Consider the following 115,343-nt stretch of genomic DNA (forward strand, 5'->3'; position numbering starts at 1 on the left):
TTGTGTCGAATTAAATGATTACCCCCAATTAGAAAAACTTGCTTTAGAATACTCTAATATTAGTATTTCGGTAGGTATTCATCCTAATACAGAAATGGATGTTCCAATTACGTCAAAAATACTGTGTGAATTGGCAGAGAATCCAGCATGTATTGCAATAGGTGAAACAGGATTGGATTATTATCGAACCCATACCGATGAGGCACGAGAAGTGCAACGTAGTCGATTTAAAGAGCATATAAAAGCGGCGCTAAAGTCTGCAAAACCATTGATTATTCATACACGTCAGGCAGCAGAGGATACAATACGCTTAATGGCAGAAGAGCACGCACAACAAATTGGTGGTGTAATGCATTGCTTTGCTGAAAGTTTAGAGATTGCACATCAGGCCATGGATTTGAATTTTTATATTTCATTTTCGGGAATTGTTACTTTTAAAAATGCAACGGCACTTCAAGATGTAGCCCGGAAAATACCTCTGGATCGAATACTCATTGAAACGGACTCACCTTATTTAGCGCCGGTACCTTATCGTGGCAAACAAAATCATCCCGCACTAGTAAAACATGTGGCAGAAGCCATAGCTGAACTTCGTGGCATATCCTATGAAGAAATAGCTGAAATTACTACGAATAACTTTTATACTTGTTTTAAATTGTAGGTATATCGATATGTAGCCTGGCTACATCGCGGCCAGTTATCTGTCTTTAATGTTTTCAATTGGGGATCAAAATAATGACTTTGTACATAGGCTTAATGTCTGGGACAAGCATGGATGGTATTGATGCTGCGCTGGTTGATGTGTCAAAAAATACACTGCTTTATGGGATCACTAATAAGTACAGTGATGAAGTGAAAGCACGTATGGATAGGTTGCTTAAGGGGGACGGTGTTAGTTTGGCTTCTATGTGTCAACTTAATACATTAATTGGAAGAGAATTTGCTTATGCAGTAAATGAATTATTGGAGAAAGCAAAATTATCAGCCAGTGATATTTCTGCTATCGGCAGTCATGGTCAAACAGTGTGTCATAATACAAGTTGCGATATTCCATATACGCTACAGCTAGGATGTGCTCATACTATTTCAACATTAACAGGGATTACGGTTGTTGCAGACTTTAGGACGCGTGATCTAGTTCTGGGCGGACAAGGGGCTCCTTTTGCGCCAATTTATCATCGGAAGTTATTTAATGACGGAAATCACCATATAGCTGTAGTGAATGTTGGTGGTATTAGTAATGTTACGTTTATTAATGCAAATGAACCAATTAGAGGTTGGGATATAGGACCTGGAAATTGCTTAATGGATGCCTGGATCATGAAACAGCAGGGCGATGATTATGATGCTGGTGGGGCATGGGCGCAGCAAGGTAAGATTATTGTTCCTCTTCTGGATGCATTACTGTCCGATTCGTTTATTACATCCGCAGTGCCCAAAAGCATTGGAAAAGAATATTTCTCTTTATTATGGCTAGAAGACTATCTAAAAGAAGAATATAAAGCGGTAGATGTACAAAAAACACTGCTTGCATTTACTGCCCAAACTATTGCGAATACCATCTTAAACGAACGACAACAGGTTGAAACAATATACTTGTGCGGTGGAGGAACCCATAACCTCGCGCTTTTGCATATGCTTAGGGAATTACTGACCAAAATCAGTGTAAAAAGCATCGCTGAAGTGGGTATTAGTCCTGATTATTTAGAAGCGATGATGTTTGCCTGGCTGGCTGCACAAACGATAAACCAAGTTCCAGTAGATTTAAGTACGATTACTGGATCTCAACAACCCGCAATTTTGGGTGCTATTTATCCAGTGACAAAGATCTAATCCCCTTTCCGAGAGGTTAGGCAGAGAATTCCTTTGTCAAATTAATCTAACACACTGTTCTGTATTAAGATCATATTGACAAAATAAATATGTATAAGCTTAAATGTGGAATTTCAAACGGAGTGAACTTAAGTTGAGCGCAAATTATATTAAAAAAACACCTCAAGAAGTAGGTACGAGCCTCGTGACTGCTTATTTTATATTTTTCCTGGCAGCATCATTTTATTTATATGAATTTATTCTACAAGTGGCCCCTAGTGTTATGGCTGAGCCCATGATGAAAACGTTCGGGGTTACAGGTGAAGGGTTTGGGTTTATCTCCGCTTTTTATTTTTATGCCTATGCACCAACTCAATTGCCCGCAGGAGTATTGTACGATCGCTATGGTCCCCGTAAATTAATGACTTTTGCAATTATCTTATGTGCTCTAGGCTCTGCATTTTTTGCATCAACGGATAGTGTGTTTACTGCGTGTATTGGTAGATTCCTTATTGGAATTGGCTCCGCATTTTCTTTTATTGGAGTATTAGTTCTTTTATCACGATGGTTTCCTCCTCATTATTTCGCTATTTTAGCAGGTGTTGCTCAATTGATGAGCTCAGTAGGTGCTATGTTTGGGGAAATGCCTTTGGCTTTCCTCATCCAAGGTGTTGGCTGGAGGAATGCAAGCTTTATTTTAGCAGTTATCGGCTTTATTTTGGCTGCATTTTTCTGGATGTATATTCGAGATTATCCGCATCAGCAAAATCAAACAGCACCAGAACATTACCTACGTGATGAATGGAAACGACTTGTTGCTGTATGCAAACATGGTTATACCTGGATAATTGGCGGTTATGCTTTTGCGATATGGACACCAATTGCAGTTTTTGCGGCACTTTGGGGTGTGCCTTATTTACAGGAAAAATTCCAGATCAGCGTGGTCGCTGCTTCAGGACTATGCAGTATGATTTGGATTGGAATCGGGGTGGGTAGTCCTTTATTGGGATGGCTTAGTGATAAAATTAAGAGCCGTCGTGTCGCTCTGATTATCAGTGCGGTTTTAGGCTTATGTTCAACCTTAGTTCTATTGTACTGGCCAGGATTAACTTATGGATGGGCACCCTTTACATTGTTTGTATTAGGTTTAGGAGCCGGTGGACAAACAGTTAGCTTTGCAGTGGTTAAAGAAAATAACCCACCCGAGCTCGTTGGTACCGCCTCTGGTTTTAATAATCTTTCTGTATTAATAGGTGGGGCAATATTTCAGCCGTTAGTTGGTTATATATTGCAACATACCAATTCATGGCATTTGGTGAATGGGGTGCACGTATACAGTATTCAAAGCTATCAGATTGCCTTGATGGTAATGCCAATATGCTTTTTAGCCAGTTTGCTGATTGCAAGTTTCCTGTTGAAAGAATCTCATCCGGCACGTCAAAAGGATTAATTCTGTTTTAAAGTTCACCTTTTCAATTGAAGAGGTGAACCTCTCAATCATTCTTCAAATCCAAGCAAAATGACGTAAGCGTTCCGTCATCCTAAGGCATTTACGTCGAGAGATCTTGCTTTATGCATCATATTTTATCATTAATGCTCATGGCACATGCTAGTGATTCCTCCTACACTCAGGATGACGTATCTACTTTGTCTTCCTCTGCGATTGTATTTTTTTGAGGTAAAAAAGTTAAAGCTATACATATCAAGAATATTAATTGGATTACGTTACAATAAAGTCCAAAGTGTAGATTACTGTGATTTTTATAGAATAAATTAGCGATCTCTGTTCCTATTGCACCCACAACCATCACGCACAGGCTAACCAACGCAGATGCAGTGCCTTTACTCACAGGGGTTACAAAAAGGCAATATCTATTTAAAGGAGCATTAATCACACTGAGTGCAAAAAAGTAAATGATCATTCCCGGGAGCAAATAATAGTAGGCATTACCATAGAGATAGGGCAGCAAGGAGGTGAGAATTGCTCCCATAACCATAATAATGCAGCCTAGGTAGATGATTTGTTTAATTTTGTACTTATATGTTAATTTGTGTAAAAACCAGTTACCCAAAATGGTTGCCCCAAACACAGGGAGCTGCCAAAGACCATATTGAATCACTGTGAGTTTTGCCTCAACAATCAAAATAATAGGAGCTAAGGCAATCCAAGCAATACATGGGATGCCAACGGTGCCTGCGGCTAATGTCCCAAAACAAAATGCTTTATTAGTAAACAAATCTTTATAGTTTCGCAATACTTTATTTGCTGAAAATTTTGTTTTTGGTGTTACTTCTCCATTTCTCTTTGTTTGACCAATAGGTTCTGGCATGTATCTCCATAAGCCCCATAAGGTAATGAGGGCACCTAGTGCAATGGTCACGAAGATATAACGCCACGAGGTATAATGAATTACTATAGCGCCAGCTAGAGGACCTAATAAAGGAGCAAGAATTGCAACGTTTGCCATAATGGATATCAAACGAATGGCATCCATTTCTTCAAAAATTTCCTGAATTGTGGCATAGCCGATTACGCCAATAAAACATAATCCCATGCCTTGAAAAAAACGTGCGATCAAAAACTGATTCATTGAATTAGAGCTAGCAATAAATAGAGTAAAAATAAAAAATAGAAATGCGCCTAGAAGCATCATTGGTCTGCGCCCATAACTGTCAGATATGGGGCCTAAGAAAATTTGTAAACTTGCGCCTCCAAGAATGTAAACACTCAAAGATGTAGCCACTACTGATTCAGGTGCATTAAATGATCGAACTACATGGATCATCCCAGGCATGATCATGTCATTGGCTATATAAGTTAGAAACTCATACATGACAAAAAAACAGGTAAATATCAACGCCTGTTTTTTGGTTATAGGGATCAGGGGTTCGGTCATAGCAAGCCCTTATTGATTAATTTTTCCTTCAAATGTACTGTCTTGTAATGCAGAGACTAAATTTTATATACTCTGTTGATGTTCAATTTTTGCGAAACAATCTTATGAAATGGTATTTTTTTGGTGAAAAAAGCGGCAATCCTAGAGTTAATGAACATTTAATGCTCTACATTCTTAGTCTACTCGATCCTAAGTCGCAGTTCAATGCATCATTGGTTAGTCATAAATGGAAAGAGATGACTGAATTAACTCAGAAATATACGAACTTATTACCAACAATTCATCGTATTCCATTGCTTGCAAAAGTCGGATTGGATGTGCTGAGATTAAAATTAATGTCAGGTGGAATGACAAATACTGTTTACAGAGTGCAAATTGAGCCTGATAGGTCTAAATCCCTTGTAAAAGTTCCTGGGGTTAATCAAGATCTTATAGAACGTAGTAAACCCAAGCGCTGGGTATTACGAATTCCTGGGGAAGTTTCATCATTTTCGGTATCACGTTTGGATGAAGCAGAAAATGCCCATAAAGCATCGGTTTTGGGACTTAATGTTCCCATCGAATACTTTGCTCCTGATGGATTGCAATTGACTCAATTTATAGAGGGCGTGCAGAGTTTAGATAAAGAAATGTTACAACGAGTCGACATATTAAAAATTCTCGCACAAATGGCAAAAACACTGCATACATCAGAGCGCTTTGACAATGACACGGCTGTTTTCGAACGCAATGAACAGTTATTGGATCGGCTAAAAGGTAAAAGTTTTGTTTTTCCTGAGAAAACAGGCTTTATAGCAGAGCAGATGCTTGCGTTGAAGAAATTATTTGCCTCTTATCAGGTGGAGGTGAGTCCATGTCATAATGATTCTACACCGTTAAACTATATGATGGCGGTTGTAGGGAAAAAGAAACAGGAGGTGTTCTATCAAATTGATTGGGAGTACTCAAGTAATAATGATTTTATGTGGGACCTTGTTTATTTTGCGATAGAGGGAAAACTGAGTAAAGAGCAAGAGTTGGCTTATTTAACAGCATACTTCGGCAAAGAGCCTACAAATTCGATACTAGCATGGTTTACTGCTTATAAACCGGTTGTTGAGTGGTGGATAACACTTTGGTCATGGACTCAATTGGCAAATGAAGCAAAATCGGTGAGTAAGGAAGAGTACATAAAATTAGGTGCAGAGCGTTATGCAAAAACTTTAGAGCACTTAGAAAGCGAAGAATATCGGGATGCACTTGCTCTTATTGATGCAGATAAGTTGGCGGCATCGTTTGACGGTCATAGACCTTTTACGAGCTAGTTGTAGTCAGGGTGCAGCGTAGGTCGGGTCTTGGCTCGACAATCCTAACAAAACAACGAATTGTTTTGGAGAGTAATCTTGATTGTTTCGGCTAAGGCCCGACTTATGCTGCAAGGGCTACAAATTGCCTTATGCCATATGTCTCAAGAACTCTTGCAGGTGTTTTTTCTCGTGCTCCGTACTTAAATAAGTTTTTAGCAACTCCAATAAACGCAGATATTCATCATGTTGAAGTACACCACGCATAAGCTCAAATCGCAAATAAACACAATAGGTATTGAGCACATCTGTTTCACAATAATCGCGAATACTTTTTATTTGCCCTAATAAATACTGTTCCCATACTTTAGAACCACTCATACCCATTTTCCCAGGAAAGCCTAGCATACTGGATATTTCATCCAATGGAGCAAATGCTTTGTTTTGATATCCAGCAATCACATCCATGAGATCAAGATGTCGATAATGAAACCTGCTTAGGTAATTGTTCCAACGAAAATTTTGTTGATTTTCTCCTGTTTCCCAATAAGTAGGTGCTGTGATGCCATGCAGTAAAGAGCGATAGTGCAAAACAGGTAAATCAAACCCGCTGCCATTCCAGCTCACCAGGGTAGGGGTATGTTTATCAATTCCAGCAAAAAAACGTGTTATTAATTCCTTTTCATCAGAGGATTCATCACCTAAGGACCAAACCTTTATTTGTGAGCCATGGCTCATAACTAGGGAAATTGCACAGATTTTTTGTAAATAATGGGGCAAAAAATCATTGCCAACTTTAGCTCGACGCAATGCAAACATTGCTTCTGCAGTGTCTTTATCAGACAAACCGTGTAAATCATATAAAGTACGGCCTGCTTCAATATCAGGGATTGTTTCTATATCGAATACAAGAATGGTCATTGGTTTAGCTTAGTTATCATAAATGAGCTCATATCTTAGCACGGGGGTAAGCGAGGAAATAGTAGGGATTGTTTAGCGCTTGCTAGATTGAGTCAAAATTGTTTGCTGTTCTGTGCTATGAAGTGCGCATACGATGGCAAGATAGTAGAGGTGTAAGCAGCCCCTGATTTTTTAGGATAACAGCATATCTTGAGTTCATCATGACTATAATTCAAGCGTAGATTGTAATTATCAAATTTGGTAAAATGTATATTTTTTAATATTTGGTTGCTCATGGACGCTTTAGTACACTTTTTTAAGAAGTTACGAATACTCTTTTTTTTATTATTTGCTTTATTTCTTACTGCTTGTGTTAGCCATCCTCCTGCGGATGTAAATAATCTTTGTAATATATTTAGACAATACCCCAAATGGTATAAAGATGCCAAGGATGTTGAGCGCCGATGGAGAGTTCCTGTTCCAGTGCAAATGGCAATTATCCATCAAGAATCAAAATTTAATGCGCATGCACGGCCACCACGGCAGAAACTTTTTTGTATTATTCCATGGAAAAGACCTTCATCAGCTTATGGATATACCCAAGCATTGCATGGCACATGGAACCACTATAAACAAAGTTGTGGTGGATGGTTTGCCTCACGCAATGATTTTACTGATGGTGTAGATTTTATTGGTTGGTACGCAAATGAAGCGAATAAAAGAGCAAGAATCCCAAGAACAGATGCTTATTCACTTTATTTGGCTTATCATGAAGGTATAGGTGGTTATCAACGCAAAACTTATTTGAAAAAGGCATGGTTAATACCAGTTGCACGTAAAGTGAAAGCGCGTTCACAATTTTATGCAATGCAACTTAATTCATGTCGAAAAACGCTTGAATCAGGATCATGGTTTTAAAGTGTTTTAAAAAAGTATTTTGGTGCAGTATAAATTGGGCTGCATTTGAATTTATGGGGTTTAAAAGTAATAATATACTCAGTAATTAAAACTGATATAGATCACTAAGGAGTTTTTAATGCGATTAATGCTTTTGGGTGGGCCGGGTGCAGGAAAAGGAACCCAGGCTTTGCGTTTGATTGAACGTTATCAAATTCCGCAAATCTCCACAGGTGATATGCTGCGTGCAGCTATTGCACAAGGAACTCCCTTAGGACTGAGTGCCAAAAAAATTATGGAAACGGGTGGTCTGGTCTCCGATGATATTATTATTGGGTTAGTCAAAGAGCGTTTAAAAAAGAGTGATTGTGCTAATGGTTTTCTATTTGATGGTTTTCCCAGAACAATTGTACAGGCAGATGCTCTAAAGCAAGCAGAAATTTATTTAGATCATGTTATTGAAATTGATGTAGATGATGAAGAAATCATTAAGCGAATTAGTGGACGACGTATTCATCAACCTTCTGGTCGTGTTTATCATATCCAAAATCAACCGCCAAAACGTGATGGGGTAGATGATGTTACAGGTGAAGCTTTAATTCAACGCGAAGATGATAAAGAAGCAACTGTAAGAAAACGTTTGGAAGTTTATCGTAATCAAACAGCGCCTTTAGTTCATTACTATAAATCCTGGGCAGAGAGTGGTGCTCATGGTGCTCCTGAGTTTCATAGCATTAGTGGTGCTGGTGGTGTGGATGATGTATTTAAAAAAATTGTTAACTCTATCGAAGCTAAGGAAAAGATATGACCAGTCTCAATACAACCGGTTCAGAGTTCCAATCTTTAATTGATGATAATCAAATTGTCTTCATTGATTTTTGGGCAGACTGGTGTGCTCCATGTAAACAATTTTCTAAAGTTTATGAGCAAGTGGCTGAGCAGTTTCCAAATATAAAATTTGCAAAAGTAAATATCGAAGCAGAACAACAATTGTCTGATTTTTTTGAAATCCGCTCAATTCCGCATTTGATGGTATTCAAAGAAGGAATTGTTATTTATTCGAATGCTGGCAGTATGCCAGCTTCGACTCTCAAAGAATTGGTTGAACAAGCAGTGGCAGCAGATGTTAGTGCAATAAAAGCGGAGCTTGAGCAGAAGGATAAGAAGTGACCTTTGACAAATAGTTGCTCAACTCTTTCTTACCTGTTTCATCAATGACTAGATCAAGTTTTGTTCTTCGTTTGAGTATGTCATCACAATTTTGTGCCCATTCTTCTAAAATTAGGTAGTCTACTTCCGCCTGATAAAGATTGGTACAGTATTTTTTTCCTAGAGACTCTTTATTCGTGCAGGAGGAAAGGAATAGTTCTATGCGACTTCCATATGTTTGCAAATAACGATTAAGTAAGTCAGTGTCCAACCATTTATATTTTTCTTTAGCATAGTGAGCGTACTGCTCAAAATTCATTTGCTCATAAAATGCTCCTGGTAAGGGAGTTGTTGCCGTGTTTGAGGGGCCCATATGTGGAAATATTTTCTGGAGTTGATTTATCACTTCTTCTGCTAATTGTCGATAGGTGGTTATTTTTCCTCCATAAATCGTGACACTTGGTGCTGGTTTAAGATGAGTCTGATATGAATAGTCACGACTTAACGCTTTAGCATCTTTTTTTTCATTAGCGAGCAAAGCTCTGACACCACTCCAAGTATAGATAATATCCTTTTCGGATATTTTAGTTTTAAAATAAGCATTAACTAAATCAATCAAATAATGAATTTCTTCATCACTTATGACCGCATTACCTGGGTTACCAGTGAGTGGAATATCAGTTGTACCTATCATACTAAATCCATGATAGGGGATAACAAAAATGACACGTTTGTCCTGATGTTGTAACAAATATGCGTGATTACTCTCATAGATTTTAGGGACAATAATATGACTTCCCTTAATTAAACTGATTTTTTGACGATCTGGTGTGTGAGTGAGTTGCTCCACCGATTTAACCCATGGACCAGCTGCATTGATTACTGATTTGGCAGAGAGCGTATAGCTTGCGCCAACTTTAGGTTGTATCGTTAATTGCCATAAATTATTGACAACGTCAATGTGGGTTACAGTGGAGTGCGTTCTTATGCTGGCACCATGATTTTTTGCTTGGAGTGCATTTGCAATAGTTAGGCGAGCATCATCAGTTACTGCATCATAGAATAGGAAACCTCTATCTAATTTATTTATTAAAGGATCAAAATACTTCTCTTTATTTTTTCTAGAAATTGTTTTGCTCTTGGGGAGACGATTTTTGCTGCTTATATGATCATAAATAAAGAGGCCTAAACGTAAAAACCAAGCAGACCGCATATGCTTTTCATAAGGTAGAACCAACGCTTGAGGATGAACTAAATGTGGCGCTAGGTCTAGAAGCCGCTGTCTTTCGGTGATTGCTTTTTTAACCATTCCAAATTCATAGTTTTCTAAATATCTTAACCCACCATGAATTAGTTTTGTGCTGCTTGAGGAAGTTTTAGAGGCTAAATCATCTTGTTCCACAAGCACTACAGATAATCCTCTTAATGCTGCATCCGCAGCACAACCACAGCCATTGATGCCGCCACCGATAATTGCAACATCAAAAACCGAATTCATATTTTGGTCTCCACAAAAAAAGTATACACTAACAATATACACATAATAGTTGGGACAAGGAACTCTGCAACGATGAATTATTTACTTGCAATAGATCAAGGAACGAGCAGCACACGCGTTATGGTATACACCGTTCATGGTGAGTTAGTAACTTCCAGTCAATACCCATTAACTCAATATTATCCTCAAACAGGTTGGGTCGAGCACGATCCTGAAGAAATATGGGAAAAGACATTAGCGGCTATGCGTGATGTATTGTCACGAGTTCCTGTAGAACAAATAGTGACTTGCGGTCTAACAAATCAAAGGGAAACTACAGTAATCTGGAATAAAAAAACTGGAGCTTGTCTTGCACCAGCCATTGTATGGCAAGATCGCAGAACAGCCGAATATTGCAAGACATTGGTGGTTAATGAATCGATGATTCAAGAAAAAACGGGTTTAGTCCCTGATCCTTATTTTTCAGCAACTAAATTAAAGTGGCTTTTAGAAAATAACTCCGAAGCAAAAGAATTAGCAGATAAAGGGGATTTAGCCTTTGGTACGATTGATAGTTTCTTAATCTGGCGTTTAACTAAAGAACGTTTACATTTAACCGATGTGACTAATGCATCAAGGACCATGCTTTTTAATATTAAGGAGGAGCAATGGGATTTGGATTTATTGGATTATTTTAGAATTCCTGAGTCTGTTTTACCCAAGGTTTGTGCGAGCGATAGCCATTTCGGCCTGATTGACAAACAATGGCTGGGTATTGAGCTCCCGATCACCGGAGTTGCGGGCGATCAGCAGGCGGCCCTAATTGGTCAGGGTTGCTTCAATATTGGAATGGTAAAAGCAACTTTTGGAACAGGTGCGTTTTTACTATTGAATACAGGAAACAAAGCTGTTTTATCACAACATAAACTATTAACAACCATAGCATATAAGATAAAAGGACAAACAGTTTATGGATTGGAGGGCAGTATTTATCATGCTGGCACAACCGTCAAGTGGCTAAGAGATTCAATGAAGCTTATTGCTCATACTGATGAAACGGAAGTTTTAGCAGGCTCGTTAAATGGAAATGAAGGAGTTTATTTTGTTTCATCCTTTACAGGCTTAGGCGCCCCGCATTGGTTATCAGTCCCTGGTGCATCCATGGTTGGTTTAAGCTTATCCAGCAACAAAGCCCATTTTGCCAGAGCGGCATTGGAAGGGGTTTGTTATCAAACGCGTGAAGTATGTCTTTGTATGCGAGAAGACAGTCAATTGGATTTGTCACTTCTGCGTGTTGATGGAGGAATGGCTGTTAATCGATGGTTCTTACAATTTTTGGCAGATCAATGTCAATTACAAATACAAAAACCTAAAGATATCGAGACTACTGCTAAAGGGGCAGCAATATTAGCTGCGTTAGGATGTGGTGTTTATAATTCCTTAGATGAATTGCATGCAATCTGGGATGTGGAGCAAACATTTAATCCCCAAAGATCATTAGAGCAAGTAGAAATGGATTATCGTGGTTGGAAGCAGGCGTTGCAGAAAGTAAAGGGGTAGTTCAACAGTTTATATATTAAAAGGCTAGTGTATATTTGTAGTCCGGGTGAAACGCAGCGGCCCCGGGAAACGGTTTGACTATATTCCCGGGGCCGCTGCGTTTCACCCGGGCTAACCTAGCGCCCAGGATCCGTTTTCAGTTTTTAAGGTACATCTCTGGTTTTTTCACCAGTGTATAGCTGGCGTGGTCTACCAATTCTTGATTTGGTAGCAACCATTTCCATCCAATGACTCATCCATCCAACAGTACGAGCTAGAGCAAAAATTACCGTAAACATATTGGTTGGAATTCCTAGAGCACTTAAAGTCAGACCTGAATAGAAATCGACGTTGGGATAAAGTTTTTTCTCAACAAAGTAATCGTCTTCAAGAGCAATGCGTTCAAGCTCCATAGCAAGCTTAAATAATGGCTCATCTTTTGCACCTACTGTTTCTAAAACATCATGGCAGGTTTTGCGCATTACTTTTGCTCGTGGATCATAGCTCTTATAAACACGATGACCAAATCCCATAAGTCGGAAAGGATCATCTTTATCTTTTGCTCGTTTAATGTATTGTTGAATACGATCAACACTACCAATTTCTTTGAGCATGTTAAGGCAAGCCTCATTCGCACCACCATGTGCGGGTCCCCATAGTGCACCGATTCCTGCTGAAATGCATGCAAAAGGATTCGCACCTGTTGAGCCAGCAAGGCGAACAGTAGATGTTGATGCATTTTGCTCATGATCCGCATGTAGAATAAAGATAGTATCCATGGCACGGACTAACACAGGATTAGGTGTAGACTCTTCTGAGGGAACACTAAACATCATGTGCAAGAAGTTTTCAGCATATGACATTTTATTTTGCGGGTAAATATAAGGTAACCCTATAGAGTATTTATAACTCATCGCCGCAAAAGTAGGCATTTTAGCAACCATGCGAATTGCAGAAATAAAACGATCTTCGGCATTATTTAAATCCATGGTGTCATGATAGAAGGCTGATAGAGCGCCAACCATTCCTACCATAATTGCCATTGGATGCGCATCACGACGGAAACCATTTAAGAATTGATACATTTGTTGATGTACCATCGTGTGGTTGTTAATTAGGTTAACGAATTTTTTCTTTTCTTCAGCATTAGGTAATTCGCCGTTGAGTAAAAGATAGCTTACATCAAGAAAATCTTTTTTCTCAGCCAATTGCTCAATAGGGTAACCTCGATAGAGCAATATACCTTTGTCTCCATCTATATAGGTAATTTTAGATTCACAGGAGGCAGTAGATAAAAAACCTTGATCAAAGGTAAAGACACCGCTTGCGCCCAGTTGTGTGATATCAATCACATCATTCCCTAGGGTAGGTGTATATACTGGTAATTCAAGCGGCTCTTGTCCTTCAAGGCTAAGTTTAGCTGTTTTTTTTGTCATTGCTTCTCCTGATAAAGGATTCATATTGATTGTGCGTGGCACTATATACAAAATGAGCACTTACAGTCAATTTTATTATGGTTTAGAATTTTAAAGAATGACAGCAAAAAAATAATAATTTTGTTCTGTCTGTGGGTATGACTTAGGTTTGGCTCATATTTAATTGTTTATCTCTGGAAATTACGGCATTTCAGTGTCTTCCTAGGGCCACATTTTAGGATAGATGATTTAATTAAATCCGTCTCTGTGGTATTCTTTATTATTAAAATTTATCGTCAAGGATACGTCCAAACTATGGTTTATCTAGCTAAAGAAGTCTTGCCTGTTAATATTGAAGATGAATTAAAACAATCCTATCTTGATTATGCGATGAGTGTCATTGTGGGCAGGGCTTTGCCTGATGTGCGTGATGGCCTGAAACCAGTGCATCGACGTGTGCTTTATGCAATGAGTGAATTAGGTAATGACTGGAATAAACCCTATAAAAAATCGGCGCGTGTTGTCGGGGATGTAATCGGTAAATACCATCCTCATGGTGACACGGCAGTTTACGATACTATAGTTCGGATGGCGCAGCCTTTCTCGATGCGTTATCTTTTGGTCGATGGGCAAGGTAACTTTGGTTCCGTAGATGGTGATGCACCTGCGGCAATGCGATATACCGAAGTACGCATGTCTAAGGTGGCTCATGCTTTATTAGCTGATCTGGAAAAAGAAACCGTAGATTTTAGCCCTAACTACGATGAAACCGAATTCGCTCCTGTAGTTTTGCCCTCACGCGTACCTAACCTGCTTGTTAACGGTTCTTCTGGTATTGCTGTGGGTATGGCAACTAATATTCCTCCACATAACCTTACCGAGGTTATTAATGCGTGCATTGCTTTAGTTGATGATCCAGAACTGAGTCTTGATGACATTATGGAGATTATTCCAGGTCCTGATTTTCCAACAGCAGCCATTATTAATGGAAGGGCAGGAATTATTCAAGGTTATCGCACAGGGAAGGGGCGCGTTATTATTCGTGCGCGAACAGAAATTGAAACCGACGAAGACACTGGGCGTCAGGCCATTATTATTAATGAACTTCCTTATCAAGTAAATAAAGCCCGTTTGGTAGAGCGTATCGCTGAATTGGTCCGTGATAAAAAGATTGAAGGGATTTCGGGACTTAGAGATGAGTCAGACAAACAAGGTATGCGCGTTGTTATCGAGTTAAAACGCAATGAAGTGGCTGATGTCATATTAAATAATTTATATGCACACACGCAAATGCAAAATGTGTTTGGAATCAATATGGTTGCTTTAGTTGATGGACAACCACGCACATTGAACTTGAAACAAATTCTTGAATACTTTATTAAACATCGACGTGAAGTAGTCACTCGAAGAACCCTGTTTGAACTGAAAAAAGCACGTAACCGCGCTCATTTATTGGAAGGTTTGGGTATTGCATTAGCTAATATTGATGAAATGATTGCTTTAATTAAACAATCACCAACACCACAAGATGCAAAAGAAGCCTTACTCGCTAAATTATGGGCACCAGGCATGGTTAAGACGATGCTGGACAGAGCAGGCTCTGATGCATCACGTCCTGATGATTTAACTGCTGAGTTTGGTATGGGGGCAAGTGGATATAAATTATCAGAAGCTCAAGCCCAGGCTATTTTAGAATTAAGACTTCATCGTTTAACGGCACTGGAACAAGATAAAATTTTAGGTGAATTCGAAGAGCTATTGCAGCTAATTCGCGGGTTATTGGAAATCTTGGCTTCACCAGAGCGACTTATGCAAGTGATTCGTGATGAACTTCTTGAGATTAAAACTCAGTTTGGTGACGAGCGTCGCACTGAAATTACCGCATCACAAGAAGATTTAACTATTGAAGATTTGATTACTGAAGAGAATGTAGTAGTAACCCTGTCACACCAAGGTTATGTGAAATACCAGCCACTTACTGCATATCAGGCTCAGCGCCGCGGTGGAAAAGGTAAGTCCGCAACAAATGTTAAAGATGAAGATTTTGTTTCACGGCTCGTGATTGCAAGTACTCATGACACGTTACTTTGTTTCTCTAACCATGGAAAACTCTACTGGTTAAAAGCATATCAGCTTCCATTAGCCAGTCGTATTTCCCGAGGTCGTCCAATTATTAATATTTTACCACTTGCTGAAGGCGAAGAAATTAACGCGATGTTGCCAGTTAGAGAATATCAGGAAGGTTATTATGTGTTCATGGCTACTAAAAAGGGAACAGTTAAAAAAGTGCCTTTAAATGCGTTTAGTAGACCCAGATCAAATGGAATTATTGCTGTGGATCTCGATGAAGATGATAGCTTAGTCGGCGTTGATATCACCGATGGTAGTAAAGATATTATGCTATTTACTGATGCCGGCAAGGTAGTCCGTTTTGATGAAAGCAAAGTTCGGCCAATGGGACGTACCGCTCGTGGTGTACGAGGTATTCGTATAGAAGAAAGTCAGGCGGTAATTTCTTTAGTTGTCGCCCATTCAGATGCAACTATACTAACTGCAACAGAAAATGGATACGGTAAACGTACTTCAATAGAAGAGTATCGTGTTTCTGGGCGTGGTGGTCAAGGAGTGATTTCTATTCAGGTAACTGAACGTAATGGTAAAGTAGTTCGCTCAGTACAAGTGACTGATGCTGATGAAGCTATGCTTATAACAGATAAAGGTACATTGGTACGCTTTAGGATAAATGAGCTGTCGGTGATTGGTCGAAATACACAAGGGGTTCGATTAATTAATGTCAGCGCAGGCGAGAAAGTTGTTGGTATGCAAAAAATTGAAGATTTGGGTGAGGATTCCAATGAATCCGATGGCATAACTGAAATTGAAGAAAATGACGATGACAACTCGAGTTTATAATTTTGGTGCGGGTCCTGCAATGCTTCCTGAGGCCATACTTAAGGACGCTCAGGAAGAATTTCTTGATTGGCAAAACCTAGGGGTTTCTGTACTCGAAGTAGGACATCGTAGTCCTGAGTTTTCGACTCTTTTAAATCATGCAGAGCAATCTTTAAGAGAGTTACTCTTTATACCCGAAAATTACCAAGTTCTATTTTTGGGAGGGGCCGCGCGAACTCAGTTTGCTATGATTCCAATGAATTTTTTATATCCAGATGAACAGGCCGGCTATTTAGTTTCTGGAATATGGTCGCATATGGCTCTTGCTGAAGCACAGTATTTAAAAAAGGCATATTGTGTCGCCAGTGGCGAGGAAAGTGGCTATAAAACATTCCCTGCGCCGAAAACTTGGGATATAAAAGAAAACACAACTTATGTTTATTACACTCCGAATGAAACCGTTAATGGAGTTCGGTTCCCTTATGTTCCTAAAACCAAGGGAATTACACTTATTGCGGATATGACTTCTGCTCTGCTTACTGAACCTATAGATGTCAAAAACTTCGGTTTAATTTTTGCAGGAGCCCAGAAAAATATAGCAAATGCTGGGTTAACTATAGTCATTGTTAGAGATGATCTACTAGAGAGAATGCCAGTCCCTAATGTACCGACTATGTTAAATTATAAGATACAAGCAGAACATCATTCACTTTATGCAACCGCGCCAGTTTTTAACTGCTATTTGGCTGATAAAATGTTTGATTGGGTAAAAAAACAAGGTGGTGTTGAAGAGATATATAAGCTTAACTGTCAAAAAGCAGCTAAGTTGTATCAATACTTGGACAGCACAGATTTTTATACTACGAATATAGATCCTGAAGTACGCTCTATTGTTAATATTTGTTTCTCACTTAAAAATGATAAATTAGAGAATGAATTTCTTCGGTTAGCAGAACTACGGGGTCTATATGCTTTAAAAGGACATCGCGCTGTGGGGGGAATGCGCGCCAGTCTTTATAATGCAATGCCAATGGCTGGAGTTGATGCGCTCGTAGAGTTCATGTCTGAATTTGCAAAGGAAAATAGTCGGTGAGAATACACAATTTCATAAGCAAACCCGTCCAGTCAATAAAAGGTGAAATCACAGTACCCGGTGATAAATCAATTTCACATCGTTCTATTATTTTTGGTTCTATAGCTAAAGGAACAACCATTATTAATGGATTTCTTGATGGCGATGACTGTATGGCGACCTTGAAAGCATTTCAAGCTATGGGTGTCACAATAGAAGGGCCTGATGAGCAGCAAGTTGTAATCTATGGTGTTGGAAAGCATGGATTACAGAAGCCGAAAGAGATTATTGATTGTGGAAATTCTGGAACCAGCATGCGCTTATTGGCAGGGTTATTGGCTGCACAATCATTTGATAGTCAATTGACCGGTGATGAGAGCTTATTAAAAAGACCTATGTTACGGATTAGTAAACCATTAACACAAATGGGTGCTGATATCTCTACCGTGGATGGTAAACCGCCTATTTCAATTAGAGGTGGAAAAGAACTGCATGGAATTCATTATGTAATGCCTGAAGCAAGCGCCCAGGTAAAGTCATGCATTTTGTTGGCAGGACTTTATGCTCAAGGAGAGACGCGAATTACTGAAACAGGTGTGAGTCGTGATCATACAGAACTGATGCTCAAATATTTCTCTTATCCGGTGCATCACAAAGACAATACTCTAGTTATTAATGCTGCAAATGAATGTTTGGGGACTGAAATTTTTGTTCCTGGAGATATTTCCTCATCGGCATTTTTCATTGTTGCAGCTACGATTATTCCTGGGTCTGATGTACTCATTCGTAATGTTGGTATTAATCCAACACGTACAGGAATCATTCATATATTGCTGGAAATGGGTGGCAACATAACTCTTTTAAATCAGCGACAACTAGGAGAGGAATGGGTTGCTGATTTACGTGTTAAATATGCGCCGTTGAAGGGAATTAATATAGGTGCGAATATGGTTCCACTTGCAATCGATGAGTTTCCTGCTATTTTTATAGCCGCTGCATGTGCTCAAGGACAAACTACATTACATGGAGCAAGTGAATTACGTTTTAAAGAAAGTGATCGCATTGCTACAATGGTTGATGGTCTAAAAAAATTAGGTATTCGCGCGGAAGCATTAGATGATGGCGCACTGATTGAGGGTGGAGTGATACGTGGAGGTACTGTTGAAAGTAGTGGTGATCATCGTATTGCCATGTCTTTTGCAATTGCTGGAGCTATAGCTAGTGATCCGGTTACGATCAAAAATTGTGCCAATGTAGCCACCTCATTTCCTTTGTTTGTAGATACAGCAAGGGAACTTCAACTTCAAATAGAGGAATTTGTTGATAATGTACGATGACGCTGTACCTGTAATAACCCTAGACGGACCAAGTGGAACTGGTAAAGGAACTATATGTCAATTACTTGCAAAACATCTTAAATGGAATATGCTTGATAGCGGTGCGATTTATCGCGTGCTCGCTTATGCAGCAAGAAAAAATAAGATAGATTTTCATGAAATAGGACAATTAACTGCCCTAGCACGTTCCTTAAATTTACGTTTTGTATCGTCTGATGATTATGGGACACGGACCATTTTGGACGATGAAGACATCAGCTTAGCAATTCGCAGTGAACAATGTGGACAAGATGCATCTCAAATTGCCGCAATTCAAGAAGTAAGACAGGCTTTACTTGAGCGTCAACGTAATTTTGCCCAGGCTCCTGGTCTGGTTACGGATGGTCGAGATATGGGTACGGTGGTTTTTCCAGAGGCTGTTTTGAAGGTTTTTTTATATGCAAGTGAAGAAGAAAGAGCAAATAGACGATATTTACAGTTGAAAGAAAAAGAAATTAATGTTAGCCTCGCGCACGTTGTAGAAGAATTGGCTAAACGTGACGTAAGGGATACTGGTCGTACGCATGCGCCTTTAAGACCTGCAGATGATGCAGTGCAAATTGATACAACCAGCTTATCCATTGTACAAGTGTTCAATATTGTATTAGAATTAGTTAATGAACGTTTGTACAATAAATAAGTGTTTGTTAGGGGAAAGATGAGTGGAACTCATTCTTTCATTTTTTTACTAAAGAGTTTATTAACATGTCTGAAAGTTTCAAAGAATTGTTTGAGCAAAGTATTGCCGGCGCTCAATTTTATCCAGGTGCCATTATTAATGCCAAGGTTATCGGTATCGATAGTGATTTTGTCATTTTAAATGCTGGTCTAAAGTCTGAAGGTATTGTTCCTAAAGAAGAATTTTATGACAAAGATGGCGCATTGGAAGTTAGCCTGGGAGATACTGTTGAAGTAGCGCTGGATTCTGTTGAAGACGGCTACGGCGAGACGCTCCTTTCAAGAGAAAAAGCAAAACGTCAGGAAGCTTGGCGAAAATTATCTAAATCACATGAAAACAATGAAACAGTTACCGGTCTTATTTCTGGAAAAGTTAAAGGCGGATTTACTGTTGAAATTGGTACTATTCGCGCCTTCTTACCTGGTTCATTAGTAGACGTCAGACCTGTAAGAGATCCTTCATATCTTGAAGGAAAAGAGCTTGAATTCAAAGTAATTAAAATGGATTTAAAGCGCAACAATATCGTTGTATCACGTCGTGCAGTTGTTGAAGAAGAAAGTAGTGCAGACAGACAAGCATTGCTTGAATCACTGCATGAAGGCCAAGAACTCCATGGTATTGTTAAAAACCTTACCGATTATGGTGCATTTATTGATTTGGGCGGCATAGATGGCTTGCTACACATCACTGATATTTCATGGAAGCGTGTAAAACATCCAAGTGAAGTATTATCAGTTGGTCAAGACGTAAAAGTAAAAGTATTAAGCTTTGATAGCGAAAGAAACCGTGTTTCTTTAGGCATGAAACAATTAGGTAACGATCCTTGGGTTGATCTGGTAGAGCGTTATCCTATAGGCAAGAAATTACAAGGTAAAGTAACTAATATTACTGATTATGGTTGCTTTGTTGAAATAGAAGAAGGCGTTGAAGGTTTGGTTCACATGTCAGAGATGGATTGGACTAACAAAAACGTACATCCAAGTAAAGTAGTTTCTTTGGGTGATGTTGTTGATGTTATGGTTCTTGAAATTGATGAAGAACGACGTCGTATTTCTTTAGGTATGAAGCAATGTGTTGGTAATCCATGGCAACAATTTGCTGCATCTCATAATAAAGGCCAAAAAGTTAGTGGTAAGATTCGTTCAATCACTGATTTCGGAATATTCATTGGCCTTGATGGGGATATTGATGGCTTGGTTCATCTCTCTGATATTTCCTGGACTGTTGCTGGCGAAGAGGCAGTAAAACAGTTTAAGAAAGGACAAGAGTTAGAAGCAGTTATTCTTGCTATTGACCCTGAGCGTGAGCGAATTTCTTTAGGTATCAAGCAACTTGAAGGTGATAACTTTACAAGTTTTGTTGATGAGTACACTAAAGGTGCTATCGTTAAAGGTACTGTTGTATCCGTTGATGCTAAAACAGTTACTGTAGCATTGGCAGATGACATTACTGGTACTATTCGTGCAAGCGAACTTTCTGATGAGCGTGTTGATGATGCTACTACTCTGGTCAAAGAAGGCGACGAGATTGAAGCAAAAATCATAAATGTTGACCGTAAAAATCGTTCAATTACTCTTTCAGTAAAAGCGAAAGATGCTCAAGATGAAGCGGATGCTATCAAGAAATACTCTAGAACCGAAGGTGCGTCTACAACAACCTTAGGTGATTTGTTGAAAGAAAAAATGGCAAGTAAAGAAAGTGATTAATCACTTTCTTGTCTAACATAGTAAAAAGCGTAGATTTTTCTACGCTTTTTTGTTTGTATCTATTTAAAATAGCTTGGGTGAGGCGAAGTGAGCCCAAGTTTATGATATGATATCCTTCTGGAAACTCCAGATTTTTTACTTCGCATTATCCAGGCAACAAAAAGGAAAAATTCATGCGCTTATTAATGCTGGTTATTTATATACTTCTCATTATTATTGGCGTTAGTTTTGCTGCACTAAATGCTACTTCGGTAGATGTAAATTTTTATTTTAAAACGATATCTATGCCTATCTCAGTTTTAATGACGATTATGCTGGGCATCGGTATTTTAGTAGGCTTTATACTTTTTGTTGGGCGATATTTGCGCCTAAAAGCGGAATGCCATAAGATTAAAAATCAATTAAAATTAACTGAAAAAGAAATAAAAAACTTGCGATCAATCCCATTACAAGACCAGCATTAATTTTTTTGTTATTATACGGTCTAATATGCACAGAGGAGGGTAATAATGATTGATTTATGGCCATTACTATTGCCTGCTGCTGCTTGGTCAGGTTGGTGGATGGCAAATCGAAGTAAACCCAAAGAAGATCCAACCGTTTATAATCGTTTATCCCGTGAATACGTTGTCGGACTTAATTATCTCTTAAATGAGCAATCAGATAAGGCCGTTGATATTTTTATTAAATTATTAGAAGTTGACAGCGACACGGTAGAAACCCATCTTGCTTTGGGAAGTTTATTCAGACGCCGTGGCGAGGTTGATCGAGCTATCCGAATTCATCAAAATTTAATTGCAAGACCCCAGCTAAGCATTATACAAAGAAAAGAGTCTTTAATGGCACTTGGCCAAGATTATATGAGTGCTGGCTTATTTGATCGGGCAGAACGAATTTTTTTAGAAGTTGTAGAGCTAGGTGGGTCTAAAGAAACGTGTAGTTTGCATGGCCTATTAGCAATTTATCAGCAGGAAAAAGCATGGGAAAAGGCTTTAGATGTAGTTAAAAAATTGGAAATTTCAACTGGAACAAGTTTTCATAATCAAGCAGCCCATTATTATTGTGAAATGGCCAGTCAGGCATTAAAAACTAACGCAATTGATAGAGCCGCATACTGTATTAAACAGGCTATAGCTGTCGATAATGAATCTGTGCGTGCCAGTTTGATGAATGCAAGCCTTGAAATGAAAGAAGGGCGTTATAAACAAGCAATTCGCTCATTAAAACGTATTCCGCAGCAAGATGCAGATTTTTTAACGGAAATTATCGAGCCTTTAGTAATATGTCACAAAGAACTAAATACAATGGATGAGTGTGTTAAGTATCTTGAACAGACTTTAGAAAATAATCCCAGAGCCTCAGTAATTTTTGTTATTGCAGAGTATTTAAGACAGCAAAAAAATATGGATGCGGCTATAGATTTTGTAGCCGATAATTTAGGCAAGCATCCATCAATAAGGGGTTTAAATCAGTTAATTTATTGGCATCTAGAGTCTGCTCACGGGAAAGTTCGTGACAAATTACAAATGCTTCATGATATAACGAGTAAATTTTTAGATAATAAGCCAGTTTATCGATGTAATCATTGTGGTTTTGGTGGCAAGCATCTGCATTGGCATTGTCCCAGTTGTAAAAACTGGGGAAGAATGAAACCTGTCCATGGTTTGGAAGGATATTAACTAATTTTAAGAGATTATGATGCAATTTATCGATTTAAAAAAACAATATTCAATAATAGAAAACGAAATTCTGACAAGCATTAAAAACGTTTTAAATCATGGCCAGTACATTATGGGGCCTGAAATTACCCAGCTTGAAAAGCAATTGGCTGATTTTATAGGGGTAAAGCATGTCATTGTCAATTCGAGTGGAACAGATGCCTTATTAATGGCATTAATGGCTTTGGAAATTCAGCCCGGAGATGAAGTTATTACAACTCCTTTTAGTTTTTTTGCTACCACAGAAGTAATTGGACTTTGCCAGGCTAAACCTGTTTTTGTGGATATTGATCCGCTTACCTATAATATGGATCCGAGTAAACTCGAGGCCGCAATTACCAGTAAAACTAAGGCAATAATGCCTGTTGGATTGTACGGCCAATGTTCTGAGCATGATGAAATTAATGCCATTGCTGCTCATTATGGGATTCCAGTAATTGAAGATGCAGCACAAAGCTTCGGTGCAACTTATAAAGGTAACTATTCGTGTAATTTATCAACAATTGGATGTACTAGCTTTTTCCCATCCAAACCTTTAGGTGGATATGGGGATTCAGGAGCGTGCTTTACCAATGATGATGCTTTAGCGCAAAAACTCATTGAAATAAGAATTCATGGTCAAAATGCGCGTTATTGCCATAATCGCATAGGTATTAATGGACGTATGGATACCATTCAGGCTGCTGTTTTAATTGAAAAGCTGAAACTGTTCCCAGATGAAATCATTATGCGTCAAAGGGTTGCTAAGGCTTATGACCATATGCTTTCGCCATTAGTCAAAACACCTTTTATTCATAGTCATAACACCAGTGTTTATGCTCAATACACCATTGAAGTAAACAATCGAGATGCTTTTCAAAAGGCAATGAGCGAAGCAGGAATTCCAACTGCAGTCCATTATCCAGTACCGTTGCACCAACAAGCGGCCATGGCATATTTAGGTTACACAGTTGGTGATTTTCCTCATGCTGAATATGCAAGTAGTCGGGTTATTAGTTTACCTATGCATCCTTATTTGCAAGAAGCAGAACAAATGAAAATTGTTGCAGCGGTTAAAAACGCTCTAACAGTGCACGAAGAAGAGGCTATAGCATAAATGACACCTAAATTAATTGTTGCGCTTGATTTTGATAGCGAGCATGATGCTTTAAGTCTAATTGATAAGCTTGATCCAAGAAGTTGTGCTTTAAAAGTAGGTAGCGAGCTTTTTACTTTATTTGGCACTCATTTAGTAAGGCAATTGGTGCAGAAACAATTTAAGGTTTTTTTGGATCTGAAATTTCATGACATTCCTAATACCGTTGCAAAAGCTTGTATGGCAGGGGCTGAATTAGGTGTATGGATGATGAATGTTCATGCTTCTGGCGGGATGGCTATGATGCAGGCAGCACGAAAAGCAATTGATGCTTATGGTGCTGCTCGACCAATCTTAATTGCGGTAACTGTTTTAACTAGTTTTAATCAGAACGAATTAACTTCTATTGGGATCAATACACCGATTGTTGACCACGTAAATAAACTGGCAATTTTAACTAAAGAATCAGGTTTAGATGGGGTGGTTTGTTCCGCTCAAGAAGTTAACGTAATAAAAAGAGAGTGTGGTAATCAATTTATTACTGTTACTCCCGGAATTAGGCTTACAAGTGATTCAAAGGATGATCAATCAAGAGTGTTAACCCCCAAACAAGCCATTGCAGAAGGTAGTGATTATTTAGTCATAGGACGTCCCATCACCCAAGCATCAAATCCAGAAGCAGTTGTTGCAGAAATTCTAAAAAGTATTCAATAGTCATCAACTCGTTTTCCTTAACCTCCGGGTCGCATAAGCTGATATCAGGAGGTCTCTTTCACCTTCAATCACGTCAGAAAAGTGTAATTTTTGATTAATTAGTGCTATTTAATTTCTGATAAATTTGTGTTAATTATATTTGTGATGGTTAAAAATAATAAAACAGAGGATTAGCCAACTCAATTAAATACATCGGTACTAAAAAATAAAAACTCGAGTTAAGTAAAAACGAAATTTCAGCAGAGCAGGGAGCCCAATTCGAGAATAGCTAAGGTAAAACTGCTGAAGAGTTAATGGATTATCATAACTTAAGGATAAGTGATGACGCCACAACACGTAATAAGTCAGCTGCTTGACTCTGACTCAGCTCAATATACTCAAAATCTGGATTTATTAAAAAAAATTATTATTACGTCCTACTTAGGTCGTCTGCAGATCAACGGTTTGTCACCAGATAATAAAATTGCTTTGGGTAACTATCTATTTGATAACGAACAGATGATGTTTGATTTCACACGTCTTAGTGATGAGAAAAGAGCATTATTTATGCAATGGTTTTTGGAACCTCATCAACAAGATAAGTCTAAGGTTTTTTTAAGAGGTGTGGCGGTAAATGAATATCGAGGTTTCACCGCTGAGGTTCCTTTAAGTTGGTGGGGTAGAATAGTAAGCTGGTTTCAAGGAAAGTATTTAGAATATTGGAAAACAAGCGACTTAGATTTATCTCTGAAAAAAATATCCAATTATCAACTGACGGGAATTGAGATGTGCCAGGGAAATCATGGGATATTAATTGGTTTCAACCAATTCCTTGTCCCAGGTACTGGAACAAAGTATAAGAGCCCAAATGATGCACAGCAAGAGCCTTTAGGAAATACAAAGAGAGTTTTTATCACAGATAAATTAGTCGATCAGCTTATTTCGCTCAATATAGGAAACATCAAATTTGAATCGGTGTGCAAAAGTCCTCATCCCCAATCTATAGAAGTGTCTGATCTACAAGAACGTCTCGATAAAATGCATGATTATCGAAAAATGCAGCGATTTATGTCGATGAAGCCCTGGTATATGCGAATTTGGAGCTGGTTATTTCCTTGGCTGAGTGATGAAAAAGTTAAAAGCAAATCTATTAAAGAGAAGCAAGTAGTTCCTTTATATGAAACAAAAAAGGTAGAAATATTTCGCTTCTTAAAATCACATGAGATTTTAGTTAGAGAAAGAAAACCTAATGTTAAAAATCTCGTTCTTTGTGGTGGTGGTGCAAAAATTTTTGCACATATTGGTGTTTGGAAGGCGCTGAATGAAGCAAAAATATCTCCTGAAAAATTTGCTGGTAGTTCAGCTGGCGCCATTATGGCTTTAATGTGCTATTTAGGTTATTCAGCATCTGAAATTGAGGAGTTATTTAAACATTTTAAACATGAACATTTAGTACATTTTGACATTAATATTAATGGAATTTCTGAGGCTCATTCGTTAAAGACTGCTCTTGATTATGCAATTGCAAATAAATTAAATCAAATTGTTGCTAAGTATCAAATCCCATATCCAAAAGGGCCAATTACGTTTGCAACCTTAGAAGAAATTAGACAGAAATACCCTGATTGTGGCATAGGAAAAGAGTTAGTGGTTACGACTACGAATAAACGTCAAGGAACAACCCGATATTTCTCATTCTTACGCTCACCAGATTTTGAAGTGAGTGAAGCAGTTAAAACATCTGCAAGTTTTCCTATAGTTTATAGATCAACGGTGATTGATGGAGATGAGCATAATGATGGTGGGGTATTGAATAATTTTCCCACGGAAGCTTTTGTTGATGATCACACTACACTATTGGAATCAGAATATGGCAATAATTTAAAAGTATTAGCGGTCAAGTTTGATGATGGGCCTGAACGAAAGGCAATTGATCGTGTAATGGATAGAGTATATCGGGAAAATATCGTTTTAAACTGGATATATCGTTTGCTAACAGGTGTTAGTGATCCTGCCAGTGGTTGGGAAAAAGACCGTTTGAAATTGAGAAAATATGCATGTCAATCTATTGTGATTAATGTTGATAATGTATCTAGCTCATCGTTTACTGTCGGTGAGGAAACCAGAAAAAAAATGATTGACTCAGGTTATGAAGAGACAAAAAACTACTTAAATTTGCGGTATCACAAAAATGAATCAGATGAATATGAAAATGAGGAGTTTATGTATGAGACATTTAGTTCGCTAGGTGAGTTACTCTCTTATTGTTGTTATAGAGGGGATAAGAAATGGTTTGATAAAGTGTATCAACTTATTGAGGAATCTACTGCTCCTAATCGTATTGAGCTAATAAAGCAGGCCCAAGAATTAAAGGCCCTTTATTTCAACTCAGGCTCTTCTTCATTAAGAGGTTCCTCACATGACGAGCATCCATTAACATTCTTTGGAAATGAAATACCGAATGTCTTATCTTCTAGTAGAACTGATAATCATCAAATTTTGCTAGCAGTATATCCAGTGTTTTTAAAATTATCATCATCATTCCTAAAAGACGGCACAGACAAAAAAATCTTTGATTATGCTCGCCATTCTTTTTTGTTGAAAAATCCTTTTGCATGTTTAGACCATTTTGCAAAAATTCGCAATGAGACGCATATCATCCTACACATTGTTATTAATTTATTAAAAGAGCTTAGAAAAAACCCCAACGAAAAGGTATATGCAGCATTGAGTCAAGTGCTTAAGTTATTGAATGAGGATAAAAACCTTGATAAAGAAGAGTATTTTGCGCGTTGGGATTTGTCCTTGCCTCAATGTTTACGTATGTTACGTTTATTGAATAAGGATGCGCAAATTAATACTCACTTACTTCGAGCCATGAGCAGGAAAAGTGAGCCTATGCAAACAGTAGTTTCAGGTGTTTATCATGAAGAAGATGGTCATAGTGACTCCGAGCCTGATGGGGCATTTTCTTTTAGTATGTAATTTTTTTGAAATACATGCTATTTTGTTTGCACCAACTCGCACCATGAATAGACAAGGAATCTGTTTGTTCCATGAAAATAAAAGGTTTTACACTTCTTGAATTGCTTATTGCGATGACCCTATTTTTAGGGTTATCAATAATAGGAATTGCTTCATACACTTATTTTATCAATAAAAATGAGCAACAAACAATCATTGATGAACTGCGAACGGCAATTCAATATGCCAAGATCCAGGCTATGATTCTTGGCAACCCTGTATACCTTGCTCCTTTAAATAGCTCATCAGATTGGTCAAACGGTGTGGTTTTGAGATTCTTAAATAAGCAAACAAATCAACTGAAACTAATTTATCAATGGCAATGGAGTCATCCTCGTTGGCGTTTGAGTTGGGAGGGGGCTGGTTCAACAAAAAAGATTATATTTGCAACGTCTCTAGGCCAAGGAATGAGCAATGGACATTTTATCCTAGTGAATAAAGTGACTCATGAGCAAGTCACTATGATTTTAAATCGACTAGGAAGAATAAGAGTCAAAGGTCACCCTATCAAGGAATAGGCATAGTTGAGCATAGACAGAACGTCTCCCTGTGGCCTATTATGAATAAGATTCAGCAATAACTTGTCGCTGGTGCGTTAATTTTGTAAGATCTTACTGAAATATATTTTGTTATAAGTAGCTAAGATCCATGCCTATTAATCCCCAATCTATTTTTACAGTAAATGCTCAAAGTTCTGAACATCTTTCAGAATGGCTTAATCACCAAGCGTCATTAACTGACAAATTGTACCAAATAAAAGGTGATGCTCAAATTGAGCTTATTTCCCAATGTTGGGTGAATACTGATTGGTGGGATAAAAATCTTCTACAGATTCAAGATGAAATGGCTTTTCAACGTGAAATCATTATGAAAAGTGGTGGTGTCGCTTATTGGTATGCTCGCAGTATTATTCCCAAAAAATGTTATGATCTTGATCCTGCTTTCTTTGGCCGTCTAAAAGATGAATCAATAAAAAATTTAATTTTTAATGAAGAGAAAGTACATCGTCTTAAATGGTTCAGCTATCCTGCTGATCAGCAATGTTTAGAATACTATTGGGTCAAACGACATGTAAACTCAGTTAATGGAGTACTCTGGGTTCGCCTCGCAGAATTCTCATTTCAACAAAAGGAATCATTTTACTTAGTTGAAATTATGTTACCCGAACTGGAAAGGATTACTCCATGAAATGGGATGCATATTGGCGATTAATGCGCTTTGATAAACCTGTTGGAATTTTGTTGCTTTGGTATCCAACAGCATGGGCATTGTGGCTCGCAAATAAAGGGATGCCTTCACTGAGACTATTCATCCTTTTTTTATGTGGTACTGTCCTGATGCGTGCTGCAGGATGTGTTATCAATGATATTGCAGATCGAAATATCGACAAACATGTTGCTCGCACTAAGTTCAGACCGTTAACTGCTGGTGAAGTCAGCTTAGCGGAAGCCTTTATTTTATTAATAATATTACTTTTAACCGCATTATTTATATTAATTCAGTTACCTCGTAATTGTTTTTATCTGGGATTAATCGCGTTATTTGTGTCCTTTTTATATCCATTTTGCAAACGCTTTCTAGAGGCGCCACAAATGATTCTTGGCTTGGCATTTTCTATGGGTATTCCCATGGCTTATGTCGCCTCAGATTTGGCTTTAAATGCGGAATGTTTCTTATTATTTCTAATGAATTTTTCTTGGATTCTTGTTTATGACACCATGTATGCTATGGCGGATAAAGAGGATGATTTAAGAATTGGTGTCAAATCTACTGCAATATATTTTGCAAGCCATGACCGATTGATTATTGCTTTATTGCAAAGCTTATTTCACAGTTTGTGGTTGTGTTGGGCATTGATGGAGCAGACAAACTTGTGGTTTTATATCTTTTGGTTTGTAGCAGGTATAGTCTTGATTCATCAACAAAAGCTGATTAATAAAAGAGACCCACAAGATTGTTTTAAAGCATTTATTGTGAGCGCCTATTACGGTGCATGGATGTGGTTAGCAGTCGCTCTTGCTCGATAATTACTCCATGAAGAAATTATTGATGAGGGCTATCTCTATCTTCCTTATCAAATTTTTTTTCATCAAGATCTCTCATGCCCTGAACAATGCTTTTCATTTTTTTCTGTAGCATCTCCTGTTGTTCTTCTTGAGGTTGTACAGTGGGGTCTGTTGTGGGAGCTTGTTCTGATTTTTTCGGTTGTTGAACTTCTTCGCGGAGTTTTATGGGTCTTACTTTGGGATCATATTCTATTAAAGTATAGGGTTTGATGCTATCTTCTTCGTGCTCGCATTCCTCTTTATTTTTCGCCATTAAATCGAACTTGGCGCTTTCACCTATAAGAATAATAGGTTTTCCTTCTGGTGACTTATAAACGGCTGCAACACCGTAATTATATGCGGGACCTACATTCTCTGCGGCTTGCACTAAAATTTTTGGTCCTTTCTCCTTAAAATGTTCTTGTAAATTTTTCGCAAAAGTTAATGCTTTTCCAGTATTTAACGCCACTCCTTTTTCGAAAATGAGTATTTCTCCAATCTCAGATGCGGGTATCGCGTCAAATAGAGGCTTTCCACCTAAGACAGTCCCTGTATTCTCTTTGATATTGATAAACGGGGTATTACCATGATAAAGCCCGATATCCCCATTTTTAAACATAAAGATGGCTGGAAAACATGAGGCTAATGAATGAGTTAATATAATTCTATTATCTTTTGCTTTTAATATTTCTAGAGAGCCAATACCTACATTTATGGCTTTAGCCTGTGCTTCTTCAGCGATTACTAAGGCAGATGCATGATAAAGGCCAGAGGGTAATTCTTTTGTCGACTTGACACGGGGTTGAAGTGGTCAACCAAAATGTTACACCCCAGTTAAGCAACTTTCGTTAAAAAATCACTCTGTTTTTCAAATTGATTTGGGCTTAAATATCCTAAATAAGAGTGCAATCTATGGCTGTTATAGAACATAGTGATGTAATTCAAAATGTCCTGTTGGGCTTCCCATCGAGTTTGATAATTTCGCCATTGAACTCGTTCTTTTTTTAAACTTCCAAAGAAACTTTCAATGACACTATTATCCCAGCAATCTCCTTTTTTACTCATACTGCCAATATAGCCTTTACTCGTTAATAAGTTACGGTATTGGTAACTTGCGTATTGAGTTCCCCTGTCTGAATGAACAATGAGACCTGATGATGGTTTTCGCTGCCAAATAGCCATATTCAGAGCATCACAGACTAATGTTGCTTTCATTCTAGAACCCATACTCCAACCCACTATTTTTCTTGAAAATAAATCCATAACAACTGCTAAATAAAGCCAGCCTTCCTGAGTCCAGACATAAGTAATGTCGGATACATAAGCTTTATTTGCTTCTTTAACATCAAATTGTCTATTTAAAACGTTTTCATAAACTGGTTGTTTATGATTGCTATTTGTTGTCACTTTGTATTTCTTTCGATAACGAACAAAAACTTGCGCTTCTTTCATTAAACTTTGCGTTCGTCTTCGACCTACTGGATAACCTAATGCATTTAAAGCATTCTTCATCCTGCGGCTTCCATAACAATACTGGCTGGCTTCAGCTATTTTCTTTACCCATTTAATAATCTCCTGATGCTCAGGATCATCTGGTTTATTTGTTTGGCGTTGCTGATAACTGTAATATCCATGCCGTGTAATGCCCAGTAGTTGGCACATCACGCCAACTGGCCAGCTCTTCTTATTTTGGGCAACAAACGAATATTTTATTTCGTTTCTTGAGCAAAGAAGATCGCCGCCTTTTTTAATATTTCCTTTTCCATTTTAAGGCGCTTATTTTCTTCTTGCAGACGGCGTATTTCTAATTGTTCTGCAGTTAAGTTCATTATCTCTTAACTGGGGTGTACAGATCTATTAAACCACTTCGGGGTTGACCTTCAGCATCACTATCTATAGTTAAAATTGGCATGGGGTATCTCCTAATAAACTGACCTATATCGATAATAATAGAGTAGATAATTGGAAGTTGTTTTTAATAACCCACTCAGTGCGGACTAATGTATTCAGTTGGACGTCAGCATAGATGAAATCTATTTTTGCATGCAATAAACTACACGTGTTAGATCAAATAGAAGCGCCAATAATTGGTCAGTAAGAACTATTTTATCCTATAATGAATAGATACAACTAATATTGATATTAAGATCTAGTAAGGATTTAGTTATGGCTTACCCTGTATATATTTTGGTAGATACTGCGAATATAAAAACAGAGGTTAGAGGGGAATGTTTTACATCTGAGGACGAGTTCTTGAAGAAAACAAAATTTTCTGATCAAGAAACCAGAAAAATCGTTTATCGAATACTTTGTGACGATGAAAATGAACGCGATACAATTAAACGGAGCCTAGAAAATCATGAGCAAATAGATTTAAAAAAGTATGTTTCGTCTGTTTGTATTCTTACCCCAGGCAACACTAATTTAGAGTTTGTAAGATTATCCGTAGGCAAAAATATATTATGGGAGAAAGATTTTGCGGAGGCAATGCAAGGAAACCCTAAAAAAGCCGCCTTTGTGTTACAACAATACAATCATCTAATTGCTTGGGATCAACTTTGTGGCGTTATTCTTGCCAACTATACTGATCCTGTATTGCAAAATTCCATTTCATATTGGTTGGAAAAAAGACAATTACCCCTTCATCGTTTGGCTTTAAGGGATGAAGGGCTCGCAAAAGTTATATTTTCTACTCCCTTAGCGAAACATCTCTCAGTTGAGCAGTTAGTAGATGTTGTGAATAAACACTCTCTTATATATCAAGAGGTCACTGAGTCCGGGCAACTAGATGCTCATGCTGTTCTCAACAAAAGCTTTAACTCGCAATTAAGAGAAAAAATTCAAAAGAATCCTATTCTGAATAAAATATATACTGGGGTTAAAGCTACAATCAGCCCTATTGCAATTACTCATGTACAAATGATGCATGATGCGATTAAGGAAGAGCTTTATTCTATCATGGAAGAGAGAGAAAAAAATACAAATACTCTCAGTCCTAAATTACGAGAACAAGTTGCTTACTCTCAATTCAAAGTCGCTCAGCTTATTTTGAATAATCCAGATAAAGTTATTGTACTTGAAGGATTCGATCATAAAATGACTCCGGAAAATGTTAGTAATGACACCTTTAAGAAAGTTATTGAGCATTTTCCAACAGGAATTCCTAAAGATTTTAATGAGCTCTCTACAGAGCAAAAAGAGCTTTTAAGAGTTCATATGGCACCCATTGTTCTACTATGTCTTGGTCAGATTCCTGCAGTTTACCCTGCATCTACACCAAAACTAGCCCAAGAAGTACATGCGGCAATTAAGGAGAAAGAAAAAAGTGAAAATCCTATAGATGAGCTCTTAATAATTGAAGAAAAATTTCGTTCTGAAAGAGAGATGCAAGCAATTGATGGTTGCTTGGACGCGGCTAATGAGTCAGGGCGCACTGAAGTATTCCTGGTGTTTGGAGGAAACCACAAGTTTTATGAATATAAGGCCGAGGATAATTTATATTTGATGATGCAACCTCAAGATATGACCCCATCTGATCTAGAGCATAAAAAGAGTAAGCTATTCATAGACTCAGGAACAGTTGAGACTTTTGTTAATGTGGATCAAGATCAGGGGGATACGGCAAAAACAAAATCAATAAATGATTTTGTGTCCAAATTTAAAAAACAAGCTGATCCGATGCAAGATGATATAAATCCTGAAGAGCATTGCAATCAATTTAAATCTAATTAGCATTTAAATAATCATTAAATAAGTGACTCATCTAACAAATCAAGGGACAGCATTGGTGCCTATGTCCCAAGAAAACAAGTCGAGGGACATGGGAATAAGGTTAAGTTCCTGAAATCACTTTTTTAGAAATGAGGAGGAACAAGAAACAGTTCAGATTTTAAAACGTCTCGCTGCCATTATCTGCAACAACACGGGTGTGTTTTCCATAAATGACAAGAATTTTTTGTTTTGCTTTTAGTTTAAGATCCTCAGCCTGAACTACAGAAATAATTCCGCCTGAGTTTAATCTAATGACGTATTCAACACCACGTGTTTGGCTGTAGCCATTATCAACAAAACTATTATTTGCGCTTTTTGTTGTATTATTCGTATTGCGATGCAAGTTTACAGGGCGTTTAGAAAGAACGGTACCTGGAATTACTTTTTTAATCTTGCCAACTTCACTTGTATCATACTCACCGGGAGGTAAGGCTTTATTACAGCTTATTAAAATAAAGCCAAAAAGTAATACTAAAACAGATTTAAATAGGTTGTTTCGATTCATAAGACATAAACTCCAGTTAGGAACATGGCCGAACTAATTATCCTCAAGATAGGTCACGGAGAAATTATCCTGTAATCATTAGGGAATTATTCGTGTCATGTCATCAATTTATATTGGCCGCACGCAGTATAACCGAGAATTAAATGATTTTTAACAGTTCATCTAATAAACTGCTTGCTCCTATGCGAAACCAGCTTTGGTTAATTTGCCTTTTAATGATTAATTCTGCGAGTATCGCATAATGGTATGCATCCTGGGGCTTTTTAACCCCGCCTGATACCTTAACGCCACATTCTGCTTGTGTATCTCTAATGGCACTTAAAATAGCAAATACTGCGGATAAAGATGCTCCAACAGGTATTTTACCTGTAGATGTTTTAATAAAGTTGCAACCTAACTCAATTAACTCATTACTTACATTGTAAACGGTTTGCATATCAGGAAACGCGCCCGTTTCCAAGATAATTTTTAATGCAAGATTGTGTTGTTTACATAATTTTGAGACAGCATGACATTGGTTTAATGCCTTTTGATGTTGTCCTTGTAGATAGATCTGATAGGGGAGGACAAAATCAATTTCAGCCACACCCAACAGCATTGCTTTTTCTATAGATGCAAGTGAAGAATCTAATGAATCATTTCCCTGAGGAAAGTTGATAACTGTAGCTAAGGGAATGGTATTTTGTGAGGAAAATTGTTCTAAGTGCTGCAAGTAAACACATATTGCGGCAACTCGATTCAGATTTGCATTCTGTTTTAGCTGAGATAATGATTCAACGGTTGCTTGCTCATCCAATAAGGTGAGATCTATTGTCTGAATGAGTTGCTCAGCTGTTATGGCTCTATGAGCATAACCCCCAAGCAACAGATGCATGACTTCGTTAAAGTGGTTCGCTAATGTCACTTTAAGCTCGCAATGTATTGTTTTAGGATGCGATTCAACTTTTCCGCTGCTCCTTCTGCCATTGCAACGACTGAGTCATGGCTATGGGCTGTTTTTGAAAGACCAGTAGCGTAATTAGTAATCATGGCAATTACTGCTACATGCATGGAGCAGTGATTGGCTACTAAAACTTCCGGAACTGTAGACATTCCAACTGCATCTGCTCCCCAAAGTTTAAATGCTCTAATTTCTGCGGCTGTTTCATAGTGAGGGCCTAAAACAGAGATATAAACCCCTTCAGTCAGTTTTATTGAGTTTTGTTCTGCAATTGATAATAAATCAAAACGCATTTGTTGATCATATGCGTTATCCAAAGGATAAAATCTTGGGCCAAATTCATCATCATTAGGACCGATTAGAGGATTACTTGGTTGTAAATTAATATGATCTGATATGAGCATTAATTCTCCAGGGCCAACATCTTCTCTTAATGAGCCTGAGGCATTGGTTGCAATAAAATAATTGCATCCTAAAAGTTTCAATGTACGAATATAGGTTTTAACTGTTTCATAGTTTTCTATACCTTCATACGTATGAGCGCGACCTTGCAAACATACTACGCCTACGTTGTTCCAATATCCGAGAATTAAATTGCCACCATGTCCTTGTACGGTAGTTTTAGGGAAGCCAGGTAACTCTTCATAATTAATACGTACTGAATCGTGCAACTCATCGGCAAATTTACCTAATCCTGAACCCAAAACTATGCCAATAGTTGGCTTAAATGAAGGATGTAGTTTCTGGATATATTTTGCTGCTAAATGAGCATAGCTCTGCTTTGTTGCAGTATCTGTCATACAAATGTTCCTATTATGTTAACTTAGGAAAAGCAGTTATCAACTGCTTTTCCTCGGTTTAAGGGTTAAAATCAAACTTAAAAGCCAGGGGCAGGAGCTCATCAATTTTTAAGCTACGCAATATTGAATCTTTATCACATAGATGAATTATTGTATCAGGTGTTGAAAACTCATAAATTCTTTGTCGGCATGCACCACATGGGGAGCACAATGAATTTGCTCCTGAGAGTACAACCATACTTTTAATACACTGCTCACCTGCAGAAACCATAGCGGAGATTGCAGAGGTTTCAGCACAAACTGCCAAACCATAAGAGCTATTTTCCACATTGACGCCCGTATATAAATTATCTTTATCCGTACAAATACAACTGGCTACACTAAATTTAGAGTAGGGTGAGTAAGAGTGGGAAAGTGCTTGATAGGCGTTTGAAATCATTTTCTTAATTTTAGGGTCCATAATCAACTCAATAAAAACAATAGATATTATGTATTCAATTATAAAGAACTATTGGTAGTAAGACTACGTCCAACATCATGTTTCTCATCATCAATTAATTCAGAAGGTTTGGGAGATGGTTTAACTGGCTTATCATTTGTTCTATTAAATAAACCGTTCCAACAACCTGGCTCTGGTGTATCAGAAAGTTCTAAAGCAGGAGATGGACCCAATGTATCACTCATTTGAGCATAACTTTCAGGTGTTGGAGTTGGTTTATGGTCGCCAAATGCAGAGTTCAGCCAGAACTCAAATGCTAATGCACCAAGCCCTACGCAAACGATTAGTGAAAAAATAGTAATTGGTATTGCCAAAGGCGGGAAGAAAAACATAAGCGTGGCAGCGATTGCGGTTACTAAAGTAATTGCACATGTCGTTGCAGCGTAAGACAAATAGGTTTTTTGTTTGGAATAAGAAAAATTGTCATCCTGGGCCGGTGGATTTTTTAATTTATGATATTCTCCAATTGTCCATATGATGTTTCCCAAAAGAAAGAGCCAGGCTGCAGGAGGAAATAATGCAGGTATAAAAACCGCAGCAACGCTGATTACTGTTGCAATTAGTCCTACTAATGAAGAAAGAAGGAACTGCTCTTTAATCTGAGCAAAACCATACCATTTACGATAATGTTCCTCATGATCTGGATGGAGAAGGCATGCCGTAAGCCAAGAAAGATAAGCGAGTAAATAAACCCCAAGAGAAACAAATCTGAAGATGGCAGATACAAGTGGGAACGGTATATACTGAAGCTTGGAAAGCAAAAAGCCAGAGAAGAAAAAAATACCACTTGCTTTATCTAACTTCTGAGCTACGGTCATTATAAAAATAGTCCTGAGGAGCCTATAACCCTGCGAATTGTACCTTAATTAGACAGAAAAAAACAGTTCTGTTTCATGAAATTTAAAGGAATTACTCACTGATAACGTTTTATGTAGTTATAGTTGTGTTTAATTCAGGTTTTTCTATTATAACTAGACTCGTTGAGTTAAGAATAATTCGTACAAGTAACCCTCCGTCAGGGTTATTTAAAGCCATAATTTTACCATGATGCAATTGAACTGCACGAGAGGCAATCGCCAAACCTAAGCCATATCCACCGGTTTTTTTGGTTCTTGATGTATCTACTCTATAGAACGGATTAAAAATTCGCTCGAGCTGATCCTCAGAAACACCAGGCCCTTCATCACTAATATCGATACATACATGTTCTTTTGTTTCATCATATTTTAATGAAACGGTAACGTGCTTGGCCGCAGGCGAGTAATGTAGCGCGTTACGAACTACGTTTTCGACCGCTCTGTGAATTAAACGTTCATCGATCAATAAGTGACAAGGTTCAATTATACCTGCTTGAACTCTAGGTGTATCTTCACCAACTTCATAATTAGCATCTTTAATGATACTGACTAAAAGTGCAGAAAGATCAGTTTCATTTAAATTAAGCTCGGTTGTGGATTTTTCTAAACGAGCAAAGTCCAAAACCTCAGTGATTAAAGCGTTTAATCGTGAGCATTCAAGCTCCATGCGATTAAATTCTGTATCAGCTAAATGTTGCGTTTTATTGCGTCCCAACTCAATGGCAATTTGCAGTCGAGCAAGAGGAGAGCGTAATTCATGAGAAATATCTTGTAGCAGTCTCTCTTTTGAGCTCACTAAAGTTTCTAGTTGCTCTGCCATACGATCAAACTCTTTACTTAATTGAGCAATTTCATCATTATGATGTCCTCTTAAGGGCCCGACACGAGTATTTAATTTTCCAGTCGCAATTGATTTGGCTGCCATACCTAAAGATCGCAAAGGTTGTGTTAAATAACGTGATAATAAGTAACAAATAAGTCCGCTTATAAAGGTGGCTAAGATAAGACGAATAGCAAGTCCTGCCCAGGGAACGCCAACAAAATGATAGATTGGTTTTTCACTAACCGCAGCAAGACGATAAAATTTTCCTGAGGTTGATAAAATTTCGTGACTTACAATAAGTTTCCCTGATTTTAAAATACCTTCACTTAGTTGTTCCTGAAGTAGGTTTTCGGCGACTTCTTTTACATTAGCAGGTGCTGCTTGTGTTCCAATAATTTCACCGGTACTGGATAATAAATAAAGTGACATATGGCGAGATATGCCGATTTTATTCAGCCATTTTAATAAAGCAGCTTGTCTCCCTGACTCATAAGTTGCAACTGCTGCATTCGCATAGCTGTCCATAAATAGTTGCTCTTGTGCAGGTAACGATGATTTTTGCACAATATGACTAATGACCCATGCAGTAGTGAAAATAATAAGAATGGTGGCTAACCAAAATGAAATAAAAATTTTCCAATACAAACTACGCATTAAACATATATCCAAAGCCACGAACCGTCTTAACTATCGGTTCGCCTTGAGGATTATCTCCTAACTTATTTCTTAGATTGCTGATATGCACGTCAATGCTGCGATCATAGGCAGTATATTTTCTACCGAGAGCATATTCAGTGAGTTCTTCTTTTGAAAATGCTTGTCCTGGTGATTTAATAAGCATTTCTAAAATATTAAACTCTGCATTTGTGAGCTCAAGATAATTTCCTGCCATAGTTACATGGCGTTTAGAACAGTCAACAACGATATTGTGTTGTTCAATAATCGGTCTTGATGTGGGGATTTTTTGAGTGCGTCTTAAAATAGCACGTAAACGAGCCACTAGTTCTCGAGGATTACATGGTTTAGGCAAATAATCATCTGCACCGATTTCAAGACCAACGATACGATCAATATCATCCCCTCGAGCGGTTAACATAAGAACAGGGGTCTCCAAATGTTCTCGAATTGCTTTCAATACTTCAAAACCATTTAATTTAGGGAGCATGACATCGAGAATAATTGCGTCAAAAGTCTGATTTAATGCTTTTTTTACGCCACTTTCACCATCATGAACACATACAGCATTAAACCCCTCCGGTACCAGATATTGGGCTAATAAGTCAGTTAGTTCTATGTCATCATCAATTATGAGAATATTACCATTCATAGTTCATTATGCCTTACGTTTATCAATACATTCCATTAACTTAATTCTTCTGGCATCGGCATTAATAATCCTAAATTCAAAAGAATCAATCGTAATGGTTTCCCCTCGTGAAGGTAAATGACCAAAACTATTCATTACAATCCCACCAATTGTATCATAAAATTCATCACTAAAATCCGCGCTTAGTTGTTCATTAAATTCATCAATGGGCATATGAGCTTTCACAATATAGTGTCCATCTTCATGTACTTTAAGGTAGGCATCTTCGTCGATATCAAACTCATCTTCAATATCGCCAATTATTTGTTCAATAATGTCTTCAATGGTGACAAATCCGGAAACTTCGCCATATTCATCTACAACAATAGCCATATGATTTTTGTTGCTGCGAAACTCACTAAGAAGGCTATCCAAACGTCTGCTTTCAGGCACAAAAGCAGTTAATCGACAAATATCTAATAGATCAAAGGTTTCCAAATTAGAGGATTGATAGCGCAGTAAATCTTTTGCATGCAATATTCCAATGATTTCATTAGAATCTGTATCAAGCACTGGAAACCTTGAGTGGCCAGTCTGGGTTACTGTTTTTAGAATATCGCAGAATTCATCATATTGTTTAATACAAACCATCTGATTCTTAGGCAACATGATATCCCGTACGCGCATCTTGGAGAATGAAATAGCGCCTTCTATCATTGCTAAAGTTTCAGCACTAATAAGAGCGCGAATTTGAGCGTCCCTTAATAAACTAACAAGTTCCTCTTGATTTTGTGGTTCTCCCTGTAAAAATTGTTTCAGGCGAGCGAACCACTTACTATTATCTTCCTCTTTATTCAAGTTCAATATCCTCTGCGGTATAAGGATTAGGAAACCCCAGCTCCGCTAACAATTTAATTTCAATAGCTTGCATTATGGTTGCTTCATCATCCTTAATATGATCATAGCCCAATAAATGCAATATTCCATGAATCAAAATCAACGCCCAATGGGCCTCTAAAGGCTTACTCAATTGATTACTTTCTTCTAATAATACATGCGGACAAATCACTACATCACCTAAAAGCGGACATTCAAGCTGTAGTTCAGGAGGCAATGAACTAGGAAATGCCAGCACATTTGTAGTTTTATTTTGTTTTCTGTAAGTATGATTTAAATAAGTCATTTCTTCAGGTGTAACCAGACGAATTGTTAACTCAGCTTCTTTTTGATAATCCCTCAACGCCAGGTGTGCTAGACGTGTTAATTCGTCTTCACTAACGGGTAGGGATTCATCAGTTGCATTTTGAACATCAATATAATAATTCATTATTTTTTTCCTGTTGAAGCATTATCATAGCAGTCAACAATTTTAGATACTAATGGATGTCGTACTACTTCGCGACTTGTGAACGTGTGAATACTAATTTCCGGTATTTTTTTGAATAATCCTACTGCATGGGCAAGCCCTGAATCAATACCTTTTGGTAAATCTACTTGGGTCATATCTCCAGTTACCACAGCTTTTGAACCAAAACCTATGCGTGTTAAAAACATTTTCATTTGCATAATGGTCGTATTTTGGGCTTCATCAAGAATGATGAATGATTCGTTTAACGTTCGGCCACGCATGAACGCCAAAGGCAACACTTCAATAATATCGGTTTGAATTAATTTTTGTGTTTCTTTGAAACCGATCATTTCATACAGTGCATCATAAATAGGTCTTAAATAAGGTAATACCTTTTCCACCAAATCTCCTGGCAGAAAACCTAATTTTTCACCAGCTTCAACTGCTGGCCTAACAAAAATCAATCGTTGTACTTCACCTTTTTCAAAACATTGTATGGCCTTTGAAACAGCCAAATAAGTTTTTCCAGTTCCAGCAGGGCCTACAGCAAACGTGATGTCAAAGCGATCAATTGAATCGAGAAAATCAGCTTGTTTGTTATTTCGCGCAGCAATCGATTTTCGGCATAATTTAACGTGATGAACATTATGAATCATTATTCTTTGGTTTTCCTTAATGAAGAACTATATATTATCAGTATAGTATTTATTATACTGCAAATTAGAAACACGCAAGAATAGTGCAGAAAGCTCATCTTCTGCAAGATTTATGGTACAATCATTCTTTTTGATATAACGCGCATCCATGATCGATCTTCATTGTCATAGCAATTTTTCTGATGGAATGTTAAGTCCAAAAGAATTAATACACAAAGCACAAAGTCAAAAGATTACGTGTCTGTCACTTACCGATCATGATACTGTTACCGGTTATCCAGAGTTACTTGATGCAGCTGCTGCAACATCCATTAAAATAATTAACGGCATAGAACTTAGTGCTCGCTGGAAAAAACATGAGTTACACATTCTAGGCTATCAAATTAATCACACGGCAAGTCTTCTTGAACTTATCGAGCGGCAAAATCTAAGTCGAATCGAGCGCGCACAGCAAATTGGTACTGCTTTAGATTTATTGGGTATTTCAGATGCATATTTAAAAGCGTGTGATTTGGCAGGTCATAAGCGAGTGGGTAGACCACATTTTGCCCAAGTTCTCGTTAATGAAGGTATGGTTAAGGATCTTGCGGCTGCGTTTAAACGTTTTTTAGGTCGAGGTAAGAGCGCCTATGTGCCGACTCCTTGGGTTAGTATTCAAGAAGCAGTGCAGGGCATTATTGCTGCTGGTGGTCAGGCAGTTATAGCGCATCCACTTAAATACGGATTGACGCGTTCTAAATTGCATGAGTTAATTAATGAATTTAAAGAGGCTGGTGGAGCAGGAATAGAAGTCGTCTCGGGAGAAATGACAGTAACCGAAATAAATGAAATGGCTGCAACATGTCTGCGCTTTCATTTATTAGCTTCTTCAGGTTCCGACTATCATGGGAATATTGCTTCACGAGTTAATCTTGGAAGTCAGAAACAACTACCAATAAACTGTACGCCTATTTGGCATGAATGGAACATCTAACAGGGGACTTTAATGAGTCAGTTTTTTGCATTACATCCTGACAATCCGCAAGCTCGTTTGTTGAGAAAGGCGGTGAATATAATCGAAGAAGGGGGATTAATTGTTTATCCTACAGATTCAGGCTACGCATTAGGTTGTAGTTTAGGGAACAAGGCTGCGCTTGAGCGTATTAGAAGATTACGCCAATTGGATAAAAATCATAACATGACTCTCGTGTGTCGAGATCTATCCCAACTTGGCACTTATGCCCGAGTATCAAATCCAATATTCCGATTATTGAAAGCATTCACACCAGGTTCTTATACTTTTATTCTTAATGCAACGCATGAAGTTCCTCGCCTAATGTTGCATCCAAAAAGGAAAACTTTGGGATTACGTGTTCCTAATAATATGATTACTCTTGCACTGTTGGAGTGTCTTGAGGCGCCGTTAATGAGTACTACATTAATTCTTCCCGGTGCTAAGGCTCCATTAAGTGAACCTGAAGCGATTCGTGATCTACTAGGAAATCAAATTGATTTGGTTATTGATGGTGGTAATTGCGGTCATGAACCTACAACGGTAATTGATTTAACAGGTGATTATCCAGTCATAATAAGGGAGGGGAAAGGTGATCCGGAGCCCTTTAGATAATTAATAAAGAATATATACGTTTCTATAATATTTAAAAAGAGGATATTGATGTCAGCACTATTTAGTTCCAATAAACGAGTTGTTTCTGGAATGCGAGTCAGCGGAAGATTACATCTTGGTCACTACCATGGTGTAATAAAAAATTGGGTCAAACTACAACATCAATATGATTGCTTCTTTTTTGCAGCCGATTGGCATGGCTTAACAACACAATATGATGAACCAGGTTTTATTGAAAAACATCTATGGGATATGATTATTGATTGGCTGGCTTGTGGTGTGAACCCTGGGTTATCACGAATATTTATTCAATCATGGGTTCCAGAGCACGCGGAGCTTCATTTACTTTTATCAATGATTACTCCTTTGGGGTGGCTTGAGCGGGTACCGAGCTTTAAAGATCAGCAAGAAAAGATAAAAGAAAAAGATTTATCAACATATGGTTTCTTAGGCTATCCCTTATTACAAAGCGCTGATGTTCTAATTTATCATGCTGATTATGTTCCAGTTGGAGAAGATCAGGTATCTCACATTGAGTTGACCCGAGAAATTGCGCGCAGATTTAATCACATCTATGGCAAGGAACCTAATTTTGAAGAGCTTGCAGCTGAAGCAATTAAAAAAATGGGGAAAAAGAATAGCAAGTATTATAGTGAATTACGCCGGCAATTTCAGGAGCATGGGAATCATGAGGCAATTAAAACGGCACAGGCTCTTTTAGAAGATCAATCTAACTTATCTATTGGAGATAAAGAGCGCTTGTTAGGCTATTTAGAGGGCAGCGGTAAAATTATTCTACCTGAACCCCATCCACTTCTTACTGAGACTGCCAAAATGCCTGGCCTTGATGGACAGAAAATGTCCAAATCTTATCACAATACAATTATGTTAAGAGAAGCACCAGACCAGGTTGAAAAAAAGGTACTGACTATGCCTACTGATCCTGCGCGAGTCAAACGTACAGACCCTGGCGAACCTGAAAAATGTCCAGTTTGGCAATTCCATAAAATTTACTCAAATAATGAAGTGAAAGATTGGGTGCAAAAAGGTTGTCGCTCTGCAGGAATTGGTTGTATTGAATGTAAAAGACCTGTTGTGGACGCGATTAATAAAGAGTTACAACCTATTCAGGAGGCGATTGCTGAATATGAATCTGATTTAAGTTCAGTGAAACGAATCGTTTCTGAAGGAAGTGAGGCAGCACAAGAAGTGGCTAGTAAAAACTTGAGCACAGTCCGAGAGGTCATGGGACTGGATTATTGATACTAAGTTTCATAGAGCTTGTTTCAACAGGCTCTAAGGAAACAATCCTGGGTCACATGTTTCTCCCATTCTATTATTTATTATGCCAATCTTTAAAAGGGCTCTGTAAGAGCCGGTTAAGAATGAGTTGTGAGCATGGGTATTGAAAATATTGAGATATCAAACAATCTGGAAATAAAAGCCATAGTTGATGGTAAGGAGCTTACAGAGCTTCCGGATGATTTATTTATTCCACCTGATGCACTAGAAGTACTGTTGGATTCTTTTAGCGGCCCACTCGATTTACTTTTATATCTTATTCGCAAACAGAATATTGATATTTTGGATATTCCTATTGTAAGTATTACCAAACAATATTTGCATTACATTCAATTGATGGAGTGCAGACGATTGGAGTTGGCCGCTGATTATTTATTGATGGCTGCTATGCTTGCAGAAATAAAGTCACGACTATTGCTACCGGCTCCACCCACGAGTGATGATGAAGAGGAAGAAGATCCCCGAATGGCATTGGTACGAAGACTTCAAGCCTATGAGCAAATAAAAATTGCTGCAGAGCTTCTTGATGCGCTTCCTCGACAAGAACGCGACCATTTTATCATTCAAGTAGCTCCTTCTGAGCTTGAGCGAATAGTTGTGCATCCAGAGGTTCAGCTTGAGGATTTAATTGAAGCAATGAAATCATTGTTGCAAAGAGAAGAACAAATAAGTCATCATCAGGTTTCACGTGAGGCGTTATCTGTTCGTGAACGAATGAGTCATATTTTGTTGCAACTACAGGAGCACAAAGTTTTAGAGTTCAATCAACTATTCTCCGCTAAAGAAGGACGAATTGGGTTGGTTGTTTCTTTGTTAGCGATTTTAGAGTTAGCAAGACAATCACTTATTGTAATAACACAAAATGAAGCATTTTCTCCAATACATTTACAGGCAGCATAAAATGGATGAAAAGGAATTAAAAAATATAATAGAAGCATTACTTTTAAGTGCCAATGAACCCATATCACTAGACAGATTATTAGAAGTTTTTGATGAATGGCAAAGACCTACTAAAGAGCACTTGAGTTTTATTATCAATGACTTAAGAGAAGATTATACAGCCAGGTCTTTTGATCTTATTCAAGTTGCAACAGGTTTTATGATACAAACTAAAAAAGAATATAGTCACTGGATTGCGCGAATGCAAATCGAGAAGCCAACTAAATATTCTCGAGCTTTACTTGAAACTTTAGCTATTATTGCTTATAAGCAACCAGTTACACGAGCCGATATTGAGGAGTTACGTGGAGTTACCGTAAATAGTCAAATAATGAAAACGTTATTGGAAAGAGAATGGATTCGTGTTTCTGGTTATAAAAATGTAGCAGGTAAACCTGCTGTATACACAACAACAAGAGAATTTTTAAATTATTTTAATTTAAAATATTTAAATGAACTTCCAACCTTACCAGAGGTTATGGAAGCATTGACCTTACATAATCCTAATGAAGAGTATATTACCGAATGAGCAGCGAAAGGTTACAAAAAATACTAAGCCAGGCAGGTCTTGGATCGCGACGAGAGATGGAGCGCTGGATAGAAAATGGTTGGGTACAAGTGAATGGAAAGCCTGTAAAATTAGGGGATTCAGCAAGTGCTGAAGATAAAATCACAGTAAAAGGGAAGTTAATCCCTAATCCACTTAAGGTAAGACAAAACATACGTATTCTACTTTATCACAAACCTGTTGGTGAAATTTCAAGTCGTCATGATCCTAAGTTTGAGAAAACAGTTTTTGATCGTTTGCCCCATTTACGACAAGGGCGATGGGTACAAGTAGGGCGTTTGGATTTAAATACGTCTGGATTGCTTATATTTACCAATAATGGTGATTTAGCCAATCAATTAATGCATCCTAAATATGAATTAGAAAGGGAGTATGCTGTTAGAGTTCATGGTCAGGTTAACCCTGATGCATTAAATAAACTGCAAAAAGGCGTTGAGCTTGAAGATGGAATAGCTAAATTTACTCGCTTGGAGTTTCGTGGCGGTGAGGGAACTAACTCTTGGTATCATGTGACCTTAAATGAAGGACGTAATCGAGAGGTTCGACGTCTGTGGGAATCGCAGGGTGTTGAAGTAAGTCGGTTGATACGCATTCGTTATGGTATGTTAACTATGCCAAGATTTTTGTCACGTGGACAATGTCATGAGCTATCACCTAAAGAGGTTACAGAGTTTTTATCTTCTTTACCAAAAGAGTAATGCTTGGCGTTGTTTGTAGTTTTGTCGCCTGGGTGGATGGCATAGCCCAACCCGGGGATTCACTTAGCAAGAAACCCGGGTTGCGCTGCACCCAGGTTACCAAACATTGATGCTACATGGTAGATTTTAAACCGTATAGTTTTTCTTACTAAAGGGTTTTAGTGATTCCGCGATGTTTTTATATAATTCAGGAAGCCATCTGGGTTGAGCAAATGTAGAAGTAGATGCTTTATTTTCACGTAAATCATTTGGCGCAATAATGACTTGAATATTATCGAGACCAACGCGACGTGCCAAAATAAACAGCTGATCTATCGCTAGATTACCAACTGCCAAACAACCTACTGATAAGTCTTTACCATGGATAAAAATATTATTACCTAAATTTCTTCTTCCATCTTGATAGCCTTTTTGCTTATCGAAATTATTAGGGTAATTAATCATCATCGACAAATGCATGCTACTAAATGGGTTAAAATTAACTAGCTTATAAACACCTTCTGGAATTTGCTTGTCATTTTCACGTAATTTAGGTCCTAATCGACCACTAAAGCCAGTTAAAGGGTAGTCGTGGATATGTTTCCAATTTTGATCAGGATTTTTAGCCCAAAGTTCTACTTTTCGTTCTGATTTAAAAGCAAGTAAAGCGATTTCGCGTGGAGGGTAATTTACTTTCGCTTTAGAAAAATACGATTTAAGTCGGGGTTCAACACGTAAGCCATAACGCTTTATTGCCTTATCAACTGCCTGATCCCAATTAAGTTTAGGTGCCATAGCGTGGCAATTAAAACTTAGTATCATTATGACAAGGGCTAATATCCGTTTCATATAAACATTAAAGTGATGAATTGTTGGCATGTTATCAAATATCAAACCAAAGAACAATTTAACCTCCTAGGATCCTGACCAAATGGGGCTTGGTGTCCCCTTATGTAATAATTTATTGTTTTCGTATCAATTACATTAACTCTTATTTTTTTGCTTTAATAACAATTGTTTTTTTACTGGTAATGACAATTGTGTTGTAATGAAATCGGGGCTCGTAGTTAAGTGTCCAATAGAGGGTAATAAACCATAATGATTAGGGCAGAGATAGGTGACTGAACTGTTTTCATCAATCTTGTAAAAAACATATTTATTATTGCAATAATCTGGCTTTTCAAAGAGAGCCACTTGCATTATGGGTGTGCCCTCCATCTTATTCTCTATAAAAAAAGCATTAATCCATAGATTGCAAATTACTATAAATGCTCCTACAACCAAAAATGAACTAACTAGGGGATATATATATTTGATAACTGAGCCATTAATTCTTAAATGAGATATGACCTGTATCAACGCAAGAAGCAATATAAGTAAATTAAAAGAATAAATTCCCGTATTAAAGTAGTTAAAATATGTTCCAAAAATTTGATTTCCAGAAAACTGAAAATGAATCAGTAGCGCAATAAGGCTAAGCCAAAGAGATGAAATGATGTAATAAATAGCGTTTCTTTTAATTCCAATAATAAAGAGTACTAGTGCAATTAATGGAAAAAAGGCTTGGATTAATTTTCCCAGGGTATACATTTGAGTGATACTCTCAAAATTAAATGATATTTACTTTAAAAACTATATAGTTATAACAGTATTTTTTACATATGTATAGATTATGCTAGCCAGAGTTAGGTTTTTAATTAATCAGAACTAAGTAAAGCAATATTTTTTATTTTTGCAATTGATATAAAAAGCGAACCGCAAAGCAGAGATAGTAAATTATATTAAGATCTCCTGTAGTGAATAGTAGGTGATCTAGTTACCGACTCAATAAAAAATCGATCATTTATAAATGTTTTATATGAATGCTAGCTGTCTACTTATTCTTTTCTTTAATCAGGGTTAAGTATGGTTGCGTGGGATACATTGTTGTTTTAATCATCGTATCTGGAAGTTTGATTTGTTTGACTGCAAATGTATTATCTGTTTTAAACAAATACATGAGTGGGTTTATTAAATTTGGGGAATAACCTTGATTGTCCATTTGTTTATTAGCACGATTGGATGGATGAATACTACCTACCCATAATGGTTGGTTTGACTCTAATAAATTATAATTTGACTCCCAAACTCTTAATTCCAGCGTTAACTGAGTTTGTTGATCGATATAAGTCATGATCAGTAACGGCGCTTTATTTTCATATAATTGAGTCAATAATGGGAGCTTAATACCGTTGGGCTGCTTATTCATTCGCATAAGTAAGTTGGTAAAAAAAGAATCTGTATGAGGCACCCAACCATTTTTCTCCAGATTTTTTTGTAACAAATTTAAACTACCTGCGAATTGAAGATTTAACAAACTGATTCGCTTCCCTATTCTACTGAATTGATAAATTGGAAGAATGGGCTTTTCCTGTTCCCACCATGTTTCCTCACTTAACGTGAACTTTTTATAATTAGGAGTGTGGTTATAAGATAGGGCTTTAAAATTAATGTAGGTTGATACGAATGACGCTAAGAAAATGCTGATAAAAAGTGGAGAAATTATTAGCAGTGAATGCGATATTTTCTTTAACGAAATATTAGATTTTCTATAAATTAAACAGTGAATTAAACAAATTGTTGTACCTAAAAAATAGGATGCTAAAACATCTGTGAGCCAATAATCACCTAAATAGAGAGAACCTAAACCACTAAAGCCTAAAATTGTAAATACGATCGATTTCAGTTTATTTGCGAATAGGGTATAGGTTTGGTTGATGTAAAACAAAATAAATCCGTACAAAGCAGTAGCAATCAGAAGATTACTTGCGGGAAAAGAGTAGCCTGGAAGCGTGACCAATAAACCTGTTGGCCTAGGACTATGGATAAGGTATGTAAGTAACAAAGCAACAACACTACTAAAAAGAATCAGGCTGCATAAATAAATAATTGCGGTTCTATTTTTATGGAAAATGAACCAGCAACAACAAATAATAAAGAAGCTAATTATTGTTATTGTAGAAGTTAATTGAGTACAAACGATAAAAAATACTTTTAGAATTAATGTATTAAAACTTTGTAAAAATAAATAAGTAGGTAAATTAATATAAGTTAGGCTTTGTGTCGTAACAGTTAATATTAAAAGGATAATAAAACAGAGTAGAGAAAATACGGTTATTAGCACAAAGGAAGCAGTATGATAGTGATTGGTTTCATTTTTAGGGGTAAATGCATTATATACACCTTCAAACAGCGAATTTTTTTTAAGGTTGAGCCAAAAATCATCTAAATATAATGTAAAAATAGAGTTTAGCAACCGAATGAGCCGTTTGATAACTAGGCTAATTAACCAAAGTCCTGCAAGTATAACAAGTATGAATACAAATAAACGTGTTGCGCTTTCGGTGGATAATTCATGACTTGCTGCACCAATTACAACACCAGGAAGCACGTACAATAGAGACCAGCCAATAGCAGATAGAACATTAGCTACGAAAAAACGCCATTGTTTCATATGTAAAATCCCGGCAATCACTGGAATAATCGAGCGTAAAGGACCAACAAAGCGTCCAATCAATACACTTTTTCCACCATGTGTTTCAAAGAATTCTTTGCCATATTGGATCCATTTGGGATACTTGCTAAACGGCCAAATTTCAGTCAATCGATCGCTGTAATAATATCCAAGCACATAACTTAGACTATCACCGGCAACTGCACCTAAAATAGCAGCCAATAATGTAAGATCAATACGCATAATTCCTGAGCCAGCCAGTATACCTATAGCGGTCATAGTGACGCTTCCGGGTACAATGCTGCCTATAATTGCCAAGGATTCAGTTAGGGAAATAAGGAATGTAATAAATAAAGCCCAATGTGGGTTATGTTGCAACCAGTCTGTAAGTGGCTGTACGTAGTCTACGAACAAGTTCATATTTTTTTCAAGGATAAAATTGTTCTAGAAAATATTGCACAAAATGATGATTGACTTGATCGATTTGAATATCAGGAATGAAAGATCTCATTTGAGTCATTTCCATTTTTGCAAATCCACAAGGATTTATTCCTGAAAAAGGTTTTAAGTCCATATCAACATTAAGTGCAATTCCATGATAAGTACAGCCATTTTTTACTCTTAATCCAATTGATGCTATTTTTTGTTCATTAATGTAAACTCCTGGAGCACCACACCGTATGGAGCCTTCTATTTGGTATTGTGCTAGCACAGAGATTAAAATTTGCTCTAATTTACTTACTAAGGTTCTTATGCCTAAGTTCTTTCTTCTGATATCCATTAAAACATAGGCAACAAGCTGACCAGGACCATGGTAAGTTACCTGCCCACCTCGATCAGATTGCACAATGGGTATGGATGCAGAGTTTAATATGTGCTCAGCTTTTCCTGCTTGTCCTTGAGTATAAACAGGAAAGTGCTCTAAAAGCCAAAGTTCATCGTGTGAGTTTGTCTCTCGTTTTTGGGTAAACTCTTTCATCCGCAGCCAAACATCATTGTAATCTTGAATACCCAGCTGTCGTATTTTCATCATAGAACCATTTTTACTTCTGGATGCTGTGTAATGGCTCTATAAAAGGCATCAAGGATCTCTTGATTTTCTGCATAAACAGTGACTGTTATTGCTAAATAATTAGAGTCCTTGCTCATTTTATGAGTCAATGCATCTTCTTCAATATTAGGAAAATGAGACATAGAAATTTGTCTCATTTCCTCAAGAAAATCGGGCGAATTATTCCCTATTATTTTTATAGGAAAAAAACAGGGAAATTCAATTAAAGTCGTTTTTGTCATCCTTAAGCCCTATAAGTTTTAGGAGCCAAACCAACGTCTGAACGCTAAGCGAATTGAGTCTTTGGTTCGAGTATAAAAGCTACCTGACTCAACATCCTGTAAAGCGTAAAGGGGTTTAGTTGAGATGATATTATTGTCAAATTGAACCACTAAATCACCTATTTTGTCACCCTTTTTAATCGGTGCTTCAAGGTAGGCAGGAATTTTGCTTGAAATATTTAGACGTTGATATTGACCTGTAGGGATAGTGATAAATTGATCTTCATTTAAACCTATAGTAACTTTATCTACTGTCCCTTTGTATAGAGCAAGCTCGGCAATCGATTGGCCTGACTTATAAAGCTGATGAGTTTCAAAAAATCTAAAGCCATAATTTAGTAATTTTTCACTATCATCTGCACGAGAAGAATCACTTGGCTCTCCAAGAACTACTGCTAATAAGCGCATGTTGTCACGCTTTGCAGACGAAACGAGACAGAATCCCGCATCATTCGTATGGCCAGTTTTTATCCCATCTACTTGATTATCGCGCCACAATAAACGATTTCTATTCGGCTGACGAATACCATTATAAGTAAACCATTTTTGCTTGTACCAGTCATAATATTGTGGAAAATCGACAACTAATGCTCTACCAAGAATCGCTAAATCCTTCGCTGTAGTGTATAAATTAGGGTCGGGCAGGCCAGTACTGTCAGTAAAATGGCTGTTTTTCATTCCAAGGTTTTGAGCTTGCTGATTCATAAGATCAGTGAATGAGTTTTCAGTGCCTCCTAAATGCTCGGCCATTGCAACACATGCATCATTCCCCGAATCAACAATAATTCCCTTAAGTAAGTCTTCAACAGGGACTTGTTGGCCTTCTTTGATGAACATGCGAGAGCCGCCTATTTTCCAAGCCTCACGACTTACACGTACACTATCAGCGAGATGAATTTGTTCATGATGCAGCGCATTTGAGATAACATATAAAGTCATCATTTTTGTTAGGCTGGCCGGAGGTAAACGCTCTTCACTGTTTTTTTCAGCAATGATTTTGCCACTATTCACATCAATTAAGATATATGCTTTTGCATTAAGAATTGGAGGAGCAGGGGTAACTAGGGGTTTATTATTTACTGTTGGTGAGGGTCTTTCTAAGTCAGCACTAGGTTTTGTAGGTAATGAACCTTCATCAGCTATCGAGTTAGTTGACTGTACAAATAAAGTAATGATAAACAATGTAGTTAAAAGTATAGACGTTGCTCTTGTCATGTTGTTTACTAATCCAAAATACAAAAAAGAGAATATATTATCACAGCCTTTTGAAGGCAACAAAATAGCAAATAAAATAATGATTTTTTTTTCAAATTAAAATAAATCTTCGAAATTAGATGATATTTCTGTATATTAGCCAGAAAACAACAATAAAAAAATGGAAAAAATGCGAAAGATACTTATTGCTGTGACCATTCTATTAACAGGATGCCAAACTACGAATCAGTCTCTGGATTCTGCATCGTCAGGAGCTAAACAGTCCACTCGACAAGCAGCGCGAAATACGAATAATTCCATATATAATCGCTATAAAAATAAAACAAATCGATATACCCAACATCAAGATGGAGCTCCTGCTCAAGCGAGGCAAGTCAGTTTTAAGGAGCCCGTTCCGGCTAAAGAACCATTAAGTCGGTATGGCAATCCCACTGAATATTCTGTTGATGGACGCTCATACAAAGTAATGAGAAGTTCTACTGGTTATAAAACACGTGGGATCGCGTCTTGGTACGGAACAAAATTTCATAAGCAAAGAACATCGAGCGGTGAGCCCTACGATATGTATGTCATGTCCGCTGCACACAAGACCTTGCCATTACCTACGTATGTAAAAGTTAAAAATTTAAATAATGGAAAGGTGGCTGTAGTTAAAGTAAACGATCGTGGTCCTTTTCACTCGGATAGAATTATCGATTTGTCGTATGCTGCCGCTTTAAAATTAGGCGTATTCCCCAGAGGAACAGCACCAGTTGAAATTGAGACTTTAGCGGGACCTGCGGGAAAAGCACATTATTATCTGCAAGCAGGCGCTTTTTCAACCGAGATCCTAGCAAAACGTCTAAAAGAAAAATTAGCTCGCCTTACTCCTTCTCCAGTTTATATTGAGCACTATAAGCAACATTATGTTGTTAGGGTTGGTCCCTTTGGATCAAAAAATATGTCGGATAGTTTAAAGCATAAATTGGCTCTTAATGGAGTCACCGGATCTTTTTCTGTTTTAATTTAATTCATAATAGAATTTTTGATAGCTAATTATCGGATTAATAGATAAAATTATTGCTTCAAATTTTTAGGGCATTAGAATTGCTATAGCAATAGGTTGTATTCTGGGTGGGGCGCCGCGTAGTCTGGGGCTTCGTGCATGAGTTAACTTTTTTTATTTTAGGTTACCTGCGCACCTAGGCTATAAATGTCTAATGGCTGATTTTTTAAAATTGAGGTATTCAATCAATGCACGACGGCTCTGTATTTTATACAATTTTCTTAATTTTCGCAGGCGCTGCATTACTATCAACACTGGTGCTCTACACCAAACAGTCTTTGTTGGTAGCATATATTCTTCTTGGCGCAGTGTTTGGACCATGGGGTTTAAAGCTTGTATCCGATGTAAGTATTGTGAGACAGATTGGTGATGTTGGAATTGTTTTTCTATTGTTTTTGCTAGGATTACATTTACAGCCGCAGAATCTTGTACACATGCTCAAGAAAGTTACCTGGATTGCTTTAGTTAGTTCGATTTTTTTTGCTGTAACAGCCTATTGGATTGGCAGGCTTTTTGGTTTAGGTGTGACTGAGTCATGGATTTTAGGCGCATCAATGATGTTTTCAAGTACCATTATTGGCTTGAAATTATTACCAACAACTATCTTGCATCACCAACATACTGGTGAGGTAATGATTAGCGTATTATTAATGCAAGACGTTATTGCAATTATTGTACTGATTTTAATTAATGGTGCACAAAAAACAGGTGGTTTCTCAATCGATGACATCATTTTAGTCGGTATTGATTTACCCGCGTTATGGTTGTTTGCCTTTGCTGTTGAGAAGTATGTTTTGATTCGATTGTTGGCTCGCTTTGATAGAACTCAAGAATATGTATTTTTGTTGTCAATTGGATGGTGTCTTGGTTTGTCTGTTCTTGCACAAAGAATAGGTCTTTCAGAGGATATCGGTGCATTTATTGCTGGCGTAGCCCTCGCAGCAAGTCCTATTTCTCTTTATATTGCAGAGAGTTTAAAACCTTTAAGAGATTTTTTTCTGGTTATGTTTTTCTTTTCAATCGGAGCAACATTTAATTTTGGACTGGCGCACCAAATAATGGTTCCTGCAATTATTTTATCTGCTATAGTTTTACTATTTAAACCGGTACTATTTTATTTGCTTCTTGGTAAATCTGGTGAGAAAAAACAGGTTGCAAAGGAAGTGGGTATCCGATTAGGGCAAGCAAGTGAGTTTTCATTACTGGTTGCGAGTATTGCTTTGAGTACTAGTCTGATTTCGGATAAAGCTTCTAATTTAATTCAAGCAACTACCATTTTAACCTTTATTGTCTCATCATATTTTGTTGTTTTGAAATACCCAACCCCCATAGCATTCTCTGATAAAATGCGTAAGGATTAAATAATGAAATTATTAGTTATATTATTGTGTTTATTGAGTGAACGTTTCTTAATTCACACTATGTCCTATCAGCGATTCTATTGGTTCGCAGATTATTATCAAAGAATAAAAAATTTTGCTGATAAGCATAGCACATTTGCTAATCCCTGGGTGCTGCTCGCCTTAATAGTCCTGCCTATTGTGCTGCTTGTACTGATCATATATTTGTTATTGCATCATATAATTTTTGGTTTGATGGGTTTTCTTTTAAGCTTAATAATTTTCTTTTATTGCCTTGGCCCTCAAAATGTTTTTTATCCAATAACACAATCAGATACTAAAAGTAATCAAGAGCTTTTAGAGGACTATTTTATCCTAGTAAACAGACAGCTATTTTCTCTTGTATTTTGGTATATCATTGCAGGACCTATAGGTGCTTTGACTTATCGTCTGATTACATTATGCCGTGATATTAATTCCATTGGTGAACAAGCCAATGAAATTACCGATTTGCTTGAATGGATTCCTGCACGTTTAACTACATTACTTCTTTTACTCGTGGGAAATTTTCAACGTGGTTTTTCCTTGTTTGCCAGATACTTTTTCGCCAAACCTGAGTTGAATAGTAATATGTTGCGTGAGTGTGGGTTACTTGCGGTCAGAACAAATGAAGCAGAAGAAGTTCCTATGCCTGTTGCTGAGAGTTTAGTCGAATATGCAATTATAGTCATGTTGGTTTTTATTGCTTTATTTACCTTAATTCCTTGGCTTTAGTTTTAATTTATGAATAGAGATGGTGTTGAGCTGATAGCTCAATCTGCATAATTATTTATTCGGATATTATCTATATGAATTCGTTTTTGCGTGTAATGTGTTGCATTATGATCTTAGGACTTAGTGGTTGTCAGGGATTAAAGCAAAATATGCTTAAAGCTCAAGCCGTAGAACGATGCAATATGACATGTATGCAGCACTTTGACTTTTGTAGGCAAAATTGTATTAATAACTGCCCAAATTGTTCTTATAAGGCGCAATTAGCAACAGAAAAAAATTTTTCTAAATACGTTCATGAACGAAGAGTAGAAGGTAAAAAGGTGATGCGTGAGTTGAATTCTTACCGCGATCCACTACAATGCCGCAAAGTAACATGCGATTGCTTATCAGATTTAGCAACGTGTAAGAAAGGTTGTGCTGGCGTAATTCCAAAAAAATTACACGCTGTACCTTATTGTGTTTAATAGATTTCGGGGAACACTTCCATGGCAAATGAAACTAACTTAGATTTGGATCCTATAGAAACGCGTGAATGGCTGGATGCCCTGCAAGCTGTATTAGTCAATGATGGCCCTGAACGAGGCGCTTTTCTTTTAAAACAGCTCCTTAATAAAGCAAATTCAGAAGGGGTGAACTTAACCAGTTCAATTCGTACACCTTACAAAAATACAATTAAGACGTACGAAGAAAAACAAATGCCTCCGGATGAAGGTTTAGGTAAACGAATTAGTGCGTTAATTCGTTGGAATGCAGTAGCAATGGTATTACGTGCAGGTAAATATGCTCCTGAACTTGGGGGACATATTGCTTCTTATGCATCATCATCTACTTTGTATGAAACTGGTTTTAATCACTTTTTTAAAGGACCAAATGGTGACCATGGCGGTGATTTAATCTATATTCAGGGCCATTCTTCTCCGGGAATTTATGCCCGTGCATTTCTTGAAGGACGATTAACAGAAGAGCAATTAAGTAAGTTTAGACAAGAGGTGGAAGTTGATGGTTTGTCTTCATACCCCCATCCTTGGTTGATGAGCGAGTTTTGGCAGTTTCCAACAGTATCAATGGGATTAGGGCCTTTACAAGCTATCTATCAAGCGCGGTTTTTAAAATATTTAGAAAATCGAGGACTTATCGATACTGAGAACCGAAAAGTATGGGCTTTTCTTGGTGATGGTGAGATGGATGAGGTCGAATCAGTAGGGGCTTTAAGTATTGCCGCTCGAGAAAAACTTGATAATCTTATTTTTGTTGTGAATTGCAATTTGCAGCGACTCGATGGTCCTGTACGTGGGAATGGTAAAATTATTCAAGAGCTCGAAGGTTTATTCCGTGGTGCGGGTTGGAATGTAATTAAAGTCATTTGGGGTGGTCGTTGGGATCCATTATTTGAACGTGATAACGAGGGCTGGTTGATCAAACGCATGGAAGAGTGTGTTGATGGTGATTATCAAGCATATAAAGCAAATGATGGGGCCTATGTAAGACAACATTTCTTTAATCAGTATCCTGAATTAAAGAAAATGGTTGAAAATCTTACTGATGATGAAATCTGGAGATTGAATCGAGGTGGCCATGATCCGCAAAAAGTTTATGCGGCTTATGCTAAAGCTGTTGAGCATAAAGGCTCACCAACGGTTATTTTAGCCAAGACAATTAAAGGCTACGGTATGGGAGCTGCTGGCGAAGGACAAAATATCACGCACCAGCAAAAAAAGATGACTGTCGATCAATTGAAAGCGTTTCGAGATCGATTTAGTATTCCTATCAGTGATGAACAAATTGCAGATATCCCATTTTATAAGCCTGCAGATGATAGTCCTGAGATTAAATACATCAAAAAACACCGCGAATCGTTAGGTGGTTATTTGCCATCACGCTCAACAGAAATAGAACCTCTTAAAATTCCACCTCTGGCTGATTTTTCATCAGTTACAAAAGGGTTAGGAGATCGAGAGATTTCAACAACAATGGCTTTTGTACGTATTCTTGCCGTATTGCTAAAAAACAAAGAAATAAGTTCGCGCATTGTTCCAATTGTTCCCGATGAGTGTAGAACATTTGGTATGGAAGGTTTATTTAGACAAATTGGTATTTATTCTCCAGTTGGACAGCTTTATACGCCAGTAGATCATGAACAGGTAATGTTTTATCGTGAAGCTAAAGACGGCCAAATTCTAGAAGAGGGAATTAATGAAGCAGGCGCTTTTTGCTCCTGGATTGCTGCAGCAACTTCATACAGTTCCAATAAATTGGCGATGATCCCATTTTATATTTACTATTCCATGTTCGGATTTCAACGTGTTGGTGATTTAGCATGGGCTGCAGGTGATATGCAGGCTAGAGGATTTTTGCTTGGTGGAACTGCTGGGCGAACAACGCTTGCGGGTGAAGGCTTGCAACATCAAGACGGACACAGTCATTTATATGCATCAACAATTCCGAATTGTGTTTCTTATGATCCTACCTATGCTTATGAGCTTGCAGTGATTATTCAAAACGGTTTACATCGTATGTATGAAAAGCAAGAAAATATTTTTTATTACATCTCTGTAATGAATGAAAACTATATGCATCCAGATATGCCCAAAGGAGTTGAGGAAGGTATTATCAGAGGAATGTATTTGCTACAAGAATCCAAGAAAAAATCCAAACAGCATGTGCAACTAATGGGAAGTGGAACCATATTGCGCGAAGTGATTGAAGCCGCAAGGATGTTAAAAGAGGATTACTCTGTGACTTCAGATATTTGGAGTGTGACCAGTTTTAATGAGTTAAGGAAAGATGGATTAGCTGTGGAAAGACACAATGCAATGCATCCTGAAGCAAAAAAATTAAAAAGTTATGTCACATCGCAATTAGAAGGAGCTGCTGGTCCGGTAATTGCTGCAACAGATTATATGAGAATTTATGCAGAGCAAATTAGATCTTTTGTACCCAATCATTTTGTAACATTAGGAACAGATGGTTATGGAAGAAGTGATACTCGCGAGCGCTTACGTCATTTCTTTGAAGTGGATGCTAAATTTATAGTTCTGGCAGCATTAAATGCTTTAGTTGCTGAAGGCAATCTTGATAAATCCAAAGTTGTGGATGCAATGAAGCGCTATAACATTAATCCTGATAAATTGAATCCGGTTAATCATTAGAATTGGAATATATAGTAGCCTTAGTAATTCAAGCGAAGATTATCCGGAAAGCAGATGAACTTTTTAAGTCTGCTTCCTTAAAATTGGCTTGAATATATTGGCAACCTTTTGAGGAAAGATATGGCAAACGAAATAGAAGTTAAGATTCCTGATATTGGTGGAGCTACTCAAGTTGATGTGATTGAAATTATGGTTCAAGTTGGAGATCAAATTGAAGTTGATACGCCACTTATTACTTTGGAATCAGATAAAGCCAGTATGGAGATTCCCTCTCCAGTGGCAGGAAAAGTCACAAAACTGAAAATTAAAGTAGGGGATAAGGTTTCTGAAGGAGACGTAATTCTTTTGGCTACAGTTGAGAAATCAGAAGCTGAGGCAAAAAGTGCGCCGCAAGATCCTAAAAGCGAAGAAAAAAAGGAAACAGAAGAGAAGCCTCAAGCAGCTCAGGAAAAAAAATCAAACAGTATTAATGAGGTCAAGATACCCGATATTGGTGGAGCGACCCAAGTCGACGTGATTGAGGTTATGGTCAAAGTTGGCGATCAAATTGAAATTGATGCGCCACTTATTACTTTGGAGTCAGATAAAGCCAGCATGGAAATTCCTTCGCCTGTGGCAGGAAAAGTAACAAAGCTGAGTATTAAAGTTGGTGATAAAGTATCTGAAGGTGATCTGATTCTTTTAGTCGCTGTAGAAAATGGTGCTGAAGCTGAAAAAATTGAACCCACTGCAAGCAAATCAGAGCAAGTAAACGCACCTAAACCATCAAAAGCAGATGAAGATGAGCATAATAGAAAAGAAGATACTTCATCAAAGTCTGTTGCTCTTACCAGTACAGTTGAGTCGACAAGAGTAGTTGCTGCTGGTCCTGCTGTAAGACGAATGGCCCGAGAGCTTGGAGTAAACTTAGCTGAAGTTGCGGGAACAGGTCGTAAAGAGCGCATTACCAAAGAAGATGTCCAGGCTTTTGTAAAAGCCCGTTTAAGTGAGCAACCTGGATCTGGCTCTTTAGGCATACCACCTAACCCTGTAATTGATTTTAGTCAGTTTGGTGAAATTGAAACGAAGCCATTGAATAAAATTAAAAGGCTTACGGGGGTTAATGTACATCGTTCCTGGATCACAATACCTCATGTAACGCAATTTGATTCAGCAGACATTACCGATGTAGAAGCATTTAGAAAGTCTGAAACAGAACATGCGAAAGAAAAAGGTTATAAACTTACCTTACTTGCATTCGTTTGCGCAGTAGTAAGTAAAGCATTAAAAACATATCCTCAATTTAATGCATCTTTAGATGCTACGGGTACTAATCTTGTTTACAAAAAATATTGCAATATTGGAATTGCTGTAGAAACGCCAAATGGATTGGTAGTTCCAGTAATTAAAAATGTTGACAAATTAAGTGTTGCTGAAATTGCAACTGAAATGACACGATTAAGTACTAAAGCTCGAGATAAAGGTCTAATGCCGGTAGATATGTCTGGGGGTTGTTTTACGATTTCCAGTTTGGGGGGTATTGGTGGTACCTCATTTACACCAATCGTGAATAGTCCTGAGGTGGCGATCCTTGGATTGTCTCGTTCTGAAATCAAGCCTGTATACGAAAATGGTACATTTCAACCAAGATTAATGTTGCCTTTATCGCTATCATATGATCATCGAGTGATTGATGGTGCTGAAGCAGCGCGTTTTACTCGTTTTATTTGTGAGTGCTTAAGTGATATAAGACGAATTTTATTGTAGTTTTTTTATAATATCTAATTAAAAGAGGCTTGTAATGGCTAATAAAATAAAGACAGATGTCGTTGTATTAGGAAGTGGCCCTGGTGGATACACCGCAGCATTTAGAGCAGCTGACTTAGGAAAAAAAGTAGTTTTAGTGGAACGTTATGATTCATTGGGAGGGGTTTGCTTAAACGTGGGCTGTATCCCTTCTAAAGCGTTGCTTCACATTGCAAAAGTGGTTGAAGAAGCTCATGAAATGTCTGAGCAAGGTATTAGCTTTGGTAAACCAAAACTGGATAATAAAAAAATTGTTGCCTGGAAAAACTCAGTTGTTTCTAAATTAACAGGCGGTTTAAAAGCTTTATCCAAACAACGTAAGGTTGAGGTAGTCACCGGCGTAGGTAAGTTTTCAGGTTCACACCAAGTAACAGTTGCAACGAAAGATGGCTCTGTCGAAATTGAATTCGAAAATGCAGTTATTGCTGTAGGCTCTGAATCAATTAATTTACCCTTTATTCCTGAAGACAAACGCATTTTTAGCTCAACAGGGGCATTAGAGCTTGCTGATCTTAAAGGTAGTTTATTGGTATTAGGTGGCGGAATTATTGGTCTGGAAATGGCTACAGTTTATTCAGCTTTAGGTGTGGATGTCACTGTGGTTGAATTTATGGATCAACTGATTCCAGGTGCTGATTTGGATTTGGTTACTGTTTTGCAAAAACGTATGCAGAAGAAAGGTGTCAAATTCCTTTTGAAAACTAAAGTAACCGCAGTAGAAGCAAAAAAAGATGGAATCTATGTTTCTATGGAAGGAGAACATGCAACAGACAAACCTCTTTGCTTCCAACAAGTTCTTGTTTCAGTTGGTAGAAAACCCAATGGTGGGGCAATTGATGCTGAAAAAGCAGGAATAAAAGTTGATGAGCGCGGTTTTATCAAAGTAGATAATCAACAAAGAACAAATGTGTCACACATTTTTGCCATTGGCGATGTCGTAGGACAACCAATGCTTGCGCATAAAGCAATTCCTGAAGGTAAGGTTGCTGCAGAAGTTATTGCTGGTAAAAAGCATTATTTTGATCCCAAATGTATTGCAAGTGTTGCTTATACAGATCCAGAGATTGCCTGGACGGGTTTAACTGAAAAAGAAGCGAAAGAAAAAAATATTCGTTATGAAAAGGCCACATTTCCATGGGCTGCAAGTGGTCGTGCTCTGAGTATGGGACGTGAAGAAGGGATGACTAAATTGTTATTCTGCCCAGATTCAAATCGTATATTAGGTGCAGGAATTGTGGGGATTAATGCAGGTGATTTAATTGCTGAGACGTCATTAGCTATTGAAATGTGTTGTGATGTTGAGGATATTGCCCTGACAATACATCCACATCCGACACTTTCGGAAACTATTGCTCAAGCTGCAGAGGCATTTGAAGGGACGATAACCGATCTTTATTTGCCTAAAAAGAAAAAAAATGTTGAATAATAAAGATCTAAAGTAATACGTGGCCTGGGTGCAGCGAAGCGGAATCCAGGAATTTAAAGAAAATCACCCGGGTTCCGCTTCGCTGCACCCAGGCTACGTATTTTTAGGAGTAACAAGGATGATATCCAACATTCGGTGCATGACTGAATTAGATATTGATGCCGTTTATGTAATTGAAAAAAATGTTCATATTGCTCCTTGGAGTTGGGAGATTTTAAGAGATTGTGTTCGCGTAGGATATGATTGCCGTCTCTTCGAAATTTATGAAGGAAATCATCCACTGATAGGTGGCTATATTATTTCCAGACACAGTAATAATTTCTGCCATATTTTAAATTTCTGTATTGCAAAAGAGTTTCAATCAAAAGGTTATGGACGTCAATTCTTGCAAGAAGTACTTTCATCTTTAACTGAATTGCAGCATATAGATTATGTCATTCTTGAGGTGAGACCTAGCAATAAAGCGGCTTTACGTCTTTATCATAGTATTGGATTTGTGCAGGTAGAAATTAAACCAGATTACTATGTGGAAAATAATAATATTGAAGATGCAATTGTATTAAAAAAGGAATTACACATTCAAAATTAAAAGATAATAAAAAACTTATAAAAAAATTCTGTCAAGACTGTTTTTTTAGTTTTTCTTTAGGTAATATGTACGACCTACTTTGTAGAACCTCAAGCTTCCCCTCCTGTGGATAACTTTTTTTAAAAAATTTGTACTTCATATTGTTTTTTTTACTATAAATTTAATAAAACCTATATGTGGAGCGCTATCATCATTTTTAAAATAAATGCAGTGATTTAAGTGTTATCCACAAAAACTGTGGATAACATTGTGAATAGGGCAATGAATTACTTGATAAATAAGCGCATTTTAAAGGTGTTCTAAAGTTGCCCATTTAAAAAGATCAAAAAATTATTTACGCAGATTTGATACGTAAAACAGAGGCTATATAATATGTATCGATTTCTACTGTACTGTATATCATATCAATGAAATTAATTTGTACACGATGGGTTTTGCCATAACAAATTACCATGACAAATGTAAATTGCATGTGGTACCCTTTAAAATTTTGAAAAAATGCAATTATTCCTATGGCGATTGCAACCGTTTTTCAGATTAATTAAAAGATTTATTTGTTGAGAATATTTTCATGAGAAGAGCAAAAGCCAAACAAAATCCTACCCCACAAACTGCTCAAGTCGATAATTTAAGCCACGATGGAAAAGGTATTGCACGTATTGACGGTAAAGCAACATTTATTCAAGGGGCTTTGCCCAATGAGCTTGTTGAATTCCAATATACAAGAGTTAAAAAAGATTTTGATGAGGGCTTTTTGCTTAATGTTCTTGAGCCTTCTCCTATACGGGTAGAACCTAAATGTCCTCACTATTCAATGTGTGGTGGTTGTTCATTACAGCATATGAATGAAGCAGAGCAAATTCATTTTAAACAAGAGCAATTGTTGGATTTGTTATCACGATATGGCCATACCCAACCACAAGCTGTATTGTTACCTTTAGTTGCTGGTCACTGGAACTACAGAAACAAAGCACGATTAAGTGTGCGTTATGTTGAGAAAAAGCAGACCTCGATGGTAGGGTTTAGAGAGCGTAATAATCCTCGATACATTACAGAGATTAATCAATGTCCTGTTTTAAATAAAAAAATTGATGCTGATATTATTCCATTAAGACAACTGATTGATTCACTGCAAGACAGGCATTGTATTGCACAAATTGAAGTTGCAGCGGGAGACGAAGAGGTAGCGCTCATTTTTAGGAATTTAACTTCTTTAAATCAAGAAGATGAGTTAAAAATTCAAAAATTTGCAGAGGACTACCAGTATAAAATTTTTCTTCAGCCTGGCGGCCCTGATAGTGTTTATTGTTTTTATCCACCAAAATCAAGTGAGTATCTAACATACACATTACCAGATTATCAAATCACTTTTTCATTTCATCCAACCGATTTCACGCAAGTTAATTCTGCTTTAAATCGCTCTATGGTATCACAAGCAATACAACTAATGGACTTAAAAAGTACAGATATAGTGCTAGACTTATTTTGTGGGTTGGGAAATTTTTCACTTCCAATGGCTAAATTGTGTGCCAAAGTACTGGGTGTTGAAGGCAGTAAGACTATGGTTGAACGTGCATATATGAATGCAAAGTTGAACCATATTCAAAATGTAGATTTTTATGCTGCAAATTTGGATGATGTCAATGAAGTAAAAAAACTGGTTAAGCAACCTTGCAATAAAGTATTAATTGACCCGCCGCGCTCAGGTGCGCTTGAAATTGTGAAGCAAATTGATGCGCTAAATCCAGAGCGTATTGTTTATGTATCGTGTAATCCCGTAACATTAGCACGTGATACTGATATATTAGTCAATCAAAAAGGCTATACATTAATAAAAGCAGGAGTAATGGATATGTTTCCTCATACTGCCCATGTTGAGTCGATAGCGTTATTTGAAAAAGGATAAAACTCATGGTTAGAGTAAAAGATACTGTTCCATTGTGCGAAGACGGAAGCATTGATGTTGATCTATGGCTTCATCAGTTAGGTGCAAAAGGTTACTTGGATAGTCTTGAGCTCATTCGTGGTGCATGTACTCTAAGTCAGCTTGCTGGTCAAGATCATGCTACAGAAACAGGTCAATCTTGTTTACAACAAGGATTGATTATGGCTGATTTACTTGCGGATCTTGAGGTCGATCCAGAAACACTAGCAGCGGCTATTATTTTTGAAAATGTGCATTATGCAGATCTGTCCATTGATGATGTTGCAGAGCAATTAGGTCCTAATATTGCGAAATTGGTGAAGGGCATCGAGCGCATGAGTGCCATGCACAGTTTTCAGGGATTAAATAAATACCCGCAAAATAAACAACAAATTGATAACATTCGTAAAATGTTATTGGCTATGGTAGATGATGTTCGAGCTGTACTAATTAAGCTTGCTGAACGTTTGTGTGTTTTAAGATCTGCCATGCATTTGTCGGAAGAATTACGCAAACAACTAGCCACTGAGGCAATGGAAATTTATGCTCCTTTAGCGAATAGATTAGGGATAGGGGCAATTAAATGGGAAATGGAGGACTTGGCTTTTCGCCATTTACATCCTGAAGATTATAAAGCGATTGCCAAAGGACTAAAGGCTAAACGGCTAGAGCGAGATAACTTTGTTAATACGATTGTTGCTCAGCTAAATGAACAAATTAAAGCAAGTGGAATAGATCATTTTGCTGTTTATGGACGTTCAAAACATATCCATAGCATTTATAAAAAAATGACGCGCAAAAATGTATCGCTTGATGAAATTTATGATGCTACAGCGGTACGAGTACTTGTTGATACCAGTCCTCACTGTTATGAGGTTTTAGGTATGGTGCATACGCTTTGGCAGCAAATTCCTGCTGAATTTGATGATTATATTATTAATCCTAAAGCCAATGGCTATCAATCTTTGCACACAGCAGTTGAAGGGCCCGAAGGTAGAGTTTTTGAAGTACAAATAAGAACTTTTCTTATGCATGATTTAGCTGAAATGGGTGTTGCTGCACATTGGAAATACAAAGAAGGTGGGTTTAAACAAAAGCAAAGTCATGAACGTAAAATTGAATGGTTACGTGATGTATTGGCCTGGCATCGCGAGATGGCAAGTAATAAGGGTGTTCCTGAAAGTACAACCACCGAATTTCTTGAGGATCGAGTTTACGTATTTACCCCTGATGGGGATGTTCTTGATTTGCCTCAAGGTGTAACCCCATTGGACTTTGCTTATCATGTACACAGTGATTTAGGACATCGGTGTCGTGGTGCCCGTATCAATGGCCATATCGTACCATTGACTTATCAGCTGAAAACAGGGGATAAGGTAGAGGTTTTGACTGGAAAGGAAATTAAGCCTTCTCGTGATTGGATTAACCCCCACTTAAATTATCTCAAAACATCGCGTGCTAAGGCTAAAGTATTGCATTGGTTTAAAATGCAAGATTATGATCGAAACATTCAAGATGGACGTGAGTTATTAGATAAAGAATTAAAATCGTTAGGTATAAAATCCGATAAACTTAATGAAGTTACGGCCGCGTTGCATTTCAAAAAATTAGATGATCTCTATGCAAATCTTGGCCGTGGTGATATTAAGATAGGACAAATTGTTAGTAAGCTAGCCCCACCAGTTACTTCGGAGCTTAATCTTGAGCGATTTGTTAAACCTCAGGCAAAACCGGAAGTTACTGGAAGTGATCTGCGGATTGAAGGTGTTGGGAAATTATTAACTTTTATGGCGCGATGTTGCCAACCTGTTCCAGGTGATCCGGTGATGGGTTACATCACTATAGGTCGTGGTGTCTCAGTACATCGCCAGGATTGTCCTAATATTATTCATGCAAGTGAACGGCAAAAGCAACGTTTCTTACAAGTCAGCTGGGGTAGTGCTACACGAGAAAACTATGTCGTGGATATTTTAATCAAGGCATTTGATCGCTCCGAGCTTTTAAAAGATGTCACATCATTGCTTGCTAATGAAAAAGCACATGTCTATGCCTTGCAAACTCAAAGTAACAAGCATGAAAACATGGCGTACATTACATTAACTGTAGATGTTGACGGTCTAAATAGCCTATCACGATTGTTAACAAAATTAGAACAAATCCCTAATGTGCTCGAAGCGAGAAGACAACTGTAAGTTGTTGACTGACAGCATGTAGCTTGGGTGCGGCTGTACTCAGGCTACAAATGACTTACTGTCTACTTAAATATAAATCCAGCAATCACTGCACGGTGTTCACTCAATAAAACATTATAAGTACGACATGCGGAACCAACAGACATGCATTCTATACCTATTCCTTGTTGTGTTAGTTGACGCAGAATTGACAGAGGCAGGAGTTTTCCGGTATGTTCATGGCCAATGATGATGATTTCCGGTTTAAATTGTGTTAATAAGTTCATGTAGTGTGCATCAATTTCCTCAATGTTTTTAATTGAAAGATCACTAATGATTTCTGTTTTAGAAACAATTAAACTGCGTTCATAAACAATAGAATTAATCTGAATTTTGTTATCACTATAAGCTTGCACTGCATGTTGTTCTGCTGATTCTAAATTGATGTTCATGGTTTAGAATGTTCAAATGAATTATACATGGATGTAAGTATACTACAGAGGTCAATATTATGAGTCAATTTCCACGTATAAAACGTTTGCCCCCCTATGTTTTTAATACTTTAACCCAATTAAAAGCAGAAGCGCGAGCGCGTGGAGAGGATATTATTGATTTTGGAATGGGAAATCCCGATCAACCAACGCCACCTCATATTGTAAATAAGTTGATTGAAGCGGTACAAAGACCAGACACACACCGATATTCTATGTCCAAAGGAATACCAAGGTTAAGGCGCGCAATGGCTTCTTGGTATCATCGTAACTACGATGTACATCTAAATAGTGAAACACAAATATTAGCGACCATTGGGTCGAAAGAGGGATTAGCGCATTTGGCATTAGCTATAAGTGGCCCTGGAGATACTATATTAGTTCCTGATCCAGCTTATCCTATCCATACATATGGATTTATTATTGCCGGTGCTAACGTAAAGCAAATTCCTCTCATTAATGAAACTCAATTTTTAGCCTCTATTGAGGATACAATTAATCGTAGCCTACCCAAACCTAAAGCATTGGTTATTAATTTTCCGGCTAATCCAAGTACGCATTGTGTGGATTATTCTTTTTTTGAGCAAATAATAGATTTAGCAAAAAGACACGAAATTTGGGTAATTCATGATTTAGCTTATGCTGATATTGTATTTGATGGATATAAAGCGCCTTCAATACTGCAAGTACCCGGTGCTACTGATGTCGCAATTGAAACCTATTCAATGTCTAAGTCGTATAATATGCCAGGTTGGCGTGTTGGCTTTGCTTGCGGAAATGAAGAGTTGGTTGCTGCACTGACGCGGATTAAGTCTTATTTAGATTACGGTACGTTCACACCAATCCAAGTTGCTGCAATTATAGCCTTGGAAGGGCCGAATGACTGTGTACAAGAGATCAGGGCGCTTTATGAAAAACGTCGTAATATTCTTTGCGATGGTTTAAATGAGATTGGCTGGGAAGTGACTCGCCCAAAAGCAACCATGTTTCTCTGGGCACCTATTCCTGCTCATTATCAGCACATGGGGTCGCTTGAGTTCAGTAAATACTTATTGAAAGAGGCTCAGGTTGCTGTGTCTCCAGGAATAGGTTTTGGCCAGCAAGGTGATGGCTATGTTCGTTTCGGTTTAATTGAAAATAAAGATCGTATGCGACAAGCATTAAGAAACTTAAAATCATTGTTTCGTAGAGATGGATTGATTAAGAGTGTGTAAAATATGTATGTTGTAATTAATTCAGAATGTCATTCTATCCCTGAGCAGGCGAGACAACTCAAGTCAGAAGGGAATGCTTTGCTTAATTTTTTATTGAACCTTGGTTATGTCTCTGAGAATCCACCCCTTGCTGATTTATTAAAACAGTATCACACTTTAGATGGCGAATGGCTCGTGTTGACTCCAGTTCGTTGGGAGGCAACACATAATGATGCAATGATTGTCGCTTTGGGGCGAGATGTCTCGTTTGGCGAGAGTGAGTCGCGAGCATGGTTCGATTTGTTCTCGCAATATCTGGCTGAAGAAGACATCATACTTTATTATCATGATGCAGAAACATGGCTGCTTTGTAACAATAAAAAATACCCTTTAAATGCAAAACCACCGCATCACTTATTGCATCAATCCTTACTACCCGAATTAACGCAACTTGATACAGCGATGCATTGGCAAAAATTTATAACTGAAAGCCAAATGCTGTTTGCCTCCAGACCCAACCAGACTTTAATTAATGGATTGTGGGTTTGGGGAAACTCAAAACTTAAGGAGAAGGAACCAATCAACATTTGTGTTGATGCGCATTTTCTTTCATTAGCCCAATTATGTAGTCGCCACGTTTCTTTATATCACGAAGGAGTAGCACTCAAAGATTATCAAATTTTATTGTTCTCTGAGTTATCTAGTCTGAGTAAACAACATCAAGAAGAATTAAAAAAGATGCCTATTCATTGGTATTGGAATAATACTGCCTACTCGATGAACACGGGCAGTTGGTATGCTCGTTTATGGAGAAAACTTATACATGCTTATTAAACAACGTCCCAAACCATCACACATACTCGAGTTACCTAATATGCCTGATGTACTCAGGCGAATACTCGCAAATCGAGGAATCAAAGAACCGCAGCAGCTGGACAAGCAACTCCAAACATTATTGCCTTTTGACAGTTTTAAAGGAATAAAAGAAGCATGCATCCGTTTAGAAAACGCTCTACGCGAACAGCATAGGATTTTGATTATCGGTGATTTTGATGCAGATGGCGCAACATCAACAGCACTTGCTGTTACTGCGCTACAGGCAATGGGGGCACAATTTGTTGATTATTTAGTCCCAAATCGGTTTGAATTTGGCTATGGTTTGACGCCACAAATAGTTGAAGTTGCCAGCAAATGGAAGCCGGCATTAATTATCACAGTAGACAACGGTATTGCGAGCATTGATGGTGTGGAAAAAGCAAACCAACTTGGTATCGATGTTTTAATTACTGATCATCATTTGCCAGCAGATACTCTTCCAAATGCTTGTGCTATTGTGAATCCAAATCAGCGGGATTGTAAATTTCCCAGTAAATCGATTGCTGGTGTTGGCGTTATCTTTTATGTCATGTTGGCTCTGCGCCGGCATTTGGTGAATGCTAATTGGTTTCATGAGATGAATATTAGTGAACCCAATATGGCAAGCTTTTTGGATTTGGTTGCTTTAGGTACCGTTGCTGATGTAGTGGGGTTGGATCAGAATAATCGTATTATGGTCAATCAAGGTCTGGCTCGAATACGTCAAGGACAGTGTCGTGCAGGCATTAAGGCTTTAATTGAAGTATCTGGTCGTGAATATGCTCGACTAAGAGAGTCCGATTTAGGTTTTGCTATTGCTCCGAGACTCAATGCTGCTGGACGCTTAGATGATATGGCTTTGGGTATAGAATGTTTAATTACGACCGATCAGCAACAAGCTAGAAATTATTGTCAACAACTTGATGAGCTCAATGAAGAAAGAAAGTTAATTGAGACAGAAATGAAAGAGCAAGCAATGCTCGCATTGGAAAAACTTACTCTAAGTACAGAATACACGAGCAATCATTTGCCTATTGCATTGTGTCTTTTTGATAAAACCTGGCATCAAGGTGTCATTGGAATTTTAGCCGGACGAGTGAAGGAACGTTACCATCGGCCAGTGATAGCTTTTGCAGAAGTTAGCGAGAATGAATTAAAAGGCTCAGCGCGTTCTGTTTCTGATTTAAATATTCGAGACGTATTGGCCGCAATCGATAAGGATCATCCAGATCTTATCAGTAAATTTGGTGGTCATGCTATGGCTGCGGGTTTGAGTATTCATCCAAAATCTCTGAAAGCATTTAATGATGCATTAGTTTCCGAAGTGAGCAAGCATATTGATTTATCTCAATGCGAAGGAGAAGTGCTTACTGACGGGCCATTATTGCCCGAAGAGTTTAGTATTGAAATTGCTCAATTAATCCAGCAAGCGGGCCCATGGGGACAGCAATTTACTGAGCCTGTTTTTGATAATGTTTTTGAAGTGCTTGACCAACGATTGGTGGGTAAAAATCATTTGAAAATGACTTTGGCGACTACAAAAGGTGATCAACAAGTCGATGCGATTGCATTTAATATCGATTTAAAATCTTGGCCAAACCATAGAGTTAAATTCATCCATGCAGCTTATAAGCTGGATATTAATTTTTATCAGGGACGGACACGTTTGCAATTACTTATCCAAGCGATGAATGTGGTGAATAAAGAGCCATAGCCTAGATTAACGCAGAGTAATCTCGGAGACTATATCCCGTCATCCCTCGCTACCTTAGGGATGACGTGTTCTTCTAAGTTCCATCCAGGTTATATTTTTGCACAAAATTTTTAGTTTCGGTTATAATCAACATTTTTTAACCGAATAACAATAGTGACAAATATCCTGTTTTCGCCTTTGGCTATTGCTCCGATGATTGATTGGACCTACAGCCACTTCCGAGTTTTTATGCGTATTTTAGCTCCTCATGCACTTTTGTATACGGAAATGCAAACTACTGGAGCGATACAAAATAATCCTCTACGCTCTTTGCAATTTCATGTAAAAGAGCACCCAATAGCACTTCAGCTAGGTGGTTCAGAGCCAGAAACATTAGCACAATGTGCCCAACGTGCGGAGCAAGAAGGGTATGATGAAGTAAATATCAATCTTGGCTGTCCTAGTGATAAAGTTCAAGCAGGGCGTTTTGGGGCTTGTTTGATGAAAGAAGCAAAACAAGTTGCTGCTTGCATCCATGCCATGCGGCAAGCAGTGACGATCCCTGTTACAGCCAAAACCAGAATCGGCATCGATCATCAAGACAGCTATGAGTTTTTTAGTGATTTTGTACATCAATTGGTTGAGGCCGGAGCACAAAAGATTATTGTGCATGCACGAAAGGCTTGGTTAAATGGTTTAAATCCAAAACAAAATCGAACAATTCCACCTGTTAACTACGATTATGTTTATCGTTTAAAAAAAGAAATTCCTGAAGTTCCTGTAGTGATCAATGGTAATATATTGAATATAAAAGAAATTAATGAGCATCTCCACCATGTCGAAGGGGTGATGCTTGGACGTTTGGCATGTGATAATCCTTTTCAAATAGCAATGATCCATGACGCACTTTATCTTAAGAGTCAAAAGAGCACTCGGAGCCAAGTATTTAATTACTATTTGGATTATTTACTTGAAGAATACAGCAAAGGTGTTTCTCTTAGTTTATTGGTAAAACCTATATTTAATCTTGCTTTTGGTTTACCCGGTGCCAGCCAATGGAAAAAAAAGTTGATGCTTATTTTGCAGGAAAAAAATCTCTCGCTGTTTCATGAGTTAGGTGAGTATTTACAGAATATTGAGGCGCACACAGAGACTTTATAAGTTAAGTATTATTATGTTAATGCAATTTTGCGGCAAGTTGTATACTGATTTGTGCATCACTTGGCTAGTAAAATATTGTATACTATGAGCGGAAGTTGCGGAAAATTATGTTTTAGTTACCTGTTTGTCAGAAAACTGCTCTTTTTACTCAGTTTAAACCATGAAGGTTCACTTAAATTATAAGGTATTCATAGTATTTTTCCCCAAATTTTAGTACATTAACCAATTTGTTATTTGATATCTCCAGAGGATTATTTAGGCCATGCTGAATACGTTGATTAAGAAAATGTTTGGAAGCCGAAATGAGCGTACATTGCGGCGGATGGAAAAGGCAGTAATGGCAATCAATGCGTTTGAACCACAAATGCAAGCACTAACTGATGCCGAGTTAGCTGCAAAAACCGAGCATTTTAAAGCACGTTTAGCAGAGGGCGAAAGCCTTGATGAAATGTTAGCAGAAGCTTTTGCTACAGTAAGAGAAGCATCTGTGCGTACTCTAGGCCTGCGCCATTTTGATGTACAATTAATTGGTGGAATGGTATTGCATGAAGGTAATATTGCTGAAATGCGCACTGGGGAAGGTAAAACATTGGTGGCAACCTTGCCTGCATACTTAAACGCAATTACTGGTCGTGGTGTACATGTTGTTACTGTGAATGATTATCTTGCTAAGCGTGACAGCCAATGGATGAAGCCTATATTTGAGTTTTTAGGTTTAACTGTGGGTGTTATTTTCCCTGATATGCCCCATCCTGCAAAACAAGAAGCCTATCGCTGTGATATCGTTTACGGAACGAATAACGAGTATGGATTTGATTATTTGCGCGATAATATGGCCTTTAGTCTTGAAGACAAAGTACAAAGAGATTTAAATTTTGCCATAGTGGACGAAGTGGATTCTATTCTCATCGATGAAGCACGTACGCCGTTGATTATTTCTGGTGCAGCTGAAGACAGCTCTGAACTTTATATCAAAATTAATAAATTGATTCCTCATTTGAAGAAACAAGAAGAAGAGGGTGGTGAAGGGGATTATACTGTTGATGAAAAACAAAAGCAGGCGCATCTTACTGACGCAGGCCATCAACATATTGAAGAATTATTACTTAATGCAAAACTTCTGGATCATGGTGAGAGCCTATATCATGCCAGTAATATTATGCTAATGCACCATGTCAATGCCGCATTAAAAGCCCATGCTATGTTCCATCTTGATGTGGATTATATCGTTAAAGACGGTCAAGTAGTTATTGTTGATGAGCATACTGGTCGTACCATGCCTGGCCGCCGATGGTCAGAAGGATTACATCAAGCTGTTGAAGCGAAAGAAGGTGTTTCTATTCAAAATGAAAATCAAACTCTTGCTTCAATTACATTCCAGAATTTTTTCCGTATGTATAATAAATTATCCGGAATGACTGGAACAGCAGATACAGAAGCATATGAATTGCAGCAAATCTACAATCTTGATGTTGTTGTTATTCCAACAAATAAACCTATGGTTCGCAAAGATGAACCTGACTTGGTTTATTTAACTCAAAAAGATAAATTCGAAGCAGTCATCACTGATATTCGTAAGTGTGCCGAACTGAAACAACCTGTACTTGTAGGTACTGTTTCAATTGAAGCATCTGAATTTTTAAGTCAACTTCTTAAAAAAGAAAATATTAAGCATCAAGTACTTAATGCTAAGTTTCATGAAAAAGAAGCACAAATCATTGCCGAAGCTGGTCGGCCTGGGGCAGTAACTATTGCTACCAATATGGCTGGTCGAGGAACAGATATTGTGCTTGGCGGAAGTTTAGCTGCTGATTTGGCGCAATTACCTGAAACGGCAAGTGCCGAAGAAATTGAAGCTGTAAAACAAGTGTGGCAAAAACGACATGATGAAGTACTTGCAGCCGGCGGACTAAGAATTATAGGTTCGGAGCGTCATGAGTCACGACGTATTGATAATCAGCTACGTGGACGTTCAGGTCGTCAAGGCGATGTGGGAAGCAGTCGTTTTTATTTGTCGCTTGAAGACAATTTGATGAGGATATTTGCTTCAGAGCGTGTTGCATCGATGATGCGTCGCTTGGGAATGCAGCCTGGTGAACCTATTGAGCATAGTTTGGTAACCAAAGCAATCGAGAATGCGCAGCGTAAGTTGGAAGGGCATCATTTTGATGTCAGAAAGCAGCTTTTAGATTATGACAATGTGGCGAATGATCAAAGACAAGTCATTTATACTCAACGTGCCTCAATCATGGATATGGTGGATACTGAGGAAATGATAAATACGATGCGAGATGATGTTATATCAAATCTGGTTGAGACTTATATTCCTCTACAAAGCTTAGAAGATCAATGGGATCCAAAAGCTTTAAGTGATGTCCTGATGGATGAATTCAAACTCAAAGCACCAGTGCTTGAGTGGATTGAAGAGGATCATCATATTCAGCCAGAACAAATTAGAGAAAAAATTCTTGATCTTGCTGCACGGAAGTACAATGAAAAAGTAGCTCAAGCCGGAAGAGCCACAATGTCGCAGTTTGAAAAGTCTGTGATTTTACAAACATTGGATAATCAATGGCGTGAACATTTGGCTGTAATGGACCAATTGCGTCAGGGGATTCATTTACGTGGTTATGCACAAAAGGATCCAAAACAAGAGTATAAAAAGGAAGCATTCACTCTGTTTACTACAATGCTCGATAATTTAAAATATGATGCAATTCGTTTAATTTCTTCTGTTGAAATTCAAACTGAAGAAGACGTTAACGCAGTCGAAGAGCAACGCCGTGCTGAGCAGGTGAGCAAGATGAACTTGCAACACGGTAATTATGCTGATGAGAATGAAGATGATACTCAGCCGCAAACATACAGACGACAAGAAAAGAAAGTTGGTCGAAATGATCCTTGTCCATGTGGCTCGGGTAAAAAATATAAAGCTTGCCATGGAAATCTAGTGTGAGCATCTCTGTTGCCGTAGCGGTCATTATTGATGAGCAACAACGAATCTTAATTACTCAACGTCCTCTCCATGTACCTCATGGAGGATGTTGGGAATTTCCTGGTGGAAAGTTGGAAGCGGATGAGTCCTCATCGTCTGCATTAATTCGAGAAGTGAAAGAAGAGCTTGGCTTAGAGGTTCTCCGATATCAATTATTAGGCGAAGTAAACCATCAGTATTCTGACAGAGTAGTAAAATTAATTATTTTTCTTGTTGACCAGTTTTCTGGAGTGCCTTTCTGCTTGGAAGGTCAATTGGCTATGAAATGGGTTGACCATCAAGAATTAAATACGGAATATTTCCCCGAAGCAAATCACGAAATAATTGCAATGTTGAAAAGTTATTTGATAGGCAGCTTGGGAGCAGCTTAGCGAAAACCAGGTTTAAATCCTCAAGTTTTCCGAATTTGGCTGTGCCGCACTGAGGCTACAAAGCCACATTTTTAATTAAAATCAAGATACAATGGGGCATGATCCGAAACTTCATCATCCATTACAATAAATTGATTTACAACAATGTCTTGTGAGGTCAGTATATAATCTGCATATTTCTCATTTTTTTTATAATAACGGGTTCTTGTTGAGCTAATGTTGTTCACTGTAATCAAGTTATTCATTCCTTGCTCAATAATGTGCATGCTTTCTGTATCAGGTCTTAAGTTAAAATCACCACACAATATTTTGGGTGTATTGATAGTATCCATAAAATGGCGAATACGATGTGATTGATTGATTCGTTCTGGGCTATCTTTCTTGCCTTGCCCGGTCCATAGGCCATGTACATTAAGAATGGAGTAAATTTTTTTGTTGATTTCACATTCAACCCATTGCAAGTTTCTAGGATGATTTAATCCTACTCCAGGGTAATGTTGTTTTTGATGAATGTTTATCTCTCCTTCACCTAAGATATCAATATTATTTTTCAATAACATCGCAATTCCGTAAACATTTTCTACAGCTGGTTTAAAAATAGCAAAATGATTTGGAAGGAGTTGTTGTAAATCTGCAAAAATATTTAAGCTAAGTTCTCTATCTTCTTCAGTTACTGTTCGGTGGGCGTTGTAATACACTTCTTGTAGGCAAAATATATCAATATCACGATGCTCACTGATAAATTTTAATAGAGGATTTCTTAGATGACCTCCCCATAAATTTAAAGTAATTAATTTCATTTATCACTGAGTTCCTTATGTTCGCTATACACCATATTACTTACAACACTTAAACGAGCTTTGCTTTTCAACTGATTGTGATTCATAGGGTAAAATATTCATCACTTATTTTTTTGCCTCGTGTAGATATAAAATATGTAAATCGATTACCTTTTTTGCTAACTGCTCAATCTCCATATCATTAACTATCATATCATCTGCATTTTCTAAACGTTTCATGATATCCGGCTGGGTTGATAAAATAGCATGAGCTTGTTCTTTGCTGGATTGATCACGCTGCATTAGCCTTGATATTTGTGTTTCTTCTGGTGCGCATACAAGTAAAGTTCGATTAATATAAGGATAAGCTTGTTTTGTAATAAGCAGTGGTATTTCTATGACGCAATAAGGTGTGATGCAGGTATCAACCCGTTGTTTAATCTCTTGGCGTATCAGAGGATGTAAGAGTTGTTCAAGCCACTGACGCTCTTTATGGTTAGAAAATATGATTTCTCTTAATTTACCACGATCCAATTCATCATCTTCTTTAAGTACCTTATGACCATAATGCTCAATGATCTTTCTGTATGCGTTTTTGTTTTTTTGGGTTAATTCCCTTGATATTTTATCAGCATGAATTACTTCAACTCCCAATTTGGAAAAGAGTTCAGCAACCGTAGTTTTCCCACTTGCGATATCGCCTGTTAATCCAACACAATAAACCATATTTTTAGATCTCGTTTTTATTCATGCATGTTACTACATTAATATAACAGGTATAAGGAACAGAGCTTTTTTGCCTGCAATATGCGTTAGCAGCCAATGCAGCATCATCGCGAGTTGGATAAAGATTACTTCGCCATGCGGATGCTTCTCGATCAAAGGCCGTACATTGCCACATGGGCATTACGTTGACACCATTAATAAACTGTATACATCCAGCTTTAGCTGTTCTGCATGTGGCTGGTGCTTTACTGCCTTTTTTACAGGCAGCATAAGAAAGATTTAACGCCATTTTTTGGTAAATGTTTTCTGAAGTCCATTGAGTTTGGGTGGCATCATGAGCTGAACATTGCCAATAACTACCGGCTATTGGTTCCGCAAAACTTGAAACTGAGACACCTAGAATAAGAAAAAAACAGCTTCCTCTGTGCTTATTCATTTTTTTCTCCCTGAAGCAGTTCAATTAATTGTTCAACATGCAAGGCTTTTGAAAAATACCAGCCCTGAAGAAATCGAACCTTATTGTATAATAAATAGTCTAGCTGTTCTTTTGTTTCTACACCTTCTGCAATAACATTTAAATTAATTTTTTTTGCCAGTTGAATTATTGCATCATTTAGTGTTTCTGTAATGGCTTTAGTTCCTATGGAGTGGATAAATAATTTGTCGATTTTCAGATAATTAAAAGGATAGTGTTGTAGATAGCTGATGCTTGAATGTCCTGTCCCATAATCGTCTATTGCCAATGAATACCCTGCTTTTCTAAGTTCTTGCATTCTGTTGATGTAAATTTGATTATTCATATCAAGCAAATAACGTTCCGTTATTTCTAATAATATTTGGTGGGGCGAAATAGAATGGTGTTGCACCAGTTTATAGAATCGGGGGAAAAAATAATTATCAGTAAAATGTAACGCACAAATATTAAATGATAAATAAAAAGTAGGTTGGGTTGTTAAGATATTTTTAGACTCTTCAAATGCTATCTCAATAAGTTGCAGTGTTATTGGAACAATTAAGCCTGTATTTTCAGCTTCGTCTATAAAAAGATCTGGCATTATAATTTCATCGTAATTGTCTTGCCATCTTAATAGAACTTCAGCACCTGAATAGACCTTGTGTTTTGCATCAAATAATGGCTGATATACAGGATAAAATTGTTCACGACGAAGAGCCTGCTTTATTGCACCATGTAGTGAATAATGCTTATTGAGGATGTTTCTAATTATAAAATATAAAAAAAGTGACAGGACTAAAATATCGAGACTAAGTAAGATTTGGTTATACCATAGATTATTAATTACTATTTGATTGGGTTCAGTAACTGTAAGTATAACTCCATCAAGACTAGATAATTTTGTTGTGGCGAATATCTTTTCAGATGTAAAAGATGAGTCAAATGATACTTTATTTATCCAGGAGTCATCTTTTATTTCTCCTACTCGGATAATTTCCTGCTTCTTATTTGTATCGTAGAGCGTAACTGTACGTGAACCACTGTTGGGAATATGCAATGTACCTTCCAATATTGGGGACATAATTACTATTTCTACCTGATAAGCACCAATTTTTTTTTGTATTGCATAAATCGGATGATTAAACATTGGCGAATCGAATGGCCCAATGATTGTCTGTTGTAGATTCTTATTTAAGAGGAACGTCTTATTATTAGGTAATGTAGAACATACAATTTGATGTACGGGATCACGAATTGCTAATTCAGAGATTTGTGGGTGATTTCTGAGGATGTGTTGTAAATAAGGAATAAAATCGCCAGCACAGGTGAGATTATTCCGTTTGTATGTAGGAATTAGATACGAACTTTGAAAAATATCATTTATAAAGTGGTCAACCTTAAATGCCAGTTTATTGCTTGCTTCTGTAACTAAAGTAAACGAGTTAGTGACGTTGTTATGCCAGTTGATATAAGAAAAAACCACAAGTAAAAAAATGGTGAAAGATATCCAGAGTAATTTGAATTGTTTATAAACAAAAAATGTCAGATTTCTGAATGTTTTTCGCATAGTTTAAGGTGTTGCATAAGCTTCCTTTATAGAGTGTAGTGTGATTTCTGCTAATTTCCCAATTACTTCATGGCTTGTATTTAAAGGAGGAAGCCAATAGAGTGTATTTCCTATTGGTCTTATTAATGCGCCTTGATTTAATGCATTCTGATACACTTTATTACCTATTCGATAATGTCCTGTGTCTTCAAGGTCCGCTGCGACGACTGCACCAATTCCGCGAATATTGCTTAATCTACCTGAAACTTCTGCTATTTCAGATAAAGTAGTTAGCATGTATTCACCTAGATTTTTAGCCTGATCAACTATTTTTTCTTCGTGCATCGTGTGAATAGTTGCTAAGGCTGCACTAATGGCGAGTGGGTTGCCACTATAGGTGTGTGAATGCAAAAAGGATTTACCACTGCTGTAGTCTGCATAAAAAAGATCAAAAATAGAACTATCAATCATGATACAACTTAATGGAATGGAGCCAGAAGTTAATCCTTTAGACAAACAAATCAGATCCGGTTCTACATCAGCATGTTCTGAAGCGAGCCATTTGCCAGTACGTCCCACTCCAGTCATTATTTCATCTGCGATAAGATAAATATCTTTACTTTTGGCCCAGGTCGATAGTCTTTTAAGAAAATCGGGGCTATAGCACAACATTCCACCAGCACCTTGTATTAGTGGTTCAACAATAATCGCACAGACTTTATCACTAACTGCTTCTAACTCTTTTTCTACTACGGACCAATATGCATCACAATTATTCCAGAGCGGATCTTCTTTTCCAGAGATATAAGGAATATTTTGAACAAAATGGCAGGTTAGACCAAATGATGTATATGGGACTTTATAAAGTCCCAAATCACTGATACTCATTGCCCCCAGAGTTTCTCCGTGATACCCATTTTTGAGTGCAATAAATTGATTTCTATCTGTAAAACCCTTGATTTGGCTTGCATGGATCGCTAATTTCATTGCTATTTCAACAGCGCTGGAGCCATCGCTGGCAAAGAAAACATGTTGTTTTTGGGTAATTTTAGCAAGCTCTTCTGCTAACTCAATAAGTTGAGGGTGTGTTGTATTAGCCGTAATAACATGTTCAAAGCGATTAAGTTGTGCCGTTATTGCTGATATCACGCGAGGATGGCCATGACCTAAAGATTTACACCACCAACTGGAAATTGCATCAATCAATGGACCTTTATCAGTATAAAGATAACTGCCTTCTGCTTTTTCAATTAGCAGAGGGGGACAGGTTTCAAAATCTTTCATTTGTGTGCACGGGTGCCAAAAATGTTTTAAGTCTCTATTAATTAATTCGGATACGTTAACCATTTTTAAAATTTTGGTTGACAAGATTGAGCGGCACTTTATCATGTTACGCTACGTAAATAAAATCAAAAATATAGAATATAGCGAGGTTGTGCTTCGTTTGCTAAAGATATAGGAGCATAATTTTTTATCTGAAACCAGGGTTATGGTTTATGCCTTCACCCTGGTTACACTGTTTTAATATCCTTGATAGGAGGAACTGTTGTGACTCAAGCTAAGAAGCACTGGTCTGTTTCTGAAATTACAGCGCTTTATGAGCAACCATTTAATGATTTGTTGCACCAGGCGCATGCCGTACATAGAGAATATCATCAACCTAATTCATTACAATTTGCTACTTTACTAAGTATTAAAACGGGGGCTTGTCCTGAAGATTGTGGGTACTGTTCTCAAAGTGGTCATCATAAAACCCATGTTGAAAAAGAAAAGTTAATGTCAGTTGATGAAGTATTAAAAGCAGCGCAGGACGCCAAAGATGGTGGTGCTAAACGCTTTTGTATGGGGGCTGCATGGCGTTGTCCACCCGATAAAGTGATGACTGAGTTACAAGAAATGATTAAAGGCGTGAAGTCTTTAGGTTTGGAGACGTGCATGACTTTAGGCATGCTAAATCCAGAACAGGCTGCTAATTTAAAAGAGGCTGGTTTGGATTATTACAATCATAATATCGATACATCACCTTCTTATTATGAAAAAGTAGTGACCACACGTAAATTCAGCGATCGCTTAGATACATTAAATAATGTGCGAGAAGCAGGGATTAATGTGTGTTGTGGTGGGATCTTAGGCTTGGGTGAGACACGTGAAGACCGCATCGAATTTTTATTAACCTTGGCAAATATGGAAAGTCCTCCTGAGAGTGTTCCCATTAACCGCTTAATACCTGTAGAAGGAACTCCTCTTGCAAAAGCTCAGCCAGTAGAGGGTATTGAGTTAGTGCGGACAATTGCAACGGCTAGAATATCAATGCCTAAAAGTGTTATTCGATTGACTGCAGGACGAACTGAAATGAGCGATGAACTACAAGCGCTTTGTTTTTTTGCGGGTGCAAATTCAGTATTTATTGGTGATAAATTATTAACTGAAGAAAATCCTCAACGAGCCAAGGATAAAACCCTTTTTAGTAAGCTAGGTTTAACTGAGATGGTATAAATGCCTATAAGTCATAAGATTAAGGATTATACAAATCAGTTAGCTCATGAAGGACTATTAAGAAATAGATTCATCAATGCAGATGATGCGTCATTAGTTCATTTTGACAGCAATGACTATTTATCGCTAAGCAAAGACAAATGTATTTCAGAAGGATACCAGCGTGGGTATTCGTTGTATCCTTCTGGTAGTGGTGCTTCAATGTTGCTCAGTGGTTATCACCCAAATCATCGAGCAGTTGAAGAGGCATTTGCTAATTTATTGGCAGTAGATGAGTGCATTTTATTTTCCTCAGGATATGCAGCAAATCTTGCCGTTACAGCGTTACTTGGTAAATTAAAAGTACATTGTTTTATTGATAAAGAAATACATGCATCGATTTATGATGGTTTCGCTTTATCAAAGGTGAACTACTCACGCTATTTGCATAATAATTTAGATGACTTAGAACGTAAAATAACTTCTGCTAAGGGCTCAGCCTTAATTACTGAGGGTGTGTTTAGTATGAGCGGCCAATTGGCTCCTTTAGCAAAACTCTCATCTCTTTGTAATACAAATCAATGTGCCGTCTTAGTTGATGAGGCGCATTCCTTTGGAATCTTAGGTTCCCAGGGAAAGGGTGCTGTAGCGCTTCATGGTTTAACTCAAAATGAAGTTCCATTAAGGGTTATTCCCCTTGGGAAGGCTTATGCTGCTCAAGGAGCACTTGTTGCTGGCAAAGCAGACTGGATTTACGCGTTATTACAAGCAGGGCGTTCTGTTATTTACTCAACTGCGGTTAGCCCGGCTCTAAGTTATGGTTTATTGCATACATTGGATTTTGTTGTTAATGCAGAAGACAGACGGTTGAAATTAACTCAGCTAATCACAATATTTAGGTCATATATTAAAAAGTCTCCTTTAGTTTGGGCTGATTCGATTAGCCCAATTCAACAATTACAATTAGGCTGTCCCCATCTAGCATTACATTATGATCGTGAATTGAAGAAACATGGCATTAGTTGTTGTGCAATAAGAAAGCCCACCGTAAGTACCAAAGTATCCGGTTTGCGTGTCATTTTGAATTACAATCATACTCCTGAACAAATTCATGAGTTATTTGATAAGTTAAGTGCCATTTATGAATATAAACATCCATAGTTATGGAGAAGGATTCCCACTTGTTTTCCTGCATGGATGGGGATTTGACAGTCGGATCTGGTTGCCATTAATGCCCAAGCTTCTTCTCATGAATTATCAGGTCATATTAATTGATTTGCCAGGATTTGGTCATAGTCCAATTATGGATTGGAATTCATTTAAAGAGTTTTTAGTAAATCAACTGCCCAATCAATTTGCATTAGTCGGTTGGTCTATGGGTGGGTTATATGCCATGCGTTTTGCAGTAGAAGAACCAGATAGAATAACTCATCTTATTAACGTGACTTCATCCCCACGATTTTTACATGATGATTTATGGCCAGGCGTTTCCCAATATGTTTTTAAAAAATTTTACAAAAATTTATTAGAAGCACCACATGATACGCTAAAAGAATTTATGGAACTTAATGGACTATCTGCTGCTGATAGGTTGCAACACCTTCCTGATAAACTTCCATCTCCAGGAGGATTAGCATTAGGCCTGAAAATTCTAGAAACTTGGGATTTACGTGCGGAGCTAAAACAGTTTAATAAACCAACATGTTTTATGTTTGGTCGACTGGATCCTATTGTTCCGATTAAAACGATGAACACCATGCAGCTGAGCTATCCAGAGTTTAATTACATACTGTTCAAACGTGCTGCGCATATGCCATTTTTATCTCAGGTAGATTTATTTATCGAGGAAATCCGAGGACTCATTAAATGAAACGTTTTTTTATTACTGGTACTGACACTGACTGCGGAAAAACCTATGTCACGGCAAGTCTGTTAAAACACTTTTCATCGGCAGCTGCAATTAAGCCTGTGGCCAGTGGATGTATGGAAATAGAAAATAAGCTAGTGAACAGCGATGCGCTGTATTTACAAGAAAATTGCAAGCACAGTATCAGTTTGGACGTAATAAATCCCTGGCGATTTAAATTGCCCGTTTCACCTCATATTGCTGCACATAATGAAGGAGCTAGTTTACTCATTAATGAAATAGCTGATTATTGCCTGAACTTGCAGTTGGATGGCATTGAAACATTATTTATTGAGGGGGCAGGTGGACTAATGGTTCCCCTAAATGATCATGAGACTTGGATTGATTTTTTACAAATGACGCAGATCCCTGTTATTTTAGTAGTTGGTATGAAATTAGGATGCATTAATCATGCTTTGCTCACAGAGGCTGTTTTACATGCAAACAACATTAAATGCGCGGGATGGATTGCCAATTGTATTGATCCCAATATGCAAGCTTTATCAGCTAATATTGAAACGTTAAATCAAAAACTTACTTCTCCTCTTTTGGCACAAGTACCCTTTGCAGGTAACATTACAATAATTGATTTTTAATCCCTTGTATTTATCCACAATACGATACTACAAAAAAATATTCTCTAAAAACAAGGCTATTACTAGTAAGCGGGTAGGGTTGTTATATTTTGTACCTCCTACTTGTTGTTTTAAAAACACTGTTGTATGTTTATGTTGGACTTATTTAATGAAAGGGACAACAATGTTAATGCGCGATAAATTAATGCAATCAGTAATGACTGCTTTTTTGATGTTAGCTGCAACTGGAAGTACAGCTGCTGAGAGCACCGATGCATCATCTGCAACTGAAAAATGTTATGGAATTGCTAAAAAAGGGATGAATGATTGTGCTACAGCAACTGCTTCATGCGCCTCCTCTGCAACAAAAGACAAACAAAAAGATGCTTTTATTTTATTACCAAAAGGACTTTGTGAACGAATTGTTGGCGGCAACCTCAAACCTGAATAAAAAAATTCAACTCTCATTTAAAATAAGGAAATTAATTATGAAAAAAATTTTAGGAAGCGTGTTCACATCCCTGTTTATTGCATTCGCTTGTTCTGCGCCAATTTATGCTGCACCTGAAACGTTTACTCTAGATAAAAATCATACTTATGTACTCTGGGATGTTGAGCATTTAGGCTTTTCAACTCAATACGGCAAATGGTATGCCACAGGTCAGCTCGTTCTTGATAAAGATAATCCAAGTCAAAGTAAGGTCAATGTAAAGATTGATGTCGCAGATATGATCACAGGTGTCCCTGAGTTGGACAAGCACTTAAAAAGTAAGTTGTTTTTTGATACGGAACATTTCCCTATTGCAACATTTGTCAGCAATAAAGTCACTCCCAAAGGCGATAATAAAGCAACTGTTGATGGCATCTTAACATTGCGTGGTGTGAGTAAGCCAGTGGTATTGGATGTTACTTTAAACAAGCAAGGAATGAATCCAATTAGCAATAAGATGTCAGTTGGTTTTACAGCGACGACGTCTATAAATCGCTCTGATTTTGGGATAAATGCTTTTCTACCTGCAATAAGCGATAAGGTAAACCTTGTAATTGGCACAGAAGCATATCAGGATAAAAAATAGGACCTCTTATGCAAATCAAAAACAGTTCAACTCATTTTGGTCTTGTAGCTATAGTACTTCATTGGGTTATTGCCTTGTTAATCATTGGATTGTTGGTGCTGGGGTTGTACATGATCTCTTTGCCATGGAATCCTCAACGGTTAAAGTTCTATGGATGGCATAAAGAGTATGGTTTATTGGTTCTCTTTTTGGCAATTTTTAGAATTATTTGGCGACTTGGCAATGAACAACCTGAGCTTGCTTTGCCTTGGCTGGAAAAAATTGCCGCACGCAGCATGCACTGGGCATTTTATGTGTTTATGTTTGCCATGCCAATTACGGGTTGGTTAATTACTTCAGCTGCGGGGCTACCTGCATCATTCTTTGGATTATTTACCCTTCCCAACCTTATAGCACCGGATGACAGCAATAGAGTTTTATTTGAATGGATCCATGAATGGTTAGGTTATGCGCTCATTGCAGCAATCTTTATGCACACGGCAGCTGCTTTAAAACATCATTTTATTAATAAGGATGATATATTACGGAGAATGTTCCCATGAAGATGATAAAATATTTTTTATTTCTATTCATTTTGAATAATGCTTACGCGAATACAGTACCTGAATGGACGCTTGTTCCTAATGAAAGTAGCATCAGCTTCACTGCAACGCAAAATAATGCACCGGTTACTGGCTCATTTAAAGAGTTTACTGCAACAATAAATGCTGATCCCGCGCATTATCAAGACAGTAATGTCGATGTGGTGGTGAATATTAGCTCACTTACTGCTTCATACGCAGAAATAACTTCAATATTACTCGGGCCTGATTGGTTTAATGCTAAAGAGTTTCCAAAAGCTGAATTTAAATCAACCAAATTCACTAAAAAGGATGATAAGAATTATGAGGCTGCTGGAACATTAACCATAAAAAATAAATCGCTACCAGTCACACTTACTTTTACAGCGATTGAGTCGCCTAAAGAGCATTTGCTTGTTGAAGGGCATACTACAGTAAAACGGTTAGACTTTGGCATAGGACAAGGTGATTGGTCTAGTACTAGTGAAATTAAAGATGAAGTAACTATAAACTTTAAAGCAGTTGCTGTGCGTAAACAATAGTGATGTTAAGGCTATGATATCTAACATATAGCCCGAATCTGGGATTATGTGCAAAGCCTTCTCCGAGCTACAAGCACCTAGATCAAAAAAACTATTTAACTCTCTCCCTAGCCCTCTCTCGTAAGTGGGAGAGGGGATATTTGTTAATTGCGTTTATACTTTAACCTTTTTGATATATGAGATTTTGAAAAAAGAAATAGGATTGTTTCTTATCCCCTTGCCTATTGGGGCGAGTGGGTAAATACAAAATTCACAGAATTATATTGGAAAATCTGGTTTGCAAAACCCAGGCTATCACTGATGGTTTAAAGATAGGTAAAATTCTATTTCAGCATGGAAAATAATAATGCCTGCTTGTTAGAAAGTCAGGCATTGGCGTAGAGATTAATCATTACGCTTTAAATACCATTTTTTCTTTAACTCGAGAAATTTAGCTTTTTGTTTTTCATTTAGAAGAGAATACATTTGATGTTGCATCATTATTCTATTTTTTAACATGGATCCTCTGATTTTACTTACTTTATCGACTAAAACATCGAGTTTTGCTTCATCAATTTTATCTGCTTGAATCATAGCGCTAATTTGACCGCGTAATAATCGGAGTTGAACATAGTTTTCTTTGAGTGTACTCCGAGCCTTTTCTTTATATGCTTTAATCTTGGCTTTTTGATCTGCAGTGAGATTCAGTTCTTGGGCTAAGTTATCAAATCGATGATGAGAATTACAATATTTTGAGTCACCAATACATGCAAAGCTTGGTTGACCTACGGTCAGTACGAATACGATGGTTGATAACCAGAGAAGTTTTTTACTCATTTATCTATTCCTCATAATAATTATACTAACTGTCCTGTTTTGTCCTATGTCATCAGTGATGACTCTATTGGAGTATAGACTATAGAGTGAATAAATACAGCATGTTAGGGACGGTTATAAAGGCTAATCTTAACCTGTGATTTCCTCTGATTTCATTTTGACTTTTAATGAGGAAAGGAGGGGCTAGGGTTGTTAATATGAAGGATGCGTTAATTTTATTTTTTTATTTTTTGCAAGACTAAAAATTATTGCATCATGGCAAAGCCTCTCAAGCTCTTCGATTAATTTTTGCATGTATTCATCTTGTTTATGCTCATGAATACTATGTAAAATTTTTTTAAATTGGAGAATGTTAAATTCATTATCTTGATTAAAACAGCTTAATATAAGCCCAAGATCTTCTGCTTTTAAATTGTTCTTGTTTCTTGAAAAAGATCGCTCCGAAACTGGTGCTATTTTTTGAATGCATTCTTCCAAATCACTTTTTATCATAGAAAAAGCCGTAGGTAAGCTTAAAGCCAGTTCCTTTTGTCGGGCGGTAAGCAATTTAGTTCGTGTTGTTTGTAGTTTTTTCCCTGAATCTAACCATGAAGAATCATTTAATAATCCCTCATCAACACCAAGAAACTTGAGCATTCCTAAAACATTTTCATGCAAAGGGATAGAGTTTTGTGAACAAAAAGCGTTTTGCAAGCCATAATGGTTAAAAGAATGGGGCTGGATCTCTTTGATAAATTTATCAGTATCTACAACATATCCGTCAAATAGAGCATTTGATATCTGTATTGGGCCTGTAGTACATACAACAATTGATTTAAGATAAAGGTCTTGCTCTTTTTTCATCAGATAAGTTAAGAACTTATCATCATTTGTTTCTAAAATTCGTTTGGTTAAGGAGTATTCTTTACTAAAAAAGAGATATTTTATGAAGTTTAGTTGTGATTGAAGTTCTTTTCTTAATCTTTTTATGACTTCCTCATGGCTTTCTTGAGGGCAAATCTTATTAAAGTCTAGGAATTTACTTTTATCTGTCATCACTTCATTAATGTATTTTCTAATTCTTAATGAAGAATTAGATGTATCAGGTGGTGTAATTTCTTTAGATTTCGCAATGTAAAGTGATTCAGAGCGATTTTTCATGAACTTTAAGAGATAACGATTTATAAAACTGTCTTCATTTAATTCAGTTTCAGTCCGCTCAATAAAGTCGGTATCATAATGAGATAGTCTGGCAATAAGACCGCCATGTACTCGCTTGATACTTTTCTCCGCTGCCAGCGCATCTACTATAGCGACAAAATCGTTATTTGCGAGGATAAACTCCTTTCTTCCCATTTTTAAACTACCAATGTTGAGCAATATGGGCGTTTCAGTTGGAATGAGATTAGGGAGTTGTGATGTATCAACTGGAAAGTCAAAGTCGGTATAAGTTCCCTTTTTAAATATTGGCGAAAGCCATCTTAAAATATCACTTGCAACAGCTAAATTTCCGCCTGTTTTTAAATTATAAATTTCATCTTTATAGAAAGAGTATAATTTTTTTTCATCATCTGATTGTAGTGAGGAGTGTATTGTGTTTGCATCAATGTAAAAAATATGATGTTCCCTACAAAACTCACGGAGTGCATTCACTGATGAATGGGTGAGTAAAGTAGATTCATATACTAAATGAATAGTATCATTCGGATTTTTTTCACGCATTTCAATAAGGCGAATTTGATTTTCCAAATTCATGAATACGTTCGGATTATTGCTTAACCAGATTTTTACATGTAATTTTGGGTTATATTGATACATTTTTTTTCTTATTTTTGAGTTCAATAAATTACCGCATATAAAAAACCAGTTCGCGTATGCTGATTACAAGCAAAACGGAGCTATTAATAAAAAGCTTAGCACAAGATAAAAAAAATGATCTGAATGTGAATTTGATTGATGAGTTTCATTGAATATGGTATAAAGGACGCGCTTTAAATACACACACGTTTCGACACATACGATAGGGTCCCTTGAGGGTTTCGTATGGGAAATGTGGAGGAATAACCCTGGAGACAAAAAAATGAATGTAAGTATGCGTGAATTGCTTGAAGCAGGTGCTCATTTTGGACACAGAACTCGTTTCTGGAATCCTGAAATGGGAGAGTATATATTTGGATCCCGTAATAAAATCCACATTATTAATCTTGAAAAAACTATGGTGATGCTTAACGACGTAGTAAACTATGTTGGTAGACTAGCATCAAACAAAGCAAAGATTCTATTTGTTGGCACTAAAAGAGCTGCACAAGACAGTATTCGTGAACATGCGAAACGTTGTGGCATGCCTTACGTTGATCATCGTTGGTTAGGTGGCATGTTGACCAACTATAAAACAGTTCGTCAATCTATCTTTCGTTTGAAAGAATTAAAAGAAATGAAAGAAAAGGGCTTACTGAATGGAATGATTAAAAAAGAAGCATTGATGCTGACACGTGAACTTGAGAAATTAGAAAGAGGTTTAGGTGGTATTGAGCACATGGGTGGCTTGCCTGATGCTCTATTTGTCGTCGATGTTGGTTTCGAGCACATTGCCGTTGAAGAAGCTCATCGTCTAAAAATTCCCGTTATTGGTATTGTTGATACAAACAATAGTCCAAGAAACATTGATTACATTATTCCTGGTAATGATGATTCTATGAGAGCAGTTGATATCTATGTACGCTGTGTTGCTGATGCAATTTTAGATGCTAAAGGTACTAACACAGTTGGAGTAGGTGCATCTGATGCTGAATTTGTTGAAGTGGTTGAACAAGCCAGTGATGCAGAAAAAGCTGGGGAATAATTAAACTTTAAAATATAGGGGGCCGGGTGTCTAAACACCTCAATTTGCCCCCTTTTTGCTATACGGAGAAATGAAAAATGTCAATTAGTGCAAGTTTAGTCATGCAGTTACGTGAACGTACCGGCGCTGGCATGATGGAGTGTAAAAAATTTCTAATAGCAACCAACGGTGATATTGAAGCCGCAATTATTGAAATGCGTAAAGCAGGTCAAGCAAAAGCAGATAAAAAAGCGGATCGCGTTGCTGCTGAAGGTGTGGTGGTTATTGCACGTTCTGCAGATGGACGTCGTGCAATAATGCTTGAAATTAATAGTGAAACAGACTTTGTTGCTCGTGATGAGAACTTTACTCACTTTGCTACTATGGTTGCTGAAACCGCATTAAATAGTTCTGCGACTACGATTGAGGAATTGTCTGCAATTGCACTTCCTGCTGGAAATACTGTAGAGCAAGCTCGTCAAGAATTAGTAGCAAAAATTGGCGAAAACATTAAATTAAGACGTTTGGAACGCATGTCTTGTGATGCAGGAGTTATTGGTTATTACTTACACGGTTCACGAATCGGTGTTATGGCTGCACTTAAAACAGGTGATGAAGAGCTTGCAAAAGACATTGCTATGCATATCGCAGCCAGTAAGCCAATCGTTGTAAGCAGAGATCAAGTATCTGCTGATGCTATTGAAAATGAACGAGAAATTTTTACAGCACAAGCAAAAGAAAGTGGCAAACCACAAGAAATTATCGATAAAATGATTGAAGGTCGAATCAATAAATTTATTGATGAAGTCAGTTTATTAGGCCAACCTTTTGTTAAAAATCCAGACATCAAAGTTGGACAACTGTTAAAAGAAAAATCTACTGAAGTACTTTCCTTTATTCGTTATGAAGTTGGTGAAGGCATAGAGAAAAAAGAAGACAACTTTGTTGAAGAAGTGATGGCTCAGGTTCGTACATGATGAATGAAAGTCACCCAACATTAAAATATAAACGTATTTTACTAAAATACAGTGGCGAAGCCCTTATGGGCAAGTCACAATTCGGTATTGATCCCTCGGTTTTGGATACCTTAGCCAGGGATATCGCTGAATTAATTAAAATGGGCGTTGAAGTTGGTCTCGTATTAGGTGGTGGTAATTTATTTCGAGGTAAGGCACTGTCACAAGCAGGTGTTGGACGTGTAACCGGTGACCATATGGGAATGCTGGCTACTGTAATGAATGCTTTGGCAGTTAGGGATGCTTTAGAACGAATTGATATGCCAGCACGTATTATGTCTGCTATTCCCATGATGGGCGTTGTTGATTCTTATCATCGACGTAAGGCAATTACTCATTTGCGCACTGGACATGTTGTGATTTTTGCAGCTGGAACAGGCAACCCATTCTTTACTACTGATACAGCAGCTTGTTTAAGAGCCATTGAAATCGGTGCTGATGTGGTTTTAAAAGCCACTAAAGTAGATGGTGTTTACTCGGAAGATCCCTTTAAAAATCCTAATGCCAAACGATATGATTATTTAACTTATATTGAAGTATTAACACAAGGCTTAGAAGTAATGGACTCTACTGCAATTTGTCTTTGTCAAGATCAAGGCATGCCATTGCAGGTATTCAATATGGCTGCACCTAATGCATTGCGAAGAATTGTATCTGGAGAGCGCGTAGGAACTATAGTCGGAGCTAATCATGATTAATGAGATTAAGCAAGATTCAGAAAAGCGAATGAAAAAAACGATTGAGGTGTTGCAAACAGACTTAACAAAAATTCGCACAGGAAGAGCGAATGTTGGTTTACTGGATCATGTGCAAGTTGATTATTACGGAACGATGACTCCATTGAGCCAGGTTGCTAATGTTTCTGCTAGTGATTCACGTACAATATTGGTTACCCCTTGGGAAAAGGCCTTGGTACCCGCTATAGAAAAGGCAATTTTGAACTCAGATTTGGGCTTAAATCCTGCTACAGCAGGTACTGCTATTCGCGTTCCTATGCCTCCGTTAACTGAAGAGCGAAGAAAAGAACTTATTAAAGTTGTTCGTAATGAAGGCGAACAAGGAAAAGTTTCTATTCGTAATATCAGAAGGGATGCAAATAATCAATTGAAAGAGCTGGTTAAGGATAAGGCTATTTCTGAAGATGATGAGCGTCGAGCAACGGAAGTCATTCAAAAATTAACCGATAAATATATTCTAGAAGTAGATGCATTATTGGCTGAAAAAGAAAAAGATTTAATGGTAATTTAGATCAAATTGATGCTTGAGGTGAATAACCTCAAGCTGTAATTTTTTATAGCATTATTCATTCAAAAAGCACCAAGTACTTTAATTTTCCAGCTTAGTCATGATAAAGAGTATCTATTAAGCTTTTTTATCCATTATTACAAATAGCTTAATATATTTTCCTAAAATGCTTCTGAATAGTTTTTTGGAGGTTCTTATGAAGTATAAAGTTGTTGTTTTTGGTAAAAGTGGTAAAACGAAACTCGCTCATAAAGTTGCTCAAAAGAAAATTGATTTTGAAGAAGCATCACCCCCTACCTTAAGCGTTGATTTTTTCTCTCGAGACCTTGACTCCAATAATACTGTGGCCCTATGGGATATATCAGGAGACGAGCGATTTAAACAAATCAATCCATATTATTATAAAGGAGCCGACGTAGGCGTATTTTGCATTGATTTAACAGAAGAAATTGACGAGCAAGAACTGATTAAAAGCATCCAAGAGTTTCGTAAATTTGCTCCTCTTGCCCCAATTATATGTGTTGGCACTAAATCAGATCTTCCTGCCGCAAATCGTGCAAAACTGGAAAAAATTAATTCAAAAGGATTATTTGCCAATTTCATCATTACATCAGCAAAAAATGGAGAGAATGTAGAGGAGCTTTTTAATCTAATCCGCATTCACTGTGAATCTAAGCTTCTACTTTCATGGACTGAAGCTGTTATAAAACTAAAAGAGAGTGTAAACAATCTACCAAAGAAAAAAAATGCATTAATAGATATTGAATTAGGTGGGCTTTCGAAAATTATATTGGCTAATTCTAATTCGTCAAGAGTTACTCCAAAGGATAAGGCTGAGGCTATTAAGCGCTTTACAAAAAACTGTGAAATTATTCTAGAAGGTGAGAGCCCTAGCGTACTTAAAGCAGTACTTGCAGTTGCTGCAGCAGCCATTGTATTAACTGTAACAGCATTAATTGGCTTCTCAATTGGGGTGGCTTATAGTTGGTGGACCGGTCCAGGAGCCTTTTTTGCTGGGATATTAAGCGGTTATACTGCTGCAGTAACTGTTGCCTCTTCAAGTGTGGTGTCAGGACTTATTGCTGGTGGACTGACTGCATATGGTTTATTTAAACCCTCTATGGAAATGGAGGCTCTTGAAACGTTTACTGCGGAAGTATCTTCGTGGAATACAGCGGTTATTTTATAGAAAAAGCGTTCAAGACCATTCATTGAACACCAACCATCATGAAAAAATGACTCAATGACCGTAGGCTGGGCTGTTAAGCCCAGCATCTAACAATACGCTTAAGTATTTCTTTCTTACGTGCGCCATGGCGAAGTCGATTTCATTAACATATTGATTACATTAAATATATTCTATTATCCCATTGTTTTTTTACTCCCTTGTTGCTTTAAAACCTGAGAAGTATGATACAAATTGCTATATTTGCTTTTAAAGGAGATTGAAGACGCTATTCGGCATACCAATGTATTTGAGGTTCATGATGACGTATCAAAATACTCATAGCGATTTTTTTCTAAAAAAAGTCATTAATTGGGACCAATGGGTTGGTTTATAATCTCCAACAAAGCCCCATGACTCGACCCAAATAATACGTTTAAAAGCAAACGTTTGCTTTACTTGGTCCATGAATAATTCTTTGCTTTCATTTTGGGAAGCAAAAATTACCATATTTGCACTATTTCGTATGGGAACAACCAGGGTATTATTAAATTGATTTTTTACCAATTGGAAAATTGGGTGTTGTTCTTTTATATTGGCTAAGTTTATAGCCAAAAAGCCATCTTCAGTCATTATTCTTTTACACGAAGCAAAAAAATCAGCATTAGCGCATTCAGGCGGAAAATGGTTTGCGTTATAGAGATCGATGATTAGATGAGTATATTTGGGGGGCTGCTTTTGTATGTAATCCGCCGCATTTTCATGGATAACGTTTAAATTTTTTAAGTGGTCTATCATAAAAAAACGCTTTGCTATGTCAATAACTTCTTCACTATTATCTACGGCAACTAAGGGTATATCCTTTAACATCCATGCAATTCCAGCACCGCCTAATCCTAACATACACGTCACGCCTGGATATTGGCGAGCCATTAATGTAAGTGCAGGAAGATAATATAAAACAGGCTTATGTGGTTTATAGCGGTTGATTACGGTTTGGAGCGCTGTACTACCTAATGTCAGCCAACGATAGCATAAGTTTTGATATACTTTATAACCTGAAGGGGAGGTATAAATACATCTTCCTAACTTCGTTTTCCACATTTCAGCGTGTCTTCTCTAATTGAAAGGGATAAATTGATCCAAGTTCTAGAATTTGTGTTAGCTCATCCAATGCCAAAAAACATTCATCAAGAAACAAAGGATCAGCTAAGTCTGTTGTGACTAACTCGGTACGATAGTGTTTTAATACCCACCTTTCCAAAACCTTTAACAATTCATCATCGATTAATACGCCTTGATGCATGGCTCGAAGCTCCTCTTCATTTAAGGGAACGCGCAATCTCAGGCAAGCAGGGCCACCGCCATTTTGCATACTTTGCTTCAGATCAAGAAAATGTACTGAATTGATAGGGTTTGATTCATCAGTAAGTATTCTCTCAATACATGCATTAGAACGAGGATTATTTTGACATTCAAAAGGTGCTATGAGCATCATTGTGTTTGAGCTTTTTAAACTAATAAGTTGTGAATTAAAAAGATAGGTTTCAACTGCATCGATAACACTAAGTTCTTTTTGTGAAATTTGAATAATATTTAAAGGAAATGGAGCTTTTTCACTTAACTCTTTAAGAACCGAATCTTGTTGGTGAAACGCATGTTCATGGACTAGAAAAACGGATTCATTCACTACAGAAATAACGTCATTATGAAAAACCCCTTGATCGATAGCAAGAGGATTCTGGCAGGCAAACACAACTTGATTATTTGATAATTGATGTTGGCGTACTATGGCTTCAGATGCTTCGCGAGTCTGGCGTGCCGGATATTTTGTTGGGCCAATATTTGCTTTATTTTTCTCTAACGCTTTCTTCCCATATACAAAAAGATGAACTCCTAGCTGACTGTAGTTTTCACAAAGTCGATTGTGGTTTGCCGCACCTTCATCTCCTGTAATGCTTGACCGTGGCAGAATAGGATGATGATGAAAATAATTGGGGTTAGAGAAAATAAATTCCAGAATTTTTTTTGAAAAATCTGCTTCATGATGTCTATGTAAATTACTTATGAGGTTTGCCGCTGTAAAATGTACTTTATGGTCATGTGTATCAGTGCTTGGAGAGACTGTAGCGGCGTTGGCTGCCCACATACTTGAAGCGGAATAACACGCACTTAGAAGTTCTGGTGCGGTTTTATAAGCTTTGTTAATTTGTTCTGTGGGTGTACCACAAAAACCTAATTGATGGAGTAACTCAAGATTGGGGCGTTGATGCGGTGGAAATAATCCTTGTTTTAAACCCATTTTGTGCAGTAAGCCCATCTTTGCTAAACCTTGCAGGGCAGCTGCTTGAGGATTGGAAATGGCCCGTGCATTGTAAAACGATGCGAGATTACCCGGTGCAATGCCTGCATAATTATGGGTAGGGCCAACCAGGCCGTCCATGTTTAATTCATAAACGTTCATTTTAATCTTCCATTCTAAATTCTAGTCCGGATCATAGAGTTCTTATCGTAGCTTTTGAAGCACTGTAGCCGGAATAGTTTAGCTTATCCGGGAGCATTTAACGTCATCTCGAGCGTAACGAGGGCTCTCCTATTATTACACTGTATCACGTGCGGAGAGCCCTCGTTACACTCAGAATAAGGGGATGCTGGGCTACAGTGCTCCAAATCTACCAATACCTGGTAATATCTGTTCAGGCATTGTTAAAAGGGGTTGCTCCATACTGGCTACAGGATAAGCACAATAATCTGCAGCAAAGTAGGCGCTTGGTCTATGATTTCCACTTAATCCAACCCCACCAAAAGGAAGGCTACTGCTAGCACCTGTAGTAGGTCTATTCCAATTAATTAGTCCCGCTCGGACTCGTTGATAAAATTGGTGATAATGCTGCTCATTATCACTTAATAAGCCAGCAACTAAGCCATAACGAGTTTGATTCGCCAGACTAATTGCTTGTTCAAAGTGGGTGTAACGATGTATTTGTACTAAAGGCGCAAAAATTTCCTCGTCGGGTGGGTTTTCAAAATTGGTCATATCAATGATGCCTGGTGATAGTAGACCTGTATCTTCAGCAAGTAATGACATGGACAATAAGGAAGTACCACCTGACACAATCAGTTTCTTTTGGCTGTGAATATGCTTCAATGCTTGTGCATGGCTGATCACTGGCCCCATAAATGGTTCAGGTTTTTGATCAAACGGGCCCACTTTGACAGATGAGCACATTTTGATAAATCGGTTTAAAAACTCATCGCCCTGCGTTGAGTCAGGAATAATAACGCGTCGTGCACAAGTACAGCGTTGGCCAGCAGTAATGATTGTAGAGAGCAATGCATGATAAACAGCAGCGTTTAGATCACTAACTTCATCAATAACTAAAGGATTATTTCCGCCCATTTCAAGAGCTAATATCACTTCCGGTTTGTTAATAAATTGTTGATGAATACTTAACCCTGTTGCATAGCTACCAGTAAAATAGACCCCCTGAATGTCTTGCGAAAGTATGGCTTTCGCACATACTACATCACCTTGTAAGCAGTTTATTACACCAGGAGGTAGTTCACTTTCATGCCAACATTGCATAATGAGCTCTGCTACCGCAGGCGTATGCTCGCTGGGTTTATAAAGAATCGTATTTCCTGCTAGAAGTGCTGGGACTATATGTCCATTACTTAAATGAGCTGGAAAGTTAAATGCGCCAAGAACGACCACGATACCTTGAGGTTTAAACCGTAGGCAGGCATTTGCCTCTGCCGTTTTGGTTACTTTTGCTCCTGTTCTTTCCTGAAACGCTTGAATGGATAAATTAATCTTGCCTATCACCGCATTGACTTCAGTCTGTGCTTCCCATAGTGGCTTTCCAGTCTCTAATGCAATGAGGTGTGCTAATTGATCACGGTTTTTTTCAATTTGTTTGGCAAATCTCTGGGTATAATTTGCGCGTGCTTCAAAATCAAGTGCAGACCAAGGGAAAAGGGCTTGATATGCTGCGTCATATGCAGCAGAAACCTCTTGCTCCGTTGCATTAGTACCTTGCCAACATAAGGTACCATAGCTCGGATTGACTGATTCCAAAGTCGTTCCCTGGCCTTTTAGCCAATGACCATTAATGTATTGTCCTTTCCCATCTAATATGCCTGATTTAATCATGTAACGCTCCATAATCAAATAATACGGGAGCAATGCGTAGTTGATTCCCACATTTAACCTGAAGAAGATTTGCTGTTTTTTTACTAATGATACAGGTATTATTTTCTCTGTTTACTAAAGCACTATTAATGGTTGCACGAAAATCTAATTGCGTATTTGCTAATAAATAGTTAGCGCTACTGACCTCGTCACTAATGTTTTTAATGGTGACAACGCGACTAAGCTCTATGGTTTTGATTTTGGATAATGGCACTTCAAGCGTAGGCCCCCCATCAAAAATATCAATGTAGTTGTTATAGCGAAACCCCTCTCTGAGCAAAATATTCATCGCCGCCTGTGTTGATGGATGAGCTTGGCCTATTACTGCCTGGGCTTCTGCAGAGAGCAATTTAATATATATAGGGTTACGCGGCATTAGATCTGCTATAAATTGCTTATCAGTCGCTAAAGTGAGTCGATCGGCTTCAGCAAAAGACATGTGAAAAAAGTGACTTCCTATATTCTCCCAAAAGGGCGATATACCATTTACATCTGAAATTCCGCGCATTTCGGCGATTACAGTTGAAGCAAAACGTTGTTGATGTTGTGCAATAAACATAAAGCGGCCTTTAGAAAGTAATAAGCCGTTTTTGTTTTTTCTATAATTGGGCTCTAAAAAAAGAGTGCAGATTTCACTTCGTCCCTGATTATCATTTACCAGGCTTAAAACTTCATAATCACTTCGTATTTTTAATGAACGAGAAACTCGAGTGCGCTTAGAAATTTTGTAAGAATAAAAAGGAGCCTCGTGCCCAATGCATGATTCAATACCTGAAACCCCTATTATTTTTTTATTTGTGACGTTTTCTAAAACAAATAAGTAATACTCATTTTGCGGTTTCTCAACATTTTTTTTGAATGAGTCAGTAGACCAGCGAAGTCGTTTTTTTAAGATTTCTTTATCTTTGGAAAGCGTTGTTATTCCTATGCCACTTTCTTCAGCCAAATGATGAATGGCGTCTAAATCTGTATCACGAGCACTACGAAATAGCATCATTTTTTTAGATCCTCTAAACCACTTTGAGCCAGATCAAGCAAGAGTAGGGTGCTGAGCGCGGCGCGTTTCGGATAACTATCGAGTAATATATACTCTTACGCGCTGTGGATATTGCTGCCCTTAACACGAAGAGTGTGTAGAACTAGTAAACCATTGGGCTAAATTATTTCCAACACAACCACCACTATCTTTCAATCTATCGAAAAATCTAGCTCTTGTCCTAAATGTTGAATACGAAAAAACAGACGTTTTGTACCAGAGCATACACGTTTTACTGATCTATCAAAACACCATGCACACTTAAAGAATAATTTTGGCGTTTTAATTGACTAATAACTTATTCAGCTCAGTTGCCTTAGTATTCTTTTCTGATTATTTTTATTATATTTATCAGCCTATTGTATACAGAATAGCCGAAATCAGGGTACTTCACAATGTTAGATCCTCTAAACCACCTTGGGCAAGATCAAGCAAAAGCAGGGTACTGAGCGCAGCGCGTTCGGATAAACTATCAAGTAATATATACTCTTCCGCGCTGTGGATATTACCACCCCGGACACCAAGAGTGTCTAAGACGGGTAAACCATATTGGGCTAAATTATTTCCATCACAACAACCACCGCTATCTTTCCAATCTATAGTCAAACCTAACTCTTGCCCTAAATGTTGGATACGATGAAACAGGCGCTCCGTACCAGAACAAACACGTTTTACTGGTCTACCAAAAACACCATGCACACTTAAAGAATAACCTTGGCGTTTTAATTGACTAATAATTTTATCAAGTTCAGTTCGTACCCAAAACTCATCCTCAGGAAGGCTAATACGTATGTCAAGCTGTGCTACTGCTTTATCAGGAACCACATTGAGGGCCTCACCACCTGCAATTATTCCTACGTTAATTGTCACTCCCTCGCGCTTCCCATTAAGATCATGTACAGCACAAACGGCTTCAGCTAAATAGCAAATTGCATTTCGTCCCTCTGAAAAAGCTCGCCCTGCATGTGCTGCTTTACCCGTAGCAATAAGCGTTAGTTTTCCGCTTCCTTTCCGATTTTTTGCTAAGGTACCATCTGGAGTCATAGCGGGCTCATAGACCAAAGCTGCTTGATAATAGGCCGCTAATTCGTCGAACAATATGCTGGATGCAGGTGAGCCTATTTCTTCATCCGCATTAATCAAAACATCCCAACCAAGTTTTGCAGCGCACTCATCTTGCTCGAAAGCAGATAAAGCATGCAACATCACGATAAGCCCGCCTTTCATATCAGTAACACCTGGGCCATTAATACAATTATCATTAATATATGTTAATTTCTGAAAAGGGTTCTCTGCGGTATAAACGGTATCCATATGTCCGCAGAGTAAAACTCGACGCTTCAAGTGAGGTCTTTTTCTAATAAACAGAGCATCCCCGCAGGTTTGTAATACCGTATTACCGGACATATCCATAACTGATAATGGAGGAAGTTTTTTTATTTGAACTGTGTCGGCTATAGGGGTATAGTTTTTTTGCAAGAGATTAGTCATTTTAGCTAATCCCTCTAAATTGGTTGTTCCAGAATTAATTTCACAAAACTGATGGAGTTGCTTTACCATCGTTTCTTGATTATTTTTTATTATATTTATCAGTTTATTATATGGTTCTATCACGGTTTTTAACTTTAAACTAAAAATACAGAATAGCTGAAATTAGAGTACTTCACAATGTTATAGCCAGAGGGAAATAGATAGAATCCTCCGAGTAGAATTACTCGGAGGATTCTATCTAAGGCGCAGGCGCAGGTGGTAGGGGCGAATTTTGTTTGACAGGTTGAGCTGAACCGATTGGCCATATTTGGGGTAACGCCATAAGACCCAATTTACTCAGCAGTCCATCAGATTTTACTTGGTCATCGCCTTTTGCATTACCTTTTGTATCACCTTTAATAGGATGCTGGCTTGCTTCAACGCGATGATCAAGACCTTGTAAGCGTTTTAGTTGTTGTTCTTGAAGCTCTAATAATTTATTAAATCGTTCTGTACTTGCTTTTAATTCAGATTTAACCACAGAAAGTTCCGATTCCGCTTTGGTAATTCGTTCTGCCACATCATCAAAACTAGCAGTTTTATCGGTTAAGAAGGTATTTAATTTTTCTTGAAATGCCTGTCGTTGGCTGGAATCGTTTATTGCTGTATTAGAGAGAATTTTCACAGTTCCCTTCAAACTGTCTGCAATTCTTTTTGCTTTTTCTAGTTCAATTCCCATAGAGGATCTGACTTCTGACAGCTCAGAGGTCTTCTGGGATAGGAGTATGAGACTTTGTGAATGCTCATCTTTTGCTTTTGCAAGTTCTCTTTGCGTGGCTTGAAACTGCTCACTTTGTTTTTCAATGTCTTGCTTAAAAGATAATGCAGTACTTTCAAGTTTTTCGACAGTCTTACGCAGTAATTTTTCTGTTTCAACATAAACTTCCACCTGAGCACTCAAAGTTTCAACTTCTTCATTCAAACGTGTAATATTTTGCGCAAGTTTCTCATTTTCCTGTTTGAACTTATCTATTTCAGCAGCCAGTTTTTTACGAATTGAATCTAATGCGCCAATAGTCAGTTCAAGGATTTCTGCAACCCCAAAAATTCCTTCTTTTAATTTTTGAGCAATATTTTTGGTATGGTAATGATGGTCATCGAGAACAATACCGCTTGTTGTGTAAGCTAAAGCGCTCACACCACTAATCGTTACGAGAAAACCAATATGTGCTGCAGCGCCAATAATGAGTGTCGGACCTGATAGGGCAACTCCGCCAACAATTCTTTGCCATAGAGGCAGTTCACCCCAAAAAGCAGCTGCGCGCGAAATAAGGCTTGGATTATCTTGTAAACTATCAACTATTGCACCAAGACTTTTTTTGACCTGGGCTAAGTGTTCTTGTGTTAAAGCAATACTTTGCAAACTATCTAAATCAGGTGAAGTAGCTGGATCTAACAATAATTGTTTTGCTGCATCAGAGAAACTCATCTGTGCTAATGCCTTTTCAACGATTGCTTTATTTGAATTAGTATTTGAGTTAGAAGGATTAGAATCTCTTTTAATATGTACTTCAAGCTCTAGTTCTTTAGTAGACATACACCACTCCCTGTGTTTAAGAATCTCCCTTTAAATTCTATTTTTAACCACAAGACATTAATAAAGCAAGTAAAAGTTTTTTGTTTTGGAGTTATTTAAAACAACATGCAGTAAAAGGCTCGCTTGTCTGGATTTGGAAAAATTCGAACCAATTTGGAGTATCTTGGCTGGATAATTTTTCTATAATATGGAAAAAAATTTATAAGTTGCCATAACTGTTTTTATATAATTTTATCTATACTTTAGGCGATTATTTTAGGTTTTAATTGAAGAATGTAGGTTAAGCAGTTACGATTATGCATTGCATTTACCCCAGTTACTTTTTTTGTTTACTCAAGTACTCAGAAGATCTGTGTAAATATACGCCTATTTAAGGAGGCAGAGTGGAAGTGTCACTAGAATTATCTTCACCAAGCATTAAAGTGGAAAATCAATCTATATTAAGTAATTGTCATGCTGATTGGAAAGAAATTGTTGCTAAAGCCCTGGAAACTATGGATCCGAATTATTTGCATCAGTTAATGCATGATGAACATTGGTTGCCCGGAAAGGAACGATTATTCGCCGCTTTTAGTTTACCACTTGCTGAGACTCAATATATTTTATTAGGTGAATCACCTTATCCACGTAAAGACTCAGCAAATGGATATGCTTTTTGGGACAATGCAGTGGGGAACTTATGGAGTGAGGGGGGATTAAGTAAATCGGTTAATAGAGCAACTTCTTTGCGTAACTGGATTAAAATGTTACTTGTTGCACGCGGCGAGTTAAACTCCAATACATCACAAGCCAATATTGCATTACTAAATAAAAGCTCTTTAGTTCAAACAGGACAACAACTGTTTGAAGGAATGATGAGGAAGGGAATTTTATTGCTCAATGCTTGTTTGGTTTATAGTGAGGGCAGGGTTCCTTATCATGCAAGGCAATGGAAGCCTTTTATGCAAAGTCTTTTTAGTCAATTGACAGTAGTTAAGCCCTCTATTCAACTTATTTTATTGGGTAAAATTGCGGAAACTGCTGCACAAGATAAATTGCCTATAGGACTGATTGCAGAACATCCTTATAACGTAAGTTTTATTACCAATCAGCGAGTTATCGATTTTTTTAAACCTCTGGATTTATTACACTATGAGTCACACTGAATCAACCGTTAATCCTCAAGAAATTAGTAAATTTGCTCAGCATGCCAGTTTATGGTGGGATACTGAGGGACCACTGAAAACTTTGCATGACATAAATCAAACACGGCTTGATTTTATAAAGCAGCATGTTGATTTAAATGATCTGACTGTTTTGGATGTAGGGTGTGGCGGTGGCATTCTGTGTGAAGCTATGGCAAGCACTGGAGCACGTGTTACAGGGATAGATGCTGAGCCTGAGGCAATTTCGGTAGCTCAAGAACATGCAAAAAATAGTCATCTACAGATTAGTTATTTATCTACTTCGGTGGAGGCATATAACGATCATCAATTTGATGTCATCACTTGTATGGAAATGTTGGAGCATGTAGAAAATCCCGGATTGGTTTTTGAACATTGCCGACGATTACTCAAACCACAAGGTTTTTTATTTGTATCAACAATTAGTAGAACAATTAAAGCATATGCCACTGCAATTATTGCTGCGGAATATATTTTAAATTTACTGCCTAAACAAACACATGATTACAAAAAATTTATTAAACCAAGTGAGTTATTTGCGATGGCACGGCCTTGGGATTTTAACTTGATTGATTTGAAAGGCATGGACTACAACCCCTTTTTAAGAAGCGCTTCATTAGGCTCTGATATTAGAGTTAATTATTTGATGGCTTTACGCTAATTAATTAATCTACAGCGTAGATAGGTGTGAGAGCAGGAAGGGAAGAACTGGCCTGCAGTGTAGCGGAACCCGGGGTTTTTCCTGGGCTCTACTACGCTTTTCACTCAGGCTACAATTATTTGTTTTCTGAGTTTTGCTTCTTACTATAGCGCTCTACATAGCGTTGATGTGCATATCTCGCTTGTTCTAGAGTTACCACATCCACCTCATTCCCATAAATATCAATACGAGCAGAGTTCTCTTTTTGACAATTCAGATACGCTGGTGATGCACTATAGTAGCTTAAAGCTTCTCTCAAAGATTTTTTACTGAATGGCGGGGAGTCAAGCCGTTCATAGAAGTCGATGATGTCATCAAATATCCCAATTTTTAGTGGCTTGATCTGATTGCCCTTTTTAAAAAAAGCATTTGGAAAATGTTCAATAAGCCAATCAATCACTTGTAATCTATCTTTTTTAACTGCAGTTAACTGTTGTTTATCCATTGTATAGCTCTAAAGCGTTTCTAGATGCAGAATAAACTACCACATCTTTCGACATAATCAAGCACTTGTATGCAAAGATACCCATTATCCTTAGTTATTTTAAGAAGTAGATATTGAAATCAACGAATAGAAATGGTTTTTTTTGCTCGATCTCTTGTAAGATATTTCTCAATCAGGCTGCAGACAACAGCCGTTTTTTTGGACATAAATTACAGCGTGTTTTTTTAACTACTTGTTTTTTAACAAAAAAATAAATCTCTTGTTTGCCTGCTTACCAGAAAGAACTCAAGAAATGAGCCTGAAGCAACCTTGAAGTTATTACTTTCTATTGCTACATTTAAAACATGACTTGTATGGATATGAGTCATACAAATGGAATTGTAATCATATGGATATGATTAATCATGGATGATCATAAGAACTGGAAGTTCTTATACGGATGACTGCGAAAGCCAGGGGTTAACCCTGGCTTTTTTATTTTATGCCACTAAATAGCCTGATTTGGATAAAAACTTTTTATCAGGGAAATAAGCAAAAATTACGGAACCATTTTTAATGGTATTAATGACGGGTTTTGCTAGAGTTTGAGCAATAGCAGGACAGCCCCAAGAAAGTCCGGCTCGACCTGAACGTTTTATGAAATCAGGCTCTACATACCATGCGCCATGAATTACGACGCGTCTACTTAATGCATTATCATTAAAGCCTTTATCCAAACCCTGCAGGTTGAGTGAATAACCTTTATGACCCATATAGGTGTCTTTGGTAATATATGTACCCAAGCTTGATTGTTTACTTGAATGAACATTCGAAAAATGACTTGCTTTATTCACGCCTGAATTTTTGCCGTGTGCAACATAAGTATTGTATAGGAGGCGCTCTCTATTGAGATCAAATACCCACATACGTTGCTTATTTGAAGGTAAAGAGTAATCAATCACAGTAAGCACTGGCTTTTTAACAGCGCCTCTTTTGCTGGCATTTCTATATGCAGTTAATGCAAGCTTTAATACATTTCTATTTAATTTGGGTGCCTTGCTGCTCAAATGCTGTAATTTAGCATTGATATCTGGCTCAGTCTTTGCCGCAAATGTAGGCGCACTGGAAGTTATATTGCTAGTTAAGATTATGGTTGAGATTAGAGTCAATAGGGTGTTCATACTTCTCCTTTCTTCTTGTAAATAGCCTTTATTGTTCTTCAAAAAAATGGTGATTATATTAACAATTCATGTAATTGTAAAATTACTAGGGCTTTCTTTGTCCATCAGGGAAAAATATTAATCAATTCATGGGGTTATTTGAGGGGGGTAAAAAGATATTGTCTATAATTAACACAAATAGGTTTAATTTGTACCTATCTGTCACGGAAAATATTGACCGTATAGTGTAAAATTAATCCTATTCCGTTAAAAAAATAACAGATCTTTTGCTTAAAAATAGGTATAATTACGGCGTTTACAGCAGATTTATACTGTATTCTATAGCAAAATAATAGCTAGTGCATTCCATTTTATATGGCACTAAATTATACTTGGCTGTTACTTTTTTAAACTCTTTTAAACCCGATATTGCTTGATATTCCTCAAGAGATAATAGGGAGAAGAATAGTTATATATTTGATTTCGGAGAATGCTATGCTGGAAAAGCAGATCATACAATTACCTGAAGGAATACGAGCTGCTATTAATCATGCCTATCGTGTTGATGAGTTATCGTTAATAACGGAGCTTTGTGATAAAGCTGCATTAGGGCAACAGCAATTAATTGATATTAGGAATAGTGCAACAAAGTTGGTTGAGTCAGTGCGTACAGAACGAAAAAAAAGCACGGGTATTGATTCTTTTTTAACTGAGTATGCTTTATCTAGTGATGAAGGTATTGCACTTATGTGCTTGGCTGAAGCATTACTGCGTGTTCCTGATAGCGCTACAATTGATAATTTAATCAAAGATAAGTTGTCTGGCGGTGATTGGAAATCTCATATAGGACAAAGTGATTCTTTTTTTGTAAATGCAACAACATGGGCCCTGATGCTTACAGGTAAAATACTCACCCCAGAAAAAGCTGAAAACACATTAACTAAATCTTTAATGAAACTTGTGAATCGTAGTAGCGAGGCTGTGGTTAGAAAAGCCGTTGATAAAGCGATGCGAATTATGAGTAAACAATTTGTCATGGGCAGAACGATTGATGAAGCTTTGAGTCGAGCAAAAAAGAAAGAAGCTCAAGGTTATCGTTATTCTTATGATATGCTAGGCGAAGCAGCGCTTACTTCGATTGATGCATCACGTTATTTTGAGGCATACAAAGCAGCAATTGAAGCGATTGGCAGGCAGGCTGACAAAAATTCAAATGTATACAAACGTGCAGGAATATCTATAAAACTTTCTGCATTACATCCTCGTTATAATGAAAGCCAACATGAACGAGTTATGGAAGAGTTACCGCCTAAACTATTGGCACTAGCTCGTTTGGCAAAAAATTATGACATTGCTCTAACTGTTGATGCTGAAGAATCTGAGCGCTTGGATTTATCACTTGATGTAATGGAGCGTGTTTTTAATGATTCTAGTTTAGATGGATGGAATGGTTTTGGTTTAGCGGTTCAGTCTTATCAAAAAAGAGCTTTTTATGTATTGGATTGGGTCGCAGCTCTTGCTAGAAAAAAACAACGCCGAATCATGGTGCGCTTGATTAAAGGTGCTTATTGGGATAGCGAAGTCAAGAAAACACAAATGCAGGGACTTAAAGAATATCCTGTGTTTACGCGTAAGGTTTTTACAGACGTTTCTTTTCAGGCATGTGCGAAAAAAATACTGACGATGACGGATGCAATTTACCCTCAATTTGCGACACATAATGCTTATTCTGTGGCAATGATTTTAAATATTACCGGTGATTATCGGGATTTTGAGTTCCAATGTTTGCATGGAATGGGTAATGAATTATATCAACAAATAGTGCCTGCTGAGTGTCATGGTATTCCTTGCCGTATTTATGCTCCTGTAGGCAGTCATGAAGATTTGCTTCCTTATTTAGTACGTCGATTATTAGAAAATGGAGCCAACTCCTCATTCGTAAACCGTATTGTTGATGATAATGCGCCTATTAGTACATTGGTTGAGGATCCTGTTGAAAAGGCCACGGCATTATTGCATAAGATGAATCAAAATATTCCTTTACCTGAGGATCTGTTTCAACCTAACAGAAAAAACTCTAAAGGTTTTGATTTTACAGATCGTAGCGAGTGTGCATTTTTGCAACAAAAAATGGCGCAAATCAAGCTACAGCAATGGACTGCAGAACCTATTATTGCAGGCACAATTACACTTATAGGTGAAAAGCAACGAATAGAATCGCCACAACAAACGGAACATATTATAGGGACAGTCCAAAATGCATCGCTTCAGGATGTAGCGCAGGCTTTGACTAGTGCTGAACAAACTTTCCCGATTTGGTCTAATATGCCTGTTAAAGATCGCGCTGCATGTATTAATCGTTTTGCTGATTTATTGCAAGAAAATCAAGACGAGCTTATGACCATTGCCTGCCTTGAAGCAGGTAAAACAATGAATGACTGTATTGCAGAGGTGCGAGAGGCCATTGATTTTTGTCGCTACTATGCCATGCAAGCACAGCAAATTTTAGCCTCTCCTTTGCGTTTGACAGGTTATACAGGTGAGTTAAACGAGCTTAGTTTACATCCTCGAGGTGTGATACTTTGTATTAGTCCATGGAATTTCCCCTTGGCAATTTTTACGGGTCAGGTTGTTGCTGCTTTAGTAACGGGGAACTGTGTTATTGCAAAACCAGCAGAGCAAACTCCATTAATTGCGGCGTATACGGTTAAATTAATGCATCAAGCAGGGGTTCCAGTAGGTGCTGTACAATTACTTCCTGGCCCTGGTGAGACAATAGGAGCTGCATTGGTTGCTGATAAACGCATTAAAGCCGTCTTATTTACAGGCTCAACAGACACTGCCAATCTTATTAATCAGACCTTGGCGACACGAGGTGGGAAAATTATTCCATTGATTGCTGAAACAGGTGGCCAAAACGCAATGATCGTTGATTCGTCTGCTTTGTTAGAACAGGTTGTTGTGGACGCAATTAACTCAGCCTTTGGTAGTGCTGGACAAAGATGCTCTGCGTTACGCGTATTATTCGTTCAAGAAGAGGTCTATCCAAGAGCGATAGCACTTTTAAAAGGAGCTATGGCAGAGTTAGTTGTAGGAGATCCACGCTGGCTTGTTACAGATATAGGGCCTGTTATTGATAAAGCAGCTTTATCCATATTAAAGAACCATGTTGAGAATATGAAAAAGCGTTTTGAAATCATTTACCAATGCGCTTTGGATGAATCACTTGAGTCTGGATATTTTATGCCCCCAACAGCTATTGCTATCGATCACATCAATGCACTAGAAAAAGAAGTGTTTGGTCCTGTCTTGCATGTGATTCAATTTAAGCAAAAAGATCTGGATCAAGTGATTAAGCAAATTAATGCAACGGGTTATGGTTTAACACTGGGTATTCATAGCCGTATTAATGAAACCGTCGAATACATCAGACAGAATATTCATGCAGGTAACTGTTATGTCAATCGAAATATGATAGGTGCTGTTGTCGGCTTACAACCTTTTGGTGGTGAGGGACTATCAGGAACAGGCCCTAAAGCAGGTGGACCTAACTATTTAGTTCGACTCTGTCATGAACGTACTTATACTGTTGATACAACAGCAGCTGGAGGCAATGCAAGTTTAATGTCTCTGCCTGATTAACAGATACGCTCAATAAAGGGAGTCCTTTGATGGAGAATATTGTACCTCCTCAAAGGAACCCCGGTATTTCCAGAGCAAACTGAAGATACAACGAGCAATGAATGGAGTAATTAATGAATAGGATATTCTCTGTATTGCACTTTTTTTTAATTTCTATTTTATTTGTTTTTTTTAATCCGCTTTTATTTGCGACAACACTCGCTCTTCCTCATACAAACCAATTTATTTCATATACTGATATTGGGCATGGTAAGCCACTTGTATTAATTCATGCATTTCCTACAGATCAACGATTGTGGCAGGGCCAACAACAGGGTCTTAAAGAACATTTCCGCGTCATTACCCTGGATTTATGGGGATTTGGTCAATCATCCACTGTCGATGGCAAAGCAATTTCTATGTCAGAATATGCGCTTGAAGTAAAAGAATTATTAGATTACTTAAAGATTGATAAAGCAATCATTGCAGGGGAATCAATGGGGGGATACATTGCTCTTGCTTTTTTGGGGAAATACCCAAATCAAACGCTAGGATTAGTTCTTTCTAATACCCAAGCGGTGGCAGATAGCCCTGAAACAAGAGCCACTCGTGAACAAACAGCACTTGATGTTCTTGAACATGGAACAGCCAATCTGATTGATGGGTTTATGACAAAGGCGCTTTCGCCTGATGCATCACCGCAAACAAAAACTTATCTGTATCATATTTTAAATCTGCAAAAACCAACAGCGATAGCATCTGCCTTACGCGGTATGGCACTTCGTGATGCTACTGTATCTTTACTTACAACAACAATGCTACCTATATTAATTATTACCAGTGAGATGGATAAGGTCATTCCACCACAGCAAAGTATTGATATGCATTCACTTGCAAAAAATAGCCAATTAATTATTTTACCGAATGCAGGGCACTTGTCTAATTTAGAAAAACCTGAACAGTGGAATCAAGCGGTAATTGATTTCTTTGCATAAACAATCAGTGTAACTTGGGTGTTGCGCAGCGAACCCCGGGTTACAGCGACGCTTTCACCCAGGCTACGTATTAAAAATATACTAATGTTTTTTAGCAAGAAACCAGGGAATTAATACAAATAAAATTAATCCGCCGATTAAAAATGATTCAAAAACAAATACATTACCTATTGGTATTTGTGTTGGCGGTACAAAACCAATAACAATTGCTGTAAGACAGCAGAGAGTTCCAACAATGCATAATAACCACATAACTATATTACCACCAGGGACAACGTAGCCACGGTGTAGGTTTGGTTTACTGTATCTTAACTTAATGGCTGCAGCAAACATAAAAACATAAACTAATAAAGCCATTTGTGCACAGAGATCACTCAACATCCAATACGCCGCATTAATTGAATGTAACAAAATAAACGCAGAGCTTAAAACGGTAAAAATAATAGCTTGTGTAAAGAGAATGGTTGTGGGAGCGCCATATTTATTGGTATGAGCAAACTTAGCAGGTAAAGATCCGTCACGTGCTGAGACCATTAATCCTTTTGTTGGCCCAATAATCCATGCAGAAACGCCGCTGAGGCCACCTAAGATAATTAAAACGGCAATGATTGAGGTCATCCAGGGCATATTATACGAGTTGAAAAAAACAGCATATGCATCAATCAGTCCTGAAACAACGCTTAGACTGTCATTTGGGACCACAATCACAATGGCCATTGAGCCAAGAGAAAGTGTAGCAATTACTAAAATAGTTGAATAAAGAAGGGCTTTGGGATAATCCCGTTGGGGATTTTTTACTTCTTCAGCATGGACAGCTGACATCTCCATACCCAGTAGTCCAAATAATACCACTGCAAATAACGATAAATTACCTACAGAGCTGAAATCAGGTAACCACGTCGAGGGATAGCCGACCATCGTGGGCTTTCCTTGAACAGCCCAAAGCACTGCTAATATAATAATAAAAAGCATAGGGAATATAGTGCCTAATGTTGCTCCGATCGTACTGACTATGCTTGATATTTTCATTCCAAAGCAATTAAGTATTGTAAATACCCAAAACAGAACAAGCACAGTACCTAACAAATAATACTTATTATTTCCAAGTTCTGGGGAAATTAAATAGGAGAGGGTGGCTGCGATAAAGGCGAGTATTGTTGGATACCAAACCACGTTATATATCCATTGAAGCCAAATAGTAATAAAAGCTGCACGTTTACCGAATGCTTCACGAACCCATATGTAAATTCCACCTGTTTCAGGATAAGAAGTCGCTAATTCAGCAGCTACTAAAGATACAGGAATAAAAAAAGCAAACGCTGCTACAACATAATACGAGACTAATGTAAGGCCTAGTTTGGCGCTAATAGGCAAAGTACGTAAGCTATCAACAGCAATGACGTTAATCATTACTAAAGAAAAAACGCTTAGAACCTTTTTAGGGTGATTCATGAATTAATCCTTACCAAACGCGGTATAATCAGACCGCAAATAACCTTGGACGTCAGTGTTATTGTTTATGAAATTTTACTAAAAAATAGATTTGGATTTTAACTCAAATAAATGATCATATCGAGCTAACTCAATGATGCTGCAGTTGGGCCAGAGACCCAACTGAGAATATATCATGAGCATATTAAGCACACAGATTTCTGAGAACATATTGTAGAATACCACCATTTTTATAGTATTCTAGTTCGTCCGCAGTATCGATGCGACATAATGCATTAATCTGCTCAACTTTGCCATTGGCTCGTTCAATAGTTACTGGAACCATTGAACCAGGTTTTAAAGAATCAGACACATCAATACTGATGCGCTCATCTCCTTGCAACTCCAATGTTTTACGCGTCATACCATCACAGAACTGTAATGGTAAAACCCCCATGCCAATCAAGTTTGAGCGGTGAATCCGTTCAAAACTTTCAGTGATTACTGCTTTGACCCCAAGTAAATTGGTGCCTTTTGCAGCCCAATCTCTTGATGAGCCTGTACCATATTCTTTACCCGCAATGATTACAAGATCATGGTGATTGTTTTGATAAAGCATTGCTGCATCATAAATAGGCATTACTTCGCCTGAAGGAATATAACGGGTGATACCGCCCTCTTGTCCCGGCGTCATTTCATTGCGAATACGGATATTAGCAAACGTACCTCGCATCATTACTTCATGGTTACCGCGACGAGAACCGTAGGAGTTAAACTCTTTTTCATCAACCCCTTTGGATTTTAAATACAAGCCAGCAGGGGAACTCGCTTTGATCGAGCCGGCTGGAGAGATATGATCCGTTGTAATTGAGTCACCAAATAAAGCAAGGACATATGCTTGTTTAATAGGCTTAATTGGATCAGGCTTAGTTTTTAAGTTGTCAAAAAAGGGTGGGTGCTGGATGTATGTTGAATGCGCATCCCATTCATAGGTTTTTCCACTGCTTGTTTTAATCGTTTGCCAGTGTTCGTCACCAAGGAATACTTCTGCATATTCTTTGCGGAACATACCACCAGTAACCTTAGAAACTTCAGCCGCAATTTCAGCATTTGATGGCCAAATATCTTTTAGGTATACGTCATTGCCTTTATTGTCTTTACCTATGGGCTCTTTGCTGAGATCAATAGTAGTAGTACCGCAAAGGGCATAGGCAACTACTAGTGGTGGTGATGCTAACCAATTTGCTCTGACTTGAGGATGTACACGTCCTTCAAAATTACGGTTTCCTGATAAAACAGCAGAAACAACAAGATCATTGTCACTAACGCTGTGCGAAATAGCATCAGGTAGTGGACCAGAGTTACCAATACACGTTGTACAACCATAACCCACTAAATTAAAACCTAATTGATCTAGATAAGTTTGTAATCCAGCTTGTTTGAGATAATCTGTGACGACTTTTGAGCCGGGGGCTAAAGAAGATTTAACCCAAGGTTTACGCTGTAACCCTTTTTCAATTGCTTTTTTAGCCACTAACCCGGCAGCCATAAGGACACTTGGATTAGATGTATTCGTACAACTGGTTATGGCAGCAATGACTACATTGCCGTGTTTCATTTGAAAATCATGATTTTTCACTGCAAAAGAAGTATTTTTTTCCTGTTCCTTTCCAGCTTCTTTAAGGAATGCATCAAATTCTGTAGGTAAAGTACTTAAAGTGACTTTATCCTGAGGTCGTTTAGGACCTGCCAATGAGGGGACTATAGTACTCAAATCGAGTTCTAAAGTATCAGTGAATACAGGATCTTCACTGTCCTTGTCATACCACATTCCTTGTGCTTTAGCATAAGCTTCAACCAAAGCAACAGTGTGTTTATCACGGCCAGTTAATTCAAGATAGCGAATTGTTTCTTTATCTACAGGGAAAAATCCACATGTAGCGCCATATTCGGGTGCCATATTAGAGATTGTGGCGCGATCAGCAAGAGGTAAATCACTTAAACCGGGTCCATAAAATTCAACAAACTTACCTACAACTCCTTTTTTTCTAAGCATTTGCGTTACTGTAAGCACCAGGTCAGTTGCTGTAATCCCTTCGTTCATTTTTCCATGCAATTTGAAGCCAATCACTTCAGGAATCAACATGGATACAGGTTGCCCTAACATTGCTGCTTCGGCCTCAATACCTCCCACACCCCATCCGAGCACACCTAAGCCATTTATCATGGTTGTATGGGAGTCTGTACCGACTAATGTATCGGGATAAGCATATAAAGCACCATTGTCACTGCTGCTCCATACGGTTTTTCCCAAGTACTCAAGATTTACCTGATGACAAATACCTGTTCCAGGAGGAACAACCTGGAAATTATCAAATGCTTTTTGACCCCAACGCAGAAACTCATAGCGCTCATTATTTCGCTTCATTTCAATTTCAGTATTTACAGCTAATGCGTCAGTGCTGGCAAATTTGTCGACCATAACTGAGTGATCGATCACCAAATCAACGGGTGATAAAGGCGCGATTTTATCAGGATTACCGCCCAATTGAGCGATTGCATTCCGCATGGCCGCTAAATCAACTACAGCAGGAACTCCAGTGAAGTCTTGCATCAATACGCGTGCGGGTCTAAACGCGATTTCATGTTGTGATGTTTTATCATGCAGCCAATCAGCAATAGCCTTAATATCTTTGGTGGTTACTGTGTTATCGTCTTCAAAACGTAATAAATTTTCAAGAAGAACTTTGAGGGAATATGGAAGGCGGCTGATTCCTTTAAATTTTTTTTGTTCGACTTCTTTAAGACTGAAATAATGATAAGTTTTCCCATCTACGTGCAATTGAGATTTTGTCGATAAGCTGTCACGACCTACTTTCATAAGGAACTCCTGAAATCAAAAACTGAATGATAGCTCAATTTTAAGAAAATTCCATGAGTTCTGATTAAATTAGGTCAGAACTTTTTACATTGCCACAAGGGGGAAGGCTCCTTCATTTCTTGGAACTTCATCAAAAGAGACTGCGGGGTCAATTAATTTCGCACCAGACTGAAAGATCATCTTTTCTTCCTGTTGTTTGGCTATCGGATCAAGTGGGCTTGGCGTCATCAAAGAGATCACTCCAGGGGCTAACATCGTAAGACCTATTGGAAATAAGATGGCGCTTAAGATCGGCATGTAAGGAAATGCAATGATTGATGCCAAAACAAGTATCGCTCCCAAAATAGTTGCGCCGAGTGACACATTATGTCGTATAGGCTCTTTGACCCGTTCAGTAATTCCTACTGCATAATAATCTCTGCTGTTAAAATAACTGCTGGTATAAGAATTTGTATAGCGTGGTTGAGATAAACAAGAGACAACTGTTTTAGCAAAACGAGCATATTGTTCTAATATTCTTTGTTTTTCATTAGGATCTGTAATATTTTTGAGCGCATTCTCAAAATCTTCGGTTCGCTGTGCTAAAAGAATAAGAAAAGCATATTTATCGTCCTCTGATATATGAGCCAATAACTGCTTAGCGTTTGCTATTGTTTGTAAAACAGATGCGTGTGTTTTTTTTTTAGTAAAAAAAGTCATGATGATGCTCTTAAAATATAAGTACAAACAAGGTTAGCATCCATTGTAAGTAAGGAAACAGAGGCTCTTGCTTGCCTTTACACTCAAGCAATATTAATTAACATGAACTTAATTGTCTTAGCATAAAGTTATCAATTGGTACGGATATTGCATTCAATAATCAAAAGTATTGGGAGTTAGAATGACCGACTTGAATGCACTATTAAACCTACCAGGGTTTGCTGACTTTTTCTCTAATAATTCGTCATGCGACAATCTCATAGATGGCGATATTTTGACAGGACCAGTAGAAAAAACTCAAAGTGGTATTCAAAATCCTTTACCAACAATCGATCTCAAAGATCCAAATGCGTTCATTTTATTGTTATCCCATGTTGTAGAAAAGATATCTAATTATCAGGAAGCAAATGAAGTTACAGGAGAACTTAATCAGTCTAGCTCAGAAATAGTTAATGCAGAAACAGAAGAGAGCGTGGAGGAAGATAGCGAGAAGCAAACTATCCATGAGATGGAAAATAATGTTGCTGTTTCTTGGATTAGCTCTCAATATTATCAGCAGGAAATTGAAAAAAATCGCGCCCCTGAACAGGAATATAATCCAATTGACCTGTTAAAGTGTCCAGAGCAAAATGAAGAAAAGCTGTTACCTACGTCAGTACAAATTAAAGAAAGTCAAATACAAGCTGATGAAACGATCTCAAGAAATGATGCTTTAATCGAAGAAATACAACAAATTGATGTACTTAAAAACATTGAAAAAGATATTCAGGAAAGTGATATACAAGCGTTAGAACAACAACCTGCTGTAGTCGAAGTTAGGAGCAGTTTACTGCAAGATACTGATCTGATTGTAAATTCAGAGTTGCCACAAATTATTACAAATACATTACTAAGCCCAGCAGAACCTATTGAAAACAGTAAAGATTTGAAAAACTCAGTGCCTTACAGTAAAAAAATGGAATTAATGACATCTAATATACACTTAGAATCCAAATTGAGCGATTTGGAAAGTCCTTTAGAGGAAAAAAATACAAATCAAACCATT

103 protein-coding genes and 1 pseudogene (2 of these 104 running past the window's edge) are annotated in these 115,343 nt (G+C 37.6%); 62 read left to right on the plus strand and 42 right to left on the minus strand.

Annotated features, from left to right (window positions below):
• From Lste_RS06235 to Lste_RS06245, 3 genes are all read left to right on the plus strand, one after another.
• Nucleotides 1–661 carry the 3' portion of a TatD family hydrolase gene (locus Lste_RS06235; RefSeq protein ID WP_058510192.1) on the plus strand. 116 nt of this gene lie to the left of the window's left edge, so the window shows 661 of its 777 coding nt (coding positions 117–777); its start codon lies beyond the left edge, outside the window; the stop codon is at nucleotides 659–661.
• 74 nt (nucleotides 662–735) lie between these two features.
• Complete coding sequence (locus tag Lste_RS06240; protein ID WP_058510193.1) at nucleotides 736–1,833, plus strand: anhydro-N-acetylmuramic acid kinase; 1,098 nt, start codon at nucleotides 736–738, stop codon at nucleotides 1,831–1,833.
• 133 nt (nucleotides 1,834–1,966) lie between these two features.
• Nucleotides 1,967–3,262 carry an MFS transporter gene (locus Lste_RS06245; RefSeq protein ID WP_058511666.1) on the plus strand — a complete coding sequence of 432 codons (1,296 nt, stop codon included), beginning with the start codon at nucleotides 1,967–1,969 and terminating at the stop codon, nucleotides 3,260–3,262.
• A gap of 178 nt (nucleotides 3,263–3,440) precedes the next feature.
• Here the strand turns inward: Lste_RS06245 and Lste_RS06250 are convergent, their stop codons facing one another.
• Nucleotides 3,441–4,709, minus strand: coding sequence for an MFS transporter (locus Lste_RS06250; protein WP_058510194.1), 1,269 nt, complete (start codon nucleotides 4,707–4,709; stop codon nucleotides 3,441–3,443).
• A gap of 104 nt (nucleotides 4,710–4,813) precedes the next feature.
• Between Lste_RS06250 and Lste_RS06255 the strand changes: the two genes are divergently transcribed.
• Nucleotides 4,814–6,013: a phosphotransferase family protein gene (locus tag Lste_RS06255; RefSeq protein WP_058511667.1), complete on the plus strand. Its 1,200-nt coding sequence runs from the start codon at nucleotides 4,814–4,816 to the stop codon at nucleotides 6,011–6,013.
• Nucleotides 6,014–6,142: 129 nt separating this feature from the next.
• On the opposite strand, the gene Lste_RS06260 is transcribed toward Lste_RS06255, so the two are convergent.
• Nucleotides 6,143–6,913, minus strand: a complete 771-nt coding sequence (locus Lste_RS06260) for a 3'-5' exonuclease (protein ID WP_058510195.1) — start codon at nucleotides 6,911–6,913, stop codon at nucleotides 6,143–6,145.
• A gap of 273 nt (nucleotides 6,914–7,186) precedes the next feature.
• Between Lste_RS06260 and Lste_RS06265 the strand changes: the two genes are divergently transcribed.
• The 3 genes from Lste_RS06265 (at nucleotide 7,187) to Lste_RS06275 (ending at nucleotide 8,959) form a co-directional block, all read left to right on the plus strand.
• Nucleotides 7,187–7,810, plus strand: coding sequence for a transglycosylase SLT domain-containing protein (locus Lste_RS06265; protein ID WP_058510196.1), 624 nt, complete (start codon nucleotides 7,187–7,189; stop codon nucleotides 7,808–7,810).
• Nucleotides 7,811–7,928: 118 nt separating this feature from the next.
• Nucleotides 7,929–8,597, plus strand: coding sequence for an adenylate kinase (gene adk, locus Lste_RS06270; RefSeq protein WP_058510197.1), 669 nt, complete (start codon nucleotides 7,929–7,931; stop codon nucleotides 8,595–8,597).
• The gene (locus Lste_RS06275) at nucleotides 8,594–8,959 is read left to right on the plus strand and encodes a thioredoxin family protein (RefSeq protein WP_058510198.1); all 366 of its coding nucleotides are present in this window, start codon (nucleotides 8,594–8,596) and stop codon (nucleotides 8,957–8,959) included. Before adk ends, Lste_RS06275 begins: the two co-directional genes overlap by 4 nt.
• Here the strand turns inward: Lste_RS06275 and glpD are convergent.
• Nucleotides 8,916–10,436, minus strand: a complete 1,521-nt coding sequence (gene glpD, locus Lste_RS06280; protein WP_058510199.1) for a glycerol-3-phosphate dehydrogenase — start codon at nucleotides 10,434–10,436, stop codon at nucleotides 8,916–8,918. The genes Lste_RS06275 and glpD overlap by 44 nt on opposite strands.
• 72 nt (nucleotides 10,437–10,508) lie before the next feature.
• Here glpD and glpK point away from each other — a divergent pair, with 72 nt between their 5' ends.
• Entirely contained in the window at nucleotides 10,509–11,975 is a 1,467-nt protein-coding gene (gene glpK / locus Lste_RS06285) for a glycerol kinase GlpK (protein ID WP_058510200.1), read from the plus strand.
• A gap of 143 nt (nucleotides 11,976–12,118) precedes the next feature.
• On the opposite strand, the gene gltA is transcribed toward glpK, so the two are convergent.
• Nucleotides 12,119–13,390: a citrate synthase gene (gene gltA, locus Lste_RS06290; protein ID WP_058510201.1), complete on the minus strand. Its 1,272-nt coding sequence runs from the start codon at nucleotides 13,388–13,390 to the stop codon at nucleotides 12,119–12,121.
• 294 nt (nucleotides 13,391–13,684) lie between these two features.
• On the opposite strand from gltA, the gene gyrA reads away from it, so the two are divergent.
• The 13 genes from gyrA to ubiA all read left to right on the plus strand — a co-directional run bounded on the left by gyrA (nucleotide 13,685) and on the right by ubiA (nucleotide 29,631).
• Nucleotides 13,685–16,282 (plus strand): DNA gyrase subunit A, encoded by a 2,598-nt coding sequence (gene gyrA / locus Lste_RS06295; RefSeq protein WP_058510202.1) that lies wholly within the window; start codon nucleotides 13,685–13,687, stop codon nucleotides 16,280–16,282.
• On the plus strand, nucleotides 16,263–17,354 hold the full coding sequence (gene serC, locus Lste_RS06300; RefSeq protein ID WP_058510203.1) for a 3-phosphoserine/phosphohydroxythreonine transaminase: 1,092 nt from the start codon (nucleotides 16,263–16,265) through the stop codon (nucleotides 17,352–17,354). The genes gyrA and serC overlap by 20 nt, the downstream gene beginning before the upstream one ends.
• Complete coding sequence (gene aroA, locus Lste_RS06305) at nucleotides 17,351–18,670, plus strand: 3-phosphoshikimate 1-carboxyvinyltransferase (protein WP_058510204.1); 1,320 nt, start codon at nucleotides 17,351–17,353, stop codon at nucleotides 18,668–18,670. The genes serC and aroA overlap by 4 nt, the downstream gene beginning before the upstream one ends.
• Nucleotides 18,660–19,349, plus strand: a complete 690-nt coding sequence (gene cmk / locus Lste_RS06310) for a (d)CMP kinase (RefSeq protein ID WP_058510205.1) — start codon at nucleotides 18,660–18,662, stop codon at nucleotides 19,347–19,349. The genes aroA and cmk overlap by 11 nt, the downstream gene beginning before the upstream one ends.
• 65 nt (nucleotides 19,350–19,414) lie before the next feature.
• Nucleotides 19,415–21,094, plus strand: a complete 1,680-nt coding sequence (gene rpsA / locus Lste_RS06315) for a 30S ribosomal protein S1 (protein WP_058510206.1) — start codon at nucleotides 19,415–19,417, stop codon at nucleotides 21,092–21,094.
• Nucleotides 21,095–21,267: 173 nt separating this feature from the next.
• Nucleotides 21,268–21,558, plus strand: a complete 291-nt coding sequence (locus Lste_RS06320) for a lipopolysaccharide assembly protein LapA domain-containing protein (protein WP_058510207.1) — start codon at nucleotides 21,268–21,270, stop codon at nucleotides 21,556–21,558.
• Between the two features lie 45 nt (nucleotides 21,559–21,603).
• Nucleotides 21,604–22,773, plus strand: coding sequence for a lipopolysaccharide assembly protein LapB (gene lapB / locus Lste_RS06325; protein WP_058510208.1), 1,170 nt, complete (start codon nucleotides 21,604–21,606; stop codon nucleotides 22,771–22,773).
• Nucleotides 22,774–22,792: 19 nt separating this feature from the next.
• The gene (locus Lste_RS06330; protein ID WP_058510209.1) at nucleotides 22,793–23,908 is read left to right on the plus strand and encodes a DegT/DnrJ/EryC1/StrS family aminotransferase; all 1,116 of its coding nucleotides are present in this window, start codon (nucleotides 22,793–22,795) and stop codon (nucleotides 23,906–23,908) included.
• Entirely contained in the window at nucleotides 23,909–24,601 is a 693-nt protein-coding gene (gene pyrF, locus Lste_RS06335; protein ID WP_058510210.1) for an orotidine-5'-phosphate decarboxylase, read from the plus strand.
• Between the two features lie 321 nt (nucleotides 24,602–24,922).
• Complete coding sequence (gene vpdC / locus Lste_RS06340; protein ID WP_058510211.1) at nucleotides 24,923–27,565, plus strand: Dot/Icm T4SS effector VpdC; 2,643 nt, start codon at nucleotides 24,923–24,925, stop codon at nucleotides 27,563–27,565.
• 71 nt (nucleotides 27,566–27,636) lie between these two features.
• A complete protein-coding gene (locus tag Lste_RS06345; RefSeq protein WP_058510212.1) occupies nucleotides 27,637–28,122 on the plus strand; it encodes a GspH/FimT family pseudopilin in 486 nt (161 codons plus the stop codon).
• Nucleotides 28,123–28,252: 130 nt separating this feature from the next.
• Nucleotides 28,253–28,792, plus strand: coding sequence for a chorismate--pyruvate lyase family protein (locus tag Lste_RS06350; protein WP_058510213.1), 540 nt, complete (start codon nucleotides 28,253–28,255; stop codon nucleotides 28,790–28,792).
• Nucleotides 28,789–29,631 carry a 4-hydroxybenzoate octaprenyltransferase gene (gene ubiA, locus Lste_RS06355; protein ID WP_083503920.1) on the plus strand — a complete coding sequence of 281 codons (843 nt, stop codon included), beginning with the start codon at nucleotides 28,789–28,791 and terminating at the stop codon, nucleotides 29,629–29,631. Before Lste_RS06350 ends, ubiA begins: the two co-directional genes overlap by 4 nt.
• 16 nt (nucleotides 29,632–29,647) lie before the next feature.
• Here ubiA and Lste_RS06360 read toward each other — a convergent pair whose 3' ends face one another.
• Together Lste_RS06360 and Lste_RS06365 are read right to left on the minus strand one after the other, a co-directional pair.
• Nucleotides 29,648–30,268: a hypothetical protein gene (locus Lste_RS06360; protein ID WP_058510214.1), complete on the minus strand. Its 621-nt coding sequence runs from the start codon at nucleotides 30,266–30,268 to the stop codon at nucleotides 29,648–29,650.
• 215 nt (nucleotides 30,269–30,483) lie between these two features.
• Nucleotides 30,484–31,472, minus strand: a pseudogene (locus Lste_RS06365) (IS3 family transposase); the annotation flags it as partial.
• Nucleotides 31,473–31,815: 343 nt separating this feature from the next.
• Between Lste_RS06365 and Lste_RS06375 the strand changes: the two are divergent.
• A complete protein-coding gene (locus Lste_RS06375) occupies nucleotides 31,816–33,381 on the plus strand; it encodes a hypothetical protein (RefSeq protein ID WP_058510216.1) in 1,566 nt (521 codons plus the stop codon).
• A gap of 157 nt (nucleotides 33,382–33,538) precedes the next feature.
• On the opposite strand, the gene Lste_RS06380 is transcribed toward Lste_RS06375, so the two are convergent.
• From Lste_RS06380 to Lste_RS06425, 10 genes are all read right to left on the minus strand, one after another.
• The gene (locus tag Lste_RS06380) at nucleotides 33,539–33,925 is read right to left on the minus strand and encodes a hypothetical protein (RefSeq protein WP_058510217.1); all 387 of its coding nucleotides are present in this window, start codon (nucleotides 33,923–33,925) and stop codon (nucleotides 33,539–33,541) included.
• 139 nt (nucleotides 33,926–34,064) lie between these two features.
• A complete protein-coding gene (deoC, locus tag Lste_RS06385) occupies nucleotides 34,065–34,829 on the minus strand; it encodes a 2-deoxyribose-5-phosphate aldolase (RefSeq protein WP_058510218.1) in 765 nt (254 codons plus the stop codon).
• The gene (locus tag Lste_RS06390) at nucleotides 34,826–35,665 is read right to left on the minus strand and encodes a purine-nucleoside phosphorylase (RefSeq protein ID WP_058510219.1); all 840 of its coding nucleotides are present in this window, start codon (nucleotides 35,663–35,665) and stop codon (nucleotides 34,826–34,828) included. The genes deoC and Lste_RS06390 overlap by 4 nt, the downstream gene beginning before the upstream one ends.
• 58 nt (nucleotides 35,666–35,723) lie before the next feature.
• Entirely contained in the window at nucleotides 35,724–36,125 is a 402-nt protein-coding gene (gene cdd, locus Lste_RS06395; protein WP_058510220.1) for a cytidine deaminase, read from the minus strand.
• Between the two features lie 38 nt (nucleotides 36,126–36,163).
• On the minus strand, nucleotides 36,164–36,982 hold the full coding sequence (locus Lste_RS06400; RefSeq protein WP_058510221.1) for a hypothetical protein: 819 nt from the start codon (nucleotides 36,980–36,982) through the stop codon (nucleotides 36,164–36,166).
• A gap of 109 nt (nucleotides 36,983–37,091) precedes the next feature.
• Nucleotides 37,092–38,498, minus strand: coding sequence for a two-component system sensor histidine kinase CpxA (gene cpxA, locus Lste_RS06405; protein ID WP_058510222.1), 1,407 nt, complete (start codon nucleotides 38,496–38,498; stop codon nucleotides 37,092–37,094).
• Nucleotides 38,491–39,171, minus strand: coding sequence for a two-component system response regulator CpxR (gene cpxR / locus Lste_RS06410; RefSeq protein WP_058510223.1), 681 nt, complete (start codon nucleotides 39,169–39,171; stop codon nucleotides 38,491–38,493). The genes cpxA and cpxR overlap by 8 nt, the downstream gene beginning before the upstream one ends.
• A gap of 6 nt (nucleotides 39,172–39,177) precedes the next feature.
• On the minus strand, nucleotides 39,178–40,014 hold the full coding sequence (locus Lste_RS06415; protein WP_162264134.1) for an HlyC/CorC family transporter: 837 nt from the start codon (nucleotides 40,012–40,014) through the stop codon (nucleotides 39,178–39,180).
• Nucleotides 40,001–40,477 (minus strand): rRNA maturation RNase YbeY, encoded by a 477-nt coding sequence (ybeY, locus tag Lste_RS06420; RefSeq protein ID WP_058510225.1) that lies wholly within the window; start codon nucleotides 40,475–40,477, stop codon nucleotides 40,001–40,003. Before ybeY ends, Lste_RS06415 begins: the two co-directional genes overlap by 14 nt.
• Nucleotides 40,477–41,154, minus strand: coding sequence for a PhoH family protein (locus tag Lste_RS06425; protein ID WP_083503921.1), 678 nt, complete (start codon nucleotides 41,152–41,154; stop codon nucleotides 40,477–40,479). Before Lste_RS06425 ends, ybeY begins: the two co-directional genes overlap by 1 nt.
• Nucleotides 41,155–41,302: 148 nt before the next feature.
• On the opposite strand from Lste_RS06425, the gene Lste_RS06430 reads away from it, so the two are divergent.
• From Lste_RS06430 to rluB, 6 genes are all read left to right on the plus strand, one after another.
• The gene (locus Lste_RS06430; protein WP_058510226.1) at nucleotides 41,303–42,127 is read left to right on the plus strand and encodes a PHP domain-containing protein; all 825 of its coding nucleotides are present in this window, start codon (nucleotides 41,303–41,305) and stop codon (nucleotides 42,125–42,127) included.
• Nucleotides 42,128–42,139: 12 nt separating this feature from the next.
• Nucleotides 42,140–42,760 (plus strand): L-threonylcarbamoyladenylate synthase, encoded by a 621-nt coding sequence (locus Lste_RS06435; protein WP_058510227.1) that lies wholly within the window; start codon nucleotides 42,140–42,142, stop codon nucleotides 42,758–42,760.
• Nucleotides 42,761–42,808: 48 nt separating this feature from the next.
• Nucleotides 42,809–44,023 (plus strand): tryptophan--tRNA ligase, encoded by a 1,215-nt coding sequence (locus Lste_RS06440; protein WP_058510228.1) that lies wholly within the window; start codon nucleotides 42,809–42,811, stop codon nucleotides 44,021–44,023.
• Between the two features lie 135 nt (nucleotides 44,024–44,158).
• The gene (locus Lste_RS06445) at nucleotides 44,159–44,962 is read left to right on the plus strand and encodes a segregation and condensation protein A (protein WP_058510229.1); all 804 of its coding nucleotides are present in this window, start codon (nucleotides 44,159–44,161) and stop codon (nucleotides 44,960–44,962) included.
• Between the two features lies 1 nt (nucleotide 44,963).
• Nucleotides 44,964–45,530 carry an SMC-Scp complex subunit ScpB gene (gene scpB / locus Lste_RS06450; RefSeq protein WP_058510230.1) on the plus strand — a complete coding sequence of 189 codons (567 nt, stop codon included), beginning with the start codon at nucleotides 44,964–44,966 and terminating at the stop codon, nucleotides 45,528–45,530.
• A complete protein-coding gene (gene rluB / locus Lste_RS06455) occupies nucleotides 45,527–46,267 on the plus strand; it encodes a 23S rRNA pseudouridine(2605) synthase RluB (protein WP_058510231.1) in 741 nt (246 codons plus the stop codon). The genes scpB and rluB overlap by 4 nt, the downstream gene beginning before the upstream one ends.
• 126 nt (nucleotides 46,268–46,393) lie before the next feature.
• Here rluB and Lste_RS06460 read toward each other — a convergent pair whose 3' ends face one another.
• From Lste_RS06460 to Lste_RS06485, 6 genes are all read right to left on the minus strand, one after another.
• Nucleotides 46,394–47,095: a L,D-transpeptidase family protein gene (locus Lste_RS06460; protein WP_193393417.1), complete on the minus strand. Its 702-nt coding sequence runs from the start codon at nucleotides 47,093–47,095 to the stop codon at nucleotides 46,394–46,396.
• A 135-nt stretch (nucleotides 47,096–47,230) separates the two neighbouring features.
• Nucleotides 47,231–47,836 carry a hypothetical protein gene (locus tag Lste_RS06465; RefSeq protein ID WP_058510232.1) on the minus strand — a complete coding sequence of 202 codons (606 nt, stop codon included), beginning with the start codon at nucleotides 47,834–47,836 and terminating at the stop codon, nucleotides 47,231–47,233.
• 283 nt (nucleotides 47,837–48,119) lie between these two features.
• Nucleotides 48,120–50,159, minus strand: coding sequence for a bifunctional DedA family/phosphatase PAP2 family protein (locus Lste_RS06470; protein ID WP_058510233.1), 2,040 nt, complete (start codon nucleotides 50,157–50,159; stop codon nucleotides 48,120–48,122).
• 7 nt (nucleotides 50,160–50,166) lie between these two features.
• Nucleotides 50,167–50,769, minus strand: coding sequence for a lipoyl(octanoyl) transferase LipB (gene lipB / locus Lste_RS06475; protein WP_058510234.1), 603 nt, complete (start codon nucleotides 50,767–50,769; stop codon nucleotides 50,167–50,169).
• Nucleotides 50,769–51,032 carry an HP0495 family protein gene (locus Lste_RS06480; RefSeq protein ID WP_058510235.1) on the minus strand — a complete coding sequence of 88 codons (264 nt, stop codon included), beginning with the start codon at nucleotides 51,030–51,032 and terminating at the stop codon, nucleotides 50,769–50,771. The genes lipB and Lste_RS06480 overlap by 1 nt, the downstream gene beginning before the upstream one ends.
• Before the next feature lie 18 nt (nucleotides 51,033–51,050).
• A complete protein-coding gene (locus Lste_RS06485; RefSeq protein ID WP_058510236.1) occupies nucleotides 51,051–52,286 on the minus strand; it encodes a D-alanyl-D-alanine carboxypeptidase family protein in 1,236 nt (411 codons plus the stop codon).
• 169 nt (nucleotides 52,287–52,455) lie between these two features.
• Here Lste_RS06485 and Lste_RS06490 point away from each other — a divergent pair, with 169 nt between their 5' ends.
• The 8 genes from Lste_RS06490 to rimI all read left to right on the plus strand — a co-directional run bounded on the left by Lste_RS06490 (nucleotide 52,456) and on the right by rimI (nucleotide 62,394).
• Entirely contained in the window at nucleotides 52,456–53,295 is an 840-nt protein-coding gene (locus Lste_RS06490) for a septal ring lytic transglycosylase RlpA family protein (RefSeq protein WP_058510237.1), read from the plus strand.
• Nucleotides 53,296–53,519: 224 nt separating this feature from the next.
• Nucleotides 53,520–54,692, plus strand: a complete 1,173-nt coding sequence (locus Lste_RS06495) for a cation:proton antiporter (protein ID WP_058510238.1) — start codon at nucleotides 53,520–53,522, stop codon at nucleotides 54,690–54,692.
• 3 nt (nucleotides 54,693–54,695) lie between these two features.
• Nucleotides 54,696–55,445: a hypothetical protein gene (locus Lste_RS06500; protein ID WP_058510239.1), complete on the plus strand. Its 750-nt coding sequence runs from the start codon at nucleotides 54,696–54,698 to the stop codon at nucleotides 55,443–55,445.
• 74 nt (nucleotides 55,446–55,519) lie between these two features.
• On the plus strand, nucleotides 55,520–55,909 hold the full coding sequence (locus Lste_RS06505) for a hypothetical protein (RefSeq protein ID WP_058510240.1): 390 nt from the start codon (nucleotides 55,520–55,522) through the stop codon (nucleotides 55,907–55,909).
• A gap of 21 nt (nucleotides 55,910–55,930) precedes the next feature.
• On the plus strand, nucleotides 55,931–58,594 hold the full coding sequence (gene aceE, locus Lste_RS06510; protein WP_058510241.1) for a pyruvate dehydrogenase (acetyl-transferring), homodimeric type: 2,664 nt from the start codon (nucleotides 55,931–55,933) through the stop codon (nucleotides 58,592–58,594).
• A gap of 120 nt (nucleotides 58,595–58,714) precedes the next feature.
• Nucleotides 58,715–60,340, plus strand: a complete 1,626-nt coding sequence (aceF, locus tag Lste_RS06515; RefSeq protein WP_058510242.1) for a dihydrolipoyllysine-residue acetyltransferase — start codon at nucleotides 58,715–58,717, stop codon at nucleotides 60,338–60,340.
• A gap of 34 nt (nucleotides 60,341–60,374) precedes the next feature.
• Nucleotides 60,375–61,805, plus strand: coding sequence for a dihydrolipoyl dehydrogenase (lpdA, locus tag Lste_RS06520; protein ID WP_058510243.1), 1,431 nt, complete (start codon nucleotides 60,375–60,377; stop codon nucleotides 61,803–61,805).
• A 118-nt stretch (nucleotides 61,806–61,923) separates the two neighbouring features.
• Nucleotides 61,924–62,394, plus strand: a complete 471-nt coding sequence (rimI, locus tag Lste_RS06525) for a ribosomal protein S18-alanine N-acetyltransferase (protein WP_058510244.1) — start codon at nucleotides 61,924–61,926, stop codon at nucleotides 62,392–62,394.
• A 334-nt stretch (nucleotides 62,395–62,728) separates the two neighbouring features.
• Here rimI and Lste_RS19115 read toward each other — a convergent pair whose 3' ends face one another.
• The gene (locus Lste_RS19115) at nucleotides 62,729–62,866 is read right to left on the minus strand and encodes a hypothetical protein (protein ID WP_157070712.1); all 138 of its coding nucleotides are present in this window, start codon (nucleotides 62,864–62,866) and stop codon (nucleotides 62,729–62,731) included.
• A 99-nt stretch (nucleotides 62,867–62,965) separates the two neighbouring features.
• Here Lste_RS19115 and rlmD point away from each other — a divergent pair, with 99 nt between their 5' ends.
• Both rlmD and relA read left to right on the plus strand, forming a co-directional pair.
• Complete coding sequence (gene rlmD, locus Lste_RS06530) at nucleotides 62,966–64,300, plus strand: 23S rRNA (uracil(1939)-C(5))-methyltransferase RlmD (RefSeq protein ID WP_058510245.1); 1,335 nt, start codon at nucleotides 62,966–62,968, stop codon at nucleotides 64,298–64,300.
• Nucleotides 64,301–64,305: 5 nt separating this feature from the next.
• Nucleotides 64,306–66,510, plus strand: coding sequence for a GTP diphosphokinase (gene relA, locus Lste_RS06535; protein ID WP_058510246.1), 2,205 nt, complete (start codon nucleotides 64,306–64,308; stop codon nucleotides 66,508–66,510).
• A 62-nt stretch (nucleotides 66,511–66,572) separates the two neighbouring features.
• Here relA and Lste_RS06540 read toward each other — a convergent pair whose 3' ends face one another.
• Nucleotides 66,573–66,941: an Mth938-like domain-containing protein gene (locus Lste_RS06540; protein ID WP_058510247.1), complete on the minus strand. Its 369-nt coding sequence runs from the start codon at nucleotides 66,939–66,941 to the stop codon at nucleotides 66,573–66,575.
• A gap of 59 nt (nucleotides 66,942–67,000) precedes the next feature.
• On the opposite strand from Lste_RS06540, the gene alaC reads away from it, so the two are divergent.
• The 6 genes from alaC to mutT all read left to right on the plus strand — a co-directional run bounded on the left by alaC (nucleotide 67,001) and on the right by mutT (nucleotide 75,248).
• The gene (gene alaC, locus Lste_RS06545) at nucleotides 67,001–68,194 is read left to right on the plus strand and encodes an alanine transaminase (RefSeq protein WP_058510248.1); all 1,194 of its coding nucleotides are present in this window, start codon (nucleotides 67,001–67,003) and stop codon (nucleotides 68,192–68,194) included.
• Nucleotides 68,195–68,197: 3 nt separating this feature from the next.
• Nucleotides 68,198–69,007 carry a hypothetical protein gene (locus tag Lste_RS06550; protein ID WP_058510249.1) on the plus strand — a complete coding sequence of 270 codons (810 nt, stop codon included), beginning with the start codon at nucleotides 68,198–68,200 and terminating at the stop codon, nucleotides 69,005–69,007.
• The gene (gene recJ / locus Lste_RS06555) at nucleotides 68,997–70,742 is read left to right on the plus strand and encodes a single-stranded-DNA-specific exonuclease RecJ (protein WP_058510250.1); all 1,746 of its coding nucleotides are present in this window, start codon (nucleotides 68,997–68,999) and stop codon (nucleotides 70,740–70,742) included. The genes Lste_RS06550 and recJ overlap by 11 nt, the downstream gene beginning before the upstream one ends.
• A 153-nt stretch (nucleotides 70,743–70,895) precedes the next feature.
• On the plus strand, nucleotides 70,896–71,882 hold the full coding sequence (gene dusA, locus Lste_RS06560) for a tRNA dihydrouridine(20/20a) synthase DusA (protein ID WP_083503922.1): 987 nt from the start codon (nucleotides 70,896–70,898) through the stop codon (nucleotides 71,880–71,882).
• A 262-nt stretch (nucleotides 71,883–72,144) separates the two neighbouring features.
• Nucleotides 72,145–74,838, plus strand: a complete 2,694-nt coding sequence (gene secA, locus Lste_RS06565; RefSeq protein WP_058510252.1) for a preprotein translocase subunit SecA — start codon at nucleotides 72,145–72,147, stop codon at nucleotides 74,836–74,838.
• A complete protein-coding gene (gene mutT / locus Lste_RS06570; RefSeq protein ID WP_058510253.1) occupies nucleotides 74,835–75,248 on the plus strand; it encodes an 8-oxo-dGTP diphosphatase MutT in 414 nt (137 codons plus the stop codon). Before secA ends, mutT begins: the two co-directional genes overlap by 4 nt.
• Before the next feature lie 71 nt (nucleotides 75,249–75,319).
• Here mutT and Lste_RS06575 read toward each other — a convergent pair whose 3' ends face one another.
• From Lste_RS06575 to bioA, 5 genes are all read right to left on the minus strand, one after another.
• Nucleotides 75,320–76,048 carry an endonuclease/exonuclease/phosphatase family protein gene (locus Lste_RS06575; RefSeq protein ID WP_058510254.1) on the minus strand — a complete coding sequence of 243 codons (729 nt, stop codon included), beginning with the start codon at nucleotides 76,046–76,048 and terminating at the stop codon, nucleotides 75,320–75,322.
• A 105-nt stretch (nucleotides 76,049–76,153) separates the two neighbouring features.
• On the minus strand, nucleotides 76,154–76,753 hold the full coding sequence (gene coaE, locus Lste_RS06580) for a dephospho-CoA kinase (RefSeq protein ID WP_058510255.1): 600 nt from the start codon (nucleotides 76,751–76,753) through the stop codon (nucleotides 76,154–76,156).
• 4 nt (nucleotides 76,754–76,757) lie between these two features.
• Nucleotides 76,758–77,189: a hypothetical protein gene (locus tag Lste_RS06585; RefSeq protein WP_058510256.1), complete on the minus strand. Its 432-nt coding sequence runs from the start codon at nucleotides 77,187–77,189 to the stop codon at nucleotides 76,758–76,760.
• Nucleotides 77,182–78,774 carry an EAL domain-containing protein gene (locus Lste_RS06590; protein ID WP_058510257.1) on the minus strand — a complete coding sequence of 531 codons (1,593 nt, stop codon included), beginning with the start codon at nucleotides 78,772–78,774 and terminating at the stop codon, nucleotides 77,182–77,184. Before Lste_RS06590 ends, Lste_RS06585 begins: the two co-directional genes overlap by 8 nt.
• A 3-nt stretch (nucleotides 78,775–78,777) precedes the next feature.
• Complete coding sequence (gene bioA / locus Lste_RS06595; protein WP_058511670.1) at nucleotides 78,778–80,100, minus strand: adenosylmethionine--8-amino-7-oxononanoate transaminase; 1,323 nt, start codon at nucleotides 80,098–80,100, stop codon at nucleotides 78,778–78,780.
• Nucleotides 80,101–80,301: 201 nt separating this feature from the next.
• Between bioA and bioB the strand changes: the two genes are divergently transcribed.
• From bioB to Lste_RS06635, 8 genes are all read left to right on the plus strand, one after another.
• Nucleotides 80,302–81,249 carry a biotin synthase BioB gene (gene bioB / locus Lste_RS06600; RefSeq protein ID WP_058510258.1) on the plus strand — a complete coding sequence of 316 codons (948 nt, stop codon included), beginning with the start codon at nucleotides 80,302–80,304 and terminating at the stop codon, nucleotides 81,247–81,249.
• Nucleotides 81,250–82,389, plus strand: coding sequence for an aminotransferase class I/II-fold pyridoxal phosphate-dependent enzyme (locus Lste_RS06605; protein ID WP_058510259.1), 1,140 nt, complete (start codon nucleotides 81,250–81,252; stop codon nucleotides 82,387–82,389). It abuts the gene before it with no gap.
• On the plus strand, nucleotides 82,370–83,098 hold the full coding sequence (locus tag Lste_RS06610) for an alpha/beta fold hydrolase (RefSeq protein WP_058510260.1): 729 nt from the start codon (nucleotides 82,370–82,372) through the stop codon (nucleotides 83,096–83,098). The genes Lste_RS06605 and Lste_RS06610 overlap by 20 nt, the downstream gene beginning before the upstream one ends.
• Nucleotides 83,095–83,730 carry a dethiobiotin synthase gene (gene bioD, locus Lste_RS06615; protein WP_058510261.1) on the plus strand — a complete coding sequence of 212 codons (636 nt, stop codon included), beginning with the start codon at nucleotides 83,095–83,097 and terminating at the stop codon, nucleotides 83,728–83,730. Before Lste_RS06610 ends, bioD begins: the two co-directional genes overlap by 4 nt.
• 163 nt (nucleotides 83,731–83,893) lie before the next feature.
• Nucleotides 83,894–84,160 carry a BufA1 family periplasmic bufferin-type metallophore gene (locus Lste_RS06620; RefSeq protein ID WP_058510262.1) on the plus strand — a complete coding sequence of 89 codons (267 nt, stop codon included), beginning with the start codon at nucleotides 83,894–83,896 and terminating at the stop codon, nucleotides 84,158–84,160.
• A gap of 37 nt (nucleotides 84,161–84,197) precedes the next feature.
• Nucleotides 84,198–84,785 carry a YceI family protein gene (locus Lste_RS06625; protein ID WP_058510263.1) on the plus strand — a complete coding sequence of 196 codons (588 nt, stop codon included), beginning with the start codon at nucleotides 84,198–84,200 and terminating at the stop codon, nucleotides 84,783–84,785.
• An 8-nt stretch (nucleotides 84,786–84,793) separates the two neighbouring features.
• Nucleotides 84,794–85,327, plus strand: a complete 534-nt coding sequence (locus Lste_RS06630) for a cytochrome b (RefSeq protein WP_058510264.1) — start codon at nucleotides 84,794–84,796, stop codon at nucleotides 85,325–85,327.
• Nucleotides 85,324–85,887, plus strand: coding sequence for a YceI family protein (locus tag Lste_RS06635; protein WP_058510265.1), 564 nt, complete (start codon nucleotides 85,324–85,326; stop codon nucleotides 85,885–85,887). The genes Lste_RS06630 and Lste_RS06635 overlap by 4 nt, the downstream gene beginning before the upstream one ends.
• Before the next feature lie 384 nt (nucleotides 85,888–86,271).
• Here the strand turns inward: Lste_RS06635 and Lste_RS06640 are convergent, their stop codons facing one another.
• Nucleotides 86,272–86,703: a Spy/CpxP family protein refolding chaperone gene (locus tag Lste_RS06640; RefSeq protein WP_058510266.1), complete on the minus strand. Its 432-nt coding sequence runs from the start codon at nucleotides 86,701–86,703 to the stop codon at nucleotides 86,272–86,274.
• Nucleotides 86,704–86,895: 192 nt separating this feature from the next.
• A complete protein-coding gene (locus Lste_RS06645) occupies nucleotides 86,896–88,500 on the minus strand; it encodes a glycosyltransferase family 88 protein (RefSeq protein WP_058510267.1) in 1,605 nt (534 codons plus the stop codon).
• A 262-nt stretch (nucleotides 88,501–88,762) separates the two neighbouring features.
• Between Lste_RS06645 and rpsB the strand changes: the two genes are divergently transcribed.
• The 5 genes from rpsB to Lste_RS06670 all read left to right on the plus strand — a co-directional run bounded on the left by rpsB (nucleotide 88,763) and on the right by Lste_RS06670 (nucleotide 92,953).
• Complete coding sequence (rpsB, locus tag Lste_RS06650) at nucleotides 88,763–89,524, plus strand: 30S ribosomal protein S2 (protein WP_058510268.1); 762 nt, start codon at nucleotides 88,763–88,765, stop codon at nucleotides 89,522–89,524.
• Nucleotides 89,525–89,601: 77 nt separating this feature from the next.
• Nucleotides 89,602–90,480 carry a translation elongation factor Ts gene (tsf, locus tag Lste_RS06655; RefSeq protein WP_058510269.1) on the plus strand — a complete coding sequence of 293 codons (879 nt, stop codon included), beginning with the start codon at nucleotides 89,602–89,604 and terminating at the stop codon, nucleotides 90,478–90,480.
• Complete coding sequence (gene pyrH, locus Lste_RS06660; protein ID WP_058510270.1) at nucleotides 90,477–91,217, plus strand: UMP kinase; 741 nt, start codon at nucleotides 90,477–90,479, stop codon at nucleotides 91,215–91,217. The genes tsf and pyrH overlap by 4 nt, the downstream gene beginning before the upstream one ends.
• Nucleotides 91,210–91,767, plus strand: coding sequence for a ribosome recycling factor (gene frr, locus Lste_RS06665; protein ID WP_058510271.1), 558 nt, complete (start codon nucleotides 91,210–91,212; stop codon nucleotides 91,765–91,767). The genes pyrH and frr overlap by 8 nt, the downstream gene beginning before the upstream one ends.
• 193 nt (nucleotides 91,768–91,960) lie before the next feature.
• Nucleotides 91,961–92,953 (plus strand): Rab family GTPase, encoded by a 993-nt coding sequence (locus tag Lste_RS06670; RefSeq protein ID WP_058510272.1) that lies wholly within the window; start codon nucleotides 91,961–91,963, stop codon nucleotides 92,951–92,953.
• A gap of 315 nt (nucleotides 92,954–93,268) precedes the next feature.
• Here Lste_RS06670 and Lste_RS06675 read toward each other — a convergent pair whose 3' ends face one another.
• The 6 genes from Lste_RS06675 to Lste_RS06700 form a co-directional block, all read right to left on the minus strand.
• A complete protein-coding gene (locus Lste_RS06675; protein ID WP_058510273.1) occupies nucleotides 93,269–94,033 on the minus strand; it encodes a spermidine synthase in 765 nt (254 codons plus the stop codon).
• Between the two features lies 1 nt (nucleotide 94,034).
• Nucleotides 94,035–95,393 (minus strand): N-succinylarginine dihydrolase, encoded by a 1,359-nt coding sequence (gene astB / locus Lste_RS06680; protein ID WP_058510274.1) that lies wholly within the window; start codon nucleotides 95,391–95,393, stop codon nucleotides 94,035–94,037.
• A gap of 192 nt (nucleotides 95,394–95,585) precedes the next feature.
• The gene (gene astD / locus Lste_RS06685) at nucleotides 95,586–97,082 is read right to left on the minus strand and encodes a succinylglutamate-semialdehyde dehydrogenase (RefSeq protein ID WP_058510275.1); all 1,497 of its coding nucleotides are present in this window, start codon (nucleotides 97,080–97,082) and stop codon (nucleotides 95,586–95,588) included.
• Nucleotides 97,075–98,118: an arginine N-succinyltransferase gene (locus tag Lste_RS06690; RefSeq protein WP_058510276.1), complete on the minus strand. Its 1,044-nt coding sequence runs from the start codon at nucleotides 98,116–98,118 to the stop codon at nucleotides 97,075–97,077. Before Lste_RS06690 ends, astD begins: the two co-directional genes overlap by 8 nt.
• Nucleotides 98,119–98,547: 429 nt before the next feature.
• Nucleotides 98,548–99,768, minus strand: coding sequence for a hydrolase (locus tag Lste_RS06695; protein ID WP_416338557.1), 1,221 nt, complete (start codon nucleotides 99,766–99,768; stop codon nucleotides 98,548–98,550).
• 118 nt (nucleotides 99,769–99,886) lie between these two features.
• Complete coding sequence (locus tag Lste_RS06700; protein WP_058510277.1) at nucleotides 99,887–101,224, minus strand: LegC2/C7 family Dot/Icm T4SS effector; 1,338 nt, start codon at nucleotides 101,222–101,224, stop codon at nucleotides 99,887–99,889.
• 383 nt (nucleotides 101,225–101,607) lie between these two features.
• Here Lste_RS06700 and Lste_RS06705 point away from each other — a divergent pair, with 383 nt between their 5' ends.
• Both Lste_RS06705 and ubiG read left to right on the plus strand, forming a co-directional pair.
• Nucleotides 101,608–102,369 (plus strand): uracil-DNA glycosylase family protein, encoded by a 762-nt coding sequence (locus Lste_RS06705; RefSeq protein ID WP_058510278.1) that lies wholly within the window; start codon nucleotides 101,608–101,610, stop codon nucleotides 102,367–102,369.
• The gene (gene ubiG, locus Lste_RS06710) at nucleotides 102,356–103,048 is read left to right on the plus strand and encodes a bifunctional 2-polyprenyl-6-hydroxyphenol methylase/3-demethylubiquinol 3-O-methyltransferase UbiG (protein ID WP_058510279.1); all 693 of its coding nucleotides are present in this window, start codon (nucleotides 102,356–102,358) and stop codon (nucleotides 103,046–103,048) included. The genes Lste_RS06705 and ubiG overlap by 14 nt, the downstream gene beginning before the upstream one ends.
• 115 nt (nucleotides 103,049–103,163) lie before the next feature.
• Here the strand turns inward: ubiG and Lste_RS06715 are convergent, their stop codons facing one another.
• A complete protein-coding gene (locus Lste_RS06715) occupies nucleotides 103,164–103,532 on the minus strand; it encodes a ProQ/FINO family protein (RefSeq protein WP_058510280.1) in 369 nt (122 codons plus the stop codon).
• Between the two features lie 479 nt (nucleotides 103,533–104,011).
• Nucleotides 104,012–104,692 carry a murein L,D-transpeptidase catalytic domain family protein gene (locus Lste_RS06720; protein ID WP_058510281.1) on the minus strand — a complete coding sequence of 227 codons (681 nt, stop codon included), beginning with the start codon at nucleotides 104,690–104,692 and terminating at the stop codon, nucleotides 104,012–104,014.
• 474 nt (nucleotides 104,693–105,166) lie between these two features.
• Between Lste_RS06720 and putA the strand changes: the two genes are divergently transcribed.
• Nucleotides 105,167–108,313 (plus strand): bifunctional proline dehydrogenase/L-glutamate gamma-semialdehyde dehydrogenase PutA, encoded by a 3,147-nt coding sequence (gene putA, locus Lste_RS06725; RefSeq protein WP_058510282.1) that lies wholly within the window; start codon nucleotides 105,167–105,169, stop codon nucleotides 108,311–108,313.
• A 113-nt stretch (nucleotides 108,314–108,426) separates the two neighbouring features.
• Nucleotides 108,427–109,287 carry an alpha/beta fold hydrolase gene (locus tag Lste_RS06730; protein ID WP_058510283.1) on the plus strand — a complete coding sequence of 287 codons (861 nt, stop codon included), beginning with the start codon at nucleotides 108,427–108,429 and terminating at the stop codon, nucleotides 109,285–109,287.
• A gap of 81 nt (nucleotides 109,288–109,368) precedes the next feature.
• On the opposite strand, the gene Lste_RS06735 is transcribed toward Lste_RS06730, so the two are convergent.
• The 3 genes from Lste_RS06735 to Lste_RS06745 all read right to left on the minus strand — a co-directional run bounded on the left by Lste_RS06735 (nucleotide 109,369) and on the right by Lste_RS06745 (nucleotide 114,298).
• Nucleotides 109,369–110,739 carry an APC family permease gene (locus Lste_RS06735; protein WP_058510284.1) on the minus strand — a complete coding sequence of 457 codons (1,371 nt, stop codon included), beginning with the start codon at nucleotides 110,737–110,739 and terminating at the stop codon, nucleotides 109,369–109,371.
• A 184-nt stretch (nucleotides 110,740–110,923) separates the two neighbouring features.
• A complete protein-coding gene (gene acnA, locus Lste_RS06740) occupies nucleotides 110,924–113,599 on the minus strand; it encodes an aconitate hydratase AcnA (protein WP_058510285.1) in 2,676 nt (891 codons plus the stop codon).
• Between the two features lie 84 nt (nucleotides 113,600–113,683).
• Nucleotides 113,684–114,298 (minus strand): lpg1689 family Dot/Icm T4SS effector, encoded by a 615-nt coding sequence (locus Lste_RS06745; protein WP_058510286.1) that lies wholly within the window; start codon nucleotides 114,296–114,298, stop codon nucleotides 113,684–113,686.
• A 190-nt stretch (nucleotides 114,299–114,488) separates the two neighbouring features.
• Here Lste_RS06745 and Lste_RS06750 point away from each other — a divergent pair, with 190 nt between their 5' ends.
• Nucleotides 114,489–115,343, plus strand: partial view of a flagellar hook-length control protein FliK gene (locus tag Lste_RS06750; RefSeq protein ID WP_162264135.1) — the 5' portion only. 615 nt of this gene lie beyond the right edge of the window; the window shows 855 of its 1,470 coding nt (coding positions 1–855); it begins with the start codon at nucleotides 114,489–114,491; the stop codon falls past the right edge of the window.

It is taken from the genome of Legionella steelei, from assembly GCF_001468005.1.
Classification (GTDB): Bacteria; Pseudomonadota; Gammaproteobacteria; order Legionellales; family Legionellaceae; genus Legionella; species Legionella steelei.

Bases quoted from the DNA above. Each gene is read 5' to 3' on its own strand.
- Lste_RS06240 (WP_058510193.1), top strand. From the start codon at position 736: ATGACTTTGTACATAGGCTTAATGTCTGGGACAAGCATGGATGGTATT.
- Lste_RS06250 (WP_058510194.1), bottom strand. From the start codon at position 4,709: ATGACCGAACCCCTGATCCCTATAACCAAAAAACAGGCGTTGATATTT.
- Lste_RS06255 (WP_058511667.1), top strand. From the start codon at position 4,814: ATGAAATGGTATTTTTTTGGTGAAAAAAGCGGCAATCCTAGAGTTAAT.
- Lste_RS06260 (WP_058510195.1), bottom strand. From the start codon at position 6,913: ATGACCATTCTTGTATTCGATATAGAAACAATCCCTGATATTGAAGCA.
- Lste_RS06265 (WP_058510196.1), top strand. From the start codon at position 7,187: ATGGACGCTTTAGTACACTTTTTTAAGAAGTTACGAATACTCTTTTTT.
- adk (WP_058510197.1), top strand. From the start codon at position 7,929: ATGCGATTAATGCTTTTGGGTGGGCCGGGTGCAGGAAAAGGAACCCAG.
- Lste_RS06275 (WP_058510198.1), top strand. From the start codon at position 8,594: ATGACCAGTCTCAATACAACCGGTTCAGAGTTCCAATCTTTAATTGAT.
- glpD (WP_058510199.1), bottom strand. From the start codon at position 10,436: ATGAATTCGGTTTTTGATGTTGCAATTATCGGTGGCGGCATCAATGGC.
- glpK (WP_058510200.1), top strand. From the start codon at position 10,509: ATGAATTATTTACTTGCAATAGATCAAGGAACGAGCAGCACACGCGTT.
- gltA (WP_058510201.1), bottom strand. From the start codon at position 13,390: ATGACAAAAAAAACAGCTAAACTTAGCCTTGAAGGACAAGAGCCGCTT.
- gyrA (WP_058510202.1), top strand. From the start codon at position 13,685: ATGGTTTATCTAGCTAAAGAAGTCTTGCCTGTTAATATTGAAGATGAA.
- serC (WP_058510203.1), top strand. From the start codon at position 16,263: ATGACAACTCGAGTTTATAATTTTGGTGCGGGTCCTGCAATGCTTCCT.
- cmk (WP_058510205.1), top strand. From the start codon at position 18,660: ATGTACGATGACGCTGTACCTGTAATAACCCTAGACGGACCAAGTGGA.
- rpsA (WP_058510206.1), top strand. From the start codon at position 19,415: ATGTCTGAAAGTTTCAAAGAATTGTTTGAGCAAAGTATTGCCGGCGCT.
- Lste_RS06320 (WP_058510207.1), top strand. From the start codon at position 21,268: ATGCGCTTATTAATGCTGGTTATTTATATACTTCTCATTATTATTGGC.
- lapB (WP_058510208.1), top strand. From the start codon at position 21,604: ATGATTGATTTATGGCCATTACTATTGCCTGCTGCTGCTTGGTCAGGT.
- Lste_RS06330 (WP_058510209.1), top strand. From the start codon at position 22,793: ATGCAATTTATCGATTTAAAAAAACAATATTCAATAATAGAAAACGAA.
- pyrF (WP_058510210.1), top strand. From the start codon at position 23,909: ATGACACCTAAATTAATTGTTGCGCTTGATTTTGATAGCGAGCATGAT.
- vpdC (WP_058510211.1), top strand. From the start codon at position 24,923: ATGACGCCACAACACGTAATAAGTCAGCTGCTTGACTCTGACTCAGCT.
- Lste_RS06345 (WP_058510212.1), top strand. From the start codon at position 27,637: ATGAAAATAAAAGGTTTTACACTTCTTGAATTGCTTATTGCGATGACC.
- Lste_RS06350 (WP_058510213.1), top strand. From the start codon at position 28,253: ATGCCTATTAATCCCCAATCTATTTTTACAGTAAATGCTCAAAGTTCT.
- ubiA (WP_083503920.1), top strand. From the start codon at position 28,789: ATGAAATGGGATGCATATTGGCGATTAATGCGCTTTGATAAACCTGTT.
- Lste_RS06360 (WP_058510214.1), bottom strand. From the start codon at position 30,268: ATGTTTAAAAATGGGGATATCGGGCTTTATCATGGTAATACCCCGTTT.
- Lste_RS06375 (WP_058510216.1), top strand. From the start codon at position 31,816: ATGGCTTACCCTGTATATATTTTGGTAGATACTGCGAATATAAAAACA.
- Lste_RS06380 (WP_058510217.1), bottom strand. From the start codon at position 33,925: ATGAATCGAAACAACCTATTTAAATCTGTTTTAGTATTACTTTTTGGC.
- Lste_RS06390 (WP_058510219.1), bottom strand. From the start codon at position 35,665: ATGACAGATACTGCAACAAAGCAGAGCTATGCTCATTTAGCAGCAAAA.
- cdd (WP_058510220.1), bottom strand. From the start codon at position 36,125: ATGGACCCTAAAATTAAGAAAATGATTTCAAACGCCTATCAAGCACTT.
- Lste_RS06400 (WP_058510221.1), bottom strand. From the start codon at position 36,982: ATGACCGTAGCTCAGAAGTTAGATAAAGCAAGTGGTATTTTTTTCTTC.
- cpxA (WP_058510222.1), bottom strand. From the start codon at position 38,498: ATGCGTAGTTTGTATTGGAAAATTTTTATTTCATTTTGGTTAGCCACC.
- cpxR (WP_058510223.1), bottom strand. From the start codon at position 39,171: ATGAATGGTAATATTCTCATAATTGATGATGACATAGAACTAACTGAC.
- ybeY (WP_058510225.1), bottom strand. From the start codon at position 40,477: ATGAATTATTATATTGATGTTCAAAATGCAACTGATGAATCCCTACCC.
- Lste_RS06425 (WP_083503921.1), bottom strand. From the start codon at position 41,154: ATGATTCATAATGTTCATCACGTTAAATTATGCCGAAAATCGATTGCT.
- Lste_RS06430 (WP_058510226.1), top strand. From the start codon at position 41,303: ATGATCGATCTTCATTGTCATAGCAATTTTTCTGATGGAATGTTAAGT.
- Lste_RS06435 (WP_058510227.1), top strand. From the start codon at position 42,140: ATGAGTCAGTTTTTTGCATTACATCCTGACAATCCGCAAGCTCGTTTG.
- Lste_RS06440 (WP_058510228.1), top strand. From the start codon at position 42,809: ATGTCAGCACTATTTAGTTCCAATAAACGAGTTGTTTCTGGAATGCGA.
- Lste_RS06445 (WP_058510229.1), top strand. From the start codon at position 44,159: ATGGGTATTGAAAATATTGAGATATCAAACAATCTGGAAATAAAAGCC.
- scpB (WP_058510230.1), top strand. From the start codon at position 44,964: ATGGATGAAAAGGAATTAAAAAATATAATAGAAGCATTACTTTTAAGT.
- rluB (WP_058510231.1), top strand. From the start codon at position 45,527: ATGAGCAGCGAAAGGTTACAAAAAATACTAAGCCAGGCAGGTCTTGGA.
- Lste_RS06460 (WP_193393417.1), bottom strand. From the start codon at position 47,095: ATGAAACGGATATTAGCCCTTGTCATAATGATACTAAGTTTTAATTGC.
- Lste_RS06465 (WP_058510232.1), bottom strand. From the start codon at position 47,836: ATGTATACCCTGGGAAAATTAATCCAAGCCTTTTTTCCATTAATTGCA.
- Lste_RS06470 (WP_058510233.1), bottom strand. From the start codon at position 50,159: ATGAACTTGTTCGTAGACTACGTACAGCCACTTACAGACTGGTTGCAA.
- lipB (WP_058510234.1), bottom strand. From the start codon at position 50,769: ATGAAAATACGACAGCTGGGTATTCAAGATTACAATGATGTTTGGCTG.
- Lste_RS06480 (WP_058510235.1), bottom strand. From the start codon at position 51,032: ATGACAAAAACGACTTTAATTGAATTTCCCTGTTTTTTTCCTATAAAA.
- Lste_RS06485 (WP_058510236.1), bottom strand. From the start codon at position 52,286: ATGACAAGAGCAACGTCTATACTTTTAACTACATTGTTTATCATTACT.
- Lste_RS06490 (WP_058510237.1), top strand. From the start codon at position 52,456: ATGCGAAAGATACTTATTGCTGTGACCATTCTATTAACAGGATGCCAA.
- Lste_RS06495 (WP_058510238.1), top strand. From the start codon at position 53,520: ATGCACGACGGCTCTGTATTTTATACAATTTTCTTAATTTTCGCAGGC.
- Lste_RS06500 (WP_058510239.1), top strand. From the start codon at position 54,696: ATGAAATTATTAGTTATATTATTGTGTTTATTGAGTGAACGTTTCTTA.
- Lste_RS06505 (WP_058510240.1), top strand. From the start codon at position 55,520: ATGAATTCGTTTTTGCGTGTAATGTGTTGCATTATGATCTTAGGACTT.
- aceE (WP_058510241.1), top strand. From the start codon at position 55,931: ATGGCAAATGAAACTAACTTAGATTTGGATCCTATAGAAACGCGTGAA.
- aceF (WP_058510242.1), top strand. From the start codon at position 58,715: ATGGCAAACGAAATAGAAGTTAAGATTCCTGATATTGGTGGAGCTACT.
- lpdA (WP_058510243.1), top strand. From the start codon at position 60,375: ATGGCTAATAAAATAAAGACAGATGTCGTTGTATTAGGAAGTGGCCCT.
- rimI (WP_058510244.1), top strand. From the start codon at position 61,924: ATGATATCCAACATTCGGTGCATGACTGAATTAGATATTGATGCCGTT.
- Lste_RS19115 (WP_157070712.1), bottom strand. From the start codon at position 62,866: ATGCAATTTACATTTGTCATGGTAATTTGTTATGGCAAAACCCATCGT.
- rlmD (WP_058510245.1), top strand. From the start codon at position 62,966: ATGAGAAGAGCAAAAGCCAAACAAAATCCTACCCCACAAACTGCTCAA.
- relA (WP_058510246.1), top strand. From the start codon at position 64,306: ATGGTTAGAGTAAAAGATACTGTTCCATTGTGCGAAGACGGAAGCATT.
- Lste_RS06540 (WP_058510247.1), bottom strand. From the start codon at position 66,941: ATGAACATCAATTTAGAATCAGCAGAACAACATGCAGTGCAAGCTTAT.
- alaC (WP_058510248.1), top strand. From the start codon at position 67,001: ATGAGTCAATTTCCACGTATAAAACGTTTGCCCCCCTATGTTTTTAAT.
- Lste_RS06550 (WP_058510249.1), top strand. From the start codon at position 68,198: ATGTATGTTGTAATTAATTCAGAATGTCATTCTATCCCTGAGCAGGCG.
- recJ (WP_058510250.1), top strand. From the start codon at position 68,997: ATGCTTATTAAACAACGTCCCAAACCATCACACATACTCGAGTTACCT.
- secA (WP_058510252.1), top strand. From the start codon at position 72,145: ATGCTGAATACGTTGATTAAGAAAATGTTTGGAAGCCGAAATGAGCGT.
- Lste_RS06575 (WP_058510254.1), bottom strand. From the start codon at position 76,048: ATGAAATTAATTACTTTAAATTTATGGGGAGGTCATCTAAGAAATCCT.
- coaE (WP_058510255.1), bottom strand. From the start codon at position 76,753: ATGGTTTATTGTGTTGGATTAACAGGCGATATCGCAAGTGGGAAAACT.
- Lste_RS06585 (WP_058510256.1), bottom strand. From the start codon at position 77,189: ATGAATAAGCACAGAGGAAGCTGTTTTTTTCTTATTCTAGGTGTCTCA.
- Lste_RS06590 (WP_058510257.1), bottom strand. From the start codon at position 78,774: ATGCGAAAAACATTCAGAAATCTGACATTTTTTGTTTATAAACAATTC.
- bioA (WP_058511670.1), bottom strand. From the start codon at position 80,100: ATGGTTAACGTATCCGAATTAATTAATAGAGACTTAAAACATTTTTGG.
- Lste_RS06605 (WP_058510259.1), top strand. From the start codon at position 81,250: ATGCCTATAAGTCATAAGATTAAGGATTATACAAATCAGTTAGCTCAT.
- Lste_RS06610 (WP_058510260.1), top strand. From the start codon at position 82,370: ATGAATATAAACATCCATAGTTATGGAGAAGGATTCCCACTTGTTTTC.
- bioD (WP_058510261.1), top strand. From the start codon at position 83,095: ATGAAACGTTTTTTTATTACTGGTACTGACACTGACTGCGGAAAAACC.
- Lste_RS06620 (WP_058510262.1), top strand. From the start codon at position 83,894: ATGTTAATGCGCGATAAATTAATGCAATCAGTAATGACTGCTTTTTTG.
- Lste_RS06625 (WP_058510263.1), top strand. From the start codon at position 84,198: ATGAAAAAAATTTTAGGAAGCGTGTTCACATCCCTGTTTATTGCATTC.
- Lste_RS06630 (WP_058510264.1), top strand. From the start codon at position 84,794: ATGCAAATCAAAAACAGTTCAACTCATTTTGGTCTTGTAGCTATAGTA.
- Lste_RS06635 (WP_058510265.1), top strand. From the start codon at position 85,324: ATGAAGATGATAAAATATTTTTTATTTCTATTCATTTTGAATAATGCT.
- Lste_RS06640 (WP_058510266.1), bottom strand. From the start codon at position 86,703: ATGAGTAAAAAACTTCTCTGGTTATCAACCATCGTATTCGTACTGACC.
- Lste_RS06645 (WP_058510267.1), bottom strand. From the start codon at position 88,500: ATGTATCAATATAACCCAAAATTACATGTAAAAATCTGGTTAAGCAAT.
- rpsB (WP_058510268.1), top strand. From the start codon at position 88,763: ATGAATGTAAGTATGCGTGAATTGCTTGAAGCAGGTGCTCATTTTGGA.
- tsf (WP_058510269.1), top strand. From the start codon at position 89,602: ATGTCAATTAGTGCAAGTTTAGTCATGCAGTTACGTGAACGTACCGGC.
- pyrH (WP_058510270.1), top strand. From the start codon at position 90,477: ATGATGAATGAAAGTCACCCAACATTAAAATATAAACGTATTTTACTA.
- frr (WP_058510271.1), top strand. From the start codon at position 91,210: ATGATTAATGAGATTAAGCAAGATTCAGAAAAGCGAATGAAAAAAACG.
- Lste_RS06670 (WP_058510272.1), top strand. From the start codon at position 91,961: ATGAAGTATAAAGTTGTTGTTTTTGGTAAAAGTGGTAAAACGAAACTC.
- Lste_RS06675 (WP_058510273.1), bottom strand. From the start codon at position 94,033: ATGTGGAAAACGAAGTTAGGAAGATGTATTTATACCTCCCCTTCAGGT.
- astB (WP_058510274.1), bottom strand. From the start codon at position 95,393: ATGAACGTTTATGAATTAAACATGGACGGCCTGGTTGGCCCTACCCAT.
- astD (WP_058510275.1), bottom strand. From the start codon at position 97,082: ATGATTAAATCAGGCATATTAGATGGGAAAGGACAATACATTAATGGT.
- Lste_RS06690 (WP_058510276.1), bottom strand. From the start codon at position 98,118: ATGATGCTATTTCGTAGTGCTCGTGATACAGATTTAGACGCCATTCAT.
- Lste_RS06700 (WP_058510277.1), bottom strand. From the start codon at position 101,224: ATGTCTACTAAAGAACTAGAGCTTGAAGTACATATTAAAAGAGATTCT.
- ubiG (WP_058510279.1), top strand. From the start codon at position 102,356: ATGAGTCACACTGAATCAACCGTTAATCCTCAAGAAATTAGTAAATTT.
- Lste_RS06715 (WP_058510280.1), bottom strand. From the start codon at position 103,532: ATGGATAAACAACAGTTAACTGCAGTTAAAAAAGATAGATTACAAGTG.
- Lste_RS06720 (WP_058510281.1), bottom strand. From the start codon at position 104,692: ATGAACACCCTATTGACTCTAATCTCAACCATAATCTTAACTAGCAAT.
- putA (WP_058510282.1), top strand. From the start codon at position 105,167: ATGCTGGAAAAGCAGATCATACAATTACCTGAAGGAATACGAGCTGCT.
- Lste_RS06730 (WP_058510283.1), top strand. From the start codon at position 108,427: ATGAATAGGATATTCTCTGTATTGCACTTTTTTTTAATTTCTATTTTA.
- Lste_RS06735 (WP_058510284.1), bottom strand. From the start codon at position 110,739: ATGAATCACCCTAAAAAGGTTCTAAGCGTTTTTTCTTTAGTAATGATT.
- acnA (WP_058510285.1), bottom strand. From the start codon at position 113,599: ATGAAAGTAGGTCGTGACAGCTTATCGACAAAATCTCAATTGCACGTA.
- Lste_RS06745 (WP_058510286.1), bottom strand. From the start codon at position 114,298: ATGACTTTTTTTACTAAAAAAAAAACACACGCATCTGTTTTACAAACA.